The organism is Loktanella sp. IMCC34160 (assembly GCF_004145845.1).
GTDB lineage: Bacteria > Pseudomonadota > Alphaproteobacteria > Rhodobacterales > Rhodobacteraceae > SELP01.
Map to the genome: position 1 here is coordinate 395,476 of NZ_SELP01000001.1, position 112,940 is coordinate 508,415.

Here is a 112,940-nt window from a genome sequence, read left to right on the forward strand (position 1 = left end):
CCGCAAGCCGAAGTGATGCAAGTGAACGGCGCGCCGCGCGGCAAGGCCTGTTCGTCCTGTGGGTCCTACGAAATGCGGATGGTCGAAGGGTGCATGACCTGCGCCTCTTGCGGCTTTTCGAAATGCGGTTGATCCGCCGGGATCAGCTATCGCCATAAAATTGACATTCCGGGCGGTCATACGGGGCGTTCGGAACAGGGTTTGTCGGAAATTGAAAGGTTGAACACGCCATGCGGTTTCATTGGCTGATCGCGGCTGTCGGAATTGCCCTTGGTGGCGCCCATCCCGCCGCCGCGCTTGACCTGACGTTCGGGCCCGAGCGTGAGACGCTTGGCGTCGGGCGGTTGTTCAACAATGACCAGTTTGGCGACACCTATGACCGCTGGCGGACCGGGTCTTATGTGTTCTCGCTTGTGCGTGGGCCGGATTGGTCCGGGCCGCGGCCCACCACGCCCGGAGAGATCGTCGAATATCGCTTTCGGACCGAGATCATCGCGCCCTCCGCCTTGAACGGACCGGGATCGGATGACCGGCCCTATGTCGGCGCGCTGTCCGCCGGGGCGCATACCCATTTTTCGCTTGGTCGGGTCGAGGCGAGCGTTGGTGCGGATCTGACCGCCGTCGGGCCGCAGACCGGTGTGTCGGATCTTCAGGCTGCGTTCCACGAGATGTTCGGCCTGCCGACCTTGTCGCCCACGGTTGCCGACAATCAGGTTCCCAATGCGGTCTACATCAGCGGCACGGCCGAGCTTGGGCTGCCGGTGCCCCTGTCCGAAACCGCGGTCCTGCGTCCCTTCGTCGAGGCGCAGGCGGGGGTCGAGGACATTTTGCGCATCGGTGGAGACCTTGTGATCGGGCGCGTGGGGCAGGGTGGGCTTTGGCTGCGCGACGTGCCGACCGGGCAGCTTTACCCCGGTATCGCGACCGGGGCGGGCGGGGTCACCTATGTGGTCGGCATGGACTATGCCGTCGTCGGTCAAAGCCGGTTCTTCCCCGATGATATGGGCGCATCCGCGCTGCCCGAACGGTTCCGGGCGCGGGCGATGGCCCATTGGCAACTTGGCTCCGAGGTCAGCTGGGGATACGGGATGACCTATCTGTCGGAAGAATTCGAAGGCCAGCCCGAAGGCCAGTTCGTCGGATCGGTGAAGCTGAATTTCAACTTCTGACCAAAAAGTTAACGCCTGTCCTTAAAGTGTCTTGATTCGCTCGAATCAGCCTTGTTAGGGTTGCCCTGTAGCACCGCGCGACAAATGACGCGGGCACAACATGAGGCAGAATACAGGCATGAAGACGGGCTTTCATGGCACGTTCGTCATTTCCTGGTCGCAAACCGAACTGGACGGTCAATGGTCCGCCCCGTTCGAAAACCTTCGGGTCGGGGCCATCTGGGTCTGGACCGGGGATCCCGTGCGGGTCGATGGGCCGGCGACGGTCCTGACATTGGGAACAGCGACCGGAGAGACGGATCTTCGCAGGCGCGCCGCGATGAGCGTGCGCCGGCTTTTGCGGGCTGTCGACGCGCCGGTCGCGGACCCGGCCAGGTCAGGCGAAATCACCGCCCCCGCGTTTGAACGCAGTTTCAACGTCACCGACGGTCGGTCCACCTGGACCGTGACGCTGATCGACACCGGGGCAGGGCGGCCGCCCCTGTTGATGTTCACCGGCGAAATGCCGCCGCGCCACGCGGAACTGTGGATCGTGTCGCATAACATCGACCTTGATCAGCGCGACCAATCGGCGGACCTGCCCGGTGGGGTCATCTGTTTCACCCCCGGCACCGAGATCCTGACCGAACGCGGTCCCCGCCTTGTAGAGCATCTGGCCGAAGGCGACATGATACAGACCAAGGATAATGGCTGTCAGGAATTGCTGTGGATCGGCCAGCGGCGGATCACCGGCGCGCGTCTTTACGCGATGCCGCATCTGTCGCCGATCCGCCTGCGGGAAGGGGCGCTGGACAAGGGCGTTCCCGATGCCGGGCTTCTGGTGTCGCCGGATCACCGGGTCATGGTGCGCGGCGCCAAAGCACGGGCACTGTTCAATTGCGACGAGGTGCTGGCCACGGCCCGCGATCTTGTGAACGACGAGACGATCCTTGTGGATCATTCCGTGCAAGAGGTGACCTACATTCACCTTCTGCTGGAAAGTCATGAAGTTGTCTTCGCCAACTCGGTCGAAACCGAAAGTTTCCATCCGGCCAGTGCCGCGCTGGACAATCTGGGTCTGGAAGAGCAGACCCGGCTTTACGATCTGCTGCCCGTCCTGCGCGGCGACCCGCAGGCATACGGCAATTATGCGCGCCGTGTTCTGTCGAAATCCGAGGCCGCGCTTCTGCGGCACGACGGGCGGTATCGGGCGATCTAGGTCGCGATCGACAAGTTTTCTCCAGTGGGGCGGGGAAGGGCGTTGACTCTCCCCGCCCCCGCTATATAAGCCGCGCGTTCATTGGTGTTGGTGGCCCCCGCAAGGGGATGCCTGTCACGGGTCCGCCCGTTAGGACAACGCCCTTCATAGTGGCCCCTCGGGGCCTCGCATAACTCGAAGGAGATCAGACGGTGACCAAACGCACCTCTGCCAAGTATAAAATTGACCGCCGGATGGGCGAAAACATCTGGGGTCGTCCGAAATCCCCGGTCAACCGCCGCGAATATGGCCCCGGCCAGCACGGCCAGCGCCGCAAGGCTAAGCTGTCCGACTTCGGTCTGCAGCTGCGCGCCAAGCAGAAGCTGAAGGGTCACTACGGCGACCTGACCGAAAAGCAGTTCCGCCGCATCTACGCCGAAGCCGAACGGGTGAAGGGCGACACTGGCGAGAACCTGATCGGCCTGCTGGAGCGCCGCCTGGACGCCGTCGTCTACCGCGCCAAGTTCGTGCCGACCGTCTTTGCTGCCCGCCAGTTCGTGAACCACGGCCACGTGACCGTGAACGGCAAGAAAGTGAACATTCCTTCGTACCGCGTGAAAGAAGGCGACGTGATCGAGGTCCGTCAGAAGTCCAAGCAGATGGCGCTGGTGCTCGAAGCCTCGCAACTGCCGGAGCGTGACGTTCCCGATTATCTCGAAGTTGACCATTCCAAGATGGTCGCAACCTTCGTGCGGACCCCGGGTCTGTCGGATGTGCCCTACGCGGTGCAGATGGAACCGAACCTCGTTATCGAATACTACGCGCAGAACTAAGGTTCGCGCCGATCCATTCGAGGGGCCGCGACGGGAAACCGCCGCGGCCTTTTCCTTTTTGCCACAGGGGTCAGACAACCTGCGCCTGCGCTGTCTTGCCTCTGGAAAGCCGGTCGCCCCGCCGCTAAGGAAGGGCCGGGGATGTCAGGGAATACGGCCATGGCCAGCAAGATCAAACCGCAACCGGGGATCATGGAGATCGCGCTTTACAAAAGCGGCGAAGCCACGATTGCGGGCCGGACCGAGGTGTTGAAGCTTTCTGCCAACGAAAGCCCCTATGGGCCGTCGGACAAGGCGAAAGCCGCCTTTGCCAAGACCGCCGCAACCCTGCATCGCTATCCCGGCACCGATCACGCCGACCTGCGGGCCGCCATTGCCGAGGTGCACCGGCTGGACCCCGCGCGGATCATCTGCGGCGTCGGCTCGGACGAGGTGCTGCAATTCGTGGCGCAGGCCTATGCCGGCAAAGGGGATGAGGTTATCCACACCGAGCATGGCTTTGCAATGTATCCGATCCTGGCCCATGCAGTCGGGGCCAAACCCGTTTGTGTGCCCGAAAAGAACCGCCGCGTGGATGTGGATGCGGTCCTGTCGGCCTGCACCCCGAAAACCCGGATCGTCTTTATCACCAACCCCGGCAATCCGACCGGCACCATCCTGTCGAAGAAGGATTTGGCCCGGTTGGCCAACGGCATTCCAGAAAAGGCGCTTCTGGTGCTTGACGGGGCCTATACCGAATTTGCCGATGGCTCTGACGGGGGTGCGTCCCTGGTCGAGGCCCGCGACAACGTCATCATGACCCGCACCTTTTCCAAGGCCTATGGGCTGGGCGGGTTGCGGATTGGCTGGGGCTATGCCCCGGTCGAGATCATCGAGGTGCTGAACCGCATCCGCCAGCCGTTCAACCTGTCCCCGACCCAACTGGCCACCGCCGAAGCGGCGGTGCGCGATCAGGACTGGCTGACCAAGGTCGTGACCGACAACGCCCGCAACCGCGCCTGGCTGGTCGAGGCGCTGAACGATATCGGTGTCGCGGCGGACGAAAGCCAGGCGAACTTCGTTCTTGCGCGGTTCAACTCTGAAGAAGAGGCCGCGGCCTGTGATGCCGCGCTGCGGGCCGATGGGATCATCGTGCGCCGGGTGGGGGGCTACGGCTTTCCGCAGGGGCTGCGGATCACGGTGGGCGAGGAATCCGCCTGTCGCCGCGTCGTGCATGTGATTGGCCAGTTCAAAGGGGTTCGCTGATGGCGCAGGTCTATGATCGGGTGGCCCTGATCGGGCTGGGTCTCATTGCCTCGTCGATGTTCTGGGCGATCAAGCGCGCCGGGCTGGCGGGCGAGGTCACGGGCTTTGCCCGGTCCGCCGAGACCCGCGCCACCGCCCGCGACATCGGCCTGTGCGACCGGGTGTGCGACAGCGCGGCAGAGGCGGCCGAAGGCGCGGACCTTGTGGTGCTTTGCGTGCCCGTGGGCGCGATGGGGGCGGTCGCCGCTGAAATCGCGCCGGTGCTGAAGCCCGGGGCCACCGTGTCGGACGTGGGATCGGTGAAGAAGGCGGTGATCGAGGCCGTTGGCCCGCATATCCCCGACGGCGTGCATTTCATTCCAGCCCACCCGCTTGCAGGGACCGAGCATTCCGGCCCCCGGTCGGGCTTTGCCGAGCTGTTCGATAACCGCTGGTGCATTCTTGTGCCTGAAGGCGCCGATGCGGCTGCAACCTCCCGCCTGCGGGCGCTGTGGGAAGGCATGGGGTCCAACGTTGAAGAGATGGACGCCGAACACCATGACCTTGTGCTTGCGGTCACCAGCCATACGCCGCACCTGATTGCCTATACGATGGTGGGCGTCGCCGACGACCTGCGCCGGGTAACCGACAGCGAGGTCATCAAGTATTCCGCCGCCGGTTTCCGGGATTTCACCCGGATTGCGGCCAGTGACCCGACCATGTGGCGCGACGTCTTCCTGACCAACAAGGAAGCCACGCTGGAGATCCTTGGCCGCTTCACCGAAGAGCTGTTCGCCCTTCAACGGGCGATCCGAACCGGTGATGGCGACCACCTGCATGCCTATTTCACCCGGACCCGCGCGATCCGTCGCGGGATCATCGAGGCCGGGCAGGATACCGATGCGCCGAACTTTGGCCGGACCCCTGCCAAGAAAGGCTGACGCCTTGCTTGCATGGCCCCTTCGGGGGCCGTAGAAGCGCCCGGAACATTCTTCGCGCAAAGGACCGGGACATGGGTTTCAAGATGGGCATCGTGGGTCTGCCGAACGTCGGCAAGTCGACCCTTTTCAACGCGCTGACCAAGACCGCCGCGGCGCAGGCCGCGAACTTCCCCTTCTGCACCATCGAACCGAACGTGGGCGAGGTCGCGGTGCCCGATCCGCGTCTGGACAAGCTGGCGGAAATCGCCGGGTCCAAGCAGATCATCCCGACCCGGATGACCTTTGTCGATATCGCGGGCCTGGTGAAAGGCGCGTCCAAGGGCGAGGGCCTCGGCAACCAGTTCCTTGCCAATATCCGCGAATGCGATGCCATCGCCCATGTGGTCCGCTGTTTCGAAGACGGCGACGTGACGCATGTCGAGGGCCGGGTTGATCCGGTCGACGACGCGCAGGTGATCGAGCTGGAACTGATGTTCGCCGATCTTGAAAGCATCGAAAAGCGCCGCGCCAACCTCGTCCGCAAGCTGAAGGGCAACGACAAGGAGGCGCAGCAGCAGGACCGGCTGCTTGCCGCCGCGCAAGAGGCGTTGGAAAACGACCGGCCCGCCCGGTCGGTTCAGGTTGACGCCGAAGACGCCAAGGCGTGGAAGATGCTGCAACTGCTGACGCAGAAACCCATCCTCTATGTCTGCAACGTCGAGGAAGAGAACGCCGCTACCGGCAATGCCCACTCCAAGGCGGTCGCCGAAATGGCCGCGGCGCAGGGGGCAGGGGCTGTCGTCATCTCGGCCAAGATCGAGGAAGAGATCAGCCAGCTGGATGCGGAAGAGGCCGAGATGTTCCTTGGTGAGATGGGGCTGGATGAGGCCGGTCTGGATCGGTTGATCCGTGCGGGATACGAGCTGTTGCACCTTGAAACCTATTTCACCGTCGGCCCGAAAGAGGCCCGCGCCTGGACGATCCGCGCCGGCACGCTTGCGCCGCAGGCCGCCGGGGTGATCCACGGGGATTTCGAACGCGGGTTCATCCGGGCCGAAACCATTGCCTATGATGATTTCGTGGCTTTGGGCGGGGAACAGGGCGCCAAGGAAGCCGGCAAGATGCGGGCCGAAGGCAAGGGCTATACCGTCAAGGACGGCGACGTTCTGCACTTCCTGTTCAACACCTGACCGGAAAGGCATTTTCCCGCATTCGCCCTCTTGCCCCCCTGCACGTGTTTCATTAGACGGGTCAGCGGAGCTGTGGCCGAGTGGTCGAAGGCGCTCCCCTGCTAAGGGAGTAGGCCCGGAAGGGTCTCGTGGGTTCGAATCCCATCGGCTCCGCCACCATTTCATCGGTATGTCTGTTTGACCCATCTCATTCGGGATGGGGCGTGAAGTGGTGCGGTCCGGCAGTCTGTGTCGGATGATTCAGGTTTGGTGACCTGCCTGTTTCCGCCCTGCCGGTGTCCCCTGGGCATTGTTTTGGGTCGATTAGGGTGAATCTAGTTGCCAAAACGTTTCGGTTTGACATGATAGCGTCAACGGGAGGCGCGCTGGCGCGTTGGGAATATGACAACACTCAAGGATCTGAGCCGCCATCTGGGCCTGTCGGTGACGCAGGTTAGCCGGGCATTGAACGATCACGCCGACGTCAGTGAAAAGACCAAGGTTCGAGTGCGGGATGCCGCCAAGTCCTTGAATTACGAAGCAAATGTTCTTGCAAGGCGGCTTGTGACCGGGCGATCGGGTATCGTGGGGCTGGTTTATCCAACCATGCCCGACCCGTCGGACTCGTGGTATTTCATGCAGTTCGTCGCCGGGCTGTCCAAGGAGTTTTCCCGCCTTGGCCGTCAGTTCATGTTGCACATGCCGGACGATGCGGGCGACCATCTGGACGTCTATGACAGGTTGGTTCGGAGCCGGTCGATCGACGGGTTCATCATCATGACCCCGATGGTTGCGGACCCTCGGGTGAATTTCTTGCGGTCTCGAAGCGTGCCCTTCGTTCTGCATGGGCAGACCATGGACGAGCCCGACTATCCGTTCTTCGACATCGACAACATGGCTGTCGGATACGATCTGACGGCTTATCTCGCGGACCGCGGGCACCGGGAAATCGCGATTATCAATGGCAATCCGGGTGCATCTTTCGTCGAGCGGCGGTTTGACGGCTACCGGCAGGCCCTGCGTGAAAGGGGGTTGCCCAATCGCGCCCAGTTCGAGGCGGCAGGCATGATGACCGCAGACCTTGGTTTGCTGGAAACAGTGCGCATGTTCCAATCGGACGGACCAAAGCCTACGGGGATCATCGCCAGTAACCTGCGGATTGCAAAGGGAATTATCTCGGCTCTCAACGCGATGGGGCTTCGTGTGCCGCAAGACGTTTCCGTTGTGGCGCATGATGACAAGCTACCAGACGTGAGTGCCGAAAGTCTTGGCTCGGGGCTGACAACAACCGAGGCACCCTTGGGGGATAGTTGGGAACCTCTGGCCCGGTTTCTGAACGCTACACTGGACGGTGCGCCCCTGTCCGAGGTGCAGGAAGTGGGGCCTCATTCGCTGGTCGAACGGGGGTCGGTCGCGGTGCGTTAGCCCGTACCGGGCGGTGAAAAAGGCCGCCGGGGACGGTGATGGTGGATGCTGAAGGAATCATATTGACGGATCGCAACTGTTGGCGCTAACGTTGCCGAAACGTTTCGGTAAATAGCCGGGCCGTTTTGGATCAGTCCCAGTTAGGGGGCTGGGCCAGTACAACTGGGAGGAACCAAATGACGATCTCTTTGAAATCCGCTCTGCTGCGGACGTCGGCGGTAGTTTCGGCTGCTGCTTTTGCTGCGACCACCGTCGCCGCTGACGAAATCACCTATGTTTCCGGCGCCACCGGTGCCGCAATCGAAAACTTCGCCGCGCTCGTCGCGCCGTGGGAAGAGGCGACCGGCCACACCGTGACCATCGTTCCGATGCCGTCCTCGACCACCGACCAATTCGGTCAGTACCGCCTGTGGCTTGCCGCCGGTAACGGTGACATCGACATGTACCAGACCGACGTGATCTGGGCGCCGCAGCTGGCTGACCACTTCGTGGACATGTCCGAAGTTGCCGGCGAACTGATGACCACGCACTTCCCGTCGATCGTTGAATCGCAGACCGTGGACGGCCGTCTGGTCGCCCTGCCGATCTTCACCGACGCCCCGGCGCTCTACTACCGCACCGACCTCCTGGAAAAGCACGGCTATGACGCCCCGCCGTCGACCTGGGAAGAGCTGACCGAGATGGCTCAGGCCATTCAGGACGCAGAGCGTGCCGAAGGCAACAATGACCTCTGGGGTTTCGTCTGGCAGGGTAACTCCTACGAAGGCCTGACCTGTGACGCGCTGGAATGGGTGAAGTCCTCCGGCGGTGGCCAGATCATCGAGCCCGATGGGACCATCTCGATCAACAACCCCAACGCCATCGCGGCGCTGGAACTGGCCGCCACCTGGCCGGGCACCATCTCTCCCGAAGGCGTTCTGGCCTATCAGGAAGAAGAAGCTCGCGGCGTCTGGCAGACCGGCAACGCCGTGTTCATGCGCAACTGGCCCTATGCCTACGGCCTCGGCAATGGCGACGACTCGGCTGTCAAAGGCCTGTTCGCCGTGACCACCCTGCCCACCGGTCAGGGCCACGACACCTCGGCCGCCACCCTTGGCGGCTGGAACGTCGCCGTGTCCAAGTACTCGGATAGCCAGGAAGCCGCGATTTCGCTGGCCATGTACCTCGCTGGCCCCGAGGCCCAGAAGCAGCGCGCGATCAATGAATCGAACCTGCCGACGATCATGTCGCTCTATGACGATGCCGATATCGCCGCCGCGCAGCCGATCATCCCGCAGTGGAAAGACGTCTTCCTGCAGGCCGTGCCGCGTCCGTCGGCTCCGACCCGCCAGGACTATAACGAAGTCTCGACCCTGTTCTTCACCGCTGTTCACTCTGTGATCTCGGGCGAAGAGTCGGCTGCCGACGCGCTGGCCGATCTGGAAGTCGATCTCGAAGATCTTCTGGATAAGTAAGCCTAACCAGAAACGGCATCGGGCGGGCAACGCCCGGTGCCTACCGATCCCCTGATGGGGAGGGCACTTTCCGGGAGGGGACAATGTCGACATCAGATGTCAACACGGCACAACGTGGCCGTGGCCGGGAACTTAATCTGCAACAGCAACGGGTCCGCGCGGCCTATATGTTCCTGGTTCCAATGCTGATCATGCTTGCGCTTGTGGCCGCTTGGCCGCTGTTCCGCTCGATCAGCTTCTCATTCACAGATGCATCCGCGAACACGATTTTCAACGGCCAGTCCGATTGGATCGGGTTCGACAACTACATCGAACGGCGGGTCCGGTCGAACGGCGAGGTCCGCTGGCGCGGCGTGCTGGTCGATGGCGACTGGTGGAACGCGGTCTGGAACACGGTCCGGTTCTCGATCGTGTCGGTGGCGCTTGAGACCTTCTTCGGCCTTATGGTCGCGCTGGTTCTCAACATGGAATTCAAGGGTCGCGGCCTTGTGCGCGCTGCAATCCTGATCCCCTGGGCGATCCCGACCGTCGTGTCGGCGCGGATGTGGGGCTGGATGCTTAATGACCAGTTCGGGATCATCAACCACATGATGCTGAGCATCGGATTGATCAGCGAACCCATCGCGTGGACGGCTTCTGCCGATACGGCGATGATTGCAGTGCTGATCGTGGACGTGTGGAAGACAACACCCTTCATGGCGCTTCTCATTCTTGCCGGGCTTCAGATGATCCCGCGCGACATGTACGAAGCGGCGCGACTGGACGGGATCAACGCCGTCAAGGTCTTCTTCAAGGTGACGCTGCCGCTGCTGCGGCCTGCGATCATGGTCGCGGTCATCTTCCGGGCGCTCGATGCCCTGCGGATCTTCGACCTGATCTACCTGCTGACACCGCAGTCCGACGCGACCGTGACCATGTCGGTTCTCAGCTACCGCGAAATCCAGCAGTTCGGCGACTACGGTGAAGGCTCTGCCATGTCGACCCTTCTGTTCGTCATCATCACGGTCTTCGTCCTCTTGTACATCAAGCTGGGCAAGGTTGACCTCGCCGGGGAGAAAAGCTGATGGAACGTACCCTTCTGCAAAACATCCTGTTCTACTTCGGCGTTGTCGTCATCGTCGTGATCGCGGTCTTCCCGTTCTACTACGCGGTGATGACCAGCTTTGAGACGGGGACGGCGATCTTCAAGCCGAACTTCCTGCCGGAGTCCTTCGATCTTGCCAACTATGAATCCGTCCTGAACCAGCGCAGCTTTGTTCGGTCCGTGTTCAACTCGGTCCTGATCGCTTCGACCACGGTGTTCTTCGCTCTCCTGCTGGCGGTGACCGCATCCTATGCCTTGGCGCGGGTGCGGTTCCGGGGGCGGGGCCTGTTGCTCATGACGATCCTTGGGGTGTCGATGTTCCCGCAAATTGCGGTTCTGTCGGGGCTCTACGAACTGGTCAACCTGCTGGGCCTGTATAACAGCCCCTATGCGCTGGTCCTGTCCTACACGATCTTCACTTTGCCGTTCACCGTCTGGGTTCTGACCACCTTCATGCGGGAACTGCCGGTCGAGATCGAAGAGGCGGCCATCGTCGATGGCGCGACCCCCTGGATCATCATCACCAAGGTGTTCCTGCCGCTTCTGTGGCCGGCCCTTGTCACCACCGGGCTTCTGGCCTTCATCGGAGCGTGGAACGAATTCCTCTTCGCGCTCACCTTCACCATCTCGGAAACCCAGCGCACTGTGCCCGTGGCCATCGCGCTTCTGTCCGGGGCGTCGGTGCAGGAAATCCCATGGGGCCCGATCATGGCGGCCAGTGTCATCGTGACCGTGCCGCTGATCATTCTGGTGCTCATCTTCCAACGCAAGATCGTCGCGGGCCTGACCGCAGGCGGCGTCAAAGGCTGATCGGAGAGAAATTATGGCAAACATCCAACTCAAGAACGTCCGAAAGTCCTATGGCGCGGTCGAAGTCATCAAGGGGATCGACCTTGATATCCGCAAGGGCGAATTCATGGTCTTCGTCGGCCCGTCGGGCTGTGGCAAGTCCACGCTGCTGCGGCTGATTTCCGGTCTGGAACAGATCACCAGCGGCGACCTGCTATTCGACGATGAAGTGGTCAACAACGTGATCCCGTCCAAGCGCGGCATCGCGATGGTGTTCCAAAGCTACGCGCTCTATCCGCATATGACCGTCTACGACAACATGGCCTTCGGGATGCAGCTGGCCAAGGCGTCGAAGGCGGAACAGGACGAACGCGTGCGCAAGGCCGCCGACCTTCTGCAGATCGACCACCTGCTGGATCGCCTGCCCAAGCAATTGTCCGGTGGCCAGCGTCAGCGTGTGGCCATTGGCCGGGCCATCGTCCGCGATCCGCGCGTGTTCCTGTTCGACGAACCGCTGTCGAACCTTGATGCGGCGCTGCGGGTCCAGACCCGTCTGGAGATCGCCAAGCTGCACCATGACATGGAAGACGTGACGATGATCTACGTCACCCATGACCAGGTCGAGGCGATGACACTTGCCGACCGCATCTGCGTGCTGCGCGACGGACTGGTCGAACAGGTCGGCACCCCGGCAGAGCTGTATGACAGCCCGAACTCCACCTTCGTGGCGGGCTTCATCGGGTCGCCCAAGATGAACTTCCTGACTGGCGATTTCGCCAAGGCCTTCGATTGCAGCACGCTTGGCATCCGCTCCGAGCATCTGGAACTGGCTGAAGACGGGCAGGGCATCTGGACCGGCAAGATCGTTCACACCGAAGACCTTGGGTCCGATCACTTCCTCTTTGTCGATGTCGGTTCGGACGAACCGGTGATCGTGCGGCAGGCCGGCAAGAACACCGGCGTTCTGGGCCGCGAAGTGTCGCTGCGTCCGAAGGATGGCCACGTCCACCGCTTTGGCGAAGACGGGCGCCCGATTAAGTAACGGGGCGACAAAGCAAATGAAAAGGGGCGCGGATCACTTCCGCGCCCCTTTTCAATTCTTGGTCCGGTGTCCTAGCGGCGGCGATCCCGGCGCGACGACATCGGCTGGAACGCCACGCCCACATGCGCCTCGCAATAGGGTTTGCCCTGCTGTGCGGGCAGGCCGCAGAACCAGAATTCTTCTGTCGCGGGGTCGCCGATGGGCCATTTGCAGGTCCGCTCGGTCAGTTCCATCAGCGACAGTTTCTTGGCGGTCTTTTCCACCTCGTTCACCTTGGCAAGCGCCTCCGGGTCAATTTCATTGGTCGAAGGCTGCGGCGGCAGAGGCTGGCCCGCGGGAATGATGGCACGGCGTGCGGCGCTCATCGGGATCGGCGCCGGATCGGTCTCTTCCTTCTCGGCGGCAGGCTTCGGGTCGGCCTTGGGCTTGGACGGCGCCTTTGGTTCCGCCTTGGCCTTGGTGGGGGCCGGCTTTTCCTTGGTCGCCGGCTTGGCCGCCGCGGCGCCGCCGGTGCCACCACCGCCGGACCGGTTCGACAGGCCCAGCCGGTGCACCTTGCCGATCACGGCATTGCGGGTCACACCGCCCAGTTCCTTTGCGATCTGGCTTGCGGACTGGCCTTCGCCCCACATCTTTTTCAACAGCTCGACGCGTTCGTCGGTCCAGGACATGTCGGTTCCTTTGGCTATCTGGGGCGGGGGGGCAGTCTGGGCCGGCCCGGCCTTGCATCTTGGGTCAGCCCCCTATTCTAAGCACAGTAGCGCGGGATACAAGCGGTCGAATCGATCAAGGGGCAGGTGTGGCATGGAAGACAGGGCGGAAATGGGTGTGCGTCGGTTCGGCGCGGTCAACTGGCTGGGGCTTTATACCCTTGCCCGGCGTGAGGTGCTGCGGTTCATGAACGTCTGGTCCCAGACCATCATGGCACCGCTGATCACCGCCGGTCTGTTCCTGATGATCTTCACCATCGCCATCGGCCCGTCGCGGGGGGATGTCATGGGCATGCCCTTCATGCAGTTCCTTGCCCCCGGCATCCTGACCATGACGGTGATCCAGAACGCATTCGCCAATTCCGCCTCGTCGCTGACATCGGCCAAGGTGCAGGGCAATATCGTCGATACGCTGATGCCGCCCCTGTCGCCCGCCGAACTGGTCGCGGGCTATATCGCGGGGGCGGTGGCGCGCGGGCTGATCGTGGCCGTGGTGATCGCGGCCGGGTCGGCGCTGTTCCTTGGGGTCGGGCTGGCGCATCCGCTGTGGGCGCTGACCTTTGTCGTGCTTGGGTCCGTCTTCATGGGCGGTCTGGGGCTGATCGCGGCGATCTTTGCCAACAAATATGACCAGCTGGCCGCAATCACCAATTTCGTTGTCACGCCCCTGTCGTTCCTATCCGGCACGTTCTATTCGATCGACGCGCTACCGCCGGTCCTGCAAACCCTCAGCCATGTGAACCCGTTCTTCTACATCATCGACGGGGTGCGGTTCGGCATGATCGGGGTGTCCGACAGCCCGCCGGAACGGGGGCTGTGGATCGCCGCGCTGGCTTGCGGCGTGGTGCTGACCATCTGCTGGCGCTGGTTCCGAAGTGGGTACCGGCTCAAGCCATAACGGGCAATATTACCCCAATTTTGCGCTTTTCAATCAGTGCGGGATGCCCTAAGGGTCGTCGCATGACGATGCACGCGACCATTTCCACGACCCGACGCCGACGCTGACACGCGCCGGGCGTCTTTTTGCGTCCTCATGCCTTCCAAACGCGTTGACTTGCCCCGGTGCCTGCGGCACCACTCTGGCTTCATCTTTTCAGGGCTATTCCCATGATCACATCCGTCCTTCCGACTTACAATCGCGCGCCCCTCACCTTTGTGAAGGGGGCAGGCTCCTGGCTGGAGGAGGCGGACGGCCGACGTTTTCTGGACCTCGGCGCGGGGATCGCGGTGAATTCGCTGGGCCATGCCCATCCCGCGCTGGTGGAAACCCTGACCCAGCAGGCGCAAAACCTGTGGCACGTGTCGAACCTTTATCAGATCCCGGCGCAGCAGGCGCTGGCCGATGCGCTGGTCGAAAAGACCTTTGCCGATACGGTGTTCTTCACCAACTCGGGCACCGAGGCCTGCGAACTGGCGGTCAAGATGGCGCGCAAGCATTTCTACGACGCCGGTCAGCCCGAGCGGGTGAAGATCATCACGTTCGAGGGGTCTTTCCACGGCCGGTCCGCCGCCGGGATCGCCGCTGCCGGGTCGGAAAAGATGACCAAGGGCTTCGGCCCGCTTCTGCCCGGCTTTGTCCACCTGAAATGGGGGGATCACGAAGCCCTGCGTGCCGCCGCCGCCGAACCGGATATCGCCGGTATCCTTGTCGAACCGGTGCAGGGCGAGGGCGGCATTCGCCCGCTGCCGGACGCCTGTCTGAAGGGGCTGCGCGATCTGTGCGACGAACACGGCATTCTGATGATGCTGGACGAGGTGCAATGCGGCGTCGGCCGGACCGGCAAGCTGTTTGCCCATGAATGGGCCGGGGTCAGCCCCGACATCATGATGGTGGCCAAGGGGATCGGTGGGGGTTTCCCGCTGGGCGCCGTGCTGGCCACCGAAGCGGCCGCCGACGGGATGACGGCGGGCACCCACGGGTCCACCTATGGCGGCAACCCGCTGGCCTGTGCGGTGGGCAATGCGGTGATGGGGATTGTTGCCGAGGACAGTTTTCTTGCCGATGTGAACCGCAAGGCGGGTCTGTTCCGGCAAAAGCTGGAAGGGCTGGTCGCCGCGCACCCCGAGGTGTTCGAAGAGGTGCGGGGAACCGGCCTCATGCTTGGGCTGAAATGCAAGGCGGTGAACGCCGATGTGGTCAAGGCAGGCTATGACGCCGAAGTGCTGACCGTGCCCGCCGCCGACAATGTGATCCGCATTCTGCCGGCGCTGACCATCACCGAAGACGAGATTTCCGAGGCCGTGGCCCGGTTGGACAAGGCCGCAAGCGCCCTTGGGGCCTGAGCGGCAGAAAGAGACGACAGATGAAGCATTTCCTTGATATCAACAAGACGAGCCAGTCCGACCTGCGGGCCATGATCGACAATGCCCGGGCGATGAAGGACAGCCGCAACGGACGGCCCAAGGGCACGCCGGACGACGATCAGCCGCTGGCGGGGCATATGGTTGCCCTGATCTTTGAAAAGCCCTCGACCCGGACCCGCGTCAGCTTTGACGTGGGTGTACGGCAGATGGGGGGGCAGACGATGGTCCTGTCCGGAGCCGACATGCAGCTTGGGCATGGCGAAACCATCGCCGACACGGCCCGCGTCCTGTCGCGCTATGTCGACCTGATCATGATCCGGACATTCGAAGAACAAACCCTGCTGGAAATGGCGGAATATGCCAGCGTGCCGGTGATCAACGGGCTGACGGACCGGACCCACCCCTGTCAGATCATGGCCGATATCCTGACCTTCGAAGAACACCGCGGCCCGATCGCCGGGAAAAAGGTGGTCTGGTCGGGCGACGGCAACAACGTCTGTGCCAGTTTCATCCACGCTGCCGGTCAGTTCGGGTTCGACCTGACCTTTACCGGGCCAGAAACGCTGGACCCCGAAAAGGTCTTCGTGGAAGAGGCGCGCGCCAAGGGCGTGAACATCAGCATCGAACGCGACCCGGTGAAGGCCGTGGACGGGGCGGACCTTGTGGTCACCGACACATGGGTCAGCATGCACGATCCGCAATCGGCCCGTGAACGGCGGCACAACCAGCTGCGCGGCTATCAGGTGAACGCGGCACTGATGGAACGGGCCAAGCCCGACGCGCTGTTCATGCACTGCCTGCCCGCGCACCGCGACGACGAGGCCACGTCCGAAGTCATGGACGGCCCGCATTCGGTGATCTTCGACGAGGCGGAGAACCGGCTGCACGCGCAAAAGGCCATCATGCGCTGGTGCCTCGGGGCCTGACCGGGAGGGTGGGTTAAAACCCACCTTACCCGGGGGCGCTTCGCCCCCCGGACCCCCAGAGGATATTTCTAACCCAAAGAAGAAGGGACCGCGGTCCAGCCCCCTTCTTTGGGTCAATAAATATCCCGGGGTGAATGGCCCGATAGGGCCAGAGGGGCAGCGCCCCTCAAGAGTAAGGTGGGTTTCAACCCACCCTCCCTACTCCAGAATTTCGGTTCGGAAATTCCCGGGCAGGCTCGCTTCCAACAGTTCCAGATCGGCGGAGCACTCGGCATAGCGGGTTGCCAGGCCGGGCGGGATCACGAAGGCATCCCCGGCCTCGACCGGGTGGTCAGGCTGGCCCTCGGCCTGCAGGACCATCGCCCCCTCCATCACAAAGGTGAAATGGATGTCACTGTCGTGGGAAGTGCGGGGCGGCGTTGCGCTGCCGTCGAAGCGGGCGACCTGAATATTGGCGACCCCTTTGGTGCCCGCGGATATGCCCGTATCCCGGCAGGTGAAGCCGGGAACGCGGAACGGTTGCCAGCGGGCCCTGTCCTTCACATGATGGACGAATTTCTGGCCCTGCCATTCCCGCTCGGGGTCGCCCTTGCCATTGGGCAGGGTGAAATCATGGTCGATGGTGGTGATATGTTCGGCCGGAACGCCCAGTTCGATTACCTCGATCGCGTCAGAGGCTTCGCAGACCCGGTGCCGGATTTCCGGCGGCTGGATCACGCAATCGCCCGCATGCAGCCGGATCATATCCCCCTGATCCTCATAGAGGACATCGACCCAGCCCTTGTAGCAGAAGATCAACTGGAACCCGACGGTGTGGTAGTGAACCATGTCAGGCACCGGGCCGCCGTCGGGGATTCGGATATGGCTGGCGATCATCGCGCCGCCCAGCCGCGACGGGATCAGGTCGCGGTAATGCATCCCCGCCCGGCCAATCACCCAAGGCGCCCCGTCGCGCAGTTGACGCACGCCGAATTCATGTTCCGTGGGCGGTTGAACCAGTTTCGGGCTGAGCGGCACAAGTTCGATCCTTGTGCCATTGGGGGCGGTCAGGTTCCGTTTCCCATCTGCGAAACTGTCGGGGTCGTCGGTCAGGATCCGGATCTTGCCCGGCGGCACGTCGGCCCCTTTTTCGATCCGCACCCGCAGCCCATGACCCGAGAAAGAGGCAACCGCCGGGTCATCGGCGGGAAAGATGTTTTCCAGCCGCATCCCCAAAACCTTGGTGAAAAAGGGTAGGTCGTCGCGAAGCTCCTGCGTGGGCAAGAGAACTTCGGCGAGGATGTCTTTCGTCTTGGTCTTCTCGGGTCCCCGGGGTTGGTCAGCGCCATTCCTGCAGGAAACCGGCTCTTCGCAACCCTTGGTCGGGGATCAGACGAACATCGCCTGAAGGCCGAGGAAGATCAGCCCCGACAGAAGCGCCGCGGCAGGCACGGTGATGACCCAGGCCGCGACGATTGTCATGAAATGGCTGCGCCGGACCAGCTTGCGGCGGCGCCGTTCCTCTGCCGCGATCCGCTTGGCGGCGGGGCGGCCGGCAGAGGTCTGGCGAATACGCCGTTCGGCGTGCCATTCCCGGAAGAACCCGACACCGAACACGCCGCCGACGGCGATATGGGTGGACGACACCGGCAGCCCTAGCCAACTGGCCACGATCACGGTGATCGCCGCAGACAGCGCCACGCAATAGGCGCGCATCGGGTTCAATTTGGTGATCTGGCTGCCGACCATCCGGATCAGTTTCGGCCCGAACAGCATCAGGCCAAAGGAAATCCCGAAGGCGCCGATGATCATGACCCAGAGGGGGATATGCACCTTGCCCGCGAATTCACCGAACTCTTCGGCGTGGACGATGGCGGCAAGCGGGCCGACCGCGTTGGCCACATCGTTGGCCCCGTGAGCGAACGACAGAAGCGCGGCGGACAGAACCAGCGGCAGACCGAACAGCACTTTGAGCGACTTGTTCCGGTTTTCCAGCCCTTCCGACTGCCGCCGAACCAGCGGGGCAGAGATGACATAGATCAGCGCCCCGATCCCGACGCCGATCAGCAGGGCGGGCCCGAGGTCGATCGATATGATTTTCTTCAGACCCTTGAGGGCAAGATAGGTGGCGAAGGTGCCGCCCATGATCCCGATCAGCACCGGCACCCAGCGGCGCGCGGCGGCAATCTTGTCGTCCTGATAGATGATGAAGGTCTTGATGAAGGCAAGGAAGCCCGCCGCGATGGCCCCGCCCAGAACCGGAGAGATGACCCAGCTTGCGGCAATCGTGCCCATCGTGGGCCAGTTCACCGCGGCGAACCCGGCAGCGGCAATGCCCGCCCCCATAACGCCGCCCACAACCGAATGGGTGGTCGATACCGGTGCGCCGATCCAGGTGGCCAGGTTGACCCACAGCGCCGAGGAAATCAGCGCCGCCATCATCGCCCAGATGAAGACCTGTGAATTCGACACGCTTTCAGGGTCGATGATCCCCTTGGAGATGGTCGACACCACGTCGCCCCCGGCCAGAAGCGCCCCCGCGCTTTCGCACAGGGCGGCAATCACAATGGCCCCGCCCATGGTCAGCGCATTTGCGCCCACCGCCGGGCCCATGTTGTTGGCCACGTCGTTGGCCCCGATGTTCAGCGCCATATAGGCCCCGAAAATCGCCGCAGCGATCACGACCCAATTGGTTGGGGAGGCGCCGAAAAGAAGCCCTGCCGCAAGCCCGGCAATCACCATGAAGGCCAGCCCGACACCCAGCCCGATCATCGGGCGGGCAACATATTGGGTGGCCGATTCCAGCGTCGCGATCCGCCCAAGGTCGCGGTCGAGCGTCTTCCACTGGTTGGTGGGGGTCTTGTTGGTCATCGCGTCCTCGTTGTCGTTGCCCGGGCCGTGCCACCCGTGTGTTGTGGCGCCGACGGACCCGGTCCGATTCAGCCACACTTTGGGGCGCGGGGTATCCGCCCCGATCCTTCATTTCAACGAAAACCCGATCAGCGGAAGAGATTAATCCGCGAATGCGGCCAGAATGACCTTCAGTCCCGGTTCGGCCACCATCTCTGCCGCGTCCGCCGGGGTGACCCAACGGCGCTTGCGCATCTCGCTTTCGGGGTAGTCCTCTGCGACCTCGATCGCCTCGACCTCGAACACTTCGGTCCGGCAGGGGATTTCCGATCCGCTGTCAAACCGCTTGCGGCAGTCATAGGCCCCCATCGAGGACTTGCTGGCCTTGCCGGTCTTGACCCCGGCCTCTTCCCAGGCTTCCTGAAGCGCCGCCTCGGGCGCGGTCAGCCCGTCGATGGGCCAGCCCTTGGGGAGGATCCAGCGGCCATTGGACGATGTGATCAGCAGCACCTCGCGCCCGTTTGCGCCGTTGCGCCAGCACAATGCCGCCAGTTGCAACGCCGGGGGGCGTTTCAAAAGCGGTTCAATTACCCCGGCCCAAGCCGAGCGAAAAATCGATGTCATCCCGATACCTGCCAATTGTTTTTAATTGTATTCCCTATCGTATAACAAATGCTGAACATGGTTTCAAATAACGGAATGGAGACTGGCGCATGGCCCAGATCGCGACGCTTGGACTGTATGGGCTGGGAACGATGGGCAGCGCGCTGGCGCTGAACATCCTTGATAACGGGTTCGGCCTGCATGTCGCCAATCGGACCGAGACCGTGACCAGCGCCTTCCGAGCCGAGGCGGGGGCCCTTGCCGCCCGCCTGACCACGCACGCCAGTCTTGCCGACATGGCCCGTGCCATGGCCGCCCCCCGCGCGATCATCCTCATGGTCCCCGCAGGCGCACCTGTCGATGACGCGATCGAGGAGCTGTCCGCGATCCTTGAGCCGGGCGATGCGATCATCGACGCGGGCAATACAGATTTCCACGACACCCGCCGCCGCACCGCGTTGGTTGAAGGGCGGGGGCTGACGTTCATCGGCATGGGTGTCTCGGGGGGCGAAGAAGGCGCGCGCCACGGCCCGTCGATCATGGTCGGCGGCACGCGGGCGGCATTCGAGGGGATCAAGCCGGTGATCGACGCCATCGCGGCCAAGTTCGACGGGTCGCCCTGCGCCGATCACCTTGGCCCGGACGGGGCGGGGCATTTCGTCAAGACCGTGCACAACGGGATCGAATACGCCGACATGCAGATGCTGGCCGAAGCCTATGGGCTGATGCGCTATGGGCAGGGCATGGCCCCGGCCGAGATTGGCGCGCGGTTCGAAGAGTGGGACAAGGGCGTGTTGAAATCCTATCTGGTCGAAATCACCGGCAAGGTGTTGCAGGCGGTGGACCGCGAAACCGGCAAGCCGGCGGTGGACGTGATCCTTGACCGGGCGGGGCAAAAGGGCACCGGGCGCTGGACCGTGATCGAGGCGCTTAAGATGGGCCAGTCCGCCAGCGCGATCGAGGCCGCCGTGGGCGCGCGCAGCTGGTCGTCTGAAAAGGCGACCCGCGTTGCCGGAGAGCCGATCCTGTCGTTGCCGCGCGGGGCGGTGGACCTGCCCGCGTCGGACTACGCATCCGCGCTGCTTGCCGGTCGGATCATTGCCTATGCGCAGGGGTTCCGCATCCTCGCCACGGCCTCTGCGGATTACGACTGGGGCCTCGATTTCGCCCGCATCGCCGAGATCTGGCGGGCGGGCTGTATCATTCGCTCGGCGCTGTTGGACGATATCTCGGCCGCGTTCCGGGGGGACCTGCCCGAGGGGCAGTTGATCTTCGCGTCCAGCTTTGCTGGGATGCTGCGCGATGCGGTTCCGGCGCTGCGCCGGGTCGTGGCCGCGGCGGTCGGGGCGGGGCATCCGGTGCCCGCGCTGTCGGCCGGACTGGCCTGGGTGGAAACCATGGGGCAGGGGCGCGGCACCACCGACCTGATCCAGGCGCAGCGGGATTTCTTCGGGATGCACGGCTTCGAACGGATCGGCGGAGAGGCGGGCAGCCACGGACCTTGGTGGGACTGACCGGGCAGGGTGGGTCAAGACCCACCTTGCGGGGCTGGGTCGCAAGACCGTAAGGTGGGTTTAAACCCACACGGACCCTAGATCGCCCGGATGACCGGGATCAGCAGGTAGAGGATCAGCGCCATCGCCAGCGGGAACCCCATCGGGAACCGTTTCCCGGATTCCCAGCTTTGCCAATTGGGGGCGATCCGCCGAAGCGGGCTGTGTTTCGCGATCCGGTGGGCCAGCCACCCGGCGATGAAACTGCCGGCAAGCAGGTAGAAGATCAGCGACAGGTCGGACAGGGCCACAAAGGGCGCGGCGGCGGCCAGAAACTTGGCGTCTCCGGCCCCGAAGGCGCCGATCGCGTTCAGAACCATCCCAACGATCAGCACCACCGCCAGATGGGTCCAGCGCCACAGCCAGACCTCAAGCGGCAGGGCCGCCAGCCCAAGCACCGCAAAGGCGATGACAAGGGCATAGACCGCGATGTTGGGGATCTTCATCCGCGACAGGTCGCTATAGGCGACAAACAGGCCAATCGGGATTACGGCGGGCAGAAACCACGCCGCCTGTGTCAGGGTCGGTCCGCCCATTCCTAGTTCGTCACGTTGTCTTCAAGCGCCCGCAGGCTGCGCACCGCGGCCTCGAAATGCTGCGGGTGAGTGTCGATGGCTTCGCGCAGCAAACCCTTTGCGATGGTGATGTCGTTCTGCTTCACCGCCGTCAGGGCGAGGGTATAGAGCAGCTGGGCGCGTTCGACCTGGCCCATCGGGATGACTGGCAGGTCATACTGGCGCTGGGCGCCGCGGGCCAGAACGAGGTTGTTCTTGGCGGTGAACATCTGCGGATCATGGCGCAGCGCGTCGGTGAACAGCCGTTCGGCCCCATCGAAATCGCCACGGGTCAGTTTCGAATAGCCCCAGTTGTTCAGAACCCCGCCCGGTTTCGTGGTCAGCCCCACCGCGGTTTCATAGAAACTGTCGGCGCGGCTCCAGTCCTCGTTGCTGTCGGCAACCATGGCCTCCAGCCGGTAACGGTCGTAGGTTTCGTAGGTCGGGGGAATGGCGTTCAGCACCTCTTCGGCGCGGTCCCATTGGTTGTCTCGGATCAGGGCACCGGCCAGCTCGACGCGGTCGCCGTCATTGGACTCGGCGTGGTCGACAACGGCCTTCCACGCGACAACGCCTTCGGGCGCGCGACCGGCCCGCACCAGCGACAGGCCAAGCCCGCGCATCAGGTCGATCCGGCCCGGATCGTTGGCGCTGGCGCGCTGGAAATAGGCGACCGCCTCGTTCGGGTCAGCCACGGTCAGCATCACGTCGTTCAGGTTGGTTTCGTCGACAACGTTCACGTCCTGCATGGCGCGGGCCACGGCCGCATCGCCCGATTGTTCACAGGCGGACAGGGTGACGACGCCCAGCATCGACAGGGTGAGAATTACGGAATGGCGCATTGATCTGCGTCCTTTGCTGCTCTTGCCTCAAGGCGCAGTCAGGATCACGTAATCGCCCGCTCCCCGCCGCACCAGTTGGAACTCTTCGTTCTCTTGCTCGGCAGAATAACCGGGATTTTCCAACAAAGCGAGCGCCAAGCGCAGGTTGTCCCGGATTTGGTCGGAATTGCCATTGTCCGTTGCATAGGCGCGACGGAACACTTCTGCCGCCTCGCCGATCAGGCCCTTTTCCATCAGGACCACGCCCAGGTTGTTCCAAGCGGCGGCGAAATCGGCGTCTTCTTCGACGGCGCGGCGCAGCAGCCGTTCCGCCTGACCCAACCGCCCCAGCCGCAGGTTGGCCGACCCGAGCGCCGAGAGGGTATCGACGTTCAACCCCTGCTGCGCGGCGGCGCGGGTATAGGCCTTGAGCGCCAGTTCGTATTCGCCGGCCGCCATCAGCCGATGACCGACGAGAAGCCCATCCACATCCGTCTCGCCCGCGACGCCGGGGGCATAGACCCCGTCCCCACGGTTCAGGCCGCCCGGCGTGCAGGCGGCCAGCGCGGCGCAGGCGGCCGCGGCAAGAACCAGTGATGTGAAACGCATGAGGCTGCTCTTAGAAGTTCGCGTTGCTCAGCGTATCATAGATGTCATAGATCGAGGGGCCAATCAGAATGATGAGAAGTGGCGGAACCGTGAGCATCATGGTGGCCAGCGTCATCTTGGTGGGCAGGGTGTTGGCCTTTTCCTCGGCCCGCATCACCCGCTTGTCCCGCATTTCAGACGAATAGACCCGCAGCGCTTCGGCGATGGATGTCCCGAACTGCTGCGACTGAATCAGCACGGTCACAAAGGAGGTCACATCCGGCACGCCACAGCGTTCCTGCATGTCGCGCAGAACCTGTGTCTTGTCCTTACCGGCCTTCATTTCATAGCTGACCATCTCAAACTCATCGGCCAGCGCCGGAAAGCCGGAGCGCATTTCGCGGGCCACCCGGATGATGGACTGGTCCAGCGACTGACCAGCCTCGACGCAGACAAGCATCATGTCAAGGCTGTCGGGAAAGCCGTTTTCGATCGCCTTCTGGCGTTCACCCTGCCGCCGGGTCACCCAATATTTGGGCAGCATGTAGCCCGCCGCGCCGGGGATCAGGATCGACAGGATCGTTGCCTGCGTCGACGGTTCCCCGGTCGAGGATTTCAGGATGGCATAGCCGACACCGACCAGAAGCAGGGCAATCCCCAGCGCGAACTGGGAAAAGTGGTAAAGCCGCACGGCATTCTTGGACCGGTAGCCCGCCTGCAAGAGCTTCAGCTTGACGGCCGAATATTCCTCTTCGTCCTGCGGTTCGAGGAAGTTGGAGTATTTCTCCAGCTTGTCCTTGCCCGAACTGGTGCGCAGTTTTGCCGCCGTCGGGGCGGCCTGCGTCTGGGTCGAGGACTTCAGCTTGGACAGCGGATCCTCTTGCTTCTTCATCAGGATCGGTAGCGTCACAAGGATCATCACGACCCCAAGGAAACCAAGCGCCAGCAGCGGCCCGAAGGGGCCCAGCATGTCGGTCAGCATGGTGTTGATTTGGTTCAGGAATTCCATGACTGCCTCAGACCTTAATGTTGACAAGGTGGCGCATGACGAAGACGTTCGCGACAAGGAAGCCCGCAACGACCAGACAGGCCGGGATAAAGACCGAGGTTTCCTTCACCTCGTCATAGTAATCCGGTTGCAGCACGTTGATGCCGACCAGCGCGAGAAGCGGGAAGACAGACAGGAACATGCCTGACCACTTGGCTTCGGCGGTGATGGCCTTGACCCGGCGGAACAGCTTGAAGCGGGACCGGATCACCTTGGACAGACCGTCAAGGATCTCGGCCAGGTTACCACCCGACTGCTGTTGGATCGTCACCGCAACGGCAAGGAAACGCAAATCCTGCATGTCCATCCGTTCGGCCATGGCCTTCAGGCTTTCGCCCATGTCGCGGCCATAAGCGGCCTCGTCCGAAATCACGCCCATCTCTGTGCCCAGCGGGTCGGCGACCTCTTTCGACACGATGGCAACGGCCGAGGAAAACGGGTGACCAACGCGCAGCGACCGGACCATCAGTTCTACCGCGTCGGGAAGCTGTTCCTCGATCATGGAGGTCCGCTTCTTGGCCTTGTTGTTGACCCAGATGTAGACGCCGCCGACGCCCATCGCGATGGCCACGGCAATCCGCACCGGCGCGCCGGCCCCGGTGCCCATGGTCAGGCCGACATAGGCCACGACCGACAGAACGCCCATGATCATGATCAGCTGCGACGGGGTGAAGGCGATGTTGGCCTTCTGCGCCTTCGACGCAAGGATCGAATACAGCGGGATCGACTGCGATCTGAGGTGCTGGGTCATCTCCTTGCGGAGCTGTTCAAGCACCTGTTCGCGGCCCGCGCCTTTTTCCAGCAGTTCAAGCCGCCGGTTGACGCGGCTGTTGAGGCTGATCGACTTGCCGAAAACCGTCAGATACAGGCCTTCGACCAGCACCAGGACGGCGACAAAGATCAATCCGTAGATGATCGGTTCTGCCGAGATCGTCATCTGTTCTACTCCGCCGCGAAGGGTTCAAAGATCGACGCCGGCAGGTCGTAACCCCACAGCCGGAACCGTTCGGAAAAGTGCGACCGGACCCCGGTCGCGGTGTAATGGCCGATGATCTTGTTGTCCGGCGTCAGGCCGACGCGCTGAAAGCGGAACACTTCCTGCATCGAAATCACGTCGCCTTCCATACCGGTGATCTCGGTGATCGAGGTCATGCGGCGCGACCCGTCCTGCAGGCGGCTGGCCTGCACGATCAGGTTCACAGCGCTGGCGATCTGGGACCGGACTGCCTTGATCGGCATTTCGATCCCGGCCATCGCGATCATGTTTTCCAGGCGGCTGACCCCGTCGCGGGCGCTGTTGGCGTGGATCGTGGTCATGGACCCGTCGTGGCCCGTGTTCATGGCCTGCAACATGTCGATGACTTCCTCGCCCCGGGTTTCCCCCACGATGATCCGGTCAGGACGCATCCGCAGCGCGTTGCGCAGACAGTCGCGCTGGCTGACCGCGCCCTTGCCTTCGACGTTCGCGGGGCGGCTTTCCATCCGGCCCACATGGGTCTGTTGCAGCTGAAGTTCCGCCGTATCCTCGATCGTCAGGATGCGTTCGCTGTCGTCGATGAAGGACGACAGGGCGTTCAGCGTGGTCGTCTTACCAGAGCCGGTCCCCCCCGACACGATCACGTTCAGCCGGGTGGCGACGGCGGCCTGAAGGTAGGCGGCCATTTCTTCGGAAAAGGCACCAAAGCGGACAAGGTCATCAATGCCCAGCTTTTCCTTTTTGAATTTCCGGATCGACACCAGCGATCCATCCACCGCGATCGGTCCGACCATGGCGTTGAAACGCGACCCGTCCGCAAGACGCGCGTCGACATAGGGGTTCGATTCATCGACGCGGCGGCCCACGGCGGACACGATCTTGTCGATGATCCGCAGAAGGTGGCGTTCATCCTTGAAGGTGACGTCGGTCAACTGCAGCTTGCCGTCCCGTTCGACGAAAATCTGCTGCGGCCCGTTGACCAGAATATCGTTGACGGTGTCGTCTTTCAGAAGCGTTTCAAGCGGGCCAAGGCCCGTCACTTCGTCATAAAGATCCTGGTTGAGCGCCTGCCGCTCTTCCCGGTTCAGGACAACGCCCATCTCCTCCAGCGTTTCGGTGGCGATGGAGTTGATTTCCTGCCGCAGGTCCTGCTCTGTCGCCTTTTCAAGGGCGGCAAGGTTCAGGTTGTCCAGAAGCGCCTTGTGCAGCTCAAGCTTGATTTCGCCCAGCCGTTCCTTGCGCTTCTTGTCCTTGTCTCCCGGGCGCGCTTCGGCTGCCCGGCTCGGCATGGTCTTCATCAGCGACTTGCGGGCTTCCGCCTCGGGGGCGGCATTGGCGGCGGGGGCCGCCTTGAGCGCGTCAAGCCGCGACACCGGCTTGGAAGCCGGGGCCGCCGCGGGGCCGGTTGTCGATACCTTCTTGTACTTGGAAAACATCGCGTCTCTGCCTTATCCGCGGGCTTCCATCGCGTCCGAGGTGTTCACCTCGTGCACGGAAGTCGCCAGTTTCAGGATTTCTTTGCGCAAGGGGTTCTTGGGCGCGGTTTCCGACAGGGGCATCCCGTGGTCATCCGCCTGGGCCACCTGCTTGCTGCCATCGGGCAGTTGCACTTCGATCGAAATGCCAAGGCTTTCAGCCAGCCGTTTGACCCTTGCCTTGCCGTTCAGGTCGGTGAACTTGGGCGCGCGGTTCAGAAGGAACCGCAGCTTGTCAAAGGGCAATTCCTCGGCCTGCAGCGCCCGCTTCAGTCGCAGGGTGTTCTGGGCCGACCGCATGTCCAGTTCCAGAAGGGCGAAATAGACATGCGCCGCTTCAAGAACCGTCTGGCTCCATTCGACCATGGTCGTGGGCATGTCGATGACCACGTAGTCGAAATTGACACGGGCGGTTTCAATGATCCGTTCGATATCGGCCGGCCCGACCAGGTCCATCGGGATCAGATCGGTCGGCGCGGTCAGCACCTGAAGCCGCTGATTGTAGGACAAAAGGGCCTGCATGAAGACATCGCTGTCCATCGCCTCGGTGTCGCTGAGCATTTCCAGAACTGCCTCGCGGCGGGGCAGGTCCAGATAGGTCGAGGCGCTGCCGAACTGGAAATCGAGATCCAGAAGGACCACGCGCGGCGGGTCGTTCTTTTCGATATTTGCCAGTTCCCACGCAAGGTTCACGGCAAAGGTCGTGGCACCGACGCCGCCGGCCATGCCTTGCACCGGGATCACGACGCCGGACCGGTCGCCTGTCGCCTTCAGCTTGTTCTGAATTTCCGGGGCGACGGGTTCTTCCTCTTCCGGGGTCAGAACCCGCTCGATGGCTTGGGCCAGTTCACCTTCGGGAAGCGGGTAGGGGACAAATTCATCGCCGCCTTCGCGCAACAGGGCGTGCAGCGAGGCCGGGCTGACATCTTCGGTGATCAGGATCACCTTGATGCCCATGGATTTTGCGGTTGCGATCACCCGGGTCACCGGGGTCAGGTCCGCCTCGTCCTCGGCGTCCAGCGCAATTGCCAGGAATTCAAGCGCCCGCGCTTCGGGCTGGGCAAGGAATGCCAGCGCATCCTCGAATCCCAGGTCGCCCCAGCGTTCGCCAAGCGCGGTTTCCATATCCTCGATCAGCAGATCGAAAATCTGAACATCACGGCTGACCGTGCACGCCACCAACGGCATCGGTTCAGGTTGAAGAAGGGCAGTCCCACTCATTGCCAGTCGTCCTTTTAACTTGCGATCCCGGGCGAAAAAACAGCCTGTTGCCCGGAACCGATGCCGGAATCATCCGGACATGGTTGTCCCATTGCCGATGACCATCGGGGACAAACGTGACCAGATTGCGGCCAAAAGACTGTAATTGTGCGAAATCAGGGGACGATAACGGGAAAAGGGCGCCAGTGTTGACGCCCTTTCCGAAACAGTTTCGATTGTCTGAAAGCCGGTTAGTTTCCGGTCGAAAGATCGGCCCCGCTGATGCCTGACAGGCCGGTCGGGGGGACCGCGCTGTTGACGTATTCGCGGAAAATGACCTCGCCGTAGCGGCCATTCATGATCGTCGGGTGGTTTTCGACAAAGCCCGACACCTCGGTCACGGTGCGGCGGTTCGCCCGCTCGCGCCCTTCGGTCACGATCAGCGGCTGGGTCTCGCCATAGGAAACGGTCGCCTCCAGCCGGCTGCGGCTGATGCCCTGGCTTTCGAAATACAGCACCACGGCCTGCGCCCGGCGCAGACCAAGCTGCCGGTTATAGGCGGTCGAGCCGACAAGATCGGTATGGCCATAGACCTTAAACCGTACTTCCGGGAACTGCTTAATCCAATCCGCCTGCTGACGAAGCACGGCACGGGCCTCTTCATCCAGCGCGGTCGAGTTGAACTCGAAGTTGATGGTCGTCGGAACCTCGGCCGAGAAACGGCGGTTGAGGTTGATGGCATAATCAAGCTGGCCCGTCTGGATCAGCGTGTTGTTCATCGTCGCATTGCCAAAGTCGCCGCCATCGACAACCGCCCCCGCCTCGCGGAAGAAGGATGTCGCGCCGGGCATTCCCGGGGAACAGGCAGACAGCGCGCCAAGGGCTGTCAGCGATATGATCAGTCGTTTCATCATGTCAGCCCCTCACTTAATCCTAGTCGTCCAGAACGTAGCCATAAGACCCGCTGAAATCCTGCCGTGCAACCTCTCCGGCGCCGCCCTGGGTCGGCATGTCGTTGGCGACACGGCCGAACAGGAACAGGTCGCGTTCGCTGGGCGGCTGCACCCGGTCGGTCGGAAGGGCCAGCGCCTCGCCCCGCGTCGGGGTCACAAGATGCGGGGTGACGATGATCACCAGTTCCGTCTGTTGGCGTTCGTATTCCGCGCTGCGGAACAGGGCACCCAGCACCGGGATATCGCCCAGCCACGGCACCTGACCGTTCAGATCGCGGAAGTCATCGGACAAAAGTCCTGCAATTGCAAAGCTTTCGCCGTCGCGCATCTCGACCGTGGTCGAAATCTCGCGCTTGCGGAAGGCGTCGATGGTAAAGCCGGACTGGATCACGCCGTTGGTCGGGTCGATCGACGAAACCGCGGCTTCCAGTTCAAGATTGATGATATCGCCATCGACCACGCGCGGGATGAAATTCAGCTCCACGCCGAAGGGCTTGTATTCCACCGTGGTGGACCCCGTGGTCTGGACGATCGGCACCGGGTATTCGCCACCCGCCAGGAACCGGGCTTCCTGCCCGGAGAGGGCGGTCAGGTTCGGTTCGGCAAGGGTGCGGACGACGCCGCGCGATTCAAGCGCTTCGAGAAGGATGCCAACCTCAAGCCCGCCGGCGTTAAAGCCGAACATGACCGCACCGTTGGTGTCGCCCGGCCCGATGTTGTTGCCGGCCAGCGATTGTTGAACCAAGCCCGCGGTGGTCAGCGTGTTCGATCCGCCGTTGATCCCAAGATCGCCGCCCAGGGTCGTGCCCTGAATCGCCAGCGAGCTGGACAAGGATTTCGAAACGGACCGCTGCATCTCAGCGAACCGGACTTTCAGCATCACCTGCTGGGTGCCGCCAACGCTCATCAGGTTGGACACCCGCTCGGGCGCATAGCGTTCGGCCAGTTCCAGCGCGCGATCCAGACGGGCGATCGACGATACGGTGCCCGACAGGACGATCCCGTCGTTGGCGCTGCGCACTTCGATGTTCTCGCCGGGCAGGATCTGCTGCAGGCGTTCCTTGAATTCGGCCAGGTCCGGGGTCACGTGGACCTCGACGTTGGTGATCAGGCGGCCATCCGCACCCAGAAGGGTCAGGGTCGTGCGGCCCGGTTCCTTGCCCAGAACATAGATCGTGCGGTCGGACAGCGACGAGATGTCGGCAATGCCCGGATTGGCGATCGACAGTTCCGTGAAGGGTGTATCGCTTTCAACAACGACGGCCCGGTTCATTGGCACGTTCAGCGCGCTGGATGGCGCGCCGCGCATCACCTGCAGCGTTTCGGCCAAGGGGGCCGATGGAACAGTCGCAACTGCCAATGCAAGGCCAGCCACGGCCGCCCTGATGAATTTGTCATATTTCATTGTGACCTGCCTCTCCGATCACGCCCGATTTCGGGTCTTTACGCCCGTAGTTTGGAGCAGACTGCGCTGAATTGGCATTTTTTGCAAGAATCAATGCACTACTGGTCAAAGGTAATGTGGACATGACGCAACAGTATCGTGCCAATAAGCGACCGGGGCCCGCGCAAACCTCGTGTCACGCGGGCCCCGAAATGTCTGAATTCTGCAAGTTTAGTTGGTGCAGGGGATCGGGATTTCCACCACTTCCGCGCCGCGGCGGGTCCGGATGGTGCAGACCTGTTCCTGTTCAGGGGCGACCTGCTGTTCTTGCGGGGTAATCCCCAGAAGCGTGGCCTGGTCCACTTCGATGGCCAGCGACACAGCGGTGTCCCCTTGGCCGACAAGGGCCAGCGACAGTTCCCCGGACCGCTGCGCGGTGGCAAGGGCGGCAACCTGTGCCGTGTTCGCCTCGACCGTCACAGTCCGGACCCGGTCCGACACGGCAGACCGGCCGCTGTCGGTGTTCTGGTCGACCGCGACGATGGTCAGGCCGGATTGGATCAGCTTGGTGGTGATCCCGCCGGTTCCGTTCAGCCCGAACTGCGACACGTCACCGGTCCAGTAGACGTCGATCCGGTCGCCGGGACGCAGGAAGCCGGACACGGCGGACCGCACGTTCACGTCGATCGCATAGGCCTGCATGCCGGGGGTCAGTCGCGAATTCAGGCCAGCACTTTCGCCCGGCTCGGTCACCTTGATTGCCAGAACGGGCTCGTTCGGCTCCATCTGGCGGACGACAAGGCGGGGTTTTTCATTCTGGTTCGGGAACAGCTCTTCGCCGGTGCGGAACACGCCTTCGGGCAGGAAGGGTTCGGCGTAGCGGATGATCACCACGTCTTCCGGCTTCAGGGTTTCGCCGTAACCGATCGTCCGGTTGACGGCCAGAACCTCGACGGTCGGAACCGCCTGCGCTGCGACGGCGGCCTGCTGGTCCATCAGGATCTTCTGTTCGTCGAAGTACCCCTTGACCATAAAGACGGCAAAGCCGGCAAGGCCCAGGCCAACGATAAGTACAAGTCCGAAAACCGCACGCATTTGCTCTTCCTCTTAACTCAAGTGGGGCAATGCCCCGGTACGACTGGTCTTTGTGCCAGCTTCTTTGAACTTTGTGTCAGGATCGTGCCCAGTCGATGACCGAAAGATGGAGTTTGGTCCAATTGGAAACGATCGTTTCAGATCGCGATCAATAGGTCGCGATAGATTGCACGCTCAACCGCGCGCCAACGCCCGTCGATTGGTCCAGGGCTCCTTTGCCGATGGTCGTGACCACGGCGATCCCGAGGCCGACGACAGCAGCGGTTAGCACGACCCAGTCGACCGTGACCGCACCTTCGTCGTCCTTCTGGAACTCGATGAACTTGCGAAACATTACACTTCTCCTATTCGCGGAAAGCCCGCATCCCATTCCATCTGAAATGTGCCAACTGAATGTGTTCGATTCGTGATCGGTTGATGGAAATCCGGGGGCGCAAAGCCCAATAAAACAAGGCCCATGGGCCAGACACAGAAAAGGCCGCGGTAAACCGCGGCCCTTCATGCAATCGACTGGCGATTAGTAGGTAACGAGCGACTGAGCCGACAGCTGCGAGCTGATGCGGTCGCCGAGAGCGGTGGTGCCCTGGCCGACCGAGGTCAGAACGGCGATGCCGAGGCCCACGATGGCGGCGGTCAGCACAACCCAGTCAACGGTCACGGCGCCGTCTTCGTCACGACGGAAGTTTTTGATGAAGTTCAGCATTGGTACTCTCCTTGAGTGTCAGGAATTAGTAGGTAACGAGCGACTGAGCCGACAGCTGCGAGCTGATGCGGTCGCCAAGGGCGGTGGTGCCCTGACCAACGGAGGTCAGAACGGCAATGCCGAGGCCCACGATGGCGGCGGTCAGCACAACCCAGTCAACGGTCACGGCACCGTCTTCGTCACGACGGAAGTTCTTGATGAAGTTCAGCATTTCTATCCCTCCTCAGGGTGTTTGCTCGGTTTCGGTCCTCTGCCGGTGGGTGCCGTGCCGCCTCATGTTGGCTCGGTGTCCGACTTGGATGAGGAGATATAGCCAGCGGATTGGGGCGGGAATTGGGCTGCATTCGTGCAATTTTGCATCAAGTCGATTTTTGGGTGAAAAATTAGTTAACGCCATGAAAATGCATAATAAAAAAATCGAAAGGATTGTATCTTTCGCGATTGCCCGCCGTTGACCCAGAACAGAATCGGCCGATTTCGCGGGCGTTTTCGCGCTGGGCTGGCATGGATTCCCATTTGGTGCGATACTTGCCCCAACAACAACGAGGCAGGGCAGAACCGCAATGAAGCGGCGCTTCGCAACGGCAATCACTTTGGCCGCCGTTTTGGCGTGTCAGACGGCTTTGGCCGAAGGCGACCGGCTGCAACCGGACTTTACCTTCAAGCGTGTGACCGTCCCGCAGCCCGGACAACAGCAGTTGATCAATGTTCAGGTCACACCGCGCCCTGACGTTCCGGCTGCCGCCGTCAGCGCCCCCGCACCGGGAACCGATGCCGTGGCGGGTGCCGTGCCGGGCCTGTCGGGGCCTGACTGGTTCTGGGCGGCGATCTCTCCGGCGCTTGAAGACAGCGCGCCGGGGCGGCTGACCCTTGCAACCATCACCCTGTCCAACCCGCCCGAGGGCGAAGGCGTCACCCCGCCGCGCCTGCAATCCCTGCACGAGATCGCAAAGGCCCATGGAACCGACATTCTGCGCACAACGGTCGGCACCCGCGTGTCGCCTGCGCTGGTCCTCTCCGTCATCGCGGTCGAAAGCGCGGGCGATTCCGATGCCCGCAGCCGGGCCGGGGCGCAGGGGCTGATGCAGCTTATGCCGGACACGGCCACACGCTTTGGCGTGACCGATCCCTATGATCCGGCCCAGAATATCGCGGGCGGGGTGGCCTATCTTGATTGGCTGATGGGTGAATTCGACGACGACCCCATTCTTGTCCTTGCCGCCTATAACGCGGGCGAGGGCAATATCCGCGATCATTCGGGCGTCCCGCCCTTTCCCGAAACCCGCAATTATGTGCCCAAGGTCCTGTCGGCCTGGGGCGTGGCGCGGGGCCTGTGCATGACCCCGCCTGAACTGGTGTCAGACGGCTGCGTCTTTACCCTACCTGCTGCTTCCGGAGGCTGACCTTGGCTGACCGACGTCCCCTAGTCCTTGATGTGGACGGAACATTCCTGCGCACGGACATGTTGTTCGAATCCTTTTGGGCGGGCCTTGGCACCGCGCCGATTGCGACGATCAAGGCGGCCTTTGCCAACCTGCGCCGTCCCGCCGCGCTAAAGGCGGCGCTGTACGACATCGCCCCGATCCGCGCGGATTTGCTGCCCGTCAACCCGGCCCTGGCCGAGATCGCGAAGGGCGCACAGGAAGAAGGGCGCGAGGTCATCCTGGCTTCGGCCTCTGATGGGCGGCTGGTGGACAGGTTGGCCCGGGCGCACGGCTTTGACGGGGCGCTGGGATCGACCGCAGAGATCAACCTCAAAGGCGCCAACAAGGCCGAGGCGCTGGTGGCGGAATACGGCGACAAGGGGTTCATCTACGCAGGCGACCACACATCCGACATGGAAATCTGGACCCATGCCAGCCATGCGGTCGTGGTGGGCAGGGCCGGGGGGGCGGCCCGTAAACTGGCCCAAACCGGCCATGGCGTGACCGAGATTCCGGGCGGCTGGCGCATTGCGGACCTGTTCAAGGCCATTCGCCCGCATCAATGGGTCAAGAACGTGCTGCTGATCCTGCCGATGATCGCCGCCCATAATTTCGACCTCTCGACCCTTCTTCTGGTCTGTATCGGGATCGCGGCGTTCTCGGCGGCGGCGTCCTGCATCTATCTGGTGAACGACCTTCTGGATCTCGAGGCCGACCGGCTGCACCCGAAGAAATGCAAACGGCCCTTTGCCAGTGGCGCGGTGCCGATCCGGGTTGGCATGGTGGCGACGCTGGTGCTGGCGCTGATCGCGCTGGGGCTGGGGTGGTATCTTGGGACCGGGTTCCTGATTGTCGTCATCATATATATGACCCTGTCGCTGGCCTATTCGCTGCGGCTGAAACGGATGCGCTGGGTCGATATCTTCACGCTGGCAACGCTCTATACCCTTCGGGTCGTGGCGGGCGCTGCGGCGAGCGGGGTCGACGCATCGGTCTTCATGCTGATCTTCATCTTCCCGATCTTCGTCACGCTGGGCTGCGTCAAGCGGCTGACCGAACTGACGCTGGCCACGAATGACGACCGGTTGCCGGGGCGGGGATACGGACGCCCTGACCGCGAAGACCTGCTGAACGTCTCGGGCCTTGGAATGGCGGGGGCGTTGGTCATCTTTTTCCTCTACAGCCTGTCGGCGCAGGCACAGGCGCTCTACCCCACGCAATGGCTGCTGTGGGTGGCCCTGATCCCGATCGCCTGGTGGCTGCTGCGGATGATCCGGCTGGGCTGGTATGGCAAACAGGACTACGACCCCATCGTCTTTGCGCTAAAAGACAAACGCGGGGTGGGGCTTTTGCTGATGACACTGGCGCTGATGTTTTACGCGGCAGGGCTTTGGCAGGAATGGTTCGGGTTCTAGGGTCTAAAACGACATCTTCTTGAAAATCGGTTCCGGGATCATCCGGATTACCAGCATGATCAGCGCCCAGATTTTCGCGGTGTAGATCACGTTGCGCCGCCGTTTCAACCCGCGGCGGATATCGGCGGAGACGGCCTCTGGCGTGGTCATGAAGGGCTGCTTGCCCAGGTCCCAGGTCATCGGCGTATCCACCGGCCCCGGTTTCACTGTCATCACATGCACGCCCGCGCGGCCCAGTTTGTTGCGCAGCCCGGACAGGTAGGTGGCAAAGCCCCCTTTGGCCGCGCCATAGACATAGTTGCCCAGTCGCCCCCGGTCCCCCGCGACCGACGTGATCCCGACGATGGACCCGCCGCCGCGTTGTTCCAGTTGCGGGGCGATCAGGGTCAGGAACCGGGCCGGGCCGGTGAAACTGTCGGCGATGGTGCCGTCGATCAGGGCCGGATTGGCGTCGATCTGGTCCTGCGGCGGCATGGTGCCGGTGAACACCGCGACATTGGTCATGCCGGACAGGCCGGATGCCTTTTCGACAATCGGGGCAAAGCTGTCCGGGTCGCGCATGTCGATGGGCATCAGATCGACGAAACCGGCCCCACGGGCGCGGCAATCGTTGGCGATTTCCTCCATCACCTCCTGTTTGCGGCCACACAGGATCAGCCCGTGACCCTCTTCGGCCATGTCGCGGATAAAGGCGCGGGCCATGCCGGAGGTGGCCCCAAGAATAATCCATGTGTCGGTCATGCGGGGCTCCTTAGGGTCAATCGGCGGGTCATGTCGGTTTCAAGCAGGTGGTCGGGGTCGGCGGCATTGACCGCATCGCGCCATTTTGGCCAGTCGGGATACATCGCCTTGATCCGCTCGCCGGTGGCCAGCGCGTCCTTGGCCAGATAGAGCCGCCCACCCGCCGCCACCGTCATCTGTTCCAGCGTGGCGATCAGATCAGGGGCCTCGGCCCGGGCCGGGAAATCCACGGCCAGCGTATAGCCCTCCATCGGGAAGGACAGGTATCCGGCGCGCCCCGCGCCCATCCGCTTCAATACAGCGAGCGGAGAGGCGAGGCCGGACCCGGCGATCAGGTCGAGCATGTCGCGCAGTCGGTCCTTTTCACCCAAGGGGACCACGCATTGAAACTGGTGAAACCCGCGTTTTCCATACAGCCGGTTCCAGTCGTGGATCTTGTCCAGCGGAAAGAAGAAATCCGGCATCGACCGCACCACGGTGCGGCCATGGTCCGGCACGCGGCGGTAATAAAGCGCGTTGAACGCTTTCACGATCGGAGCTGAGAGCGCGAAATGCGGTGCGTCCAGCGGAACTGCCTTTGGCGCGCCCCGGCGGGGGATCAACCCGCGGGCCGGTTCCGCCTCTTCCACGATGCCACGGCCAAGTGCCTGTCCCGTCGCCGTCGCGTCGATCCAGCCGACGCAATAGCTGGCGGTGGAGGCATCAAGCATGGCGATATGTTCGTCCCAGCCTTCGGCCCGCCGTTCCGTGACGGTCATCACCGGCCCGGCGCAGCGCTTCATCTGGATCGTGGCCGACAGGATGATCCCGGTCTGGCCCAGCCCGCCCAGCGTCGCCTGCCACAGGGCGCGGTTTCGCGGTGTGATGGTCCGCCGCTGATCCCCCTGAAGCAGGCGGATGCGGGTCACATGCTGGCCGAAACTGCCCGCGTTATGGTGGTTTTTGCCATGCACATCCATGCCGATGGCCCCGCCCACCGTGGCGAACCCCGTGCCCGGCAGAACCGGGGGCAGCCAGCCGCGCGGCGAAAAGACCCGGACGATATCGCCCAGTTGCATGCCTGCCTCGATCTCCAGAAGACCCGTGTCTTCGTCAAAGGACAGGATGCTGTCCAGCCGGGTCATGTCGATGGCCCGGCCGCCGTCGTTCAGCGCGGCATCGCCATAGGATCGCCGCTTGCCAATCGCGGGGGCGATTGCGCTGTCCAGATCGGCCCGGCGGTCGGGTCGGGCCAGATCACCCGTCGCCCGCAGGGCACGGCCCCACCCGGCATAGCTGTCCGTTTTCCAGCGCATCAGCCCGCCCCCAGCGCCCGGATCGAGGCGCGTTCGGCCAGCGGAAAGACCAGAAGCCCGATGCCGATGGCAAACCAGAGCGTGGTCAGCCGGATGATGGCCGTGGCGGGGATCGATACCTCCAGCGGCACACCTTGCAGGCTCAGAAGGGCGACCATTGCCGCCTCTGCCCCGCCGACACCGCCCGGCGCACCGGTCAGCCCGCCCGCAAGGGTCGAAAATGTGAAAATGGCAACTGCCATCCAGAATCCGATGTCCGACCCCATCCAGACGAGCAGGAAATGAAAGGCCAGCCCTTCGGCCAGCCAGCCGGTCAGGCCAAGGATCAGGGCAAAAATGGCGGTTCTCGGGTCCGAAAACACGCCCAGCGACCGGGCCGCCCGACGCACGCGCGCCATAAGTCGTGGGAAGCGGCCGGTCAGCCGGTAGACCCCTTCAGCCATGCCAGACAACAACCGGGGGCGGGTCGCGACAAAGGCCGCGGTCAGGGCAAGCACGACGACCGGTGTAGCATAGGCAATCCCGCCAGTGCCAAGAGTCAGCCCCAGCGCAAGGATCACCGCCATGGCCGCAAGGTCGCTGGCGCGGTCCATCAGGACCAGAGGCGCGGTGCGTTCCACCGCCCAACCGGTTTCACGCCGAAGCCAGCGCATCCGGATCAACTCTCCCACCCGGCCGGGGGTGACAGACATGGCAAACCCGCCAAGGAAATGGCGGATGTCCTGCCAGAACCCTGTGGGCAGGCCCATGCGGCGGGCAAACAGGTGCCAGCGGGCGCCACGAAACAGGTAGTTCACAAGGCTGAGGCCCAGAAGCGCCGCGCCCTGCCACAGATGCAGGCGGGACACCTGGTGCAGCGTTTCTTCCCAGCCCGTCGCGGCGGCCAGTCCGGCCAACCCGGCGATCACAAGCGCGAACAGCCCGCCCAAAAGGGCGATGTCGCGCCAGCGCCTGCGGGGCGACTGGGGGGCGGGGGCTGTGGGGGTCATCGGACCTGCTGCGATATTGCCTGTGTTCATTGCCGCCCGGATAGCGACAGAATTGGGCAAGAATATGGTGCTGTTGCGGAATGGGAAACAATTTTCGGGGCGGCGAGCGGCAGTCTCGACGCCCCGATTTCCCTAGCTGGCCTTCTTCTTGGCCGCAGCTTTCTTTGGCGCGGCCTTTTTCGGGGCGGCCTTCTTCTTGGTGCCCTTCTTGCTGGCCTTTTCATTGACCAGCTCGATCGCCATTTCCACGGTCACTTCGGCCGGGTCCACGTCCTTGGGCAGGGTCGCGTTGACCTTTTCCCACTTCACGTAAGGGCCATAGCGGCCCGCCATCACTGCCATCGCGCCGCCGTCCGGGTGGTCGCCCAGTTCCTTCAGCGGGGCGGCGGCGGTGCGGCCACCACGCGACGCGGCCTTTTGCGCCAGCACTTCCACGGCACGGTTCATCCCGATGGTGAACACCTCGTCCACGTCCTTGATATTGGCATAGACCTTGCCGTGCTTGACGAAGGGGCCGTAGCGGCCGATCCCGGCCTCGACCATCTCGCCATCTTCCGGATGCGGGCCAACCTCGCGCGGGAGGCTGAGCAGCATAAGCGCCTTTTCCAGATCAATTTCAGAGGGTTGCCAGCCCTTGGGCAGGCTCGCGCGGGGCGGTTTGGGCTGATCCTCGGTCGGTTCGCCACGCTGGACATAGGGGCCGAATCGGCCATCGCGCAGGCTGATCGGGTCGCCATTGTCATGGCCCAGAAGCTTTCCATCCGGCCCAACCCCGTCACCCTCGGCGCCCGGGGGGCCGAAGGGGCGGGTATAACGGCATTCGGGGTAGTTAGAGCAGCCGATGAACGCCCCGCCGGACCGGGCCGTGCGCATTGACAGGCGGCCAAGGCCACAGTTGGGGCACAGGCGCGGGTCCGATCCATCCTCGGTCGGGGGGAACAGGTGCGGCTCCAGCACCTCGTTGATCTTTTCCAGAACGTCGGTGATCCGCAGTTCCGCGGTTTCCGCCAACGCGGCGGAAAAATCGCGCCAGAAGCGGCCCAACACGTCCTTGTAGTTCACGTCGCCCGCGCTGACCTCGTCCAGCTCGTTTTCCAGACCGGCGGTAAAGTCGTAGCCCACGTAACGGCGGAAGTAGTTTTCAAGGAAGGCGATGACCAACCGGCCCTTATCCTGCGGAACCAACCGGCCCTTGTCCTTGGTCACATAATCGCGGTCCTGAATCGTGGTCACGATCGAGGCATAGGTGGACGGGCGGCCGATCCCCAGTTCTTCCATCTTCTTGACCAGCGTCGCCTCGGTATAGCGGGGCGGCGGCTGGGTGAAATGCTGTTCGGGGTCGATCTTCTGCTTCTTGGCCGGCTCGCCTGCGGCAAGCTGCGGCAGGCGTTTGTCGTCATCGTCGACCACGCTGTCGTCGCGGCCTTCCTCGTAGACCGCGATGAAGCCTTCGAACTGGACGACCTGACCGGTGGCGCGCAGCACGACCTGCCCATCGGCGCTGCCGATATCGACGGTGGTGCGTTCCATCCGGGCGGCGGCCATCTGGCTGGCGATGGTGCGCTTGTAGATCAGGTCATAGAGCTTGCGCTGATCCGCGTCGGAAATCTTCAGATCTTCGGCCGACCGCATCATATCCGTGGGGCGGATACATTCGTGGGCTTCCTGCGCGTTCTTGGCCTTGTTCTTATACATCCGCGGGCTGTCCGGCAGATAGTTGTCGCCGAATTTCGCCTTGATCGCATCGCGGGCGGCCATCACCGCCTCGGGCGCCATGTCGATCCCGTCGGTCCGCATGTAGGTGATCAGCCCCGCCTCATACAGGCGCTGGGCGGCGGACATGGTCTGGCGCGCGCCCATGCCGAACTTGCGGCTGGCTTCCTGTTGCAGGGTCGAGGTCATGAAGGGCGGAGAGGGGTTCCGGCTGACCGGTTTCGCCTCGACCGATTGCACGGTCAGGTCACGGCTGGTGATCGCCTGAACCGCCAGTTCGGCCTGTGTCGCGTCCTTGATGTCATGCTTGTCGAGCTTCTTGCCCGCCAGAACCGTCAGACGCGCCTCAAACTCGGCCCCGCGCGGGTTTTGCAGGATCGCCTTGACGGTCCAGTATTCCTGCGCGCGGAATGCCTCGATCTCCATCTCGCGTTCGACGATCAGGCGCAGACAGACCGACTGCACCCGGCCGGCCGATTTCGCGCCGGGCAGCTTGCGCCACAGGACCGGCGACAGGTTGAACCCCACCAGATAGTCCAGCGCGCGGCGGGCCAGGTAGGCCTCGACCAGCGGCGCATCGACCTGCCGGGGGTGCTTCATCGCCTCTTCGATGGCGGATTTGGTAATCGCGTTGAAGGTCACCCGGCTGACGGCGGTGTCCTTCTTGATCGCCTTGCGCTTGGTCAGGGTCTCTTGCAGGTGCCAACTGATCGCCTCGCCCTCGCGGTCGGGGTCGGTGGCGAGGATCAGGGCGTTGTCATCTTTCAGCGCGTCGGCGATGGCCTTCACATGCTTTTTTGAATCATTCGCCACCTCCCAGATCATCTCGAATCCGTTGTCGGGATCGACCGATCCGTCCTTCGGGGGCAGGTCGCGGACGTGTCCGTAAGAGGCCAGAACCGTATAGTCGGATCCCAGATACTTGTTGATTGTCTTGGCCTTAGCCGGGGATTCGACGACGACAACGGGCATGGGATTCCTTGGAAACTGGCTGGGACACTATGGCGGCGGAACATGTGGGACGCCGGGGGGCATTGTCAATGTGCCCATCCAACCAATGCGTCGGGGGACGGTATTTTCCCCCTCCGTCGCGGCCAGTTTCGGGGTGAGGCCCTAGTCCACCCGGGCCAGAAGCCCGCCCGCCTGCCGGGTGATCCGACCGTCAAGTTCAAGGTCGACCAGAACCGGGGCGACAGCGGTCGCCGGGGCGGAAAGATCGCGGATCAACTGGTCTTCGGCCACGGGCGATGGGCCGAGCCGGTCAAGGATTAGCTGATGCAGGGCGGCGGTCTGGCGCAGGGTCCGCTTGGGCGCGGGCGGCGGCGTTTCGGGCCGGGGGGGCGGTGCCGCCTGAAGCGGCAGTGCAGGCTGGGCCGGGTCGCCAAGGACTGCGATCACGTCCTCGGCCCCGCGGATCAGGGTGGCCCCGTCACGGATCAGCCGGTTGCACCCGGCGGCGCGCGCATCGAAGGGGTGGCCGGGAATGGCCAGAACCTCGCGTCCCAGTGCCAGCGCGGCGTCGGCGGTGATCAGGCTGCCGGACCGCGCGGCGGCTTCGACCACCACAAGCCCCTGCGCCAGCCCGGCGATGATCCGGTTGCGGGCCGGGAAATGGCGCGCCTGAGGCTGCAGGCCCATCGGCTGCTCCGACAGGATCAGACCCTGTTTGGCGATGTCATGGTGCAGATCGGTGTTTTCGCTGGGGTAGATCACATCGACCCCGCCCGCGACCACGCCGATGGTGCCAAGGGGCAGGGCAGCGGCATGGGCGGCGGCATCGACCCCGCGGGCAAGGCCCGACACGACGACGAACCCGGCCTCTGACAAGTCGGCGGCCAATTTTCGGGCGGTGCGGGTGCCAAGGGACGAGGCGTTCCGCGCCCCCACCATCGCCAGCATCGGCCGGGACAGAAGCGCCGGATCGCCCCGCGACCACAGCATCGGCGGCGCGTCATCCAGCGCGGCAAGGGCTGCGGGATAACCCGGTTCGCCCCGGCAGATGAGCCGCGCCCCAGCGGCCCGCGCGGCGCGCAATTCGGCGGCGATCACACCTTCGGGGCAGGGGGCATAGTCGGCCACGCCAGCGGCACGGGCCACCCCGGGCAATGCGGCAAGCGCATCCTGGGCCGTCCCGTGTTCGCTGAGGAGGCGATAGAATGTCATCACGCCAACCCGGCGCGAGCGCAGCAGGCGAAGCCACGAGAACCGATCGTCTTCCGTGGTGGGTGGGAGTGGGGGGTGAGTGGAAGAAGGGTGTTCTTCGGTCATCCGTGTCTCCGCCTGTTGCTAAGAACAGGTGTAGATTCGGAATGGTTAACCGGCGGTAAAGCTGACCCGGAAATGCCGAAAAACTTTTAGGGGCCGTTTCAGGCCGCCGCCCCACCCACTGTCAGCCCGCCGATCAACAGGCTGGGTTGGCCCACGCCCACCGGCACCCATTGCCCCGCCTTGCCGCAATTGCCGATACCCGGATCCAGCGCCATGTCGTTGCCGATCCCACGGATCTGCTTCATCGCCGTGGCCCCGTCGCCGATCAGGGTCGCGCCCTTGACCGGGGCACCGATGACCCCGTTCTTCACGCGGTAGGCCTCGGTGCAGGAAAAGACGAACTTGCCGTTGGTGATGTCCACTTGTCCACCGCCAAAGCCCACCGCATAGATCCCGTCCTTCAGGTCCGCGACTAGGCTGGCCGGGTCGGCAGAGCCGCCCAGCATGTAGGTGTTGGTCATCCGGGGCATCGGGATATGGGCATAGCTTTCGCGCCGTCCGTTGCCGGTTGGGTCGACCCCCATGAGCCGGGCGTTCTGCCGGTCCTGCATGTAGCCCACCAGAATGCCATCTTCGATCAGGACGTTCTTGCCCGAAGGCGTGCCTTCGTCGTCCACGGTGATCGACCCGCGCCGGTCGGGAATGGTGCCATCGTCCAGAACGGTCACGCCCTTTGCCGCGACCTGCTGGCCCATCAGCCCGGCAAAGGCGGAACTGCCCTTGCGGTTGAAATCCCCCTCAAGCCCGTGGCCAACGGCCTCGTGCAGCAGGATACCGGGCCAGCCGGGCCCAAGGACCACGTCCATGACGCCCGCCGGGGCGGCTTCGGCGTCAAGGTTCACCAGCGCGATGCGCAGCGCCTCGCGCACCTGCGCCTCCCACGTTTCGCGGCGGATCAGGCCGGACAGGTCGGTGCGCCCGCCGCCGCCCGCGCTGCCGGATTCGCGGCGTCCGCCCTGCTCGACGATCACCGAGACATTCAGCCGGGCCATCGGGCGGGTGTCGGTGACCAGCTGCCCGTCGGGCCGCAGGATCACCACCTCCTGATGCGAGGCAGCCAGATTGGCCGACACCTGCACCACGCGCGGGTCCAGCCCGCGGGCAAAGGCGTCGATCTCGCGCAAGACGTCGATCTTGGCGGGGAAGGTCGCGGCCAGCATCGGGTCGGCGTCGCTGTAAAGCCTGCGGTTGGTGGATTTCGGGCCGGGGGCCATGATCCCGCCACCATCCCCCACGGCAAGCCGCGCCGTGGCAACCGCGCGGGCAAGGCTGTGTTCGTCAATGGTGGTGGAATGGGCATAGCCGGCGGTTTCGCCACGCACCGCCCGCAGGCCGAACCCTTCGGAGGCGTCGAAACTTGCCGTGCGCAGCCGGCCATCGTCAAAGGCCAGCATTTCCGACTTGCGGCGTTCAAGGAACAATTCACCGTCATCCGCGCCCGCGGTCGCCTCCTGAACGAGTCTCAGGGCGGTTTCGCGGTCCAAATTCGTCTCGAACGGGCGGAACGGGTCTGTTGTCATGGCGTTTTTTCCTATGCGCGGCGTTGATCTGGGTCAAAAAGCGCCCTTTTGCCGCAATTGGAGTTCTTGAGTTGTCTGTCAGGATATGGGACATGCTTTCCCGGATACAACGGGATTCCATGCCCTTCTGTCGGCATGGCTGTCTCAGGGACGCGGCGATGATGCCGAAAAGAACAGGGTATGACATGCGACTGACCAACCTCGTCTCCAGGCTTTCGGCGACCGCCGGGCTGATTCTCGCAGGCGCCGCCGCTTTTGCGCAGGACGTGACGCAAGACCTTCCGATCGTGGGGGCCCCGAAAGAACAAGGCATCGGCTTCCAGCCCGCCGCGACCGAACTGGCGCGCGACCTTCAGTGGCTGGACGGGATGATCCTGACCATCATCACCTGCATCACGCTTTTCGTCGTGGCGCTGCTGGCCTATGTGATCCTGCGCTACAACAGCCGGGTCAACAAAACGCCCGCGACCTTCACCCATAACTCGCCGCTGGAAGTGGCTTGGACCATCGTTCCGATCGTCATTCTGGTCTTTATCGGTGCCTTCTCGCTTCCGGTTCTGTTCAAGCAGCAGGAAATTCCCGAAGGCGACATCCACATCAAGGTGATCGGCTACCAGTGGTACTGGGGCTATGAATACACCGACGAAGGCATCGCCTTTGAAAGCTTCATGCTGCAGGAAGACGAGATGGAAGAGTTCGGCTACAGCCAGGCGGAATACCGTCTTGCCACCGATACCGCCGTCGTCGTTCCCGTGGGCAAGACCATCGTGATGACCGTAACCGCCGACCCGGCAGGCGTGATCCACTCCTGGACCATTCCGGCCTTCGGCGTGAAGCAGGACGCCGTCCCGGGCCGCAACGCCCACCTGTGGTTCAACGCCGAACGCGAAGGCATCTATTTCGGCCAGTGTTCCGAACTCTGCGGCAAGGACCACGCCTATATGCCGATCACCGTGAAAGTGGTCAGCGAAGAGGCCTATGCCGAATGGCTGGCCGCGAACGGCGCCGGCGCCTGATCGTGACACGGGCGGCCTGATACCCGGGCCGCCTGCGACGCCTTGGCGCGCTGACCTTCGGGCTGGCGCGCTATCTTCACCGGGGACAGCCCCCGGACTGATGGACAAGACATGACCGACGCAAGCCTGCAAGATACGACCTACGAGGCCAGCATGGGTGATTATTTCGCCCTGCTGAAGCCGCGCGTGATGTCGCTTGTGGTCTTCACGGCGCTGGCGGGCCTGTTCGTGGCCCCGGTGCCGGTGCATCCCTTCATCGCTTTTGTCGGCATCCTGTGCATCGCTGTCGGGGCAGGGGCCTCTGCCGCGCTGAACATGTGGTGGGATGCGGACATCGACCGGATCATGAAACGGACCGTCGGCCGCCCGATCCCCTCGGGCCGGGTCCAGCCGGAAGAGGCGCTGGCCATCGGGCTGGCCCTGTCCGGCTTCTCGGTCGTGCTGCTGGGGCTGGCTGCCAATTGGCTCGCCGCCGGGCTTCTGGCCTTCACCATCTTCTTTTACGCCGTGGTCTATACGATCTGGCTGAAACGCTCGACGCCGCAGAACATTGTGATCGGCGGGCTGTCGGGGGCGCTGCCGCCGATGATCGGCTGGGCCGTGGCCACCGGAACCGTCACCGTTGAATCGGCGCTGATGGTCGCGCTGATCTTCATGTGGACCCCGCCGCATTTCTGGTCGCTGGCGATCTTCGTGAAGTCCGACTATGGCCGCGCCGGTGTGCCGATGCTGACCGAAACCCACGGGCGGCGGGTGACCCGCAATCATATCCTTGGTTACATGGTCGCGCTTGTGCCGGTGTCGCTGGCCATCGCGTTTACCTCGATCGGCGGCCCTATTTACCTTGTGACCGCCGTGGCGCTGAACCTGTGGTTTGGCAAGGCCTGCTACGATGTCTGGGCCCGTGCCTCGGAGGACGAGGCAGAGGCGGATCGCTTTGCGCTGGAGCGCCGCGCGTTCAAAGTATCGCTGGCCTATCTGTTCCTGCATTTCACCGCGCTGATGGCCGAGGCCGCGCTGCGTGGCGTAGGCTTTGGGGGCTGGTAAGATGGCAATCAAGGTCGAACATGAACTGCACGAACGGCGCAAGGGCCGCAACATCGGCCTGCTTTTGCTGCTGATCGGCTTTGTCGGGATCGTCTTTGGGCTGACCGTGGTCAAGGTGCTGCAACTGGGCGAGGCGGGGAAATTCGAACGCTTCGACCATGTCGCCCGACCGCAGCTTGAACCTGCAACTCAATCGACGGAGGGCTCTGAATGAAGATTTTCGGAAAAACCGTTGAAGGGCCGCAGAAGACCGTACTGCAACTTGTCAGCGTTGTGCTTCTGATGGGCGGGCTGGCCTGGGCCTCGGTGCCGTTTTACAACTGGTTCTGCCGGGTCACGGGCTTTGGCGGCGTCCCGAACGTGGCCGAGCGGGGCAGCGACGTGGTTCTGGATCAGGAAATCACGATCCGCTTCGATGCGTCGATCGAACGCGACATGCCCTGGACCTTTGAACCGGTCGAACGGGAAATGACCGTGAAGATCGGGCAGACCGCGCTGGCCTTCTATCGGGCGACGAACACGACCGATGTGCCGGTGGCCGGACAGGCTGCCTATAACGTCACGCCCTATCAGGCGGGGCAGTTTTTCGACAAGATCGAATGCTTCTGCTTCACCGAACAGGTGCTGCAGCCGGGCGAAACGGCGATGATGCCGGTCAGCTTTTTCGTTGACCCGGCCATCGTGGACGACCGCGAAGGCAAATACATCCACACGATCACGCTGGGATACACTTTCTACCAGATCGACCTGCCGGAAGAAGAACAGCAGGCCGCTTTGACAAACGTGGCGCCAGCCGCCATAGAAACGAACTAGGGACCAAGCCGCAGGGAACGACCGACATGGCTCACGAAAAGAACCACGACTACCACATTCTACCGCCTTCGATCTGGCCGTTCACCGGCGCCATCGGGGCCTTCATCATGCTGTTCGGCGCCGTGCTGTGGATGTCTCCGCAGGCCTCGTCCAACCAGCCCTACGTCTTCCTGATCGGCCTTGCCCTGGTGCTCTACACCATGTTCGCCTGGTGGTCGGATGTCGTGTCCGAAGGCGAAGGCGGCGTTGACCATACCCCGGTCGTTCAGATCGGTCTGAAGTATGGCTTCATCCTCTTCATCATGTCCGAGGTGATGTTCTTCTTCGCCTGGTTCTGGAGCTTCTTCAAACACGCCATGTACCCGATGGGGCCGGAAAGCCCGGCGGTCGATGGCGTCTGGCCGCCGGCCGGCATCGAAACCTTCGATCCGTGGCACCTGCCGCTGATGAACACCCTGATCCTGCTTCTGTCCGGCTGTGCCGCGACCTGGGCGCACCACGCGCTGGTGCATGAAAACAACCGCCGCGACATCAAGCAGGGGCTGATCCTAGCGGTGCTGCTGGGCGTGCTGTTCACGTTCTTCCAGGCCTACGAATACAGCCACGCGGCCTTTGGCCTGTCGGGCAACATCTATGGCGCCAACTTCTTCATGGCGACCGGTTTCCACGGCTTCCACGTGATCATCGGCACCATCTTCCTGCTGGTCTGCCTGATCCGCGTGCAGCGCGGCCACTTCACCCAGCAGCAGCACGTCGGCTTCGAGGCCGCCGCCTGGTACTGGCACTTCGTGGACGTTGTCTGGCTGTTCCTCTTCGCTGCCGTCTACATCTGGGGCGGCTAAGCAGGCGCGGGGTTGACCCCGCCCCCGCTTTGACAAACAACATCGGACGCGCGGGGAACCTGCCCCGCGCGTTCCCTTTTGAGAAGACAGGAGAAGCGACCATGCGGCGCTTGTTCTTCCCGGTCCTGATGGGCGTTACCGGCTGCGCGGTCCTTCTGTGGCTGGGCACCTGGCAGCTGCAGCGGCTGGACTGGAAACTGGACCTTCTGGCCATGATGGACGCGCGGATCGCACAGGATCCGGTGCCCCTGCCGGACAGTCCCGACTATGACACCCAGAACTACCTGTCGGTCCGGATGACCGGCGTGGCGGTCGGGCCGGAACACCGGGTGTTCACATCGGGCACCGCGATGGGGATCGGCTACCGGATCATCACCGCCTTTGAAACCACCGACGGGCGGCGCGTCCTGCTGGACCACGGCCTCTTGCCCGAGGCGCGCAAGGCCGAACCGCCGCTGCCGCAGGTCGACGTGGTCAACGAGGTGACAGGCAACCTGATCTGGCCGGACGACAAGACCTCCTCGACCCCCGATCCCGACCTTGCAAGCAACCTTTGGTATGCGCGGGATGTCACCGCCATGGCCGAGGTGCTGCAAACCGAACCGACCATGGTTGTCCTGCGGACCGCGTCGCACCCGGACCCGCGTTTGACGCCGCTGCCCGTAGACACATTCGGGATCAAGAACGATCACCGTGAATATGCCATCACATGGTTCCTCTTGGCTCTGGTCTGGGCCGTGATGACCTTGTATCTGATCTATCGCATCCGCAGGGACGAAAACTAATGCGCTATATCTCGACCCGGGGTCAGGCCCCGGCGCTGACCTTCGAAGACGCAATGATGACCGGGCTGGCCCGCGACGGGGGCTTGTATGTGCCCGAAACCGTGCCGACCCTGACCAAGGACGAGATCGCGGCGCTGGCAGGCAAATCCTATGAAGAGATCGCCTTTGCGGTCATGCGCCCGTTCATCGGCGACACATTCACGGATGCGGAATTCAAGGGGCTGATCGACGCCGCCTATGCAGGCTTTGGCCATGCCGCCCGCGCGCCGCTGGTGCAGCTTGCGCCGAACCATTTCCTGTTGGAACTGTTCCACGGCCCGACGCTCGCGTTCAAGGACTTCGCGATGCAGCTGATCGGCCAGATGTTCCAGGCCTCGCTGACCCGGTCCGGCAAGCGGATCACCATCGTTGGTGCAACCTCGGGCGATACCGGCTCTGCCGCGATCGAGGCGTTCAGGGGGCTCGACAACGTCGATGTGTTCATCCTGTTCCCGCATGGCCGCGTGTCCGAGGTGCAGCGCCGCCAGATGACCACGCCCGCAGAAGCGAACGTGCACGCGCTGGCGCTGGATGGCGACTTCGACGATTGTCAGGCCGCGTTGAAGGATATGTTCAACGACTTCGCGTTCCGGGACGAGGTCGGTCTTGCCGGGGTCAATTCGATCAACTGGGGCCGGGTTCTGGCGCAGGTGGTCTATTACTTCTCCTCTGCCGTCAGCCTTGGGGCGCCGCACCGCGAAGTCAGCTTTACCGTGCCGACCGGCAATTTCGGTGACATCTTCGCGGGCTATATCGCCAAGCGGATGGGGCTGCCGATTGACCGGCTGGTGGTCGCCACCAACCAGAACGACATCCTGCACCGGACGCTGGAAACCGGCGTCCAGAAGAAACAGGGCGTCTCCCCCTCGATCAGCCCGTCGATGGATATTCAGGTCTCCTCCAACTTCGAACGCGCCCTGTTCGACGCCTATGGGCGCGATGGCGGGGTGGTGGCCGAACAGATGGCCGACCTGAAGGACAAGGGCGAGTTTCACGTCAGCCAAGGGGCCTATGACTGGCTGAAGGAACAGTTCGACAGCGGTCGGGCATCCGAGGAGGAAACGCTGGCCACGATCCGGTCGGAAAAGACCGCCTCGGGCGAGCTTTTGTGCCCGCATTCCGCCGTAGGCGTGAAAGTGGCCGAAGGGTTCCTGTCCGAGGTGCCGATGATCACGCTGGCCACGGCGCACCCGGCCAAGTTCCCCGACGCGGTGGAACGGGCCTCCGGTATCCGGCCCGCCCTGCCGCCGCGCATGGCCGACCTGTTCGACCGGGACGAACGGGTGACCCGCGTCCCCAATGACCTTGGCGCGCTGACCGCGCTGATCCGCGAAAGGCGCCGCGCTTGACCGTCCAACTGCACACGCTTCCCAACGGCCTTCGGATCGTGACTGAAAACATGCCGGGGCTGAAATCGGCCTCGATCGGGGTTTGGGTCATGGCCGGGGGGCGGCACGAACGGGCCGAACAGAACGGGATTGCCCATTTCCTTGAACATATGGCGTTCAAGGGCACCAAGACCCGCAGCGCGCTTCAGATCGCCGAACAGATCGAGGATGTGGGCGGCTATATCAACGCCTATACCAGCCGGGAAACCACCGCCTATTACGCGCGGGTGCTGGAAGAGGACGTGCCGCTGGGACTTGACCTGATCGCGGATATCCTTGTGAACCCCGTCTTCGACCCCGCCGAGATCGAGGTGGAGCGCGGCGTGATCCTGCAAGAGATCGGGCAGGCGCTGGATACGCCCGATGACATCGTGTTCGATTGGTTGCAGGAAGCGGCCTATCCCGATCAGCCGCTGGGCCGGACGATCCTTGGCCCGGTCGAACGGGTCCGGGCCTTTACCCGCGATGACCTCGCAGGCTTCGTCGGGGAACGCTATGGGCCGGACCAGATGATCCTGGCGGCGGCGGGGGCGGTCGACCATCAGGCGATCGTGCGGCAGGCCGAGGCGCTGTTCGGGCATCTGCCCCGCGTCCGCGCGGCCGAAAAGGCGGTGCCGGCCCTGTTCAAGGGCGGCGAACACCGGGCGCTGAAGCCGCTTGAACAGGTGCATTTCGCGCTGGCCTTCGAAGGGCCGGATTACCGCGACCCGATGATCTTTGCTGCGCAGATCCATTCCATCGCCCTGGGCGGCGGAATGTCGTCGCGTCTGTTCCAGGAAATCCGCGAACGGCGGGGCCTGTGCTATACCATCTTCGCGCAGGCCGGGGCCTATGACGACACCGGCATGACGACCGTCTATGCGGGCACATCCGCCGAACAGATCGCCGAACTGGCCACCATCACCGTGGATGAAATGAAGCGCGCCGCCGAGGACATGACCGAGGCCGAGGTCGCCCGCGCCCGGGCCCAGATGAAGGCCGGGATGCTGATGGGGCTGGAAAGCCCGTCGAACCGGGCCGAACGTCTGGCGCGGATGCTGCAGATCTGGGACCGCATTCCCAGCCTTGAGGAAACCGTGGACAAGATCGACGCGGTGACCGTCGACGAGGTGCGCCGGTTCGGCGAAGACCTTGTCGGGCGGGTGGGAACGGCGCTGGCCGTCTATGGCCCGGCAGAGGCTGCCCCGCGGCTGGAGGAGATCCGCGAAAGGCTTGTCGCCTGATGCTTGGGACCCGGCGCAAGGTTCGGATCGAAACCGAACGGATGACCCTGCGCCCGCCGATGCATGGCGATTTTCGGGATTGGGCCAACCTGCGCCGGATCAGCCGCGATTTCCTGACCCCGTGGGAACCCACCTGGGCCGAGGATCACCTGAGCCGCAAGGCCTTTACCAACCGGGTCTATTGGGCGCAGCGGTCGATCAACAACGGATCGGCGGTGCCGCTGTTCCTGATCCGGCGCGAGGATCAGGCGCTCTTGGGGGCGATCACACTGGACAATATCCGGCGCGGCCCGGCGCAGGCGGGCACCACCGGATATTGGATCGGCGAACCCTACGCCCGGCACGGATACATGCGCGAGGCGATCACGGCGCTGGTCCACTATGCCTTTACCAACCTTGACCTGAGCCGGATCGAAGCGGGCTGCCTGCCGGAAAACACGCCGTCGCGCAGCCTGCTGGAAACCTGCGGCTATAAATATGAGGGCGTGGCGCAAAGCTATCTTCAGATCAACGGACGCTGGCGCAATCATGTGCTTTACGCCAACCTGCGCCATGACCGGCGCGGCAAGACCGGGGTCGGTCTGGCCTGAGGGGGCGGTGGGTTGAAACCCACCTTACGATTGAGGGGCGCTGCCCCACTGGCCCGGTGCCCGGGCCATTCACCCCGGAGTATTTGGGGCAAAATGAGAGTGGGGGAGTAAGGTGGGTCTTGACCCACCCTGCGCGAGAGGGCGGACAGGATGCTGAACCCAGCGACGGCAGAGTTTGTTGGAGGCCTGGCAGCCCGCCTTGCGCCCGGTGCGCTGCGCGCGGGCGCCGGGTATTTCGAAGAACCGCGCGGCCGCTGGCAGGGGCAGGGTTTCGTCCTGGCACCCGCCAATACCGATGAGGTGGCCGAGATCGTCCGCGCCTGTGCGGCGGCGGGCGTGGGGGTCGTGCCCTATGGCGGCGGCACCGGGCTGGTGGGCGGGCAGATTATGGCCGATGGCCCCGCGCCCGTGGTCCTGTCGCTGGAGCGAATGACCCGGGTTCGCGACCTGCTGCCCAGCGAGAACGTCCTGGTGGTCGAGGCGGGCGCGATCCTCGCCGATGTGCAGGCCGCTGCCGCCGGTGCCGACCGGTTGTTCCCCCTGTCCCTCGCCTCGGAAGGGTCGGCGCGGATTGGGGGCCTTCTGGCGACCAACGCGGGCGGGGTCAACGTGCTGCGCTATGGCAACGCCCGGGCGCAGGTTCTGGGGCTTGAGGTGGTGACGGCGCAGGGCGAGGTCTGGAACGGGTTGACCCGGCTGCGCAAGGACAACACCGGCTATGACCTGCGCGACCTGTTCATCGGATCAGAGGGCAGCCTTGGGATCATCACCGCCGCCGCGCTGCGCCTGTCGCCCCGGCCCGCCGCCCATGGGGTGGCGATGCTGGCGGTGCCCGATCCCGCGGCGGCGCTGGACCTGCTGGCGCTGGCGGGCGCGCGGGTCGGCGAAACCATTTCCGCCTTCGAACTGATCCACCGGCAGGGCCCCGATTTCCTGTCCGAGGTCGGGCCTGAGGTGTCCCGCCCCTTTGCCGAACAGCCCGATTGGATGGTTCTGATCGACCTTGGCCTGCCCACGGGCATTGTGCCGGTCGATGTTCTGGAAAGCCTCTTCGCCGAGGCGTTTGCGGCTGGGATCGTCACCGACGGGGTGGTGGCCAGTTCCGATGCGCAGGCCGCCGCGCTTTGGTCGATCCGGGAATCTATCCCGTTGGCCAATCGGCGGATCGGGTCGATCTCGTCCCATGACGTGTCTGTGCCCCTGTCGCTGATCCCTGAATTCATTGACCGGGGCGGGCGGGCGTTGGCCGCGATGGGCGACTTCCGGATCAATTGTTTCGGGCACCTTGGCGACGGGAACCTGCATTACAACGTCTTCCCGCTTCAGGGGCGGGACAAGGCGGAGCATCTGGACCAGCGCGAGGCGATCAAGACCTGCGTCCATGACCTTGTGCATGAGCTGGGCGGATCGGTCAGCGCCGAACACGGGGTCGGGCGGCTCAAGGTGGGGGACCTTGAACGCTATGCTGATCCGGTGAAATTGCAGCTGATGCGCCGGATCAAGGACGCGCTGGACCCCGCCGGGATCATGAACCCCGGCGCGGTGCTGCGGGCGAAAGGCTAGACGTTGAGCAGCAGGTGTTCCCGTTCCCACGGGCTGATCACCTGCAGGAACTCTTCGTATTCTGTGCGCTTCACGATGGAATAAACCCGCGCGAATTCCTCGCCCAGAACCTCGTGCATTTCGGTTGCCGCTTCGAACACGTCCAGCGCGTCGCCCATGACGCGGGGGATGTCTTCCTCTCCGTCATAGGCATCGCCCTTGAACTGCTTGGCGGGCCAGCATTCGTTCATCATCCCAAGATAGCCGCAGGCCAGCGAGGTCGCGATCCCGAGGTAGGGGTTGCAATCCATTCCTGCCAGCCGGTTTTCGATCCGGCGGCTGGCCGGGCTGGACAGCGGCACCCGGATACCGGTGGTGCGGTTGTCGCGACCCCAGGCCAGGTTGATCGGCGCGGCGTGGTCGCGGACATAGCGGCGATAGCTGTTCACATAGGGCGCCAGAACAGCGATGGCCGAGGGCAGGTATTTCTGCATCCCGCCAAGGAAGTGGAAAAAGGCATCGGTCTCGCCACCCTGCGGACCCGAGAAGATATTCTGCCCGGTTTCGATATCCACCACCGAATGGTGGATATGCATGGCGCTGCCCGGTTCTTCGGCAATCGGCTTGGCCATGAAGGTGGCGAAGCAATCGTGGCGCATCGCCGCCTCGCGGATCAAGCGTTTGAAATAGAACACTTCGTCGGCAAGCTTGACGGGGTCGCCGTGCAGCAGGTTGATCTCCAACTGGCCGGCGCCGCCTTCCTGGGTGATCCCGTCAATCTCGAACCCCTGCGCCTCGGCAAAGTCGTAGATATCGTCGATCACCGGGCCGAATTCGTCGACGGCGGTCATGGAATAGGCCTGACGCGCGGCGGCGGGGCGGCCCGACCGGCCCATCATCGGCTCGATCTTCTTGGCCGGATCAAGGTTCCGGGCAACAAGGTAGAACTCCATCTCCGGGGCGACCACGGGTTCCCAGCCTTGCTTGCGATACAGATCGACCACCCGCTTCAGCACATTGCGCGGGCTGTAGGGGATCGGCCGGTCCTTGCGGTCATAGGCGTCGTGGATCACCTGAAGCGTCCAGTCCCCGGTCCAGGGCGCGGCGCTGGCGGTGGACATGTCCGGTTTCAGGATCATGTCGCGTTCGATAAACCCTTCCTCGCCCGCGGCTTCACCCCAGTCACCGGTGATGGTCTGGTAGAAGATGGAATCGGGCAGGTGGAAATAGGGTTGCTTGCCGAACTTCGAGGCCGGAACGGCCTTGCCCCGCGCGATGCCAGGCAGGTCCGAGATGATGCATTCCACCTCGTCCAGCCTACGGCCGGTCAGGTATTCCTTGGCCGCGTCGGGCAGTTTTGATGTCCAGTCGGTGCTCATGGGTCAGAGCTTTCTCTCATTGAAGAACCGGGCGATGCGCTGCGCAAAGGCGGCGTTGTCGACGGGCCGGTCCGTATTGTCGATCGCCGCGTCCAGCAGCGGGTCAGGCACGACACCCCGACCTCGGGTTTCGGCAAGCCCCTTTACAAAGCCCGGTTCAAACTCCGGGTGGGGTTGCACGGTGAAGGCGCGGGTGTCGTAGACCAACGCCGCGTATTTGCAGAAATCGTTGCTGGCGCAGACCTCGGCCCCGTCGGGAATGGCGGTGACCTGATCCTGATGCCATGCGTTCAGCACGACCGTTTCGCCGCCCATGTCGTATTCGGTCCGGCCCACGGCCCAGCCGCCGGCGAATTTCTCGACCTTGCCGCCAAGGGCCTGCGCGATGATCTGATGGCCAAAGCAGACCCCGACCATGGGGACGGCGGCGGCAAAGGCGCTGCGGATGAAATCCTCCAGCAGGGGGATGAACGGCAGGTCGTCATAGGCCCCGTGCCGCGACCCGGTGATCAGCCAGCCGTCACAGTCCTGAACGCCCTGCGGGAAGTCCATATCCACGACGGAATAGACCGCCGTGTCGAATCCCCGGTCGCCCAGCATCTTTTCAAAAAACGATCCGTAGTCGCCCCAATCATCCTTCAGGGCGTCGGGCGAATGCCCTGCTTGCAAAATACCGATCTTCATGGGTCACCAATGGTGTTGTCAGGGGTCAGGTTACGCGCGCTTGTGATTTGCCACAAGCGGGCTGTCAGACCGTGTCGAGGTAGAGGTCCAGCTTTTCGTTTGGGCTAAGCTCGCGGAAGTAATGCAGTTCCTGCCGCTTGGTCAGAACGAAGTTCTGGATCAGCTGTTCCGGCAGGATCCGCTTGGCCAGCGCGCTTTCTTCCAGCGCGTCGATCGCTTCGGCCCATGTGGCGGGGATCTGCGGAAGATCCTGTTCATAGGCGTTTCCGGAAATCGGTGGCGGCGGGGTCAGCCCGTCCTCGATCCCCACGAGGGCAGAGCCAAGCACGGCGGCAAGGAACAGGTAGGGGTTCACGTCGCCCCCGGCGACCCGGTGTTCCACCCGGCGCCCGGCGGGGCTGCCGCCCGGCACGCGGACACTGGCGGTGCGGTTTTCATAGGCCCAGCAGACCCCGGTCGGCGCATGGCTTTCAGGCACCAGCCGGTCGTAAGAGTTGCCATGCGGGGCGAAGATCAGCGCAAGGTCGGGGATGCCCATCAGACAGCCCGCGATCGCCTGCCGCAGCAGCGGCGTGCCTTCATGCGTGCCGTCGGCAAACAGGTTGTTTCCGTCCTTGTCGATGACCGAGAAGTGCACATGCATCCCGTTCCCGGCGTAGTCTTCATAGGGCTTGGCCATGAAGCTGGCGGCCATGTCATGTTTCCGCGCCAACCCGCGCACCAGCATCTTGAACAGCCATGCATCGTCGGCGGCGCGCAGGGCGTCGTCCACATGGACAAGGTTGATCTCGAACTGGCCAAGGCCGACTTCGGATGTGGCGGCCTCGGTCTCGATCCCCATAAGGTCGCAGCCGTCGTAAAGATCGTTGAAGAAGTTGTCGAAGGCGTCCAGCGCCCGAAGCGACAGGATTTCCGCGCCCGGACGGCGCTTGCCGGACCGGGGCGAGGCGGGCTGCCGCAACTCGCGACCCGAATCGTCGACAAGGTAAAACTCCATCTCGGTCGCCACGACCGGGGTCATGCCGAGCGCCTTGTACCGGTCCACCACGCGGGCCAGCGCATGGCGCGGATCGCCGCCAAAGGGCTGTCCGTCTTCGGTATACATCCACAGCGGCAACAGCGCCGAAGGAGAGTGGAGCCAGGGCATCGGAACATAGCCCCGCTCGGTCGGTTGCAGCACGCCGTCGGGGTCGCCGATTTCAAAGACGAGCGGGCTGTCTTCGACATCCTCGCCCCAGATATCAAGATTCAGCACCGACAGGGGGAACCGCATCCCCTCTTCTTCGATCTTGCGGGCAAAGCGGATCGGGATCCGTTTGCCGCGCGCCTGTCCGTTCAGGTCCGCCGCCCCGGCGCGGATGCTTTTGTATTCCGGGTGGGCGTCAAGCCAGCTTGTCATGGTCTCACCTATGGGGGACCAGGGCACGGTGGCGAATGGATGCGGCGACAGCGCGTCGCGCAGACAGTGCGGCCATGCCCTTGGCCCAATGATTATGATCAAATTCTTGAAAGCCGGTTGTAGCGCCTGACTGCCCGCGTTTCGTCAAGAATCGCGGCGGTTCGGGATCACCGGAAAAATTTGATCATATGTTGGATACTCTGGCGACAGCGGGGCAGGCAAGCGAAATCTTTCGCCCCGCTGCGCAGGTCAGCGGATCAGGTTCATCCGCAGGCGCATCTTCTGCCGCCGTTCCTTGGGCAGGTGGCGGTTCAGCTGCCTGTTCACCCGGCCGAAAATGGCGATCACGGTCAGGGTCAGCAGGATGAAATAGAAGGCCAGGATCGGGTAGGGGACGAAGGGATTAAACGTCTTGTCGGCGAAATAGCTGGCGTAATACAGCGCGTCGCCCCGCTGCCCCCAGGTCGGAAAGCCGGAAAAGGACACCAGCGCGGTGGCGTGGAACAGAAAGATCGCTTCGTTCGTATAGGCGGGCCAGGCAAGGCGCAGCATGGTGGGCCAGATGATCCGCTTGAACCGGGGCCAGCCGGACAGGCCATAGGCATCCGCGGCCTCGACATCGCCCTTGGGCACGGCCCGCAGCGCGCCATAGAAGATTTCCGCCGAATAGGCCGAGGTGTTGAGGATCAGCACGATCAGCGCCCCGGCCTGCGCCGAGGTCAGCCAGGGCATGATCCCGTATTGCTTGAGGCTCAGGAACAGGAAGTAGGCAAAGAAGAACTGGATGAACAGCGGCGAGCCCCGGAACACGAAGATGAACCATTCGGCGGGCTTGCGCAGCCAGCGGTTGGCCGATCCCTTGGCCACCGCAAGGGCCGAGGCGATGAAGAAGCCGACCGCGATGGCCACAAGTCCGTAGTACAGGTTCCAGATCATCCCCGATCCGATCAGGGTGAATTGCTGGCACAGGGTGAAATCGTCGCGCGGCAGCAGCCGTTCGCCGATGCCGATGGACCGCAGCCCATAGGCCTGAATGGTTTCCCAGCAGGTCATCATGTCGCCGCCTTCCGCATGGCTTCGCCGCCGATGGTGGCCTGCCCGTGGGTCAGCCGCCGGGTCAGCCGGTCAAAGGCGATTTCAGAGACGCGGGTGAAGGCAAGGTAGAAGATCAGCAGCCCAAGGAAATACCAGATGCGCCAGTCGCCATGCGGGTAATCGGTGAACCGTTCGTTGATCGACCCGCCCAGTTCGCGGGCCCAATAGACGATATCCTCGACCCCCAGAAGGAACAGAAGTGGCGTCGCCTTGATCAGGATCATCCACAGGTTCGATAGACCGGGCAGAGCATAAAGCCACATCTGCGGCACAAGGATGCGGCGGAACACCTGACGGCGGGACATGCCATAGGCCTCGGCGGTTTCAAGCTGGGCGCGGGGCACGGCCTGCATCGCGCCATAAAGAACGTTGGCGGCAAAGGCGCCAAAGACGATGGCAAAGGTCAACACCGCAAGGAAAAACCCATAGGTTTCATGCACCCATTGGGGCGCATTGCCCAAGGGCAGCTTGGCCGCAGTGCAGACGATAAAATCGTTACCCTGCCAGATCGGATCGACCCAGTCGGGGCATTTGATCCGGTGGCGGATATATTCGAACAGCTGGTCCAGCGCGATCACGAAGAACAGGAAAAACGCGATATCGGGCACGCCCCGAACAATCGCGATATAGGCCTTGCCGAACCAGCGCAGCGGGGCAAAGGCGCTGCGGGCCGCCGTGGCCCCGCCAAAGCCGAACAGAAGGGCGGTGGGGGCGGTGATGGCCAGAAGTACTAGGACCGTCAGGAACGACCAATAGAAATTCATGTGCTTGCCCGTGGTCAGGTAGCACGAAAGCCACTGGATGCGGCCGAGGGTATCGGGTTCAGCGCAGAATTCGAACATGGGCGTCCATCAGGAAAGACCCCCGCGCTGGATGCGCGGGGGTCGCTTGGGGTCTTACCAGGTGCTGGCGACTTCCCACTTTTCGATCAGCGCGTTCAGCGACCCGTCGTCCTTCATGGACTGGATCGCCGCGTCGAGGGCGGCCTTCAGTTCGCCATCGGATTCGCGCACGCCGACGCCGACACCGCCGCCGATCATTTCCGACCGCTCAAGCAGGACCAGGCCATCCTGACCCGAGAAGGGTTCAAGATAGGCTTTGTCGGCCAGAACCGCATCGGCCTCGCCATTGCGGACCGCGTTCACGGTTTCCTCGGGCGTCGGGAATTCGACAAGGGTCCAGCCCTGTTCGGCGACATAGGCGGCCTGAATGGTCGCAGCCTGCGCGGCGATCACGGCGCCGGTCACGTCAAGACCTGCGTCCATCGCAAGGTAGGACGACGGATCCGGCGGGGTGTAAGCCTGGGTAAAGTCGATGACCTCGTCGCGTTCGTCGGTGATCGACATGCCCGCGATGATGGTGTCGTAGTTGCCGGACACGAGGTTCGGGATGATCGAATCCCACTCGTTGGTGACCCATTCACAGGTCAGTTCGGCGCGGGCGCACAGCTCGTCACCCAGTTCACGCTCGAACCCGTCAACCTCGCCGGCGTCATTGATGAAGTTCCACGGAGGGTAGGCGCCTTCGGTGCCCATGCGGACAACGCTGTGGCTTTCCGCATAGGCGGCCCCGGCGGCAAAGGCCGCGATCGCCGTGGAGAGCATAAGTTTCTTCATGGTATTCTCCCAGTTGTTGTTGATCTTCAAGGTCAGGCCGGAACGGTGGCGGACAGGAACTGCCGCAGCCGGTCGGTCTGTGGGTTGCCGAACAGGTGGGCGGGGGCGCCTTCCTCTTCGATCTTGCCCATGTGCAGGAACACGACGTGATCCGAAACATCATGGGCCATTCGCATATCGTGGGTCACGATGATCATCGTCCGGCCCTCGCTGGCCAGATCCTTGATCACCCGCACAACTTCCTGCTCCAGCTCCGGGTCCAGCGCCGATGTCGGTTCATCGAACAACAGGGCCTTGGGTTCCATGCACAGGGCGCGGGCAATCGCCGCGCGCTGCTGCTGACCCCCCGAAAGCTGGGCCGGGTAGGCATCGCATTTGTCGCCGATCCCCACCTTGGCAAGGTATTTCCGGGCGGCGTCCTCGACCTCGGCCTTGTCCCGCTTCAGAACGGTGACCGGGGCCTCCATCACGTTTTGCAGGATGGTCATATGGGACCACAGGTTGAACTGCTGAAACACCATCGACAGGTTGGTGCGGATGCGGATCATCTGAGCATGGTCGGCGGGATGGCGGTTCAGCCCGCTGCCCCCCCATTTGACCGGCTCGCCGCAGAACAGGACATCGCCCTGCTGGCTGTCTTCCAGAAGATTGGCGCAGCGCAGAAGCGTGGATTTGCCGGACCCAGACGATCCGATCAGCGACACCACATCGCCTGCATTGGCCTTGATATCGACGCCCTTGAGCACCTCAAGCGACCCATAGGATTTGTGCAGGTCGCGGATTTCGATCACGGGTGTTTCAGTTGTCACGGTCGGCAGCTCTTCCCTGTTCAGGGGCTGAGTAGGGCGGAAATTCCGCCACTTTGCAACGCCCTTTGTGGCTTGACGCTAGGTCGCTTTGCCCGAAACGGCAAGCGCGACTTGCCGATCCGGCACTTCCTCGGGCGGGGTCGGCAGGGGGATGTCATAGGCGCTGTCAGGCAGGGAATGGATGCCGCGCAACCGCAGGGTTTCGCTGTGCCGGGCGGGCAGGGCGGCGATTGCCTCGGCAATGGCCGCGAAATAGGGGGCCGGGTCCTGCCCGGGGCGGGTGACGAAGGTCATGCCGGGGGTTGCGTCCGTGGTGCCGATAACCCGAAGCCGGGGGACCAGCGGATCGTCGATCTGCCCCTGCACCCAGTAGGTATGCGCGTCGATGGCGGCAATATCCGCGCGACCCTCGGCCACCGCCTCCATGCTGTCGCGATGCGATCCGGTGCGGATGTGCGGGGTAAACTGGAACCCCCGCGCCGCGGCCCAAAGCTGGGGCGCGCCATAGCCCGAATTCGACAGCGGTTCGTTATAGGCCAGCCGGTAGTCGGCGCAGGTGGCCGGGTCGGTGGCCGGATCGTCCGCCCGGACCACAAAGACCGAAGTGTAATAGCCGGGATCGACGCCCGGAATGCCATAGTCCGCGGCGCCAATCAGTGTGACCTTGCCCCGAAACCGGGCGCGCCACGGCAGGTTGCAGATCTGCGACAGGACAAGATCGGGCCGGGCCCAGCCGTCCATATGGCCGGTGTCGCGGTCCAAAACGTCGGTGGCAGCGATGCCCCGGCCGCGCAGACCATCCCGGATCAGCACCCACAGGGCATCATGCGCCGCGGCGTGCTGCGGCCGGTCGTACATCGGCAAGGCGGCATACATCAGGCAGGCCGCTCCAGCGACAGGCGGATGCGGTTGCTGTCCTGATCGCTGACGCCCAGCATCGGCGCGACCATGCGCATCAGCTGGTCCTCGTGTTCTTCGCGGATGCCATCGGCCAGCACGATGCGCCACAGCGCCTCGATCACCGCCTCGCGGTCCTCGTAGGGGACCGCATCCTTGATCGCGCGGGTGAACCGGACCGTATCGGGGGCGTCATGTTCCAGCGCCTCGGCCTGTGCGCGCAGTTTGGCCGCCTCGACCGGGTTCAGATCATAGCGGGCGGCGATCATCCGGTCGATCAACGCGATCTCGACCACCTGATAATCCCCGTCGGCCTTGGCCAGCCGCACCAGAAGGGCACAAAGGGCAAGCCGTGCATCCGTATCGGGCAACGGGGCGGGGGCGGGGGCCGTCAGGCGCTTGAGAAGATCAGCGAACATGAAACAAGACATAGGCCAGCAATCCCGCGCGGGGAAGAGGCAAGCGTAGCCGGGATCACAAAGCCGCGAAATGCGCCGACAGCTGGGCCAGTTCCGCCTCCAGCCCGTAGGGCGGGTTCACGATGAACAGACCCGACCCGACCATCCCGTGGTCTTCGCGGGCCGGGGGAAAGGCGACCTCGTGCCGGGTGCCGCCGGGGATCGCATGTTCCAGCGCCGACAGCATCGGGGCGTGGCGACGGTCCCGCAGGATCGGATACCACAGGATCAGCACGCCCACCGGCCATTTGCGATGCACCCGGCGCAGGAACTGGGCCATGGTGTCGTAATCTGCCTTCACCTCGTAGGGCGGGTCCACCAGCAGCACGCCCCGGCCCGGATCGGGCGGCACGGCGGACAGGATCAGCTCCAGCCCGTCGCGCTGGTCGATCTGGGCGCCAAGGCCCATGACCTCGCGCAGGGCGGCAACCTCTTGCGGATGCAACTCGGCAAGGCGCAGGCTGTCCTCGCCGCGCAGAACCTCTGCCGCGATCAGGGGCGATCCGGGATAGGCGCGGGGCCCATGGGTGGCGCGGATGGTCGCAAGGGCGCGGGCAAAGGGGTGATCCGGGGCGAACCAACCCAGACGGTCCACCACGTCGATCCCGGCCGCCGCCTCGCCGGTCTTTTGCGCCTCGACCGCGTCAAGGTGATAGAGGCCCCGGCCCGCATGGGTTTCGAAATAGGACAGGGGTTTCGGCTTTTGCCCCATGTAATCCAGCACCCAGGCCAGAACTGCGTGCTTGTGCACATCGGCCATGTTCCCGGCGTGATAGGCGTGTTGATAGGACAGCATGGCCGGGGCCTTTCGGGTCAGGTGGGTCAAGACCCACCTTACGGGGTCTGTGCGGGGTAAGGTGGGTTTCAACCCACCACCCCGGTCCTAGCTGGCGGGGGCGACAAGCGCAAAGATGAAATCGTCCAGCGCATAGCCGGGGGGGTCATCCGGGGCCAGCGTGAACCCGGCGGCCCCCGGTCCCCCGTCTATGCGCCAGGCAAGGTCCATCGGGCCATGGCGCAAGCGGATGACATCGAACCCGATCGGCGCCCCGTCCCGCCCAAAGATCATGAGAAAGGCGCGCCCCGGCGCGGGCCGACTGCCCAAGGGGTCGTCGTAATCGGCGTGCAGACGAAAGCCAAATTCGGTCTGGTCGGAATCAAAGCGGACGGCAATGGTGCCCTCTCCAAGCGCCCCGACATCCGGAAACCCAACCGGTCCAAGTGGGTAGAGGGCATTCGACCCCAGCCCGTCGTGTAGGGAAACGGCCATGTTCCGCCCCGGTACTCCGGGCGCGATGGGCAGGTCTGGCGGCAGACCCATCAAATTGAAGAACGCATCGAACTGGCCGGGACCGGGACCGGGAACCGTCTGGGGCGGTCGCCCGACGACATGCTCGCCCAAGGTGATCCCCTCAGCCTCGATCAGGCTGTCGACCGACATTCCCGGCTCTGGCTTGCGGACGAAGTCCTCGAAATCCAGCCGCCCGGCAAGGCGACCGGCCAACTCGGCATAGTCTGCGCGGAGAACGTCGGCCTGTGCTGGCAGGGCGGCAAATGCCGCCCAGAACACAAGGCCCCAGCGGATCATACCAACCGCGAGGTTTCCACGGCGGCCCGCACGAAATCGGCGAATAGCGGGTGCGGGTCGAAGGGTTTCGACTTCAGCTCCGGGTGATACTGGACGCCGATGAACCACGGGTGGTCCTTCCATTCGACGATCTCGGGCAGGCGGCCATCGGGGCTGACCCCGGAAAACTGCAGCCCGCAGGCCTCCAGCTTGTCGCGGTATTTCATGTCCACCTCGTAACGGTGGCGGTGGCGTTCCTCGATCTTGGTATCCCCATAGATCTCGGCCACCCGCGACCCTTCGACCAGCGTCGCGCTATAGGCGCCAAGGCGCATGGTGCCGCCCTTGTCGTCATCCGCCTTGCGTTCGACCTTGTGGTTGCCCTGCACCCATTCCTTCAGGTGATAGACGACCGGCTCGAACCGCTTTTCCCCGGCTTCGTGGTCGAACTCTTCGGACCCGGCCTTTTCCAGACCGGCGACGTTCCGGGCGGCCTCGATCACCGCCATCTGCATCCCCAGACAGATGCCCAGATAGGGGATCTTGCGTGTGCGGGCAAACTCGGCGGCCTTGATCTTGCCCTCGGTGCCGCGTTCGCCAAAGCCACCAGGAACAAGGATCGCGTGGAAACCTTCCAGATGTGGGGCGGCGTCTTCGCGGTCAAAGACCTCGGCATCGACCCATTCGACGTTGACCTTGACCCGGTTGGCCATGCCGCCATGGGTCAGCGCCTCTTTGATCGACTTATAGGCGTCTTCCAACTGCACGTATTTGCCGACGATGGCCACCTTGACCTCGCCATCGGTGTTGTGGATGCGGTCCTGCACATCCAGCCATTTCTCAAGGTTCGGTTTCGGTGCGGGCGAAATGCCAAAGGCGTCCAGAACCGCCTGATCCAGCCCTTCGTTGTGATAGGCGAGCGGGGCTTCGTAAATCGACTTCAGGTCATAGGCGGCGACCACGGCCTCTTTGCGGACGTTACAGAACAGGGCGATCTTTTCGCGTTCCTTTTCCGGGATCGGATGTTCGGACCGGCAGACCAACACATCGGGGGCAAGGCCGATGGATTGCAATTCCTTGACCGAGTGCTGGGTCGGCTTGGTCTTCAACTCGCCACTGGCGGCCAGATAGGGCAGCAGTGTCAGATGCATGAAGATGCATTCGCCGCGCGGCTTTTCATGCGCAAACTGGCGGATCGCCTCGAAAAACGGCAGGCCTTCGATGTCGCCCACGGTGCCGCCGATCTCGCACAGCATGAAATCGACCTCGTCTTCGCCGATGCGGATGAAATCCTTGATCTCGTTGGTGACATGGGGAACGACCTGAATGGTCTTGCCCAGATAATCGCCCCGCCGTTCCCGTTCCAGCACGTTGGAATAGATCCGGCCCGAAGACACGGAATCGGTCTTGCGGGCGGGGACGCCGGTGAACCGTTCGTAGTGGCCAAGGTCCAGGTCGGTTTCCGCCCCATCGTCGGTCACGAAAACCTCGCCATGTTCAAAGGGCGACATGGTGCCGGGATCGACGTTCAGATAGGGGTCAAGTTTGCGCAACCGCACGGAAAAGCCACGGGCCTGCAACAGCGCGCCCAATGCGGCCGAGGCCAGCCCCTTGCCAAGGGAAGAGACAACACCACCCGTAATGAAAATATAGCGCGCCATCGGTGGCCGTCCCCCGTTCGTTCATTCCAAATTTTCAGGAAATGCGGCCCGTTGTTCGGTCCATCGGGCCACATACTCACGGGATTTAAGTATAACCGGATTCGCCCCGCGAACGCAACCGGATACGCAATATCCTGTAATTGCCACCCATCGGGCGGCAACAGGTTGTGGTTTCGGCCTTAGTTTGCGCCGGGCAGGAGCGATTCCGTATCGCTACCGGTCGGCGGCAGAAGATCGGTGCCAAGCCCGGTGTCGGCCGGGGCGGCTTCTTCGGTCGCGGCAGGTGCGCCGTCGACGACAGAGGCCCCGGCGGATTTTTCGGCTGCGATGATCGTCAGCGCGATCGAGGTGCAGATGAACCCGATGGCAAGGATCCAGGTCAGCTTGCCCAGTGCGGTTGCCGCGCTGCGGGCCGACATGACGCCGCCACCGCCGCCGCCCATGCCAAGGCCGCCGCCCTCGGACCGCTGGATCAGCACGATACCGATCAGCGAAAGCGCAAGGATCAGGTGGATGACAAGGACAACGTTTTCCATGGGGCTCTCATTCTGCCTGTCGTGAACGGGAGGTATCTAGAAGCAAGGGGCCGTCGCCGCAACCCCAAACCGTGGAAATACGCAGTCTAGGGCGCGTCACCGTCGCGGCGGACGACCGTGCCATCCGGCAGGGTCAGGTAATGCTCGGGATCGGGCCTATCCGCCCGCTCATGCAACCCCAATCCGCGCATCGCCACGAAGAAGGCCATCGCCGGGATCCCCATGAAAACTCCGAAGATGATGGCCCAGCCGATCCCTTCGGGGTGGGCCATCGCGAGGCTCCCGACGATGAGGGCAACCAGGACCAGACAGGCCAGTGACAGGAAATACAGGCCGCGGCCGATGTAGTAGGACGGTCTCATGCGGGCGACGATGCCCGCTCAACCCGGCAGAAATGGGGCCGCGTCTGGACTATTCGTCGACATCATCTATGTCGGACTGGCCGGACAGGCGGCGGCGCACATGGCTCCAGTTCAACCCGATTCCAAGGACCAGCGACATCAGGGCAAGACCGATCCATGTGTTCACGGTTGGGTCTTCAAGGCTGATCCAGCCGTAGTCGTACAGAACCCAAAGGAAGGTCGCCGCGATCAGCAGGATCAGCACCATCCCGAACAGCCCGATCGACCGCAGGGTCGCCCGCAGATAGATGATGTAGCCCACCAGCAGAAGCAGCCCCAGAAACAGGGTCAGCGGCATCTGGGTTTCCCAGTTTTCCATCCCCCAACGGGTCAGGTTCCAGCCGGTCGGGTTATAGGTCGCGGCCAGAAGGACAAAGGCAAACGCCCACCGGATCCCAAAACCAACCATCTGCACGCCCTCTCAGAAAATTCTGTTCAAGCCAAGAATGGCGGTGTGGGCGGCGTTAGTCTAGCCACAGAACGGGACCGGTGCAGGTCCATTCGATCTCGGACTTGTATCAGATCTATGTACATGGATCGCGGGCGGAAATGAGGAATGAAATGATACTCGTCGTTTTGTCGATCATGGCATTCCTTTTCCTGATGCAGGGGTTGGCCCTGTTCTGGCTGTTTCGCCGGTTTGGACAGCGAATGATCGCAGTTTCCCTCGTCTTGATCAGTCTTGTTCTCTGGTTCAAGATCCGGGCGGACCCGTTGGATTTGGTCCTCTCTGTCGTCGCTTTTCCTTGGGTCATTGCAGGAAATGTCCTGCGCGGCGGGGGCCTTGGCTTGTGGCCTTTCGTGGCTGTTTTTGCAGCCGTGCTCTTACTTGGGATGCGTACCATCCCGCGCTCAGGGTGGCCGCTGCTGATTTGGGCCGGAATCATGGTCGCGGTTCTCATCTCTGTTCCCGCAACGGTTCAGAATGAATGGACCCGAATGGTCGCATTTAGAAAGGCATCGGCGCTCGGGTTGGAGGTGATCGACCTGCCAACTTTCACCGAGGCCGTTCAGCGTCGGCTCGGAGCAGGGTCCAATTGGTTCATGGCGAGCAATGGCGAAGCCCGCTCAGCCGAGCACATCTATATTTGGAGCTATGGCGAAATGGATTGGGTTCGGTACGCACCACACAGCTACCCGTATTGAAAATCCGGTTTCGCTGGGCGGCGCGGGCGGCTATACGGGCGCGGGTTTGATCCAAAGGGGATTCCGATCATGGCGAATGTGGTGGTTGTCGGCGCGCAGTGGGGCGACGAAGGCAAGGGCAAGATCGTGGACTGGCTGTCCGAACGGGCCGATGTCATCGCCCGGTTCCAGGGCGGCCACAACGCGGGCCACACGCTGGTGATCGACGGGGCGGTGTTCAAGCTGCATGCGCTGCCCTCGGGCGTGGTGCGCGGCGGCAAGCTGTCGGTGATCGGCAACGGCGTCGTGCTGGACCCCTGGCACCTGCTGAAAGAGATTGAAACGATCCGGGGACAGGGCGTCGAGATCAGCCCCGAAACCCTGATGATCGCGGAAAACACGCCGCTGATCCTGCCGATCCACGGAGAATTGGACCGGGCCCGGGAAGAGGCCGCTTCGAAAGGCACCAAGATCGGCACCACCGGGCGCGGCATCGGGCCCGCCTACGAGGACAAGGTCGGCCGCCGCGCCATCCGCGTGGCCGATCTGGCGGACGAGGAAACCCTGATCGCCCGCGTCGACCGCGCGCTTCAGCATCACAACCCGCTGCGCCGGGGGCTGGGCTTTGAAGAGGTGGACCGCGAGGCGCTGATCGCGCAACTCAAGGAAATCGCCCCGCAGATCCTGCAATATGCCGGCCCAGTCTGGAAGGTGATGAACGAAAAGCGCAAGGCCGGTAAACGGATCCTGTTCGAAGGGGCGCAGGGCGCGCTTCTGGACATTGATTTCGGCACCTATCCTTTCGTGACGTCCTCGAACGTGATTGCCGGGCAGGCGGCGACCGGCGTCGGCATCGGGCCGGGGTCGATCGACTATGTGCTGGGCATCGTGAAGGCCTATACCACCCGCGTGGGCGAAGGCCCGTTCCCGTCGGAACTGTTCGACGCGGATGGCCAGCGGCTGGGCGAACGGGGGCATGAATTCGGCACCACCACCGGGCGCAAGCGCCGTTGTGGCTGGTTCGATGCGGCACTGGTGCGTCAAACCTGCGCCACCTCGGGCGTCAACGGCATCTGCCTGACGAAACTGGACGTGCTGGACGGGTTCGAGACCCTGAAAATCTGCGTCGGCTATGATCTGGACGGTGAACGGCTGGATTATCTGCCCACCGCAGCCGATCAGCAGGCCCGCTGCACCCCGATCTACGAAGAGATCGAAGGCTGGTCGGAGTCGACCGAAGGCGCCCGCAGCTGGGCCGATCTGCCCGCCGCCGCCATCAAATACGTGCGCCGCATCGAAGAACTGATCGACTGCCCGGTGGCGCTTCTGTCCACCTCGCCCGAACGCGAGGATACCATCCTCGTCACCGACCCCTTCGCCGACTGATGGCGGGGCTGTCCTACAAGGCGCGGAAACGCTGGGCGATAGCCATCCTTCTGGTCGGGTTGCCGGTCTATATCGTGGCCGCCGTCACGGTGATCGGGCTGCTCTATCCCGACCCGATGGACAAGCCGTCGATCCTTGTGGAACTGGCGATTTATGTCGGGTTGGGGGTGCTTTGGGCGGTGCCGCTGAAGTTCATCTTCAAGGGGATCGGCAAGGCCGACCCGAACGGGCCGGCCGAGGAATAGGACAGGCGCGGGCGAGTGCCTGTCCGTTGCGCGAGCCGCGCGGAACATCATCCTTCCTTCAGTCGGAAGTAGGTCTTGGCGCGGGCGACCAGCCCGGGCCGCGCCCGACCCGCCCCAAGGGCGGGCGCATTGCGCCGTGTCAATCAGCACAGGCCGCCGACGTGGCGGAACCATAAATCAAGCAGACCTGCCCGGACAAAGCGCCCGCCCCGGGTCGGGCGCGGCCCTTCAATCCACCGGCAAGCCAGACGGCACCCTGTCGGGACGCCCAAGCGGGCGCGTGCCTGCTGCGGTCCCTGTCAGCGCCTCAAGGAAGGCCACCAGATCCGCGATGTCTTCCTCGGTCAGGGCCACCGGCACGATATCCAGCCGCGCTGCCTGCCGCGCCATTTCCAGCCGGTCCTGACGGATCGCGAAATCCCCCTCGGCCAGCCAGGGCACCTCGGGCAGGTCCGCATCGGCGGGCGTCCAGTTGGCCGCAGAGGCCACCGGGTCGGCGTGGTGGCGGATGATCCCCTCCAGCGTCGCATAGGCCCCGTTGTGGCCATAAGGCGCGGTCAGGGCGACGTTGCGCAGGGGCGAGGTGCGGAACCTGTAGGCATCCTCCAGCAGGTCGCTTTCCCCCATCCGGCCCACATCGCGCGGCATCGGGTCGAACGGACGGGTGCGGCCGGGGCCAAAGGCCGGCAGGCCAAGGGCATAGAACGCCTGATCGGTGAAAAGGGGCCCCGAATGGCAGGCCGCGCAATTGGCCTGGCCAAAGAACAAGGCGCGGCCCCGGTCCGCGTCTTCCGGCAGCGGCGCGTCCCCAGCCAGCCAGCGGTCATAGGGGCTGTCGATGCTGATCCACTCGCTGGCCATGAAGGCCCCCAGCGCATTGCCGATCTCGACGATGGTCACCTCGCTTGGGTCGTCGATGTGCTCAAATGCCGAAACGAACATCTCGCCGTATTCGGGGATAGTGCGAACCCGCTTTGCGATGACCGGCCAGCCAAGGTCGATCCGGTCGTGGACCGCGCCTGTCACCTCGTTCTCGCCGACGTTGCCCGCCATCTCGAACTGGGCGGTCAGCGGGAACAGGGCCTGCGCGGCAAGGATGTTGTCCAACCCCTGCGGCAGCCATTCCTCGGCCGGGCTGTCAAAACCGTTGCCGAACTGGTCAGACACCTCCAGCCGCCCGTCGTGGAACATGACCCGGACGGAGCGGTGACCAAGGTTCCACAAGCCCGGCGCGTTGCGCGGCACGCGTTTGCGGATACGGTCGGGGCCCGCGCCGGGGGTGCGGTCAGGGCCGACACCCGCGCCACCCTCGCCGATCCCAAGGCTTAACCCGTCGCCGCTGCCCTGATCGTGGTGGTGGCAGGTGCCGCAGGAAATATTGCGGTTGCCGCTGAGGATCGGATCATAGAACAGCAACTGCCCGATCCGGGCTTGCGCCGCGTCCACTCGCAGGAAATCATCAAGGCTGATCGGTTCGGGGTCCGCCCGTAGCGACCCGGCCAGAAGGACAAGCACCAGATGAAGACCGCAGGCAAAACGATGTTTCATAGGATCATTCTGGCAGGTTGTCTGGCAGTCTCAACCCCGGTCTTCGCCGCCGATTTGGAAGAGGCACGCGACCTGATGGAGGCGGGCGCGTTCACCGAGGCGATGGCGCAGTTCCGGGTGCTGGCGCGGTCCGGCAATGCCGACGCGGAAGAGCTGATCGGGGTCATGTATGCGCTGGGCCTTGGGGTGGAACGGGACGACGAGCGGGCCTTCGACTGGTATCTGCGGGCCTCGCTGAAAGGGCACCCGGGGGCGCAATCCGGGCTGGGCTGGTATTACGAGGTCGGGCGCGGCATCCCCGAACCGGACCTTGTGCGGGCCTACCTGTGGTATGCGCTATCGGCCATCGGCGGGGACGTGGACGCACCGGATTCACTGGAAGAGCTGACCCCACGTATGACGGCCGAGGAACGGGCGCGGGCACAGGTGCTGATCGACGACTACCGGCCATGGATATATCCGTTCCGGTAAGGGGGGCGGGTCCGCATTGCGGGACTTTGATGCGCTTCAAAAAGCAAGCATTAATGACCGGTTCTTCGTTGCCAATTCAGATCGGTAGGCGACGGCCCGAGCCGTTCAGCGATTTGTGTCATCACTTTTACCCCTCGCCAATCGCGTCAGGAACACTGAGAGCAGGATCGTATTCACGGGCCCAAGTATTATGACTAGGAAAAGTAAGAAAGTACCAAGTATGCCTGCAAGAGTGATAATGAATCTCTGCAATGATAGTGTTACCAAAACCTTCTCAGAGGTGATTTCGACATCATCTAAAGCAAGTGCCGCAAGTCTGAAGCGGCCGTCGTTCACGCGACTTAGGTCATAGATTGGAAATGAGCCTAAAACATTGTCCAGTAAGTCCAACGCATCTTCGCGCAGCGCCGTCTCATGGTATTCGTTGGCTTCAGCCAAACGCCTAATTCGATCGTCCTCACCACTTGTTTCGGCTTCCTCCGTTTCGCGTCGCAAAATCCCCTCTAGGGTTGATCTAACGTCAGAAATAGTGCTTTCGCTATTTTCCGAGAACGCGAACACAACGTTGTCATGCTTAAGGTCCGACAGGTAAAATCTGCCGTTTTCGTACCTAAGCGAAGAGGCAACGTCGGCTGTCCCCATTCCCTCTAGTGTCAGGCCACGTGCATCAAACTGTGCTTCCAGAACTATCTTGTTCTCATCACTCAGTTGCACAACAGCCGACTGAACGGTCACCGAGAAGCCACTATTAACTGTGTAGGGTAGGTTCTCGTCCACGCCTTCGGCAATTTGAGCTTCAGTAATTTCTATGATGTAGGGCGGAACAAGAACGAATGCGAGCCCAAGAGCCGCCAGCGAGAAGGCAAGAAATAATATCAGAATTCGACGTAGCATTCGGCTTTTCCCGGATTGTCTCCACGAATACGCTCAACCTATTCCATTTGTAAACGACTAGAACCGGTCATTGGTGCACAGCGAAGAAATAGTGGTATTGGGCACAAGCCTGGCTTCCCCCGCACAAAGAAAAAGGCCGCTCCGGCGTCCCGGAGCGGCCACTGTCTCGGACCTCTGAACCTTTAGTTCAGGTCGGCCTCGTAGGCGGCGGCAAGGTCTGCCTCGGCCTCGCCCACGGCGGCGATCAGCGCGTCAAGGATCTGGTCCCCGCCCTGAACGTTTTCGCGGAACCAGCCCTGCACCGGGGCGGCGGCCTCGGCGAATGCGGCCTTTTCGTCCGGGGTCGGGACATAGATGTCACCGCCGCCTTCAACGAAATCGGCATAGGCCTGGATCGCGCCCCGCTTCGGCGCGGCAAAGGTGGCCTGCTGAAGCGCATAGAAGCCGTCAACGACGACGCGGCGCATCGCCGGGTCCATGTCCATGAATTTGTCGTTGTTCATCCACCACAGGGCGCCCATGTAGGCGTGCCCATCAAGGGTGATGTACTGCAGGCCCGCATCGGGGAATTTCATGCCCATGATGTCGGTGATGCCGTTCTTGGACCCGTCAACAACGCCGGTCTGGAACGAGGTGAACAGTTCCGGCCACGGGATCGGGGTCGGCGAGGCGCCAAGGGCGCGAACCAGTTCCTGCGGCAGGTCGGCGACCACGGTGCGGATCTTCAGCCCTTCCATATCGGCCGGGGTCTGAATGCGCCGCTGGGTGTTGGCGAAGTTGCGCCAGCCGCCGGTGTTGCCGATGGTCATCAGGCGGATGGTGTCGCCGCTGTCTGCAAGGGCCATATCGCGCATGGTGCGCACGAAGTCACCCTGCAGCACATGTTCGGCCACCCGGTCGTCGGCCATCAGGTAGGGCAGGTCCAGAACCTGCACATAGGGGAAGATGCCCGCGGCCCCGCCCGAGGTGGAGATGTAGATGTCGATCGACCCTTCCGACACGCCCTCAAGGCATTCGGCGCCGTTCGAGCACAGCTGGGTGCCGATGAACAATTCCACTTCGATCGCGCCGTTCGACGCGGCTTCGACGTAGTCCTTGAACACGATCAGACCGGCATAGTCTTCGTCCGCTTCGTTCGAGTTCGCAGTGGCGCGCAGGGTGATCGTTTCGCCATGCCCTTCGGCATATGCGGCGACCCCCGCGAAGGAAGCGGCGGTTATGGTCGCCGCGGTCAAGAGATGTTTCAGCATTCGGAGTCCTCCCAGTTGGCTGTCATCTTAGTTGGTGAATTGTGGCTCAGGGCTTATGCACGCCATGTAGCCGACGTCCGGCGAACATCCCAAGAAGTCCGCAAGATAGGGAACCGTCATCGAGATCTGCGGGACATAGGTGATCAGGAAGATCACCGCGACCTCGACCGCAAGGAAGGGCAGGATCGCGCGGGCGATGGTTTCCACCCGCTCCCGGCTGACCGTGGAGGCGACGAACAACACCAGCCCCATGGGCGGGGTGGCAAGGCCGACGGTTAGGTTGACGCTCATGATGATGGCAAAGTGAACCGGGTGAACTCCCAGTTCGACGAAGATCGGGCCAAGGATCGGCCCGAGGATGATGATCGCGGGCCCGGCGTCCAGAAACATGCCCACGATGAACAACAGGATGTTGATCAGGAACAACAGGACCAACGGGTTCTGGCTCAGGCTCAGGATCTGTTCGGTAAGGATCTGCGGCGCATAGGACAGCGACACGACCGTCTTGAACGCCACCGCCGCCCCCACCAGCATCAGCACCGCCGAGGTGGCCAGGGCCGAACGTGACAGCACCGCGATCAGGTCTTTCACGGTCATCGAGCGCAGCACGAAGAAGCTGACTATCAGGGCATAGAGGACCGCGATGGCCGAGGCCTCAGTCGGGGTCATCACCCCGATCAGGATGCCGCCAAGGATGATGATCGGGGTTTGCAGCGGCGCGATGGCCTTTTTGCAGACCATGCGGAAATCGTGGCTGACGCGGCGGCGGTAACCCATCATCAGCCCATGCGCGATGACCAGCATGACGGCAAAGACGATCCACAGGTTGATCTGGTGCAGCTTATCGCCGTTGTCGTCCAGCGTCGCCAGACCGACCCGCACCGACAGGCCCGAATAGACGGCCATCAGCAGGCCCGCCACGTTCAGCCGCAGCAGCAGGAAGCTGACCCAATATTCCACCGGGCTGACCGTCTGGTTCTTGGTGACGATCCGTTCCGCCTTGGGCAGGTCATAGCGGTCGGCCATCAGCCGGACCACGACCATCAGGCCAACGCCGACAAGAATGCCCGGAACGATCCCCGCAAGGAACAGGGCCGCCACGCTTTCGCCCATGACATAGGCATAGATGATCATGATCCCCGACGGCGGGATGATCGGCCCGATCACCGAACTGGCGGCGGTGACGGCGGCGGCGAATTTGCGGGTATAGCCGTTCTTTTCCATCGCCGGGATCAGGGTGGACCCAAGGGCCGAGGTATCGGCCACCGCCGACCCGGACAGGCCCGCAAAGAGGATCGACGACAGGATGTTCACATGGGCCAGCCCGCCGCGCAGATGCCCCATGATCGCCTGCGAAAACTCGACCAGGCGGATCGTGATGCCGCCGCGGTTCATGATCTCGCCCGCCAACATGAAGAAAGGCAGGGCCATCAGCGGGAAACTGTCCATCCCGTTGTAAAAATTGCGATAAAGGACTGACAATTGGCGGGACTGATCGTCCAGAACCAACAGGCCGAAGGGGGCTGCCAGCAGGGCAAAGACCACCGGCAGGCCGATCATGATCAGGATCAGGAATAGGGGCAGGAACCACAACAGCATCAGTCAGCCCCCGCCATATCTTCGCCCCGCAGGTCGGTCAGCCGGTCGGCCCCGCCCATCAGGGTGATCAGGTTGCGCAAGATCAGTTCGACGTTCACGAGGATCAGCAGGTTGATCCCCACCCAAAGCGCCGCGTATTGGAATTGATTGGCGAATTTCGGCCCGCATTTGCCGACCTCGATCCCGAAGGGCCAGCGCAGCGACGACGAACAGCCGCGCCCGGTCAGGCTGTCGACATGGTTGTGCAGCCCCTTGTCCCAGGCGATGACCAGAACCCACATCGAAATGCACAACAGCCCCAGTGACAGCAGCGTCGCGCCGATCTTGGGCAGGGCACGTTCCAGCATGTCGATGGCCACGAACCCGCCCTGCCGAAAGGCCAGCGGCGCCATCAGCCCGGTCATCCACAGCATCCCGAACCGGGCACCTTCCTCGGTCCAGTTGGGGGCGTCGTTCAGCACGTAGCGGAAAAAGACCTGCCCAAGGATCAGGCAGACCATAACGGCAAGAGCCGCGACCGCGATGATGCGGCCGACGGCCAGAACAGCGTTGTTCAGTCGCTCGAGGGGCCAAAGCAGCCCCATCAATACCGCCATTGCGGTCCTCCCTATATCGGGGCGCGATGCCCCGTCCCGTTGGATCGGCCAGGCTCTTTTCGGCCCGGTCCGGATGGGTCAGCCCGGCAGGCTGACCAGTTTGCCGCTTTGGAACAACAGCGGCGCACCCTCGCGAAAGGCGGCGCGGCGCACCCGGCCCACCTGGATCACGTGATCCCCCGCATCATGCGAGGCCTCCAGATCACATTCGAAACAGGCAAGGCAGCCGCCGATGATCGGCACGCCATGATCTCCGATCTCCCAGTCCAGCCCGTCAAAAGCCGCTTTGTTGCGGGCAAACCCCTCGCAGATATAGCGCTGGTGGCTGTGAAGCACGTGAATGGCGAAATGCTTGGCCTCGGCGAAATGGTGGAACCGGTTTGACCCCTTCGCAGGGGACCACAGCACCAGCGGCGGATCGAGGCTGACCGAGGAAAAGCTGTTCACGGTGATCCCCACCGGGCCTTCGTCGCTGTCGGTGGTGACAATGGTCACCCCTGTCGCGAAGGCCCCCAGCGCACTGCGGTAGCCACGTGAATCCGTTGTCGGGTCAAGAACCTGCATCTGATGATCCCAGCCTCCATCCATGTCAGGCGACCTCCCGTCCCAGTGCCGCAGTGTAAAGCTCGAACCAGCGTTCACGGCCCATCTCGACCTTCAGCGCGTCCGAGATCTTGCCGATCCGGCCAAGGTTGTTGGTGCCCATGACCGGCAGGATGCGGGCCGGATGCGCCAGCAGCCACGCGGTGGCCACGGCGGCGCGGTCGGTGCCGCTTTCAGCGGCGATCTGGTCCATCAGCCGGGTCAGGTCGGTATCGGCGGTCATCAGGCTGCCACCACCCAGCGGGGACCATGCCATCGGCGGCAGGCCCCGTTCCTGAAGAAACGCCACATCGCCATTGGTGAACCCGTCATGGGCGGTGAGGCTCAGTTCGATCTGGTTGGTCACCAGCTTGGTCTTCATCGCCGATTGCAGCAGGGTCCAGTCCCAGGGTTTGAAGTTCGACACGCCCACGGCGCGGACCTTACCGCTGGCCACAACCTCATCCAGCACGGCGCCGGTTTCATGGTGGTCCATGAACGGGTCGGGGCGATGCACCAGCAAAAGGTCGATCTTGTCGATCCCCATCAGGCGCAGGGAATGATCGACCGAGGCAAGGATATGGGCGCGGCTGGTGTCGTAATACTTGACCTTCGCATCCGAATACCGGCCGCAGGGGGCGACGATATCGCATTTGGTGACGATCTCGATCTGGTCCTTCAGGGCCGGGGTCAGGGCCGCGCCCATGATCTCTTCGGCCATGTATTCGCCGTAGATGTCGGCCTGATCCATCGTGGTGATGCCCTGTTCAAGGCAGGCCTCGATCTTGGCCTGCACATGCGCGGGCGATGTGTCGGCGTCATCGCCCAGCCGCCACAGGCCATAGACGATGCGGGAAAAGGACAGCCCGTCCTGAATCTCGATCCGGTCCATCATTTGCGCTCTCCTACGCCCAGCGGCGTTGCAGGGGCTTCGGTGGGAACCCGGCCATAGGCATGGGGCATCGAACAGGTCTTCAACTCGGGCAGGACCAGACGGCCAAAATGCTGCGCCTCGTCGATGTGCGGATAGCCCGAGAAGATGAAGGCCCGGATGCCCATCTTGCGATAGTCCTCGATCGCCGACAGCACCTGATCGGCAGAGCCGACCAGCGCCGCGCCACAGCCCGACCGGGCCCGGCCAACGCCGGTCCAGAGATTCGGTTCAATGTATCCGAACTGGTCGGCCAATTCACGGGCGCGGGCCTGATGCGACACGCCCAGCGACGCACTGTCATGGGCCCGTTCGCGGATCAGTCGGCCGTATTCATCGTCCAGTTTCGACACAAGGCTTTCGGCGTATTCGCGGGCCTCGGCCTCTGTGTCGCGGACGATCATGTGAACCCGCAGACCATAATCCAAAGTCCGGCCATGGCGTTCGGCGGCGGCGTTCACCGCCATCATCCGCTCGGCTAGCTGGTCCTTGATTTCCGGCCACATCAGGTAAACATCGCAATGCTGGCCGCACAGTTCCAGCGCGTCCGGCGAATAGCCCCCGAAATACAGCAGCGGGCCGCCGGACTGGTAGGGGCGGACCGGATCGGTGGTCAGCCCTTCGAAATTGTAGATCTCGCCATTGTAGTTGATCTCGTCCTGGGTCCAGGCCTGTTTCAGGATCTCCACCACCTCGCGCGACCGCTGGTAACGATAGGAACTGTCGGCCTTTTCACCGGGGAAGTCCGACGAAATGACGTTCAGTGTCAGCCGGCCCTTCATCATGTGGTCCAATGTGGCCACCGTGCGGGCCAGCATGATCGGCTGAACCTCGCCACAGCGGATCGCGGCCAGCATGTTGATTCGCTCGGTCAGCGGTGCCATCCCCGCGACAAAGCTCAGTGTGTCCTGCCCAACCTGATAGGACGACGGGGCAAGGATATTGCGGAACCCCTGCTTCTCCGCCTCAAGAACGATATCGCGGCAATGTTCCCAGGACGACCGCAGCGCCCCGTCCGGAACGCCAAGATAGCGGTAGTCGTCCGAACAAAGTGCTGAAAACCAACTGACTTCGGCGGCATCAAGGTCCGGCGATGTAATGGGGACGACGGTCATTGGGGTCTTCCATTCGGTGGGTGTGTTCGCGGTCGATTGCCCCTTGCATAGCATCTGAATTTTGATGCATCAATGGTGTATCAATTTGCCGCATTGCCATGGGCGCGGCCAAGGGGGGAACAGGGCTTTGCCACGCAGTCGGCCGGTTACGGCACTTCCGATCTATGTCCAGATCAGCGAGATGCTGATCCGCGATATCGCCGCCGGTCGTCTGGCCGACGGCGCCAAATTGCCGCCCGAACGGGACATGGCCGCCTCGCTGAATACCGCCGTCGGAACCCTGCGCAAATCGCTGCGGATCCTTGAGGAAAAAGGCCTGCTGGAACGGGTGCAGGGCTCTGGAAACTATATCCGGCACCGGCCCTCGGTCGCCTCCGTCTACTCCATGCTGCGGCTGGAACTGAAACAGGGCGGCGGGATGCCCACGGCAGAGGTTCTGTCGATCGACCTGCTGCCGAAGCCCGAAGGCGCGCCCGCCTTCGGCCCGTCGTCGGACGGCTGGCGGTTCCGGCGTTTGCGCTTCCTGTCCGGTGTTCCCGCCGCGATGGAGGAAATCTGGCTCGACGGGTCACTGGCAGAAACAATCGACGCCGGTGCGGTCTCGGAATCGCTCTACCTCTTCTATCGCGAATCGCTGGGGGTCACGATCCTGTCGGCGGAAGACCGGGCCTCGGTCGCGCCGATGCCGGACTGGACCGACCCGCGCTTTCCCATGCGGGCCGGAGAGATCGCGGGATATGTCGAACGGGTCGGGCGCGACAGCCAAGGCCGGGCGGTGGAATTTTCACGAAACTGGTTCGACCCGAGGACGGTCAACTATGTCAGCCGGATCGGCGGAGGAAAAACATGATCAACTACGGGCTTATCGGCTGCGGCATGATGGGGCACGAACACATCCACAACATCGCGCTTCTGCCCGAGGCGCGGGTGACAGCCGTCTATGACCCGGTCGCCTCGCTCGCCGACCATGCCGCGAAAGAGGCGGGGGGCGCGACAGTCTGCGCCTCCATCGCTGAAATGCTGGCGATCAAGGATCTTGACGCGCTGGTGATCGTCAGCCCCAACCACCTGCACATCAGCCAGCTGCGCGAAATTCGTGACACGCGCCCCTTGCCGATCCTCTGCGAAAAGCCGCTGTATACCGATCCGGCTGATGTCGCATTTCTGCAAGACCTGATCGCGGATTACCCCGCCCCGATCTGGGTGGCGATGGAATACCGCTATATGCCGCCCATCGCCGCCCTGCTGGATCAGGCGGAGGGCGCGACCGGCGGGATCAAGATGCTGACGATCCGCGAACACCGCTTTCCCTTCCTGCCCAAGATCGGCGACTGGAACCGGTTCAACGCCAATACAGGTGGGACATTGGTCGAGAAATGCTGCCATTTCTTCGACCTGATGCGGCTGATCCTGAAGGACGATCCGGTGCGGGTCATGGCCAGCGGCGGTCAGTCGGTGAACCATCTGGACGAGAGTTATGATGGGCAGGTGCCGGACATCTGGGACAATGCCTATGTCATCGTCGATTTCGCGGGCGGGGCGCGGGCGATGTTGGAATTGTGCATGTTCGCCGAAGGATCGCGCTACCAGGAAGAGGTCACGGCGGTCGGTCCCACCGGCAAAATCGAGGCGCTGGTCCCCGGCCCGGGCCGGTTCTGGCCCAAGGATCTGGGCGATCCGCCGGTGCCGCAACTGATTGTCTCGCCACGCAGCCCCAAGGGCCCCCGGATGTCCGAGATTCCGGTCGATCCGACGCTATTGGCGGCCGGGGATCACAACGGATCGACCTTCTACCAGCACCAGCGGTTCAATGCCGTGGTCCGGGGCGAAGGTGCGCCCGAGGTGACGCTGGAAGACGGGATGTGGGCCGTCCGGATCGGGCTGGCCGCACAGGAAAGCGCCCAGACGGGGCAGGCCGTCAGCCTCTGATCCTTCGGCCACCCCGAAACAGCAAAGGGCGCCCGCAGGCGCCCTTTTCCTTGACGATCTCTGACCGGATCACTCCATCCATTCCCACGGACGGGTAAAGGCTCCAAGCGCGCTGACAATGTCCTGTTCGGACACGGTCCCGGTCTTTTGCAGCCGGGCGACAAGGCCGCGCTTCTTGTCCTCGACCACCTCTGCCACTTCGGCAGCGGCGTCGGCATGGGCCAGCGCCTCGTTATAGACGCGGGTGATCGCGCGCTTGCGCAGGTCCGGCTTAAAGATCTTGCCCACGGCGGTTTTCGGAAGTTCGGGCAGGATTTCCAGATACTTCGGATGGGCCGCGCGTTCGTGGATCTTTTCCTTGGCATAGGCCAAAAGCGCGTCTTCCGACGCGGTGCCACCCGTCACCAGTTCCACATAGGCGCAGGGGATTTCGCCCGCATGGGCATCCGGCTGGCCGATCGCGCCGACAAAGGCCACGTCGGGATGACCCGCCAGCGCCTCTTCGATCTCGGCAGGGTCGATGTTGTGACCGCCGCGAATGATCAGGTCCTTGGCGCGGCCCGTGATCCAGAGGTAGCCGTCCTTGTCCACCCGGCCAAGGTCGCCGGTGCGCAGGTATTGGGCATTGGATTTCGGGCCGGGATAGAACAGATCGGTGTTCTTGGCCTCTTCCGTATAGGTGTTGCCCATGTAAACGCCGGGGTTCGACACGCAAATTTCGCCCACATGGTCGGTCGGGCATTCCTCGTGGGTGTCCACCGCCATGATCTTGATATCGGTATAGGGGAAGGGGATACCGATCGACCCGATCTTCTTTTCCCCGTCCGGCGGGTTGATCGACACAAGGCAGGTCGCCTCGGTCAGGCCATAGCCTTCGCAGATGGTCACCCCGGCGGCCTGTTCGAACCGTTTATACAATTCAACCGGCAGCGGGGCCGACCCGCAGAAGGCCAGTTTCAGGCTGGAAATATCGGCATCGACCTTGCGCTGCATCAGCGCCGACATGGCGGTCGGCACGGTGATCATGAAGGTGACCTTGTAGCGTTCGACCAATTTCCAGAAATTGTCGAACACCCCGTCGCCGCGATAACCCGCGGGCGTCGGGAACACGATATGCGCGCCCGAGGCCAGCGAAGCCCCCATGCAGACGATGGCCGCGAAGACGTGGAACATCGGCAGCGGGCAAATCTGCACGTCCTCGGGCGAGAACAACAGCCGGTCCCCCAGCCAGGCGTTGTAGATGATCCCGGAATAGCGGTGCTGCGCCACTTTCGGCATCCCCGTGGTGCCGCCGGTATGGAAATAGGCGGCGACCCGGTCCTGCTGAACATCCTCAAACGTCAGCCTGGTCGGCTGCTTGGCGATCTCGGCGTTGAAATCCAGCACCTTCGCCTTGTGGGTCACGGCGACCTTGGGCCGGATCAGCGGCACGATGACCTTTTTCAGCCCCGACAGGTAGCGAACAAGATCCACCTCGAGAACGGTTTCGACATTGGGGGCAAGGCGCACCGCCTCGGCCGCCTTCTGCGGCACGTCGGTCTTGGGGAACCCTTTCAGGGTGACCAGAACCTTGGCGTTGGTTTCCCGCAGGATGGCGGCAATCTGTTCGGCCTCCAGCAGCGGGTTGATCGGATTGACGATCCCGGCCACCTGTCCGCCCAGATAGGTCAGCACCGTTTCGGTGCAGTTGGGCAGAAGATAGGCCACGACATCGGTCGGCCCCACGCCAAGGCTGCGCAGCAGGTTGGCGGTCTGGCTGGTGCGGTCCTTCAGTTCGGACCACGACAGGGTTTCCTTCTTGGACTTGGGGTCCGACAGGATCTGATAGCTGACAGCCGCGCGGCCACCATGGGCGGCGGAGGTTTGGGACAGCATCCCGTATGTGGTGACCGGCAGATCGCGCTTGTCCCACGGCATTTCGTTCACGATTGCGTCGCGATCCGCGACCGTCGCATAGGTCACCGTTAACTCCTCCCTGAATAACGCGGGATCTTCGCCCCGCCTTTTTGTGCCTCAAGAGGTAATCGTTGTGTCGCGTCGCGCAAGTATGACGCAGCGAAACACCCCTTTTGCCGGTCCGTCAGACCACGCTTTCCCGCTTGGGCAGGGTCACCGGACAGGCCTCGGCGGCGCGCAGCTTGTCGGTCAGATGCTCCATGCCAAACTGGGCGGCAAAGTCGCGTTCGGCATTGGTGATCCCGACAAACCCCGCAAGCATCACATTGCCGGAGGGCAGCGAAAACGCCTCGGGCGGGCGTTCGGGCGGGATCATCACCATGTTCATGATCTGGCAGCGGTCGTTGCCGTCCACCGGATGGTTCAGCGGGATCACGTCGTGAAAGGCCAGCGGCTCGCCGTCTACCTGACCGTCGGCCAAGAGCAGGTCATAGGCCAGAAGACTTTGCAGGCGCATGATCGCCCAATCCGCCTTCTCCTCGGTCTCAAGGAAGAACTCGACCCCGACGCCGGATTCGCCGTTGGGGTTGTAATCGGCAGGGTCCACGCCCTGCGGGTCGGAATAGCCAGAGGTGACGTAGAGCCAGCTGGCACGCTCCGCCGTTGGCTTGAATTCGCAGATCTGGAACTCCAGCCAATGGGCATCAACCTCGACATCTCCGAAGGCGCCGAAAACTTCCTGCTGCAATTTGAACGGCGGGCGGTTCGCCTCTCCGAACAGCTCCGGATAGACGTCCTTTTCCCGAATTTTCCTGATCGCTGCCAAATCCATGAATTCTGTCCCTTCCTGTCTAATGACAGGAAGCATCCCGCATTCAGGGAAATCTGGCAAGGAATGGTTATTCGGCGGCCAGACCTTCGGTGAACTGCAGGCGTGCCAAACGGGCGTACAGGCCACCTTCGGCCACCAGCGCCTCGTGGGTGCCCTGCGCCACGATCCGGCCCTCGTCGAAGACGACGATGCGGTCGGCCTTTTTCACCGTGGCAAGACGGTGGGCGACGATCAGCGTGGTCCGGGTTTCGGCCAGCCGGTCCACCGCCTGCTGCACAAGGCGTTCGCTTTCGGCGTCCAGCGCGCTGGTCGCCTCGTCCAGAAGCAGGATCGGCGCGTCGCGCAGGATGGCGCGGGCAATGGCGATGCGCTGTTTCTGGCCGCCCGACAGCATCACGCCGCGTTCGCCCACATAGGTGTCATAGCCGTTGGGCAGCGCGGTCAGGAAATCGTGCGCGGCGGCGGCGCGGGCGGCCTCCTCGACCTCGGCATCGGTGGCATCGGGGCGGCCAAAGCGGATGTTCTCGCGCGCGGTTTCGGCAAAGATCACCGGGTCCTGCGGGACAAGGGCGATTTGCTGGCGGAAGGCGGCGCGGGACAGGTCGGTCAGGGCCGCGTCGCCCATCCGGATCGTGCCACTGTCAGGATCGTAGAACCGCAACAAAAGCTGGATTATGGTGGATTTCCCCGCGCCCGACGGGCCGACAAGGGCCACGGTTTCGCCCGGCGCAACGGTCAGGTCGATCCCGTCCAGCGCGGCCATGTTGGGCCGGGACGGGTAATGGAAGGTGACCCCGTCAAACCGGATCGGTTCGCCCCGCATGTCGGGGGTCGGGGCGGGCTGGTCCGGGTCTTTCACCCGGTCGTCGGCGTTCAGCAGTTCGACCAGCCGTTCGGTGGCCCCGGCGGCCCGCTGTAATTCGCCCCAGATCTCGGACAGGGCGCCAACCGCGCCGGCAACCATGACGGCATAGATGACAAACTGCACCAACTCGCCGACGGTCATCATGTTCAGCCGCACATCGCGCGCGCCAACCCACAAGACACCGACGACGCCCGCGAAGATCAGGAAGATCACGATCATCGTCATCAGCGACCGGGTCGCGATCCGGCGCTTGGCCGAGACAAAGCTTTTCTCGGTCACTTCGGCGAAGCGAGCGGTGGCGCGGACTTCCTGGGTAAAGGCCTGCACAGTCTGCACCGACAAGAGCGCCTCGGAGGCATTGCCCGAGGATGCGGCGATCCAGTCCTGGTTTTCCCGGCTAAGCGCGCGAAGGCGGCGGCCCAGAACGACGATCGGCACGATCACGGCAGGCACGATCAACAGAACCAGCCCGGTCAGCTTGGCCGAGGTGAACAGCATCAGGACCATGCCGCCGAAGAAGATCAGCACATTGCGCAGCGCGACCGAGACGGAGGAGCCGATCACCGACAGGATCAGGGTGGTGTCGGTGGTGATCCGGCTGAGAACCTCGCCGGTCATGATGGTTTCGAAGAACGAGGGGCTCATCCCGATGACGCGGTTGAACACCGCCTCGCGGATGTCGGCCACGACCCGTTCGCCCAACCGGGTGACAAGGTAATAGCGCAGCGCGGTCCCGGCGGCGAGAAGGGCGGCAATGGCCAGCGCCGCGCCGAAATACTGGTCCAGAAGGGTGGTGGCCCCGCCTTCGAAATTGTCGACCACGCGGCGCACGGCCAAGGGCAGGGTCAGCGAAATCATCGCCGTCAGGACAAGGGCCACCCCGGCGGCGGCGATCATCATCCGGTACGGGCGCAGGAAGGGCCAGAGGCCCGCCAGCGCGCCAACGCGTTTCGACTTGGCACGTTCGGCCTCGACGGGCAGCGGGGCGTCAGACATATCGTTTCCTGCATGGATTGGCGTCCACCCCACTTAAGCGGCGGGGGCGCGGGGCGCAAGCCATCGGGTAGGGTGGGTTAAAACCCACCTTACGGTCGGTGGCAAAGGCGCGTCTGAAAGGGGGATGGAGCGGGCGACGGGAATCGAACCCGTATCTCTTGCTTGGAAGGCAAGGGTCTTACCATTACACAACGCCCGCTTCGGCCCCCCGTATAAGATGCAGCGCGGGGGAGGTTCAAGCCCCCGCGTCACCGATCGGTTCGATCAACTGCGGCCCACTGGCCCGGTTGGAGTTCACCTCGGTCCGGACGCGGTGCAGGCGCAGGCTGCCATCCGGGGCGGGGCGCATCAGACGGGCCGCGCCCTTGCCCTCTTCGCCCAGCCACAGCGCCCAGTCGGAAGGGTCAAGCACCACGGGCAGCCGGTGATGGATCCGTGCCATATCCGCATTGGCCGCACAGGTGACGATGGCGCAGGCGGTCAGCGGATCGTGGCCCGGCTTCTCCCAGTCCTGCCAGATGCCGGCAAAGACCATCGGCGCGCCATCGGTCCGGGTGACGTACCACGGCAGGGGTTGTCCGCCTTCGGGCCGTTCCCATTCATAGAACCCGTCCACGGCGATCAGGCAGCGGCGCTGGCGGCAGGCATCGCGAAAGGCGGGCTTTTCGGCAATGGTTTCGGACCTTGCGTTGATCAGCAGCGGCCCGTCGGTCGGCGTCTTGTACCAGGCGGGCACGAAGCCCCAGCGCATCGGTCGCAGCCGCCGGGACCCTGCGTCCGAGGTGGCAACCGCGATCTGGTTCGTGGGGCAGACGTTGAAGTTCGGGTCCTGCGGCAGGTCGTTGTCGGGGGTCGCCGCGAACATCTGCGCCATCGCGTCCTGCGGCAGGGTGATTGCCATGCGCCCGCACATCAGCGGACCCGCCCCTTCAGCAGTGTAGAATACTGATACAGCCCCCAGGGCGACAGCGCCTCTTCCAGCGCCAGCCACAGCGGGCGGGCGGTGTCTGTCGCCAGTCCCGCCGCCTTGGTGATCGCGCCGATGCTGCTGTGCCCGTCGATCCGCGCGATCAGCGGCGCGGCTCCGGGCGGCAGGGAGAGGGTGACGGTTTCCTGTCCGCTGTTGACCGGCACCGCGCGGCCCTGCGCCACGGCCCCGGCAAGCGCCTGCGGCGGGCCGCCTTTCAGGTGCGGGATCAGGTCGGGCGCAGCGCCGCTGGCCGGCTGGCGGGGATCATCCGCACGCACGGCATAGCCGACATGGACCTTCAACGTGCCGGACAGGTCTTCGGCCAGTGCCATGCGGGCGGGCCGGTCCATCGCGTCGGGAACGGGGCCGAACCGGGTGGGGTCATACTGCCCGGGCGAGGCGAAATCGGACAGGGCCCAGCCCGCCCCCTCCAGCTCTGCCAGAAGGTCCGGCACCGAATAGGCGCGGTCCTGCCCGTGCAGCAGCAGATCATAGAACCCCGCGTCCGACGATTTGTGATCGCCAAGGTTCAGGTTGCGCTTGAACGGATGCGCCTCGGGCAGGGCGGCAAAGACCTTGCGGGCGGCGGCCAGCCGGTCCTCGGGCGGCAACCCGTCGAACATCGCGCCGAAGGCCCGTTGCAGGGGATAGACCCCGGACCGGCCAAGCGGCGCATAGACCATGAACCCCAGCCCCCCGCCGGGGGCGCAGGCGGCGCGCAGGGCCGCGAACCCCGCCGCCGGATCGGGCAGGTGGTGCAGCACCCCGCAACAGTCGATGTAGTCGAACTGACCAAGATCGGGCGCATCCAGAAGGCTGCCGGTCAGGAACCGGATGTTCTTCAACCCCCGGACCTTCGCCCGCGCCTCTGCCACCTCGCGCGAGGCGCGGGACAGGTCGATATAGGTGATGTCATAGGGGCGGCGCGCGTCCGTCATCAGCTGCGCCAACTGGATCAGCCCGTCACCGGTGCCGCCGCCCGCCACAAGGACGCGCAGGCGCTTGGACCAGTCCCGCTGTCCGCCCCATAGGAAGTGATCCATCTCGACCGGGTTTGACGGGGAGCCTGTAACCAGCCGGGTCTTTTCCTCGGCCGGGTTGCGGGCGGGGTAGGGGAAGGCTTCGTATTGTTCGGAAACGGTGACCATGGGCAGAGCCTAGGGCGGCGCGATCCCAAGGAAAAGGGGGGTGGGTTGAAACCCACCTTACTTTCAGGTCCGCATTTTCGGGCCAGACCTATAGTGGTGGGGAACGGGCGTAAGGTGGGTTTCAACCCACCCGACGGGCGCGTCGGGTTGACCCGGCATGGTGCCTATCCCTGTGGCGAGCGGCCCTAGCGCGGGCCGCGCTGCGCGATCACCACGCCCGAGGCCACGATCGCCGCGCCAACGGCCTGCGCCCAGCTCCACTCTTGCCCCAGCGCGACAAGGATCAGCATCACGTAGAACGGGGCGACGTTGATGTGGAATGACGCCACCGCGACCCCCAGCCGCCCGACCGAGGCGAGCCAGAGGAATTGTGACAGGGCCATGCTGCCGAAGGCGTAGATCAGTAGCGGCAAAAGCGTTCCGGGAACCAGCAGGCCCGGCGGTGCGGCAACGGCCCCAGTCAGCCGGGCGCCGATTGCGATGCAGCCCACGAACAACAATCCGCCCGCAAGGGTGATCGTCGTGCGGCCCACCGGCGACAGGTCAGGGAAATCCCGCACCGTCGCCCAGCTGCCCCAGCTGAACAGGAAACAGGCGGCCACCGCCATTCCCGCCCCCAGCCCAAGGTCCAGCACAGGGCCACCCCCGGCGGCAATCGCCCCGCCGACGACCGAGGCCAGCAGCCCGATGATGAACCCCATACTCAGGCGGCGGTCTTCGAAGATCATCTCGATCACCGTGGCCGCGATCGGGCAGGCGGCGGCGATCACCGCCACCGTGACCGGATCGGTATAGTCCTGTGCCAGAAGCAGAAGATAGGCCCCAAGGCCAAAGGCGATGCCGCCCACCACCGTGCCCCGGCCCCAACGGGCCCGGATCAGCGCCAGCGGCCCGTCCAGCATCACCCAGATCGGAATCAGGATCCCCACCGCCAGCGCCAGCCGCGCGGTGATCAGCATCAGCGGGTCCCAGGTTTGCAGCAGGTAGTCTGCCGCCGGGAACCCGGCCGCCCAGGCGACCATCGACAGAACGGCCAGCGTGTTGCCCTCCAGCAATTGCCGGGGCGGACGCGGCACGATGGGCGGGCCGAGCGGATCGGGGGTCTGGACCATGGTTGGGCCGTTCTGTGGTTGTCTGTTGGGGGCCGGTCGGTAATGTTCCAGCCATGGGGAACGGTGGCGGGGGCCGACTGGCCGGTCTTGCCAGTTCCCGACCAAATGTCGTTTTCCGGCCCCGCGCCGCTGCCAAAAGGCCCGCCATGCCAAGATTTTGCGCCAACCTGACGATGCTGTTCACCGAATACCCGTTCCTTGAACGGTTCGGCGCGGCCCGCTCCGCAGGGTTCGACACGGTCGAGGTGCTGTTTCCCTATGACGAACCCGCGCCAATGGTCCGCGATATGCTGGACCGCAACGGGCTGACCCTTGCCCTGATCAACTGCCCACCTCCGAACTACACCGGTGGGGCGCGGGGCTTTGCCGCCGTGCCGGGGGCTGAGGACCGGTTCCGCCATGATTTCCGGCGCACGCTGCGATATGGGCAGGCGCTGGGCGCGCATCACCTGCACCTGATGGCGGGGGTGGCCGAGGGCGCGGCGGCGCGGGCCACCTTCATCGACAACCTGCGCTGGGCGGCGGCAGAGGCCCCGGAGCAATCCCTGACGATCGAGCCGATCAACCCCGTGGACATGCCCGGCTATTTCCTGAACGATTTCGACCTCGCGCTTGAGGTGCTGGAGGCGGTCGCGGCCCCCAACCTGCACCTGCAATTCGATGCCTACCATGCACAGCGGATTACCGGGGACGTGATGGGCACATGGGACAGATGCCGCCACCGGGTCGCCCATGTGCAGGTGGGCGGGTTTCCCGGACGACATGAACCCGCGGGCGGCGACATCGACTATCCCGCCTTCTTCGCCCGGCTGGATGCCGGAGGCTATGACGGCTGGGTCAGCGGCGAATACAATCCCGCCGCGCGGACGGACGAAGGATTGGATTGGATCAGGTGATCATGCTGACAGGATGCTGTCAGCAGCCCTGTGTCAGAAGGGGGCATCGAAACCCCATCAGGAGACAACAGATGACCACCCAAGCAATCACCGTCTGGACCGAAGTGCCGGTCACCGACATGGACCGGGCCGTGGCCTTTTACAACGCGGTCTTCGGCTATGACATGCAGATCGACTCAACCGGCCCGAACCCCATGGCCCTGTTCGGCAATACGATGGAGGGCACCGGCGGCCATATCTATCCCGGCACCCCGGCCAAGGGCGGCAACGGGCCGACCATCCACCTTGCCCTGCCCGGATCGCTGGAAGACGGGGTCGCCGCCTGCACCAAGGCGGGCGGCACGGTGATTTCCCCCGCTATCGAAATTCCGCCGGGCCGCTTTGCCTATGCCATCGACCCGGACGGCAATTCCATCGGCCTGTTCGAACCCAAAGCCGCCTAGGAGGCCCCCATGCGCCGCGCCGACCGCCTGTTCCAGATCGTGCAATACCTTCGGGGCGGGCGGCTCGTCACGGCGGGGCAACTGGCCGAACGACTCGAGGTCACGCCCCGGACCATCTACCGGGACGTGGCCGACCTGATCGGTTCCGGCGTGCCGATCGAGGGCGAGGCCGGGGTCGGCTATGTCATGCGCGACGGGTATGACCTGCCGCCCCTGATGTTCACCGCCTCGGAAATCGTGGCGCTGGTCGCGGGGGCGCGGCTGATCCGGGCCTGGGGTGGGGTCGACATGGCCGCAAGTGCCGAAGAGGCGCTGGTCAAGATCGCGGCTGTCCTGCCTGACGAGGCCCGCAAGCGCGCCGACACGGTGCAGATCCATGCCTTCGGTGCCCCGGAAATGTCCGATGCGGTCCGCGCACGGATCGACGACATCGAAGCCGCCGCCAACAGCCGCACCCGGCTGGTCCTGCACTACGGCGACGAGGCGGGCCGCAAGTCCGACCGCGTGGTGCGCCCGCTGGGCCTGTGGTTCTGGGGCAAGGTCTGGACCGTCGTCGCATGGTGCGAATTGCGCGACGATTTCCGCATGTTCCGGCTGGACCGGATCCAAAGCATGGAACTGGGCACCCCGTTCCGCGAGGAGAAGGGCAAGCGCCTGCGCGATTTCTTCGCCGAGGAAGCCTATCGGCGCTAGGGCCTGCCCGCGACCTCAGAAAAGAAGTTCAAGCTCTCCGTCTTCCTCGGCAAGGTCCTCGTCCGAAACGGCCGGCATGTCCTCGGACAGTGGCGGCAGGGTGAACAGGTCGGCTATCTCGAATTCACCTTCGTTCGGGATGTCGCTCACGGCAGGATCGGCCCCGACATTGTGATCGTCGCCGATGTGTTCGTTGTGAAAGATGTGGTGCCCAACACCGTTCTGATAGCCGGTGCTGTCATGGTCGTGGCCCACGCCGTGAAGATGCGAAATGCTTTCTTCGTCGTGGCCCGGAGGGGTTGCAGTGATCTTGGAGGAGAGAAAATTTAACCGTGCCATCGAGGCGATCCTTCATAACAAAACTCAAACGCGTCGCCCCCGACCCGTCCTTCCTTCCGTGCCTCCCTCAGATGGGTGGTCCGGAATGAAGTGCGGCCTTGATATGGCAAGAATGGTCCAAAATTTCTATTAATTTCTCGAAATACGATGATCGGCGCCATTATTCGGGGTTCATTGTTTCCGTTTCTGAACAAGCGTTTGAATAGACATCTGACTGGTCGCAAATCTGGCCAGACAGTGAGAATCGGTTCACGCCTTGCTGGACTTGTTCGACGTTTCGACCTGGCCACTTTCCGTGGTCAGGCCATGGCCGCGAATGGCGGCAGGGGCGATTCAGTCCACACCATTGCGGGGTGCCCAAACCGGCCAACAGGGCGCACCTTCAGCCCGTCATTACAACGCGCCCTGCGCCCGCTGGTTCCTGGCCGAGGAAGGCGATCGGAGGTCGGCAAAGGGGCCGTCATTGGGGCTTGTCAGGCCGCGCCGCATTATATATGTCAAAAATCAAATGTAATTTGGAGCGCCCCATGATTCACCCCCGTTTTGCCCCCGTTCTGTCCGGCCTGATCCTGTCTGGCCTGATGACCTTTATCGTCTCCGGCATCTCGACCCTGATGGCCAAAGGCCTGATCGACGGGTTCGCGGCGCAGTGGATGGGGGCGTGGATGGTGACTTGGGCCGTGGCCTTCCCGACGATCCTTGTCGTGGCGCCGCTGACCCGGAAACTGGTGGGCAGGCTTGTTGCCAAGCCCGCCCAGCACGGCCAGCCCGCCTAGCGCGCCGACAGGCTTTCGGCCAGCCGCATCAGCTGCACCGCCTCCGTCCGGTAGCCGTAGGGGTCCGTGCCCCGGTTGGCATTGGCCAGCGCGATGGCCTCGGCCCAGCCCCAGTCGCCCAGCGCGGTGTCGCCGCGCAGCAATTGGCCAAAGCCCGCGATGGCGGCGGCGAACTGCGCCTCGGTCCCGGCGCTGCCCATGTCGGGCAGGATCGGGGTTTCAATCAGCTGGCTGACATCTTCGCCCGGCTCCTTCCAGCGCAGTTTCAGAAACCCGATCTCGGGGCTGTCCCCGGCGTCCGCCGCCGGTTGATAGCGCAGCGGGTCGGTCATCCGGGCCGGGCTGCCCACCGGGGTGATCTCGTAGATTGCGGTCACCGAATGACCCGCGCCCAACTCGCCGGCATCGACCCGATCGTTGTTGAAATCCTCTCGGTTCAGGGCGCGGGTTTCATAGCCGATCAGCCGGTATTCGGCGACGGTGGCGGGGTTGAACTCCACCTGCACCTTCACATCGCCCGCAATGGGGAACAGCGCGCCGGTCAACTGGTCCACCAGCACCTTCTGTGCCTCGTTCAGCGTGTCGATATAGGCCGCCGTTCCGTTGCCGTTCTGGGCCAGCGCCTGCATGGTCGCATCGTCCAGATTGCCGCGGCCAAAGCCAAGGACCGACAGGTAGGTGCCCGTTTCACGCTTGTCGGCGATGAAATCCTCAAGCGCCGAGGGGTCCGACAGTCCGACGTTGAAATCCCCGTCGGTGGCAAGGATCACCCGGCTGACCTCGCCCTCCTCGGCCATGGTGGCGGCGACGGCATAGGCCTGTTCCAGCCCGCCCTGCCCATTGGTTGACCCGCCCGCGCCCAGCCCGTCCAACGCGGCAAGGATCGCCGTGCGGTCGCCCGCCGGGGTCGGGGCCAGAACCAGCCCCGCCGACCCGGCATATTCGACGATGGCCACCTGATCCTCGGGGCTCAGGTTGCCCAACATCAGCCGGAACGACTGTTTCAACAGCGGCAGCTTCGCCGCATCGTTCATGCTGCCCGAGGTGTCGATCAGGAAGACAAGGTTCAGGGGCGGGCGGTCGTCGACCGCCGGCAGTTCGCCCTGAAGCGCGATGTGCAGCAGTTGTGTATCGGGGTTCCACGGGGTCGGCATCAGGCTGATCGTGGGGCGGAAGGGGGCGGCATCCGCGTCCGGCGCGGGGTAGTCATAGGGGAAATAATTCACCATCTCCTCGACCCGGACAGCCTCCGCCGGGGGCAGGGTGCCCCGGTTCAGCGAGTTGCGGATGACGGAATAGGCGGCGGTGTCCACGTCGATGGAAAAAGTGGACACGGGCTCTTCTACGACGACCTTCAGCGGGTTCGTGTCGGCGGAGGGGTAGGCCTCGGTGTCTGGTCCTAACTCAATGAAATCGGAGTGGGCGGTAGGTGCGGGTTCGGCCATCAGCGCATCCATACCCTCGCCAAGTGGTTGCACCGACCTAGCCTGCGGGGGCGGGGCCAGTGGTGCGGCGGCGGGTTCGGGCGCGGCGAGGGCAAGCCCGGATTCATCTTCGGCTCTTTCCTCGGCGGCCAATTCGGATCCGGCGACCTGATCAGTGAGCACCGTATCCCCCTCGGTTACGGTAAACTCCGGGTCCTGCCAGACCGACCGTCCCTGCGGGGTCAGGATCAGCACGCCACAGGCGACGATCGCGGTGGTGACGGTCAGCCCGCCCTTGGTGGTAAACGCCTTCAACATCTCTCCAACTCCTTGCCATAGCCCCTTGGGGGCGGTTGCAGGATTGGGACGCGCGGCATTCCGCGATCCTTGGAGAGCGTCGAAATTTTGCTGCGCCAGACGCAGGTTTTCCGCCCGTTTCCCGGCGTCCGGGCGGGGGGTGGCCGCCGTCATCGCGGCGCGCAGATCGTCAAATTCGTCACGGTCGGTGGTCATTCTGCCTCCTCCGTTTCGCGCAGGGCGCGCAGGCGTTTCTTGGCTTCGGATATGCGCCAGCTGATCGTGCCCTCGGACACGCCCAGCACCTCTGCCGCCTCGGCGTGGGTCAGGTCGTCGAAGACCAGCGCCAGCGTGTCACGCAGATCGTCGGTCAGGCGCGACATGGCGCGGGTCAGCCAGTCCAGCCGGTCCGCAGCCTCGGCATTCGCCGCCTGCCGGTTCAATTCCCAATCGCCCCAGCCATCGGCGGCGCGGGCGGCGCTGGCCTGTCTGCGGCGGCGGTCGTGGGCGGCGTTCACCGCGACACGGTACAGCCAAGTGGTCACCCGCGACTGTCCCTTGTAGCTGGCCAGCTTGGCGGGCAGGGCAGCGCAGATGTCCTGGGTCAGGTCCTCGGCCTCGGCCCGGTTGCCGGTCAGGCGAAAGCACAGGGCGAACAGCCGGTCATACTGCCGGTCAAGCAGGAGGGCAAAGGCCCGTCCGTCCCCGTTCGCGGCCGCCGTGGCCAGGGCTTCGTCGCTGGTTGTCATACGCATCACGATGGGTATGACGCGCGGCAAAGGTCAATCCTTGGGGGCGGTGGAAAATATTTTGCAGGGTGAGGGGGGGAGACATGACAGAAGGCATGCGGCCGCACGGGTGGGCGCGAATGCGCCCGCCATGGGGCGGGCGGGCGCATGCCGGGCCGCAAACGCCCCGGCGAAAGCTGGCTCTCAAGTCCCTTCAGGACGGGCCGCCCTTGGTCGCCTAGTTCGGGTTGTTGCCGGACAGGATCGCGGGCAGGGCGACGCCGCCCCCGCCCCCGGGCAGGGGGCTTTCGGTGATCTCATTCTCGCGCAGACCGCGGATCAGGGCGATCATCGCGGGCGACGACAGGCCGGTCGAATGGTTGCCGCCAAAGCGGTCCGCCTCGCTTGAGGTGTCGATCACGGTGACCGGCAGGGCGGCCACGGCGGCGCTGCTGGTGACGGTGCCCAGACGGGCGCGGCTGGAGCTGACCCATTCCGACAGTTGCAAGGCGCGGTCCTTGTCCGAGGTCATGACGATGAAGGGCTGCGGCAGGGTGCCGATCTCCAGCGCCTGACGGGTGAACAGGTCCACGTCGATATCGGGGGCGACAAGGATCACCCCGGTCAGCTTGGACCACAGGCCCTGCCGCCGGATCGCGCGCTGGCGCAGGGTCTCCATGATCAGCTGCGATCCCATGGAATGACCGATCAGGGTGATGCGGTTCACCTGGCTTTGGTCCAGCTGGGTCAGAAGTTCCTCAAGGCTGTCGCGGGCAAAGAGCACTGAATCCCGGTCATAAAGATAGTCGCCCGCCTCGCCACCAGAGGGCCAGCTGAACAGCACCGGCACCCCTTCGACGCCGAAGTCGTGGACCATCTGGCCAAGACGATACAGGGCTTCGGGGAAATTTGTGTTGAAGCCATGGACGTAAACCACGGCCTCGCGCTGACCGGCGGGCAGGTCAAGGGTGCGGCGGGCGACACGCGCGCCAAAGGCGCGGGCGTCGGACAGCCGTTCGGCCCCGGTGATGCCGAAATGTTTGCGCGCGTCGGCGCGGCGGCGGTGAATTTCGACCTCGCCGGTGCGGTGCCGTGGCGGGACCGAGACAGTGATCTCGGCGTAATGGGTCACGGTCGACCGGTTGCCGGAAAACAGGGCGCGGGTCTCGACCGGGGCGCGGTTGGTGGCGACAAGCACATCCACCTTGTCCGCCGTCTCAAGGGCAGGCAGGACGGTGATCTGGCCGCGCGGGGCGCAGGCCGCGACAAGGCTTACCCCGCCCAGAAGGACGGCACGACGAGTCAGATGGGGCACGGTGTTGGTCATGGGCGCTTCATACAGGGGCGGCAGATGCGCCGGAAGGGGAAACAAGGACGGGCAGCGGGAAATCGCAGGGGGGGCAGGGGCCGGGTAGGTCAGCCGTCCAGACGGGTCAGAATCCCGCGCGGGGTCGAGGCGAATTCGCGCGACCACAAGAGCCAGCAGACCCCCGCGCTGGCCACGATCAGTGGCACCGCGCCCAGAAGCCAGGCCAGCCCGCCAAGCGCGAAATACATCGCCCGCAGCCCGCGGGTGAAGTTCAGCGCGGCGCGGATATTCAGTGCGCCTGCCTGTTCGGCGCGGGTCTTGGTCAGCGGGTCGGAGGGATCGTTGGGGATCGCCCCCAGGAGGACCGTGCCATAGCCGTAAATCCGGTGCGACCAGACGAATTTCAGGAAGGCCTGCGCCAGAAGCAGAACCACCAGCAACAGCTTGATTTGCCAGACAAAGGCTGGGGCATCGGTGGCGGTCAGCTCCTCGGCGACGGTTTCCAGCGGCTGGGTGTTGCCCACAAGGGCCAGAAGGCCGCCAATGGCCAGGAGGCAAGTCGAGGCAAAGAACGATGTGCCCAGCCGCAGGGTGGACAAAAGCGTGGCATCGACAATCCGGTTTTCGCGGGTGATTGCCGCCACCATCCAATCCGTCTGATACCGCGCCATCAGCAGCGTGACCGAAGGCTTCGCCGCCGATGGGTGTTCGATCCGCCAGCCGATGCCGACCCAGCACAGCAGCAGGAACAGGGCGGCAAGGCCATCCAGCGGGGTGAGCAGCGTCAGGTGATCCAGCAGCGACATGGGGCGACCATAAGATGAACCACTTCGACTTGCCATATCCGGAAATTGGTAATATATTTTTACCAAAGCGGAGGGTTTGCCATGAAAATGCCGGTTCCGAATGCGCGCGTCCTGTCAGACAAGGCGCGGATCGTGGCCCGCCTGCGGGCGGTCCTGCCCGAGGGCGCGGTGATCGACGACCCGTCCGAGACGCGGGCCTATGAATGCGACGCGCTGTCGGCCTATCGCTGCCCGCCCCTCTGCGCGGTTCTGCCCGCCACGACCGAAGAGGTCGCCGCCGTCCTGAAGATCTGTAACGAGGCCGGGGTGCCGGTAGTGCCGCGCGGGTCCGGGACATCGCTGGCCGGGGGGGCGCTGCCCACCGCCGACAGCGTGATCCTTGGGGTGGCGCGGCTGAACGCGGTTCTGGAAACCGACTATGACAACCGGTTCATCCGGGTGCAGACCGGCCGGACCAACCTGTCGGTGACCGGCGCGGTCGAGGCGGATGGGTTCTTCTACGCCCCCGACCCGTCGTCGCAGCTGGCCTGCGCCATCGCGGGCAATATCGCGATGAATTCGGGCGGGGCGCATTGCCTGAAATACGGGGTCACCACCAATAACCTTCTGGGCGTGCGGATGGTGATGATGGACGGCACGGTGGTGGATCTTGGCGGCGCGCATATGGATGCCGGGGGGCTGGACCTTCTGGGGCTGATCTGCGGGTCCGAGGGGCAATTGGGCGTGGTGACCGAGGCGACCCTGCGGATCCTGCCGAAACCCGAAGGGGCGCGGCCGGTTCTGGTCGGCTTTGACAGCAACGAGGTGGCGGGCCAATGCGTGTCGGACATCATCAGGGCGGGCGTCCTGCCGGTGGCGATCGAATTCATGGACCGACCCTGCATCGAAGCGACCGAGGATTTCGCCAAGGCGGGCTATCCGCAGTGCGAGGCGCTTTTGATCATCGAGGTCGAAGGGTCGGACGCCGAGATTGCCGAGCAGTTGGAGTTGATCAAGGGGATCGCACAGGCACACAACCCGGTCGAACTGCGCGAGGCGACCAGCGCCGACGAGGCCGCCCGCATCTGGCTGGGCCGGAAATCCGCCTTTGGCGCGATGGGGCAGATCAACGATTACATGTGCCTTGATGGCACGATCCCGGTCAGCGAACTGCCCTATGTGCTGCGCCGGATCGGCGAGATGTCCAAGGAATACGGGCTTGGCGTCGGCAATGTGTTCCACGCGGGCGACGGCAATATGCATCCGCTGATCCTCTATAACGCCAACACGCCCGGCGATCTGGAGAAATGCGAGGCCTTCGGCGCCGATATCCTGAAGCTCTGTGTCGAGGTGGGCGGCTGCCTGACCGGCGAACACGGGGTCGGGATCGAAAAGCGCGACCTGATGCGCGTGCAATACGCACCCGAGGATCTGGAGGTGCAGATGGCCGTCAAGGATGTGTTCGACCCGGGCTGGCTCTTGAACCCGGCCAAGGTGTTTCCACTGGACGACAGCGCGTCGCGCCGGGTGGCGGCAGAATAGGGGGCGCTGCCCCCCGCCCGCGTGCCGCGGCCTCCCCCCGGGATATTTGAAACCCAAAGAAGGACAAGACCAGTGCCCAGCCCCACGACCGAGGAAGAGCTTTCCGGGATCATCGCCGGGGCCGAGGGCCCGTTCCGTATTCTGGGTGGCGGCACCCGGCCCATCGGTCGCCCGGTTCAGGGCACACCCCTGTCGGTGGCGGGCCTGTCGGGGATCACCCTTTATGAACCCGGCGCCCTGACCATGGTGGTCCGCGCGGGCACGCCGCTGGACCAGATCGAAGCCGCGCTTTGGGCCGAGAACCAGCGCCTGCCGTTCGAACCGATGGACCATCGTCCGCTGCTGGGCACCTCTGGCACGCCGACCATCGGCGGGGTGATCGCGGGCAATATCAGCGGGCCGCGCCGGGTGCAGGCAGGGGCGGCGCGGGACTACATGCTGGGCGTCCGCTTTGTGGATGGGGCGGGCCGCATCCTGAAGAACGGCGGCCGGGTGATGAAGAACGTCACTGGCTATGACCTTGTGAAATTGATGACCGGCAGTTGGGGCACCCTTGGCGTGATGACCGAGGTCAGCCTGAAGGTGCTGCCCCGCCCCGGTGCGGCCGCGACCCTGAGCCTGACGGGTCTTGACGATGCCACGGCAGTGCGGGCGATGGCGGCGGCGCTGGGATCGCCCTTTGACGTGTCCGGCGTGGCCCATGACCCGGCGGCGGGCGAAACCCTGATCCGGGTCGAGGGCTTTGCCACATCGGTGGCCTATCGGGCCGGGCGGCTGTCGGAGCTGCTGGCGCCCTTCGGTGCGGCCAATGTCAGTGACGATGTCGAAGGCGTCCGTGCCCGCTGGCGCGAGATCCGCGACGTGCAGACCATGGCCGGTCAGCCCGGCGATGTCTGGCGGCTGTCGGTCAAACCCTCGGACGCGCCGGGGATCGTCGCCCGGGCCGGGGCGGAACAGGTGCTTTATGACTGGGGCGGCGGGCTGGTCTGGCTGCGGCTGGCCGAGGGCACCGACCTGCGGGCGCGTCTTGGCGCATTCGGGGGGCACGCAACCCTGATCCGCGCCAGCGCCGAGACCCGCGCCGCCATCGCCCCCTTCCACCCCGACCCCGCGCCCGTCGCCGCCCTGTCCGAAGGGCTGCGCAAGAGGTTCGACCCCAAAGAAGTTCTAAATCCGAGACTGATGCTATGACACCTTACGACTATCTGGCTGATCGAATATCCCGGTCCGAGGCATCGGCAATTGACAGATTCTGGGAACAGTTTGAAGCTAGTGCGGCGACGCTCGATGCTGTGTTTCGGGGGCAGTCGGGCCAAGATCTGGAGGTGGTGAGCAATACCATGTCAGCGCTTGGCTATGTGCATTCTGATCTGATGTGGGAATTCGGTTCGGCCCCGGATGGGCACCGTCTGTCGATTACGGCGGAGTTTAATGACGCGATGCTTGTACCGGCGAGGGCCATTGTCCGCCGGGCTCCAGACATTTCTGGCTGGACCTTCATGGATGCCCGGCCCGAGCAAGTGTCATTGGAACACTTTAAGAGAAATTTCGAAGCCCGTTTCGGTTCCATGCCCTTGATCTCTGAGGCAGTGTTCAGCCCAGGGAAGGACGGGCGGATTGGCATCGAGGTTTCCGGTGATGGGCCAGATGATGTGCTGAAAACGCACGCTGCGGCATTGGTCAGCGACCTCATGGGGGAATGGGCCGAGCGGCAGTGGCTGGGTCCGGTCCATGTGAGGCCAAGAAAGAAGGGTCTGCTGGCGCGTTTCAAAGCCGCACCTGCGCTGTTGCCCGATGAGTTTCGGGACAGATTCCGTGGCGCGGTGAGATTGTCGCAAGAGCAAGCGCCTTCGAAACCATATTCAGCGGGAAGAACGGACGGCGACGAACAGCACCTTTGGAGGGCAGATGGTATGCCCCCCAGCCATCCGCGAAGCGACCTGCTGACGATGACGGCATGCGATGCCCGGCTGGTCGAAGCGATCCTATCCGATGGACCATTTGCATCGGCGACACATTCGCGGTTTTGTGAATGGTTCTGTCTGCTCCGGATCGCGCGCGACGACCAAGATCCTTCTTTGTTCCTACAACAGCGTCGTGAGTTGGAAGAACAGCTGCAGCACGTGTTGGAAACTGCAGGGGTCGGTGGTGTGGCCTGTACGGGCCAAGGTGAATTCTTCTCTTATCTGGACCTGGCATTGACAGATATCGAGTTGGGACTGGCTTTGATTGAGCAATCCGTTGAAAAGATGAGGCTTTTACCGCGTTCTGACCTGCGGTTTCTGGATCTTGGTTTGCGAGAACGGAGGGTCGGGTTCTCGAGCACTGGCTCGACAAGGACGCACTAGGGGGCCGCGCGATGCAGACCACATTCACCGAAGACCAGTTGAAAGACCCCGGGACGGCGCGGGCCAACCAGATTTTGCGGGCCTGCGTTCATTGCGGGTTCTGCACGGCGACCTGTCCGACCTATCAAGTTCTGGGCGACGAATTGGACAGCCCGCGCGGCCGGATCTACCTGATCAAGGACATGCTGGAAAACGAACGGGTTCCCGACGCGAAGACCGTCAGGCATATCGACCGCTGCCTGTCCTGCCTGGCCTGCATGACCACCTGCCCGTCGGGGGTGCACTACATGCATCTCGTGGACCATGCCCGCGCCTATATTGAACAGCGCTACAAGCGGCCTTTGGGCGACCGGGCGCTGCGCTGGCTTCTGGCGCGTATCCTGCCCTATCCCGGGCGGTTCCGGCTGGCCCTTCTCGGGGCGAAGTTGGGCCGGCCCTTTGCCCGGTTCCTGCCCGATCCCCGGCTGCGGGCGATGATTTCCATGGCGCCGAAACAGATCCCCCCGGTCAGCCGCAACGACGACCCGCAAAGTTTCGCGCCAAAGGGCCCGCGCCGGATGCGGGTCGCGCTGATGACGGGCTGTGCCCAGAAGGCGCTGAACACCGATATCAACGATGCCACCATCCGCCTGCTGACCCGGCTGGGCTGCGAGGTGGTGGTGGCCAAGGGCGCGGGCTGTTGTGGGGCGCTGACGCACCACATGGGCAAGGAGGGCGAAAGCCACGCCACGGCGGCCAAAAACATCCGCGCCTGGGCGGCCGAGATGGACGGTGCCGGGCTGGATGCGATTGTCATCAACACCAGCGGCTGCGGCACCACGGTCAAGGACTATGGCCATATGTTCCGCAATGACCCGCTGGCGGGTGATGCCGCGCGGGTGTCGGCCATCGCCATGGACTTGTCCGAGATCCTGCAAAAGATCGACATCCCCGAGGGGGCGGACAAGGGGCTGAAGGTCGCCTATCACGCCGCCTGTTCGCTGCAGCACGGGCAAAAGATCAAGGACGCGCCCAAGGCGCTGTTGCGCAAGGCGGGGTTCACGGTGCTGGAACCGGCGGACCCGCATCTATGCTGCGGATCGGCGGGCACCTACAACCTGATGCAGCCCGAGATTTCGGGGCAGTTGAAGGCGCGCAAGGTCAGGACGCTCGAGGCGCTGACCCCCGATATCATCTCGGCCGGGAATATCGGCTGCATGATGCAGATCGGGTCAGGGACAGAGGTGCCGATCGTGCATACGGTGGAGCTTCTGGACTGGGCGACGGGCGGGCCGCAGCCGCCCGCGCTGACCGCGCCGGGCAAACGCGCCCCCGAGGTGCCGATCCTGCGCTGAACCAGCTTGGCTGTGCCAGCGTCATGCCCTAATCTTGCCGCAGGCCCGCGCTAGACGGGCGGCGAGAGGTGCAGGATGCGGTTAATTTTCCTTGGTTTGGCCCTGTGGATCGGGGCGGCGCTGGGCGCGGTCGCGCAGGACGGCGCGTTGCAATCGCTGGACACCGGGCAGGATGGCCGCGGCTGGGAGGCCGTGGGCCGGATCGACATCGACGGTAAAGGGTTCTGCACCGGCGCGCTGATCCGCGAAAACATCGTGCTGACGGCGGCGCATTGCGTCTATGACCCGGCGGGCCGGGTGATCGCGGCAGAGCGGTTCCATTTCCTCGCCGGGTTCCGGCGCGGCCGGGCCGAGGCCTACCGCGAGGTGCGGCGGGTGCTGCCACATCCGGACTATATCCACGACGACCGGCGCGGCAGCGACCCGCGGCTGATCGCCCAGGATCTGGCGCTTCTGGAACTGGCGCAGCCGGTCCGCGTGTCGCGGATCATCCCCTTCCCGGTGGCCCCGCAGCCGCGCGGCGGGGAAACCGTTGGGGTTGTGTCCTATGCCGAAAACCGGTCCGAGGCGCCGTCGCTGCAAAACATCTGCACGGTGCTGGGGCAGCAGCAGGGGGTGATGGTTTTCAGCTGCGACGTGGACCCGGGCGCGTCCGGCTCGCCCGTGTTCCGGATCCAGGACGGGGTAGCGCAGGTGGTGTCGGTGGTGTCGGCCATGGCGATGCTGGACGACCGGAAGGTGGCGCTTGGGGTCCAATTGGACGCGCCCTTGCAAGACCTTCTGCTCTTGTTGCAGGAAAGCCCCGGCGGGGCGGGGCAACGGATCCTCGTGCCCGGACAGCGCAACGACACCGGCGCCCGCTTCATCAGCCCCTGAGGGCCGGTGGGTTGAAACCCACCTTACGGTTCAGGGGCTCTGCCCCTCTGGCCCGTTCCGGGCCATTCACCCCGGGATATTTTTGACCCAAAGAAGGGGGGCTGGACTCAGCGTCCATTTTTCTTTTGGTTCAAAATATCCTCGGGGGGCCATGAGTTTTCAGGTGGGGGGCGAAGTGCCCCCGGGGTAAGGTGGGTTTCAACCCACCATGCGCCCTTGCCCCGGGGTCGCCCTTGCGGGCGCCGGGGTACAGGGCCAGGGGCCGTTTTCCGCGAGAATGGGAAAAAGGATTGCCGTGGGGGTGTCCGCCCCCAGGTCCGTTTCCGCGCTCTTGTCCCGCCCCCCGAGGGGGCCGGCAACCAGTCTTCGGATATCCTTGGCGCACCCCTTGTCAGAGGCGCGGGTCAACCGGGGACAGGTCTAGCGGCAAAGGGTTAGGGCGTGGTTGGTCCATCGTGACGGTAGGGGTCTTGAAACGTCTCGGACTGCTTCCCAGATCAAGGGGGCAGGGCGCCACATCCGGGCCTTGCACCCTCATCGCCTGTCCCTGTGGGAAGGCACCAAACCTTGTTATCGCTCAATGGAGGATGACCCATGCGTACCTTTGATCTTGCCCCCCTTTACCGTGCCACCGTTGGTTTCGACCAGATCGCCGACCTGATGGACCGCGTTCTGACCAACGACGCCGGCACCCAAAGCTACCCGCCCTACAACATCGAAAAGACCGCCGATGACAGCTGGCGCATCTCTGTCGCCGTCGCCGGGTTTTCGGATGCGGACCTGTCGGTCGAGGTGCGGGAAAACGCCCTGCTAATTTCCGCCCGCAAGGCGGAGGATGAGGCCGACGAGGGCCGCACCTTCCTGCATCGCGGCATCGCCACCCGCGCCTTCGAACGCCGCTTCCACCTTGCCGACCATGTGCGCGTGACCGGCGCCAGCCACGACAACGGCATGTTGCATGTGGACCTTGTCCGCGAAGTGCCCGAGGCGCTGAAACCCCGCCGCATCGCCATTGCCCGGACCCCGGCGATCGAAAAGGACGTGGTCGACGCCAAGGCGGTGAACTGATCCCAATTTCTCCGGTCCCTCCCAGATGACCGGACGACGGGGGCCTTCGGGCCCCCGTTTTCTTTGCGGCATGTCGCAAACAGGGATTTCTTCCCGCTTCAGCCACCCCTAGGCTGGGTCCCGCAAGACCACGAGTAATGGGGACCGCCATGACCGCTATTCGCACCGATTTTCCGCACCGCGTTGTCGAAACCCCCGACATGGCCATTCCCATGCCCGACGGCACCACCCTGTCGGCGCGTGTCTGGATGCCAGAGGACGCGGGCCGAAACCCGGTTCCCGCGATCCTTGAATATATCCCTTACCGCAAGCGGGACGGCACCCTGCCGCGGGACGAGATGATGCATCCGTGGTGGGCCGGGCACGGCTATGCCACCGTCCGGGTGGACATGCGCGGCAATGGTGACAGCGACGGTCTGATGCATGACGAATACACCGAGACCGAGTTGCAGGATGCCTGCGATGTGATCGCATGGCTGGCCGCGCAGGACTGGTGCAGCGGCGCGGTGGGGATGATGGGCAAGAGCTGGGGCGGCTTCAACTGCCTGCAGACCGCCTTCCTGCAGCCGCCCGCGCTGAAGGCTGTCATCTCGGTCTGTTCGACCGTGGACCGCTATGCCGACGATGTGCATTTCAAGGGCGGCTGCCTGCTGGGCGAAAATATCGGCTGGGGCGCGGTGATGCTGTCCTATTCGTCGCGCCCGCCGGACCCGGCGCTGCGGCAGGGGTGGCGGCAGACGTGGCTGGACCGGCTGGAGGCGAACCCGTTTCTGGCCCCGGTCTGGGCCGCGCATCAATCCCGCGACGCCTATTGGCAGCACGGGTCGGTCTGCGAGGATTACAGCCGGATCACCGCCAAGGTCCTGTCCTTCGGCGGCTGGGCCGACAACTATATGAACACGGTCAGCCATCTGGTGACCAACCTGCCGGGACAGGCCAAGGGGATCGTCGGGCCGTGGGTCCACCAATACCCGCACACCGCCACCCCCGGCCCCCGGATCGGCTTCCTGCAGGAGGCGCTGCGGTTCTGGGACCGCTGGTTGAAGGGCATCGAAAACGGGGCCGAGGATGACCCGGCCTATCGCGCCTATATGCTGGACAGCGAACCGCCGGACTCGTCGACGCCTGCGCGCAAGGGCACTTGGTTGGCCGAGGCCGACTGGCCCACGCCGCGCACCGACGACCGGGTGCTGCACCTGACCGGCGCGGGCCTGACCGGGGATGCGGGGCCACTGTCAGCCGTGGTTCACACGCCGCAGCATCACGGGCTGTATTCGGGTGAGTTTTTCCCGATGGGCCTGAACGCGGAAATGCCCGCCGATCAGGCCCCCGAGGATGCGATGGCCACCTGTTTCGACACCGCCCCCTTGGATGCGCCGCTGGCCCTTCTGGGGGCGCCGCGCCTTCGGCTGCGCCTGTCATCGGACGCGCCGCGCGCCAATCTTGTCGCCCGGTTGTGCGACGTGGCGCCGGATGGATCTTCGGTCCGCATCTGCCACGGGATGCTGAACCTGACCCACCGGGACAGCCGCGCGCACCCGACCGACCTGACGCCGGGGGTAGAAGTCGATGTCGACCTTGTGCTTGACCAATGCGGCTATCGGCTGGCCGCGGGGCATCGGCTGCGGATCGCCCTGTCGACCACCTATTGGCCCTTCATCTGGCCCGCCGCCCATGATGCGGCGCTGACCCTGTCGGCGGGCAGCCTGACCCTGCCGGTCCATCCCGGCGCGGCGGCGGATGAATGCCATTTCGAACCGCCGGAAACCGCGAAGCCCTGGGCGCATCGGACAGTCTCGGACGGTCATGCCACCCGCCGCATCGAAGAGGATATGCTGACCGGCACCCGCACCCTGATTGTCGAGGATTTCAGCAGCGATGTGGAAAACCTCGACCATGGGCTGGTGACCGGCCACGACCTGACCGAACGTTGGACCATCCACCCCGACGATCCCCTGTCGGCCCGCTCCGATATCCGCTGGGAACAGCGGCTATCGCGCGGCGACTGGTCGGTGCGGACGGTGGCGGAAACCCAGATGTGGGCGGATGCGGCGGTGCTGCATATGACCGCCACGCTGACCGCCTGGGAGGGCGAGGAGATCGTGTTCCACCGCGACTATACCCATGCCGTGCCGCGCAATCATTTGTGAGGCGAAAGGAGTCTGCAAAGATGATTGGCTTCGTAGCTCCGGCCAATCGCAAGATTGGCCACGCGCCGACCGCCCCCATGGGCGGCGCGTTCCGCGCCACCCGCGGTCGGCTGGTGCAGGATTAGTGATTGAGTAGGTCTAGACATGCCCAAACTGCTTTTGATCATCCTTGACGGCGTCCCCTACCGCAACTGGCGGCGCCTGTTCGGCAATCTGGAAGGCTGGGTCCAGTCGGGCGAGGCGCGGGTCTGGAAAATGCGGTCGGTGCTGCCCTCGACCTCGGCCTCCTGCTATGCCTCGATCCACACCGGGGTGCCGCCGCAGGTGCATCACATCTGGGACAATGCCGATATCCGGCGGCTGGACCTGCCGGATGTGTTTTCCGAGGCCACCAGGGCCGGTTTGAAGACCGGGGCCGTCACCCATTCCTACTGGTCCGAGTTCTTCAACCGCGCCCCCTTCGACGTGGTGCGGGATATCGAATACGACGAACCCGAGGGGCCGATCACCCATGGCCGGTTTCACACCATGCATGGCTATGGGCATGACAACCAGATGACCCCGGCGGATTACGATCTGTTCGGCACGCTGACCCGTCTGGCCGAGGGGAAGGGGATCGACTACGGCATTCTTCACACCTGCACTCTGGACAGCATGGGGCACCGGTTTGGCCATGACTGCAAGGAAATGGACACGGCCTGTTTCAAGCTGGACGGGGTCCTGGCGCCCTTCATCCACCGCTGGCGACAGGCGGGATACGAGGTGATCGTGACCGCAGACCATGGCCAGTCGGACCGGGGCCACCACGGCGGGCGGGGCGAGGACCAGCAGGATGTGGCGCTTTACTACTTTGGGGCGGGCGAAGGGCCGGCGCCGGACGTGGTGATCGACGAATTGCAGCTGGCCCCCGCGATCCTGACCCGGCTGGGCGTCACGGTGCCCGAGACGATGATGGCGGGATCGTTCCTGACCTAGTTCGCATGTTGGCGCGGGAGCACGGCCGAAGGCCGCCCGCGCATCGGCTGCCCGTCACGGCGGGCTGGCGATCTGGCAAAGGTTCCGCCCAAGCCGGACGTCATTCGGATGTGGCGCGATAAAGTGCGTGGCCAAACGGGCCGTTCGCCACCCCACGGGCAGGCAATGCGCGGGCTACTGCCGGGCGGGCGGTTCCACCTCGGCCCATGTGCCGGGCCGCAGCCCTTCGACGGTGTAGGCCCCGACCGACCAGCGCACCAGCCGCAGAACGGGCAGGCCCACATGGGCGCACATGCGCCGGACCTGCCGGTTGCGGCCTTCGGTGATGGTGATCCGCAGCCACGCATCCGGCACCGATTTGCGGAACCGAACCGGCGGGTCGCGGTCCCAGAGCCAGCCGGGTTCCTCGACCTGATCCACCTTCGCGGGGCGGGTCATCCCGTCTTTCAACTCGACCCCGTTGCGCAGGGCGTCGAGGGCCGCCGCATCCGGCGTGCCTTCGACCATGACGAAATAGGTCTTGGGCATCTTGTCCTTCGGGTCGGTGATCCGCGCCTGAAGGATGCCGTCATTGGTCAGCAGCAGCAGCCCCTCGCTGTCGCGGTCCAGACGGCCCGCCGGATACATCCCCGGCAGGTCGAGCCAGCGGCCAAGCCCGGGCCAGTTGCCGTCGTCGGTGAATTGCGACAGCACGTTCATCGGCTTGTTGAAAGCGATCAGCCGGGTCGGACCCTTGGGACCACGGGGGCGGGGGCGCGGGCGGCTCATTTAGCCCCGGCCAATCGCCAGATTGGCCACGCGCCGACCGCCCCCGTCGTGCGAGTAGCACGCCAAAGGCGTGACGGCGGCGCGTTCCGCGCCACCCGCGGTCGGCTTGGCGTAGAGTAGGACGGTCGAGACCCGTTTCCACACGAACTGCGAAGGCGGTTTGGCAATTGTATCGTCCTTTGCCATCCCTAATGCGCCTCGGCCCAGTTTGCCCCCTGTCCGGCGTCCGCCTTCAGGGTCACGGCCAGTTTCACCGCCGGTTCGGCGGCCCCTTCCATGACCTCGCGGGCGCGATCGATCAGGGCGTCGGTCGCGTCTTCCTCGACCTCGAACAACAATTCGTCGTGCACCTGTAACAGCATCTTCGCAGGCAGCCCGGCAATTGCCCCATCCATCCGCACCATGGCCCGCCGGATCACATCCGCCGCAGTCCCCTGAATCGGCGCGTTGATCGCCGCGCGTTTGGCAAAGCCCGCGCCGGGGCCTTTGGCGTTGATCTCGGGCGTGTGGATCTTGCGGCCGAATAGGGTCTGGACGTAGCCGTGTTCCTTCGCAAAGGCCACGGTGTCATCCATATAGGCGCGGATGCCCGGGAAGCGTTCGAAATAGCGGTCGATGAAGCCCTGCGCCTCGTCGCGCGGGATGCGCAGGTTGCGGGCAAGGCCAAAGCCGGAGATTCCGTAGATGACGCCAAAGTTGATCGCCTTGGCCTGCCGCCGAATGTCCGGGGTCATCTCCTCCAGCGGGACGTTGAACATCTCAGACGCGGTCGCGGCGTGAATGTCCTGCCCCTCGGCAAAGGCTTGTTTCAGAGCGTCGATCCCGGCCACATGGGCAAGGATGCGCAATTCGATCTGGCTATAGTCAAGGCTGACCAGAACCTTGCCCGGCTCGGCAACAAAGGCCTCGCGGATGCGGCGGCCTTCCTCGGTCCGGACCGGGATGTTTTGCAGGTTCGGATCGGTCGAGGCCAGCCGCCCGGTGTTCGCCCCGGCGATGGAATAGGAGGTATGAACCCGCCCCGTATCGGGGTTGATGTGGTCCTGAAGCGCGTCGGTATAGGTCGATTTCAGCTTGGCCAATTGCCGCCAGTCCAGAATGCGGCGCGGCAGGTCGTGGATGGTGGCAAGGTCTTCCAGCACATCCGCGCCGGTGGAATAGGCCCCTGTCTTGCCGCGCGCGGGCTTCTTTCCGTCGGGCATTTCAAGGTTCAATTCGTCGAACAGAATCTCGCCCAGCTGTTTGGGAGAGCCCACGTTGAACGGGCGGCCGGCAAGGGCGTGGATATCGGCCTCCAGCCCGGCCATCTTCTGGGCAAAGGCGTTCGACATGCGCGACAGGGTATCCCGGTCCACCTTGATCCCCGCCATTTCCATCCGGGCCAGCACCGGGACCAGCGGGCGTTCCAGCGTCTCGTAGACCGTCGTCACCTGCTTTAGGTGCAATTGCGGTTTCAGATGTTCCCACAGGCGCAGGGTGATGTCGGCATCCTCGGCCGCATATTTCACCGCATCCGCGACCGGCACCCGGTCAAAGGTGATCGCCGATTTGCCGGTGCCCAAAAGCGATTTGATCTCGATCGGGGCATGGCCAAGGTATTGTTCGGACAAAAGGTCCATTCCGTGCCCGTGCAGCCCCGCGTTCATCGCGTAGGACATCAGCATCGTGTCGTCGATGGGGGCGACGGTGACGCCGTAGCGGGCGAAAATCTTGGCGTCGTATTTCATGTTCTGCCCGATCTTGAGGATCGATGCGTCCTCAAGCACCGGTCGCAGCAGATCCAGCGCCTCGGTCACGCCCATCTGGCCGGGGGCGAGGTCGTCCGAGCCGAACAGGTCGTCGGCGGCACTGGATTTATGGATCAGCGGGATATAGCAGGCCTGCCCTGGATCGACGCAAAGCGAGATGCCCACAAGGTCCACCCGCATTTCATCAAGCCCGGTGGTTTCGGTGTCGACCGCCACATATCCACGGGCGCGAATCCGGTCGATCCAGCGTTGCAGGGCGGCGGCATCGCTGACGCATTCATAGCTGTCGACGTCGAAGGGCACCTGTTCCGGGGCGTCCGGCTCCACCGGGTCGGCCCCTTCCGGGGTCTTGTCGGTGATGACGGGCGGTTCCACGCCCAGCTTGTCCGCGACCCGCTTGGTCACCGTGCGGAATTCCATTTCGGCCAGGAAACCCAGAAGGATATCCGGCACCGGGTCGCGCACCTCCAGATCGTCGAGCGTGAAATCAAGCGGCGTGTTGCAATCCAGTGAAACCAGCTGCTTGGACAGTTCGATCTGGGCGCGGTTGTCGATCAGGGTCTGGCGGCGTTTCGGCTGTTTGATTTCCTCGGCGCGGTCCAGCAGGCTTTCCAGATCGCCGAATTCGTTGATCAGAAGGGCGGCAGTCTTGATCCCGATGCCGGGCGCGCCGGGGACGTTGTCCACGCTGTCGCCGGCCAGCGCCTGCACATCGACCACACGCTCTGGTCCGACGCCGAACTTTTCGACCACGCCGTCGCTGTCGATCCGCTTGTTCTTCATCGGGTCGAGCATTTCGACGCCGCCGCCGACAAGCTGCATCAGGTCCTTGTCGGACGACACGATGGTGACGCGGCCCCCGGCATCGCGGGCCTGACAGGCCAGCGTGGCGATGATGTCGTCGGCCTCATAGCCTTCGATCTCTTCGCAGGCGATGTTGAAGGCGCGGGTCGCCTCGCGGGTCAGGGGGAATTGCGGGATCAGGTCTTCGGGCGCGGGCGGGCGGTTTGCCTTGTATTGGTCATACATGTCGTTGCGGAACGACTTGCCCGAATAGTCGAAGATCACGGCGACATGGGTGGCCGCGTCCGGCCCGGTGTTCCCGTCCACATAGCGTTGCAGCATGTTGACGAACCCCGATACCGCGCCCACCGGCAGGCCGTCGGATTTGCGGGTCAGGGGGGGCAGCGCATGGTAGGCCCGAAAGATAAAGGCGGACCCGTCGATCAGGTGAAGGTGATGCCCCTTGCCGAATGCCATTGCCTGTCTCCCCCGCGCGTTTTCTGGTCCTGACTATGTGGCACGAAGCGGGGCGGGGATAAAGTGGGGGCGGTCGCCCTTTCAGGCCGGGTCGCTTGCGGCCTGGCATGCGCCCGCCATGGGGTGGGCGGCCGCATGCCTGCGGTGTTTGCAGGCCCCAGCCTCAGCCCCGCACCCGGCTGTTGTCCGGGTCATAGGGGCAGGGCGGGATCACGCGGGCGGGGAAATGGGTGCCCAGCATGTCAATGGCTACTTCCGTCCCGACCTCTGCCCGGTCGGGGTCCAGATAGGCCAGCGCAAGGTTCAGGTTGGTACGGTATCCCCACTCGCCCGAGGTGACGGTGCCGACGACCCGCCCATCGGCCATGACCGATGATCCGGGCCGCGCCGACCGGTCGTCGCAGTCGACCGCAAGCGTCACCAGCCGCTTGCGCGGCCCCGTGGCGGTGCGGGCCAAGAGCGCCTCGCGCCCGACAAAGCCGGGCTTGTCCAGCGTCACGAACCGGCCCAGCCCGGCCTCGAACGGGTCAAATTCGGTCAGGATGTCGGATTTCCAGTGCAGGTATCCCTTTTCCAGCCGCATCGCATCTACCGCGCGGCTGCCGAACAGGCGCAGCCCGTGGGCATCCCCCGCGCGGAGCAGCGCAAGATAGGCCGCGTAAAGCTGGGCGTTGGGCACGTGGATTTCATAGGCCAGTTCGCCCGAATAGCTGACCGCCATGACCACGGCCGGGGCGATGCCGACGAAACATTCGCGCACCGACAGCCACGGGAACGCGGCCGCCGACCAATCGCTACGCGACGCGGCCGACAACACATCGCGCGCCTTTGGCCCGGCCAGCACAAGGATGGTCCAATCGTTGGTCAGTGACCGGATCGTGACATCCTCGCCCGCGTGCAGATGCGCCCGCAGCCAGTCCATATCGTGATACTCCGCCGCCGCCGCCGACCCGAACCAGATCCGGTCCGGCCCCCGGTCTGAGGCGGGCAGGTTGGCGATGGTCGCCTCGGATTTCAGCATCCCGTGGTGGTTCAGCAGATAGGCAAGGCCGACCCGCCCCGGCTTACGCGGCAGACGCCCGCAGATCATCCGGTCAAGGAAGCCTTGTGCGTCCGCACCGGTGATTTCGTAGCGGTTGAACCCGTTCACCTCGGTCAGGCCGACATTGGTCTGCACGGCCTCCACCTCGGCCCCGACGACCGCGTGCACCTCGTTGAAGCGGAACCCCAGCGTTTCCGCGAAATCCGGTGCGGGTTTGATGTAATCGACCCGTTCCCAGCCGTTGACCACGCCAAACTCCGCCCCCTCGGCGGCAAGGATCGGGGTCAGGGGGGTGGTCTTCATCGGCCGCCCGGCGGGCCGGTGTTCGTGCGGATAGTGAAAGCGGAATTCGTTCTGGTAATCCTCGATCGCCTTCAGGGCGGTCAGTTCGACATTGGCGTGTCCGGTGAACCGGCGCGGGTCCAGCACCCAGGTGTCATAGCAGGCCTCGCCATGGACGATCTGCTGCGCCAGAAGCCAGCCGTGACCGCCGCCTTCTCCCAGACCAGCCCGCAGGCCGATGATGCAAAAGGCGTTGCGTTTACCGGGAATTGGCCCGACCAGCGGCGCGCCGTCGATCGTATAGGTGATCGGCCCGTTGACGACGGTGTGGATGCCGACCTCGGTCAGGGCGGGCATCCGGGCAAAGGCCCCTTCCAGCACATCCGTCACCCGGTCCAGATCGTCGGGGCAGAGCGCATTGACGAAATTCGGGTCGATCCCGTCCATCCCCCATGTCTTGCAGCCCTGTTCGTAGAACCCGACAAGCAGGCCGTTCTTTTCCTGTCGGCAGTAATAGTCGCTGATCGGGCAGCGGATCAGCGGCATCCGGTGGCCCGCGTCGCGGATCGCGGGGATTTCCTCGGTCAGGAAATACTGGTGCTCCATCGACATGACGGGGTGGTGGACGCCCATCATCGCGCCGACCTCGTTCACCCGGTAGCCGCAGGCGTTGACGACGATATCGGCGTGGATCGTGCCCTTGGGTGTCTCCACCTCCCATGTGTCATCGGACAATTGGCGCAGGGCGGTGACGGGGGTCTGGCGGTGCACCTCGGCCCCGGCGGTGCGGGCGCGGCGGGCCAGCGCCTGACACAGCTGCGCCGGGTCGATATCCCCGTCCAGCGGGTCCCACAGCCCGCCAATCAGGTTGTCAGTGGAAATCAGCGGGTGACGGCGGGCGCATTCCGCCGCGTCGATCACCTCGAAATTCACGCCCATGCCGCGGGCCATCGACGCAAAATGCCGGTAGCCGTCCATCTGCGCCTCGGTATTGGCCAGCCGGATGCCGCCGTCGCCGTGGTGGTAATTGATCGGATAGTCGGGGTCTTCGGACAGTTCCTTATACAGCGCGATGGAATGGCTTTTCAGCCCGACCATCGTCTGGTTCATGCCGAAATTCGTCACCTGCGCCGCTGAATGCCAAGTGGTGCCAGAGGTCAGTTCGTCCCTTTCAAGCAGCATGACATCGGTCCAGCCCTCCTGCGTCAGGTGATAGAGCGTGGAACAGCCCGCGATCCCGCCGCCGATCACCACAACCTTTGTCCGTGTCTTCATCGCCTGTCCCCTTTGGCCCGTCGCGCCCATGTCCGCCGCTTTGCCCCCGTCGATCAAGGGGAGGGGCACAGTTTCGAAATATTCGAATGTGGAATGCGAAAGACATGCAGGCGCGACAGTTTCGTTGATCCCCTGCGGGAACTGGCTTTTGCTGTCCCGTGACGGGCAGGAGGAATGCGGGATGGACAGGCCGCGCAGGCGCAGTGGCGGACGACAGGACCGGTTGGCCCTGCGGGCGGCAGGCCCGGACAACCCCTGCCCACCGGGGCAGCGGGGCGGGCAGTATCGGCCCCTGTCCGATGCCGATTTGCGGGCGATCTATGACACCGCCCTGCGGCTTTTGGCGGAACTGGGCCTGGGCGAGGTGCCCGCCCGCCTGCGCGCCGACCTTCTGGCGGCGGGCGCGGTCGCGGACGGGCGGGGCCGGGTGCTGTTCCCCCGCGCGCTGGTCGAGGACGCCATCGCGGCGGCCGCGCGGGTCTTCACCCTGCACGGACGGGACGAGGCCCGGTCGATCACGGTGGGCGGCGAGGCGGTTCATTTCGGAACCGGCGGCGCGGCGGTGCAGACGCTGGACCTTGAGACCGGGCTTTACCGCCCCTCGACCCTTGCGGACCTGCATGATTTTACCCGGCTTCAGGACCGGCTGGAAAATGTCAGCTGGTTCACCCGTTGCTGCGTCGCCACCGACCTTCCGGATGTGTTCGACCTCGATGTGAACACGGCCTATGCGCTGGTCCGCAACACCACGAAACCGGTCGCGACCTCCTTCACCCTTGCGGACCACGTTGCGCCCATCGTTTCGCTGCTGGATATCGTGGCGGGGGGCGACCGCGCGTTTTCGAAACGCCCCTTCCTCAAGGCGCATATCAGTCCGGTCATCTCGCCCATGCGGTTTGGCGAGGACGCGGTGGATGTGGTCTATGAATGCATCCGGCACAACATCCCCATGTCCTGCATCACCGCCGCGCAATCCGGGGCGACCGCGCCCGCGACCCTTGCCGGGTTTCTGGCGCAATCGCTGGCGGAAACGCTGGCCAGCCTAGTGATGGTCCATGCGATCCGGCCGGGGTTTCCGATGGTGTTTTCCAACTGGCCGCTGGTGATCGACCTGCGCACCGGGGCCTTCGCGGGCGGCGGCGGAGAGATCGCGGTGATGAACGCTGCCTCGGCCCAGTTGTCTAACTGGCTGGGGCTGCCGTCGGGGGTGGCCTCGTCAATGACCGATGCCAAGGCGATCGACGCGCAATACGGGGCCGAAAAGGGGCTGACCGCGCTGGCCGCCGGTCTGGCCGGGGGCAACCTGATCTATGAAAGCTCGGGCATGACCGCCTCGCTTCTGGGGGCGAGTTTCGAGGCTTTCGTTCTGGACAACGAGATGATCGGACACATCTACCGGACGCTGCGCGGGATCGAGGTGAGCGAGGAGACGCTGGGTTTTGAGGCGATCTGCGACAGCGTGCTGGGCGAGGGGCATTTCCTTGGCCACGCCCAGACCCGCGCGGCGATGGAGCGGGACTATTACTATCCCCCGTTGGCCGACCGCGACCCGCCGGTGACATGGGCCGAAAAGGGCGCGCCGGACATCTGGGACAGGGCACGGGAAACTGCGCGGGACATTCTGGACACGCACCGCCCCGACTACCTGAGCACCGAACAGGATCGGGCGATCCGGGCGGCGTTTCCGATCAGGCCCGTTCCCTCCGGTCCCTAGGCCGGATCATTCACGCAGACGTCGTAGGCGCCGATGATTTCGCTGGCCAGCAGGTCGGCGTCCTCGTCCTGCATGGCATATCCGATGACAGAGACCCGGATGATCTTGCGCCCGGCCCATTCCCCATGTGTCGGATAGACCTTGCCGCGGTCCTGGACACGATGCAGCACGCGCATGGTCAGATCGTCGCCGTCCGGGCCGTCCCCACAGGCAATCGC

Annotated in this window: 109 protein-coding genes and 2 tRNA genes (2 of these 111 only partly in view); 48 read left to right on the top strand and 63 right to left on the bottom strand. The window is 63.9% G+C overall.

The annotated features are described in order from the left end of the window. The 13 genes from EU803_RS01940 to EU803_RS02000 form a co-directional block, all read left to right on the top strand. Positions 1-132 carry the 3' portion of an adenosylcobalamin-dependent ribonucleoside-diphosphate reductase gene (locus EU803_RS01940; protein ID WP_129679213.1) on the top strand. Its footprint begins 2,139 nt before the window's first position, so only the last 132 of its 2,271 coding nucleotides appear in the window; its start codon lies beyond the left edge, outside the window; the stop codon is at positions 130-132. 98 nt (positions 133-230) lie between these two features. Then, complete coding sequence (locus EU803_RS01945) at positions 231-1,169, top strand: lipid A-modifier LpxR family protein (protein ID WP_129679215.1); 939 nt, start codon at positions 231-233, stop codon at positions 1,167-1,169. Between the two features lie 118 nt (positions 1,170-1,287). Then, a complete protein-coding gene (locus EU803_RS01950; protein ID WP_129679217.1) occupies positions 1,288-2,367 on the top strand; it encodes a Hint domain-containing protein in 1,080 nt (359 codons plus the stop codon). Between the two features lie 191 nt (positions 2,368-2,558). Further along, the gene (gene rpsD / locus EU803_RS01955; protein ID WP_129679219.1) at positions 2,559-3,179 is read left to right on the top strand and encodes a 30S ribosomal protein S4; all 621 of its coding nucleotides are present in this window, start codon (positions 2,559-2,561) and stop codon (positions 3,177-3,179) included. Between the two features lie 159 nt (positions 3,180-3,338). Further along, positions 3,339-4,424: a histidinol-phosphate transaminase gene (hisC, locus tag EU803_RS01960; protein ID WP_129679221.1), complete on the top strand. Its 1,086-nt coding sequence runs from the start codon at positions 3,339-3,341 to the stop codon at positions 4,422-4,424. Further along, positions 4,424-5,344 (top strand): prephenate/arogenate dehydrogenase family protein, encoded by a 921-nt coding sequence (locus tag EU803_RS01965; RefSeq protein ID WP_129679223.1) that lies wholly within the window; start codon positions 4,424-4,426, stop codon positions 5,342-5,344. Before hisC ends, EU803_RS01965 begins: the two co-directional genes overlap by 1 nt. A gap of 71 nt (positions 5,345-5,415) precedes the next feature. Beyond that, the gene (gene ychF / locus EU803_RS01970; RefSeq protein WP_129679226.1) at positions 5,416-6,513 is read left to right on the top strand and encodes a redox-regulated ATPase YchF; all 1,098 of its coding nucleotides are present in this window, start codon (positions 5,416-5,418) and stop codon (positions 6,511-6,513) included. Between the two features lie 66 nt (positions 6,514-6,579). After that, positions 6,580-6,669: transfer RNA gene (locus tag EU803_RS01975), tRNA-Ser, on the top strand. A 225-nt stretch (positions 6,670-6,894) separates the two neighbouring features. Then, positions 6,895-7,917: a LacI family DNA-binding transcriptional regulator gene (locus EU803_RS01980; RefSeq protein ID WP_129679228.1), complete on the top strand. Its 1,023-nt coding sequence runs from the start codon at positions 6,895-6,897 to the stop codon at positions 7,915-7,917. A gap of 176 nt (positions 7,918-8,093) precedes the next feature. After that, complete coding sequence (locus EU803_RS01985) at positions 8,094-9,371, top strand: ABC transporter substrate-binding protein (protein WP_129679230.1); 1,278 nt, start codon at positions 8,094-8,096, stop codon at positions 9,369-9,371. 83 nt (positions 9,372-9,454) lie between these two features. Continuing rightward, positions 9,455-10,435, top strand: coding sequence for a sugar ABC transporter permease (locus EU803_RS01990; RefSeq protein WP_129679232.1), 981 nt, complete (start codon positions 9,455-9,457; stop codon positions 10,433-10,435). Then, positions 10,435-11,265 (top strand): carbohydrate ABC transporter permease, encoded by an 831-nt coding sequence (locus tag EU803_RS01995; RefSeq protein ID WP_129679234.1) that lies wholly within the window; start codon positions 10,435-10,437, stop codon positions 11,263-11,265. The genes EU803_RS01990 and EU803_RS01995 overlap by 1 nt, the downstream gene beginning before the upstream one ends. Positions 11,266-11,278: 13 nt before the next feature. Beyond that, positions 11,279-12,286 (top strand): ABC transporter ATP-binding protein, encoded by a 1,008-nt coding sequence (locus EU803_RS02000; protein WP_129679236.1) that lies wholly within the window; start codon positions 11,279-11,281, stop codon positions 12,284-12,286. 71 nt (positions 12,287-12,357) lie between these two features. Here EU803_RS02000 and EU803_RS02005 read toward each other — a convergent pair whose 3' ends face one another. Continuing rightward, on the bottom strand, positions 12,358-12,957 hold the full coding sequence (locus tag EU803_RS02005) for a GcrA family cell cycle regulator (RefSeq protein ID WP_129679238.1): 600 nt from the start codon (positions 12,955-12,957) through the stop codon (positions 12,358-12,360). A gap of 133 nt (positions 12,958-13,090) precedes the next feature. On the opposite strand from EU803_RS02005, the gene EU803_RS02010 reads away from it, so the two are divergent. From EU803_RS02010 to argF, 3 genes are all read left to right on the top strand, one after another. Continuing rightward, the gene (locus tag EU803_RS02010) at positions 13,091-13,894 is read left to right on the top strand and encodes an ABC transporter permease (protein ID WP_129679240.1); all 804 of its coding nucleotides are present in this window, start codon (positions 13,091-13,093) and stop codon (positions 13,892-13,894) included. Between the two features lie 209 nt (positions 13,895-14,103). Continuing rightward, positions 14,104-15,279, top strand: a complete 1,176-nt coding sequence (locus EU803_RS02015; RefSeq protein ID WP_129679242.1) for an aspartate aminotransferase family protein — start codon at positions 14,104-14,106, stop codon at positions 15,277-15,279. Positions 15,280-15,299: 20 nt separating this feature from the next. Continuing rightward, complete coding sequence (argF, locus tag EU803_RS02020; RefSeq protein ID WP_129679244.1) at positions 15,300-16,226, top strand: ornithine carbamoyltransferase; 927 nt, start codon at positions 15,300-15,302, stop codon at positions 16,224-16,226. Between the two features lie 198 nt (positions 16,227-16,424). Here the strand turns inward: argF and EU803_RS02025 are convergent, their stop codons facing one another. From EU803_RS02025 to EU803_RS02035, 3 genes are all read right to left on the bottom strand, one after another. Next, complete coding sequence (locus EU803_RS02025; protein ID WP_129679246.1) at positions 16,425-17,435, bottom strand: cupin domain-containing protein; 1,011 nt, start codon at positions 17,433-17,435, stop codon at positions 16,425-16,427. A gap of 159 nt (positions 17,436-17,594) precedes the next feature. Then, a complete protein-coding gene (locus tag EU803_RS02030) occupies positions 17,595-19,076 on the bottom strand; it encodes an inorganic phosphate transporter (RefSeq protein ID WP_129679248.1) in 1,482 nt (493 codons plus the stop codon). Between the two features lie 141 nt (positions 19,077-19,217). After that, complete coding sequence (locus tag EU803_RS02035; RefSeq protein WP_129679250.1) at positions 19,218-19,679, bottom strand: NUDIX hydrolase; 462 nt, start codon at positions 19,677-19,679, stop codon at positions 19,218-19,220. Between the two features lie 89 nt (positions 19,680-19,768). Between EU803_RS02035 and gndA the strand changes: the two genes are divergently transcribed. Beyond that, positions 19,769-21,172 carry an NADP-dependent phosphogluconate dehydrogenase gene (gene gndA / locus EU803_RS02040; protein ID WP_129679252.1) on the top strand — a complete coding sequence of 468 codons (1,404 nt, stop codon included), beginning with the start codon at positions 19,769-19,771 and terminating at the stop codon, positions 21,170-21,172. Between the two features lie 77 nt (positions 21,173-21,249). On the opposite strand, the gene EU803_RS02045 is transcribed toward gndA, so the two are convergent. From EU803_RS02045 to EU803_RS02105, 13 genes are all read right to left on the bottom strand, one after another. Continuing rightward, a complete protein-coding gene (locus EU803_RS02045; protein WP_129679254.1) occupies positions 21,250-21,747 on the bottom strand; it encodes a prepilin peptidase in 498 nt (165 codons plus the stop codon). 2 nt (positions 21,748-21,749) lie between these two features. Next, the gene (locus EU803_RS02050) at positions 21,750-22,607 is read right to left on the bottom strand and encodes a tetratricopeptide repeat protein (RefSeq protein ID WP_129679256.1); all 858 of its coding nucleotides are present in this window, start codon (positions 22,605-22,607) and stop codon (positions 21,750-21,752) included. 27 nt (positions 22,608-22,634) lie between these two features. Continuing rightward, positions 22,635-23,195 (bottom strand): tetratricopeptide repeat protein, encoded by a 561-nt coding sequence (locus tag EU803_RS02055; RefSeq protein ID WP_129679258.1) that lies wholly within the window; start codon positions 23,193-23,195, stop codon positions 22,635-22,637. A gap of 10 nt (positions 23,196-23,205) precedes the next feature. After that, entirely contained in the window at positions 23,206-24,183 is a 978-nt protein-coding gene (locus EU803_RS02060) for a type II secretion system F family protein (protein WP_129679259.1), read from the bottom strand. Positions 24,184-24,190: 7 nt separating this feature from the next. Then, a complete protein-coding gene (locus EU803_RS02065) occupies positions 24,191-25,159 on the bottom strand; it encodes a type II secretion system F family protein (protein WP_129679261.1) in 969 nt (322 codons plus the stop codon). Positions 25,160-25,164: 5 nt separating this feature from the next. Then, a complete protein-coding gene (locus EU803_RS02070; protein WP_129679263.1) occupies positions 25,165-26,634 on the bottom strand; it encodes a CpaF family protein in 1,470 nt (489 codons plus the stop codon). 12 nt (positions 26,635-26,646) lie between these two features. Then, positions 26,647-27,894 carry an AAA family ATPase gene (locus tag EU803_RS02075; protein ID WP_129679265.1) on the bottom strand — a complete coding sequence of 416 codons (1,248 nt, stop codon included), beginning with the start codon at positions 27,892-27,894 and terminating at the stop codon, positions 26,647-26,649. A gap of 230 nt (positions 27,895-28,124) precedes the next feature. Beyond that, on the bottom strand, positions 28,125-28,787 hold the full coding sequence (locus EU803_RS02080) for an OmpA family protein (RefSeq protein ID WP_129679267.1): 663 nt from the start codon (positions 28,785-28,787) through the stop codon (positions 28,125-28,127). Between the two features lie 19 nt (positions 28,788-28,806). Beyond that, the gene (locus EU803_RS02085; protein WP_129679269.1) at positions 28,807-30,231 is read right to left on the bottom strand and encodes a type II and III secretion system protein family protein; all 1,425 of its coding nucleotides are present in this window, start codon (positions 30,229-30,231) and stop codon (positions 28,807-28,809) included. 210 nt (positions 30,232-30,441) lie between these two features. After that, on the bottom strand, positions 30,442-31,305 hold the full coding sequence (gene cpaB / locus EU803_RS02090; RefSeq protein WP_129679271.1) for a Flp pilus assembly protein CpaB: 864 nt from the start codon (positions 31,303-31,305) through the stop codon (positions 30,442-30,444). Between the two features lie 148 nt (positions 31,306-31,453). Next, positions 31,454-31,639: a hypothetical protein gene (locus EU803_RS02095; protein ID WP_129679273.1), complete on the bottom strand. Its 186-nt coding sequence runs from the start codon at positions 31,637-31,639 to the stop codon at positions 31,454-31,456. A gap of 183 nt (positions 31,640-31,822) precedes the next feature. After that, positions 31,823-32,008: a hypothetical protein gene (locus tag EU803_RS02100; protein ID WP_129679275.1), complete on the bottom strand. Its 186-nt coding sequence runs from the start codon at positions 32,006-32,008 to the stop codon at positions 31,823-31,825. A 25-nt stretch (positions 32,009-32,033) separates the two neighbouring features. Further along, positions 32,034-32,219 carry a hypothetical protein gene (locus EU803_RS02105; RefSeq protein ID WP_129679275.1) on the bottom strand — a complete coding sequence of 62 codons (186 nt, stop codon included), beginning with the start codon at positions 32,217-32,219 and terminating at the stop codon, positions 32,034-32,036. Positions 32,220-32,571: 352 nt separating this feature from the next. Here EU803_RS02105 and EU803_RS02110 point away from each other — a divergent pair, with 352 nt between their 5' ends. Together EU803_RS02110 and EU803_RS02115 are read left to right on the top strand one after the other, a co-directional pair. Next, positions 32,572-33,411 (top strand): lytic transglycosylase domain-containing protein, encoded by an 840-nt coding sequence (locus EU803_RS02110; protein ID WP_129679277.1) that lies wholly within the window; start codon positions 32,572-32,574, stop codon positions 33,409-33,411. Between the two features lie 2 nt (positions 33,412-33,413). Then, positions 33,414-34,847: a UbiA family prenyltransferase gene (locus EU803_RS02115; protein ID WP_129679279.1), complete on the top strand. Its 1,434-nt coding sequence runs from the start codon at positions 33,414-33,416 to the stop codon at positions 34,845-34,847. Positions 34,848-34,850: 3 nt separating this feature from the next. On the opposite strand, the gene EU803_RS02120 is transcribed toward EU803_RS02115, so the two are convergent. The 6 genes from EU803_RS02120 to tldD all read right to left on the bottom strand — a co-directional run bounded on the left by EU803_RS02120 (position 34,851) and on the right by tldD (position 43,373). Next, the gene (locus tag EU803_RS02120) at positions 34,851-35,588 is read right to left on the bottom strand and encodes an SDR family NAD(P)-dependent oxidoreductase (RefSeq protein ID WP_129679281.1); all 738 of its coding nucleotides are present in this window, start codon (positions 35,586-35,588) and stop codon (positions 34,851-34,853) included. Further along, on the bottom strand, positions 35,585-36,883 hold the full coding sequence (locus EU803_RS02125) for an FAD-binding oxidoreductase (RefSeq protein ID WP_129679283.1): 1,299 nt from the start codon (positions 36,881-36,883) through the stop codon (positions 35,585-35,587). Before EU803_RS02125 ends, EU803_RS02120 begins: the two co-directional genes overlap by 4 nt. After that, the gene (locus EU803_RS02130; protein ID WP_129679285.1) at positions 36,883-37,872 is read right to left on the bottom strand and encodes a lysylphosphatidylglycerol synthase transmembrane domain-containing protein; all 990 of its coding nucleotides are present in this window, start codon (positions 37,870-37,872) and stop codon (positions 36,883-36,885) included. Before EU803_RS02130 ends, EU803_RS02125 begins: the two co-directional genes overlap by 1 nt. A 132-nt stretch (positions 37,873-38,004) precedes the next feature. Then, positions 38,005-40,557 carry a type I DNA topoisomerase gene (gene topA / locus EU803_RS02135; RefSeq protein WP_129679287.1) on the bottom strand — a complete coding sequence of 851 codons (2,553 nt, stop codon included), beginning with the start codon at positions 40,555-40,557 and terminating at the stop codon, positions 38,005-38,007. Between the two features lie 141 nt (positions 40,558-40,698). Next, complete coding sequence (gene dprA, locus EU803_RS02140) at positions 40,699-41,853, bottom strand: DNA-processing protein DprA (RefSeq protein ID WP_129679288.1); 1,155 nt, start codon at positions 41,851-41,853, stop codon at positions 40,699-40,701. Positions 41,854-41,951: 98 nt separating this feature from the next. Then, entirely contained in the window at positions 41,952-43,373 is a 1,422-nt protein-coding gene (gene tldD, locus EU803_RS02145; protein ID WP_129679290.1) for a metalloprotease TldD, read from the bottom strand. Positions 43,374-43,558: 185 nt separating this feature from the next. Between tldD and coxB the strand changes: the two genes are divergently transcribed. The 10 genes from coxB (at position 43,559) to EU803_RS02195 (ending at position 52,679) form a co-directional block, all read left to right on the top strand. Beyond that, complete coding sequence (gene coxB / locus EU803_RS02150) at positions 43,559-44,389, top strand: cytochrome c oxidase subunit II (protein WP_129680139.1); 831 nt, start codon at positions 43,559-43,561, stop codon at positions 44,387-44,389. 111 nt (positions 44,390-44,500) lie between these two features. After that, positions 44,501-45,436, top strand: a complete 936-nt coding sequence (cyoE, locus tag EU803_RS02155; protein ID WP_129679291.1) for a heme o synthase — start codon at positions 44,501-44,503, stop codon at positions 45,434-45,436. 1 nt (position 45,437) lies between these two features. After that, positions 45,438-45,650, top strand: a complete 213-nt coding sequence (locus EU803_RS02160) for a hypothetical protein (RefSeq protein WP_129679293.1) — start codon at positions 45,438-45,440, stop codon at positions 45,648-45,650. Beyond that, positions 45,647-46,249 (top strand): cytochrome c oxidase assembly protein, encoded by a 603-nt coding sequence (locus EU803_RS02165; protein ID WP_129679294.1) that lies wholly within the window; start codon positions 45,647-45,649, stop codon positions 46,247-46,249. Before EU803_RS02160 ends, EU803_RS02165 begins: the two co-directional genes overlap by 4 nt. A 26-nt stretch (positions 46,250-46,275) precedes the next feature. Beyond that, a complete protein-coding gene (locus tag EU803_RS02170; RefSeq protein ID WP_129679296.1) occupies positions 46,276-47,091 on the top strand; it encodes a cytochrome c oxidase subunit 3 in 816 nt (271 codons plus the stop codon). 101 nt (positions 47,092-47,192) lie between these two features. Next, a complete protein-coding gene (locus EU803_RS02175) occupies positions 47,193-47,876 on the top strand; it encodes an SURF1 family protein (RefSeq protein ID WP_129679298.1) in 684 nt (227 codons plus the stop codon). Further along, on the top strand, positions 47,876-49,264 hold the full coding sequence (gene thrC, locus EU803_RS02180; RefSeq protein ID WP_129679300.1) for a threonine synthase: 1,389 nt from the start codon (positions 47,876-47,878) through the stop codon (positions 49,262-49,264). Before EU803_RS02175 ends, thrC begins: the two co-directional genes overlap by 1 nt. Then, positions 49,261-50,526, top strand: a complete 1,266-nt coding sequence (locus tag EU803_RS02185) for a pitrilysin family protein (protein WP_129679302.1) — start codon at positions 49,261-49,263, stop codon at positions 50,524-50,526. The genes thrC and EU803_RS02185 overlap by 4 nt, the downstream gene beginning before the upstream one ends. Further along, positions 50,526-51,116, top strand: a complete 591-nt coding sequence (locus tag EU803_RS02190) for a GNAT family protein (RefSeq protein ID WP_129679304.1) — start codon at positions 50,526-50,528, stop codon at positions 51,114-51,116. The genes EU803_RS02185 and EU803_RS02190 overlap by 1 nt, the downstream gene beginning before the upstream one ends. A gap of 150 nt (positions 51,117-51,266) precedes the next feature. Then, positions 51,267-52,679, top strand: a complete 1,413-nt coding sequence (locus tag EU803_RS02195; RefSeq protein WP_129679306.1) for an FAD-binding oxidoreductase — start codon at positions 51,267-51,269, stop codon at positions 52,677-52,679. Here EU803_RS02195 and EU803_RS02200 read toward each other — a convergent pair. From EU803_RS02200 to EU803_RS02270, 15 genes are all read right to left on the bottom strand, one after another. After that, a complete protein-coding gene (locus EU803_RS02200) occupies positions 52,676-54,037 on the bottom strand; it encodes a glutamine synthetase family protein (protein ID WP_129679308.1) in 1,362 nt (453 codons plus the stop codon). The genes EU803_RS02195 and EU803_RS02200 overlap by 4 nt on opposite strands. A gap of 3 nt (positions 54,038-54,040) precedes the next feature. Further along, positions 54,041-54,721, bottom strand: coding sequence for a type 1 glutamine amidotransferase (locus EU803_RS02205; RefSeq protein WP_129679309.1), 681 nt, complete (start codon positions 54,719-54,721; stop codon positions 54,041-54,043). 64 nt (positions 54,722-54,785) lie between these two features. Next, the gene (locus EU803_RS02210; RefSeq protein WP_129679311.1) at positions 54,786-56,120 is read right to left on the bottom strand and encodes a glutamine synthetase family protein; all 1,335 of its coding nucleotides are present in this window, start codon (positions 56,118-56,120) and stop codon (positions 54,786-54,788) included. A 249-nt stretch (positions 56,121-56,369) separates the two neighbouring features. Next, the gene (locus EU803_RS02215; RefSeq protein ID WP_129679313.1) at positions 56,370-57,173 is read right to left on the bottom strand and encodes an ABC transporter permease subunit; all 804 of its coding nucleotides are present in this window, start codon (positions 57,171-57,173) and stop codon (positions 56,370-56,372) included. Beyond that, a complete protein-coding gene (locus EU803_RS02220; protein ID WP_129679315.1) occupies positions 57,173-58,057 on the bottom strand; it encodes an ABC transporter permease subunit in 885 nt (294 codons plus the stop codon). Before EU803_RS02220 ends, EU803_RS02215 begins: the two co-directional genes overlap by 1 nt. A 54-nt stretch (positions 58,058-58,111) precedes the next feature. Further along, positions 58,112-58,831, bottom strand: a complete 720-nt coding sequence (locus EU803_RS02225; protein ID WP_129679317.1) for a transporter substrate-binding domain-containing protein — start codon at positions 58,829-58,831, stop codon at positions 58,112-58,114. 32 nt (positions 58,832-58,863) lie between these two features. Further along, positions 58,864-59,640: an amino acid ABC transporter ATP-binding protein gene (locus EU803_RS02230; RefSeq protein WP_165352752.1), complete on the bottom strand. Its 777-nt coding sequence runs from the start codon at positions 59,638-59,640 to the stop codon at positions 58,864-58,866. Positions 59,641-59,718: 78 nt separating this feature from the next. Next, the gene (locus EU803_RS02235) at positions 59,719-60,516 is read right to left on the bottom strand and encodes a PhnD/SsuA/transferrin family substrate-binding protein (protein WP_129679320.1); all 798 of its coding nucleotides are present in this window, start codon (positions 60,514-60,516) and stop codon (positions 59,719-59,721) included. Then, positions 60,516-60,956: a TerB family tellurite resistance protein gene (locus EU803_RS02240; RefSeq protein WP_129679322.1), complete on the bottom strand. Its 441-nt coding sequence runs from the start codon at positions 60,954-60,956 to the stop codon at positions 60,516-60,518. The genes EU803_RS02235 and EU803_RS02240 overlap by 1 nt, the downstream gene beginning before the upstream one ends. A 55-nt stretch (positions 60,957-61,011) precedes the next feature. Next, positions 61,012-61,791 (bottom strand): 23S rRNA (adenine(2030)-N(6))-methyltransferase RlmJ, encoded by a 780-nt coding sequence (gene rlmJ / locus EU803_RS02245; RefSeq protein ID WP_129679324.1) that lies wholly within the window; start codon positions 61,789-61,791, stop codon positions 61,012-61,014. 87 nt (positions 61,792-61,878) lie between these two features. Beyond that, a complete protein-coding gene (locus EU803_RS02250) occupies positions 61,879-62,583 on the bottom strand; it encodes a hypothetical protein (protein WP_129679326.1) in 705 nt (234 codons plus the stop codon). Continuing rightward, on the bottom strand, positions 62,580-64,223 hold the full coding sequence (locus tag EU803_RS02255) for a CTP synthase (RefSeq protein ID WP_129679328.1): 1,644 nt from the start codon (positions 64,221-64,223) through the stop codon (positions 62,580-62,582). The genes EU803_RS02250 and EU803_RS02255 overlap by 4 nt, the downstream gene beginning before the upstream one ends. A 179-nt stretch (positions 64,224-64,402) precedes the next feature. Next, the gene (gene secG, locus EU803_RS02260) at positions 64,403-64,759 is read right to left on the bottom strand and encodes a preprotein translocase subunit SecG (RefSeq protein ID WP_129679330.1); all 357 of its coding nucleotides are present in this window, start codon (positions 64,757-64,759) and stop codon (positions 64,403-64,405) included. Between the two features lie 86 nt (positions 64,760-64,845). Then, positions 64,846-65,121: a hypothetical protein gene (locus tag EU803_RS02265; protein ID WP_129679332.1), complete on the bottom strand. Its 276-nt coding sequence runs from the start codon at positions 65,119-65,121 to the stop codon at positions 64,846-64,848. A gap of 49 nt (positions 65,122-65,170) precedes the next feature. Further along, the gene (locus EU803_RS02270; RefSeq protein WP_129679335.1) at positions 65,171-65,569 is read right to left on the bottom strand and encodes a DUF6524 family protein; all 399 of its coding nucleotides are present in this window, start codon (positions 65,567-65,569) and stop codon (positions 65,171-65,173) included. 152 nt (positions 65,570-65,721) lie between these two features. Here EU803_RS02270 and EU803_RS02275 point away from each other — a divergent pair, with 152 nt between their 5' ends. The 3 genes from EU803_RS02275 (at position 65,722) to EU803_RS02285 (ending at position 67,916) form a co-directional block, all read left to right on the top strand. After that, on the top strand, positions 65,722-66,306 hold the full coding sequence (locus tag EU803_RS02275) for a hypothetical protein (protein ID WP_129679337.1): 585 nt from the start codon (positions 65,722-65,724) through the stop codon (positions 66,304-66,306). Positions 66,307-66,375: 69 nt separating this feature from the next. Then, positions 66,376-67,671 carry an adenylosuccinate synthase gene (locus tag EU803_RS02280; protein WP_129679339.1) on the top strand — a complete coding sequence of 432 codons (1,296 nt, stop codon included), beginning with the start codon at positions 66,376-66,378 and terminating at the stop codon, positions 67,669-67,671. Continuing rightward, positions 67,671-67,916 (top strand): DUF2842 domain-containing protein, encoded by a 246-nt coding sequence (locus EU803_RS02285; RefSeq protein WP_129679341.1) that lies wholly within the window; start codon positions 67,671-67,673, stop codon positions 67,914-67,916. The genes EU803_RS02280 and EU803_RS02285 overlap by 1 nt, the downstream gene beginning before the upstream one ends. Positions 67,917-68,144: 228 nt before the next feature. Here the strand turns inward: EU803_RS02285 and EU803_RS02290 are convergent, their stop codons facing one another. Beyond that, positions 68,145-69,464: a cytochrome c peroxidase gene (locus EU803_RS02290; RefSeq protein ID WP_129679343.1), complete on the bottom strand. Its 1,320-nt coding sequence runs from the start codon at positions 69,462-69,464 to the stop codon at positions 68,145-68,147. Here EU803_RS02290 and EU803_RS02295 point away from each other — a divergent pair. Continuing rightward, positions 69,456-69,935 (top strand): tetratricopeptide repeat protein, encoded by a 480-nt coding sequence (locus tag EU803_RS02295; RefSeq protein ID WP_165352753.1) that lies wholly within the window; start codon positions 69,456-69,458, stop codon positions 69,933-69,935. The two genes, EU803_RS02290 and EU803_RS02295, sit on opposite strands and share 9 nt — an antisense overlap. Before the next feature lie 105 nt (positions 69,936-70,040). Here the strand turns inward: EU803_RS02295 and EU803_RS02300 are convergent, their stop codons facing one another. From EU803_RS02300 to EU803_RS02330, 7 genes are all read right to left on the bottom strand, one after another. After that, on the bottom strand, positions 70,041-70,829 hold the full coding sequence (locus tag EU803_RS02300) for a hypothetical protein (RefSeq protein WP_129679347.1): 789 nt from the start codon (positions 70,827-70,829) through the stop codon (positions 70,041-70,043). Positions 70,830-71,011: 182 nt separating this feature from the next. Further along, positions 71,012-72,079 carry a TRAP transporter substrate-binding protein DctP gene (dctP, locus tag EU803_RS02305; RefSeq protein WP_129679349.1) on the bottom strand — a complete coding sequence of 356 codons (1,068 nt, stop codon included), beginning with the start codon at positions 72,077-72,079 and terminating at the stop codon, positions 71,012-71,014. Positions 72,080-72,106: 27 nt separating this feature from the next. Beyond that, positions 72,107-73,678: a TRAP transporter large permease gene (locus EU803_RS02310; RefSeq protein ID WP_129679351.1), complete on the bottom strand. Its 1,572-nt coding sequence runs from the start codon at positions 73,676-73,678 to the stop codon at positions 72,107-72,109. Then, on the bottom strand, positions 73,678-74,274 hold the full coding sequence (locus EU803_RS02315; protein ID WP_129679354.1) for a TRAP transporter small permease subunit: 597 nt from the start codon (positions 74,272-74,274) through the stop codon (positions 73,678-73,680). The genes EU803_RS02310 and EU803_RS02315 overlap by 1 nt, the downstream gene beginning before the upstream one ends. Before the next feature lie 78 nt (positions 74,275-74,352). Continuing rightward, complete coding sequence (locus tag EU803_RS02320) at positions 74,353-74,838, bottom strand: flavin reductase family protein (RefSeq protein WP_129680141.1); 486 nt, start codon at positions 74,836-74,838, stop codon at positions 74,353-74,355. Positions 74,839-74,863: 25 nt separating this feature from the next. Continuing rightward, on the bottom strand, positions 74,864-75,748 hold the full coding sequence (locus tag EU803_RS02325; RefSeq protein ID WP_129680143.1) for an aldo/keto reductase: 885 nt from the start codon (positions 75,746-75,748) through the stop codon (positions 74,864-74,866). After that, on the bottom strand, positions 75,748-76,902 hold the full coding sequence (locus tag EU803_RS02330; RefSeq protein ID WP_129679356.1) for an LLM class flavin-dependent oxidoreductase: 1,155 nt from the start codon (positions 76,900-76,902) through the stop codon (positions 75,748-75,750). Before EU803_RS02330 ends, EU803_RS02325 begins: the two co-directional genes overlap by 1 nt. A gap of 127 nt (positions 76,903-77,029) precedes the next feature. Between EU803_RS02330 and EU803_RS02335 the strand changes: the two genes are divergently transcribed. Together EU803_RS02335 and EU803_RS02340 are read left to right on the top strand one after the other, a co-directional pair. Further along, positions 77,030-77,752 carry a GntR family transcriptional regulator gene (locus EU803_RS02335; protein WP_277985696.1) on the top strand — a complete coding sequence of 241 codons (723 nt, stop codon included), beginning with the start codon at positions 77,030-77,032 and terminating at the stop codon, positions 77,750-77,752. Further along, positions 77,749-78,831, top strand: coding sequence for a Gfo/Idh/MocA family oxidoreductase (locus tag EU803_RS02340; RefSeq protein ID WP_129679361.1), 1,083 nt, complete (start codon positions 77,749-77,751; stop codon positions 78,829-78,831). The genes EU803_RS02335 and EU803_RS02340 overlap by 4 nt, the downstream gene beginning before the upstream one ends. A 69-nt stretch (positions 78,832-78,900) precedes the next feature. On the opposite strand, the gene EU803_RS02345 is transcribed toward EU803_RS02340, so the two are convergent. The 7 genes from EU803_RS02345 to EU803_RS02375 all read right to left on the bottom strand — a co-directional run bounded on the left by EU803_RS02345 (position 78,901) and on the right by EU803_RS02375 (position 86,650). Then, positions 78,901-80,793 (bottom strand): acyl-CoA synthetase, encoded by a 1,893-nt coding sequence (locus EU803_RS02345; RefSeq protein ID WP_129679363.1) that lies wholly within the window; start codon positions 80,791-80,793, stop codon positions 78,901-78,903. A 118-nt stretch (positions 80,794-80,911) separates the two neighbouring features. Continuing rightward, on the bottom strand, positions 80,912-81,559 hold the full coding sequence (locus EU803_RS02350) for a suppressor of fused domain protein (protein WP_165352754.1): 648 nt from the start codon (positions 81,557-81,559) through the stop codon (positions 80,912-80,914). Between the two features lie 67 nt (positions 81,560-81,626). Then, a complete protein-coding gene (locus EU803_RS02355) occupies positions 81,627-83,420 on the bottom strand; it encodes an ABC transporter transmembrane domain-containing protein (RefSeq protein WP_129679366.1) in 1,794 nt (597 codons plus the stop codon). 125 nt (positions 83,421-83,545) lie between these two features. Then, positions 83,546-83,619 (bottom strand) — tRNA-Gly (locus tag EU803_RS02360). A gap of 36 nt (positions 83,620-83,655) precedes the next feature. After that, positions 83,656-84,333 (bottom strand): SOS response-associated peptidase, encoded by a 678-nt coding sequence (locus tag EU803_RS02365; RefSeq protein WP_129679368.1) that lies wholly within the window; start codon positions 84,331-84,333, stop codon positions 83,656-83,658. Then, a complete protein-coding gene (locus EU803_RS02370; RefSeq protein ID WP_129679370.1) occupies positions 84,333-85,538 on the bottom strand; it encodes a class I SAM-dependent methyltransferase in 1,206 nt (401 codons plus the stop codon). Before EU803_RS02370 ends, EU803_RS02365 begins: the two co-directional genes overlap by 1 nt. Positions 85,539-85,723: 185 nt before the next feature. Further along, entirely contained in the window at positions 85,724-86,650 is a 927-nt protein-coding gene (locus EU803_RS02375; RefSeq protein WP_129679372.1) for a DMT family transporter, read from the bottom strand. 146 nt (positions 86,651-86,796) lie between these two features. Here EU803_RS02375 and EU803_RS02380 point away from each other — a divergent pair, with 146 nt between their 5' ends. The 3 genes from EU803_RS02380 (at position 86,797) to EU803_RS02390 (ending at position 88,682) form a co-directional block, all read left to right on the top strand. Beyond that, the gene (locus tag EU803_RS02380; protein ID WP_129679374.1) at positions 86,797-87,546 is read left to right on the top strand and encodes a TIM barrel protein; all 750 of its coding nucleotides are present in this window, start codon (positions 86,797-86,799) and stop codon (positions 87,544-87,546) included. A 71-nt stretch (positions 87,547-87,617) separates the two neighbouring features. Continuing rightward, on the top strand, positions 87,618-87,989 hold the full coding sequence (locus EU803_RS02385) for a VOC family protein (RefSeq protein WP_129679376.1): 372 nt from the start codon (positions 87,618-87,620) through the stop codon (positions 87,987-87,989). Between the two features lie 9 nt (positions 87,990-87,998). Further along, positions 87,999-88,682 carry a YafY family protein gene (locus EU803_RS02390; protein WP_129679378.1) on the top strand — a complete coding sequence of 228 codons (684 nt, stop codon included), beginning with the start codon at positions 87,999-88,001 and terminating at the stop codon, positions 88,680-88,682. Positions 88,683-88,697: 15 nt separating this feature from the next. On the opposite strand, the gene EU803_RS02395 is transcribed toward EU803_RS02390, so the two are convergent. Then, on the bottom strand, positions 88,698-89,021 hold the full coding sequence (locus EU803_RS02395; RefSeq protein WP_129679380.1) for a hypothetical protein: 324 nt from the start codon (positions 89,019-89,021) through the stop codon (positions 88,698-88,700). 527 nt (positions 89,022-89,548) lie between these two features. Between EU803_RS02395 and EU803_RS02400 the strand changes: the two genes are divergently transcribed. Beyond that, positions 89,549-89,797, top strand: coding sequence for a DUF2798 domain-containing protein (locus EU803_RS02400; RefSeq protein ID WP_129679382.1), 249 nt, complete (start codon positions 89,549-89,551; stop codon positions 89,795-89,797). On the opposite strand, the gene EU803_RS02405 is transcribed toward EU803_RS02400, so the two are convergent. The 4 genes from EU803_RS02405 to EU803_RS02420 all read right to left on the bottom strand — a co-directional run bounded on the left by EU803_RS02405 (position 89,794) and on the right by EU803_RS02420 (position 94,361). Next, a complete protein-coding gene (locus tag EU803_RS02405; RefSeq protein ID WP_129679384.1) occupies positions 89,794-91,734 on the bottom strand; it encodes a VWA domain-containing protein in 1,941 nt (646 codons plus the stop codon). The genes EU803_RS02400 and EU803_RS02405 overlap by 4 nt on opposite strands. Further along, positions 91,731-92,267, bottom strand: a complete 537-nt coding sequence (locus tag EU803_RS02410; protein WP_129680145.1) for an RNA polymerase sigma factor — start codon at positions 92,265-92,267, stop codon at positions 91,731-91,733. The genes EU803_RS02405 and EU803_RS02410 overlap by 4 nt, the downstream gene beginning before the upstream one ends. A gap of 217 nt (positions 92,268-92,484) precedes the next feature. Next, positions 92,485-93,573, bottom strand: a complete 1,089-nt coding sequence (locus tag EU803_RS02415) for an alpha/beta fold hydrolase (protein WP_129679386.1) — start codon at positions 93,571-93,573, stop codon at positions 92,485-92,487. A gap of 89 nt (positions 93,574-93,662) precedes the next feature. Next, positions 93,663-94,361, bottom strand: coding sequence for a DUF599 domain-containing protein (locus tag EU803_RS02420; protein WP_129679388.1), 699 nt, complete (start codon positions 94,359-94,361; stop codon positions 93,663-93,665). 81 nt (positions 94,362-94,442) lie between these two features. Here EU803_RS02420 and EU803_RS02425 point away from each other — a divergent pair, with 81 nt between their 5' ends. From EU803_RS02425 to EU803_RS02460, 8 genes are all read left to right on the top strand, one after another. After that, on the top strand, positions 94,443-95,882 hold the full coding sequence (locus tag EU803_RS02425; protein WP_129679390.1) for an FAD-linked oxidase C-terminal domain-containing protein: 1,440 nt from the start codon (positions 94,443-94,445) through the stop codon (positions 95,880-95,882). 72 nt (positions 95,883-95,954) lie between these two features. Beyond that, positions 95,955-97,073, top strand: coding sequence for an FAD-binding protein (locus tag EU803_RS02430; protein ID WP_129679392.1), 1,119 nt, complete (start codon positions 95,955-95,957; stop codon positions 97,071-97,073). Continuing rightward, entirely contained in the window at positions 97,070-98,230 is a 1,161-nt protein-coding gene (locus EU803_RS02435) for a hypothetical protein (RefSeq protein WP_129679394.1), read from the top strand. Before EU803_RS02430 ends, EU803_RS02435 begins: the two co-directional genes overlap by 4 nt. 11 nt (positions 98,231-98,241) lie before the next feature. After that, positions 98,242-99,564, top strand: coding sequence for a glycolate oxidase subunit GlcF (glcF, locus tag EU803_RS02440; protein WP_129679396.1), 1,323 nt, complete (start codon positions 98,242-98,244; stop codon positions 99,562-99,564). A gap of 75 nt (positions 99,565-99,639) precedes the next feature. Then, the gene (locus EU803_RS02445) at positions 99,640-100,440 is read left to right on the top strand and encodes a trypsin-like serine protease (RefSeq protein WP_129679398.1); all 801 of its coding nucleotides are present in this window, start codon (positions 99,640-99,642) and stop codon (positions 100,438-100,440) included. A gap of 594 nt (positions 100,441-101,034) precedes the next feature. Beyond that, positions 101,035-101,508: an Hsp20 family protein gene (locus EU803_RS02450; RefSeq protein ID WP_129679400.1), complete on the top strand. Its 474-nt coding sequence runs from the start codon at positions 101,035-101,037 to the stop codon at positions 101,506-101,508. Between the two features lie 149 nt (positions 101,509-101,657). After that, complete coding sequence (locus tag EU803_RS02455) at positions 101,658-103,658, top strand: CocE/NonD family hydrolase (protein ID WP_129679402.1); 2,001 nt, start codon at positions 101,658-101,660, stop codon at positions 103,656-103,658. 144 nt (positions 103,659-103,802) lie between these two features. Then, positions 103,803-104,633, top strand: a complete 831-nt coding sequence (locus tag EU803_RS02460) for an alkaline phosphatase family protein (RefSeq protein ID WP_129679405.1) — start codon at positions 103,803-103,805, stop codon at positions 104,631-104,633. A gap of 174 nt (positions 104,634-104,807) precedes the next feature. Here the strand turns inward: EU803_RS02460 and EU803_RS02465 are convergent, their stop codons facing one another. From EU803_RS02465 to EU803_RS02480, 4 genes are all read right to left on the bottom strand, one after another. After that, positions 104,808-105,401 (bottom strand): pseudouridine synthase, encoded by a 594-nt coding sequence (locus tag EU803_RS02465; protein WP_129679407.1) that lies wholly within the window; start codon positions 105,399-105,401, stop codon positions 104,808-104,810. Then, complete coding sequence (locus EU803_RS02470) at positions 105,402-105,587, bottom strand: hypothetical protein (protein WP_129679409.1); 186 nt, start codon at positions 105,585-105,587, stop codon at positions 105,402-105,404. A 2-nt stretch (positions 105,588-105,589) separates the two neighbouring features. Continuing rightward, entirely contained in the window at positions 105,590-108,409 is a 2,820-nt protein-coding gene (gene polA / locus EU803_RS02475; RefSeq protein WP_129679411.1) for a DNA polymerase I, read from the bottom strand. Between the two features lie 163 nt (positions 108,410-108,572). After that, entirely contained in the window at positions 108,573-111,008 is a 2,436-nt protein-coding gene (locus EU803_RS02480) for an FAD-dependent oxidoreductase (RefSeq protein WP_129679413.1), read from the bottom strand. A gap of 181 nt (positions 111,009-111,189) precedes the next feature. Here EU803_RS02480 and EU803_RS02485 point away from each other — a divergent pair, with 181 nt between their 5' ends. Next, entirely contained in the window at positions 111,190-112,722 is a 1,533-nt protein-coding gene (locus tag EU803_RS02485) for a trimethylamine methyltransferase family protein (protein ID WP_129679415.1), read from the top strand. Here the strand turns inward: EU803_RS02485 and EU803_RS02490 are convergent. Continuing rightward, positions 112,719-112,940, bottom strand: partial view of an aminotransferase class V-fold PLP-dependent enzyme gene (locus EU803_RS02490; protein ID WP_129679417.1) — the 3' portion only. The gene runs 1,212 nt beyond the window's last position; only the last 222 of its 1,434 coding nucleotides appear in the window; its start codon lies beyond the right edge, outside the window; it ends in the stop codon at positions 112,719-112,721. The genes EU803_RS02485 and EU803_RS02490 overlap by 4 nt on opposite strands.

Coding starts and splice junctions, on each gene's coding strand:
- EU803_RS01945 (WP_129679215.1), top strand. CDS start 231: ATGCGGTTTCATTGGCTGATCGCGGCTGTCGGAATTGCCCTTGGTGGC.
- EU803_RS01950 (WP_129679217.1), top strand. CDS start 1,288: ATGAAGACGGGCTTTCATGGCACGTTCGTCATTTCCTGGTCGCAAACC.
- hisC (WP_129679221.1), top strand. CDS start 3,339: ATGGCCAGCAAGATCAAACCGCAACCGGGGATCATGGAGATCGCGCTT.
- EU803_RS01965 (WP_129679223.1), top strand. CDS start 4,424: ATGGCGCAGGTCTATGATCGGGTGGCCCTGATCGGGCTGGGTCTCATT.
- ychF (WP_129679226.1), top strand. CDS start 5,416: ATGGGTTTCAAGATGGGCATCGTGGGTCTGCCGAACGTCGGCAAGTCG.
- EU803_RS01980 (WP_129679228.1), top strand. CDS start 6,895: ATGACAACACTCAAGGATCTGAGCCGCCATCTGGGCCTGTCGGTGACG.
- EU803_RS01985 (WP_129679230.1), top strand. CDS start 8,094: ATGACGATCTCTTTGAAATCCGCTCTGCTGCGGACGTCGGCGGTAGTT.
- EU803_RS01990 (WP_129679232.1), top strand. CDS start 9,455: ATGTCGACATCAGATGTCAACACGGCACAACGTGGCCGTGGCCGGGAA.
- EU803_RS01995 (WP_129679234.1), top strand. CDS start 10,435: ATGGAACGTACCCTTCTGCAAAACATCCTGTTCTACTTCGGCGTTGTC.
- EU803_RS02000 (WP_129679236.1), top strand. CDS start 11,279: ATGGCAAACATCCAACTCAAGAACGTCCGAAAGTCCTATGGCGCGGTC.
- EU803_RS02005 (WP_129679238.1), bottom strand. CDS start 12,957: ATGTCCTGGACCGACGAACGCGTCGAGCTGTTGAAAAAGATGTGGGGC.
- EU803_RS02010 (WP_129679240.1), top strand. CDS start 13,091: ATGGAAGACAGGGCGGAAATGGGTGTGCGTCGGTTCGGCGCGGTCAAC.
- EU803_RS02015 (WP_129679242.1), top strand. CDS start 14,104: ATGATCACATCCGTCCTTCCGACTTACAATCGCGCGCCCCTCACCTTT.
- argF (WP_129679244.1), top strand. CDS start 15,300: ATGAAGCATTTCCTTGATATCAACAAGACGAGCCAGTCCGACCTGCGG.
- EU803_RS02025 (WP_129679246.1), bottom strand. CDS start 17,435: ATGCGGCTGGAAAACATCTTTCCCGCCGATGACCCGGCGGTTGCCTCT.
- EU803_RS02030 (WP_129679248.1), bottom strand. CDS start 19,076: ATGACCAACAAGACCCCCACCAACCAGTGGAAGACGCTCGACCGCGAC.
- EU803_RS02035 (WP_129679250.1), bottom strand. CDS start 19,679: ATGACATCGATTTTTCGCTCGGCTTGGGCCGGGGTAATTGAACCGCTT.
- gndA (WP_129679252.1), top strand. CDS start 19,769: ATGGCCCAGATCGCGACGCTTGGACTGTATGGGCTGGGAACGATGGGC.
- EU803_RS02045 (WP_129679254.1), bottom strand. CDS start 21,747: ATGGGCGGACCGACCCTGACACAGGCGGCGTGGTTTCTGCCCGCCGTA.
- EU803_RS02050 (WP_129679256.1), bottom strand. CDS start 22,607: ATGCGCCATTCCGTAATTCTCACCCTGTCGATGCTGGGCGTCGTCACC.
- EU803_RS02055 (WP_129679258.1), bottom strand. CDS start 23,195: ATGCGTTTCACATCACTGGTTCTTGCCGCGGCCGCCTGCGCCGCGCTG.
- EU803_RS02060 (WP_129679259.1), bottom strand. CDS start 24,183: ATGGAATTCCTGAACCAAATCAACACCATGCTGACCGACATGCTGGGC.
- EU803_RS02065 (WP_129679261.1), bottom strand. CDS start 25,159: ATGACGATCTCGGCAGAACCGATCATCTACGGATTGATCTTTGTCGCC.
- EU803_RS02070 (WP_129679263.1), bottom strand. CDS start 26,634: ATGTTTTCCAAGTACAAGAAGGTATCGACAACCGGCCCCGCGGCGGCC.
- EU803_RS02075 (WP_129679265.1), bottom strand. CDS start 27,894: ATGAGTGGGACTGCCCTTCTTCAACCTGAACCGATGCCGTTGGTGGCG.
- EU803_RS02080 (WP_129679267.1), bottom strand. CDS start 28,787: ATGATGAAACGACTGATCATATCGCTGACAGCCCTTGGCGCGCTGTCT.
- EU803_RS02085 (WP_129679269.1), bottom strand. CDS start 30,231: ATGAAATATGACAAATTCATCAGGGCGGCCGTGGCTGGCCTTGCATTG.
- cpaB (WP_129679271.1), bottom strand. CDS start 31,305: ATGCGTGCGGTTTTCGGACTTGTACTTATCGTTGGCCTGGGCCTTGCC.
- EU803_RS02095 (WP_129679273.1), bottom strand. CDS start 31,639: ATGTTTCGCAAGTTCATCGAGTTCCAGAAGGACGACGAAGGTGCGGTC.
- EU803_RS02100 (WP_129679275.1), bottom strand. CDS start 32,008: ATGCTGAACTTCATCAAAAACTTCCGTCGTGACGAAGACGGCGCCGTG.
- EU803_RS02105 (WP_129679275.1), bottom strand. CDS start 32,219: ATGCTGAACTTCATCAAGAACTTCCGTCGTGACGAAGACGGTGCCGTG.
- EU803_RS02110 (WP_129679277.1), top strand. CDS start 32,572: ATGAAGCGGCGCTTCGCAACGGCAATCACTTTGGCCGCCGTTTTGGCG.
- EU803_RS02120 (WP_129679281.1), bottom strand. CDS start 35,588: ATGACCGACACATGGATTATTCTTGGGGCCACCTCCGGCATGGCCCGC.
- EU803_RS02125 (WP_129679283.1), bottom strand. CDS start 36,883: ATGCGCTGGAAAACGGACAGCTATGCCGGGTGGGGCCGTGCCCTGCGG.
- EU803_RS02130 (WP_129679285.1), bottom strand. CDS start 37,872: ATGACCCCCACAGCCCCCGCCCCCCAGTCGCCCCGCAGGCGCTGGCGC.
- topA (WP_129679287.1), bottom strand. CDS start 40,557: ATGCCCGTTGTCGTCGTCGAATCCCCGGCTAAGGCCAAGACAATCAAC.
- dprA (WP_129679288.1), bottom strand. CDS start 41,853: ATGACCGAAGAACACCCTTCTTCCACTCACCCCCCACTCCCACCCACC.
- tldD (WP_129679290.1), bottom strand. CDS start 43,373: ATGACAACAGACCCGTTCCGCCCGTTCGAGACGAATTTGGACCGCGAA.
- coxB (WP_129680139.1), top strand. CDS start 43,559: ATGCGACTGACCAACCTCGTCTCCAGGCTTTCGGCGACCGCCGGGCTG.
- cyoE (WP_129679291.1), top strand. CDS start 44,501: ATGACCGACGCAAGCCTGCAAGATACGACCTACGAGGCCAGCATGGGT.
- EU803_RS02160 (WP_129679293.1), top strand. CDS start 45,438: ATGGCAATCAAGGTCGAACATGAACTGCACGAACGGCGCAAGGGCCGC.
- EU803_RS02165 (WP_129679294.1), top strand. CDS start 45,647: ATGAAGATTTTCGGAAAAACCGTTGAAGGGCCGCAGAAGACCGTACTG.
- EU803_RS02170 (WP_129679296.1), top strand. CDS start 46,276: ATGGCTCACGAAAAGAACCACGACTACCACATTCTACCGCCTTCGATC.
- EU803_RS02175 (WP_129679298.1), top strand. CDS start 47,193: ATGCGGCGCTTGTTCTTCCCGGTCCTGATGGGCGTTACCGGCTGCGCG.
- thrC (WP_129679300.1), top strand. CDS start 47,876: ATGCGCTATATCTCGACCCGGGGTCAGGCCCCGGCGCTGACCTTCGAA.
- EU803_RS02190 (WP_129679304.1), top strand. CDS start 50,526: ATGCTTGGGACCCGGCGCAAGGTTCGGATCGAAACCGAACGGATGACC.
- EU803_RS02195 (WP_129679306.1), top strand. CDS start 51,267: ATGCTGAACCCAGCGACGGCAGAGTTTGTTGGAGGCCTGGCAGCCCGC.
- EU803_RS02200 (WP_129679308.1), bottom strand. CDS start 54,037: ATGAGCACCGACTGGACATCAAAACTGCCCGACGCGGCCAAGGAATAC.
- EU803_RS02205 (WP_129679309.1), bottom strand. CDS start 54,721: ATGAAGATCGGTATTTTGCAAGCAGGGCATTCGCCCGACGCCCTGAAG.
- EU803_RS02210 (WP_129679311.1), bottom strand. CDS start 56,120: ATGACAAGCTGGCTTGACGCCCACCCGGAATACAAAAGCATCCGCGCC.
- EU803_RS02215 (WP_129679313.1), bottom strand. CDS start 57,173: ATGACCTGCTGGGAAACCATTCAGGCCTATGGGCTGCGGTCCATCGGC.
- EU803_RS02220 (WP_129679315.1), bottom strand. CDS start 58,057: ATGTTCGAATTCTGCGCTGAACCCGATACCCTCGGCCGCATCCAGTGG.
- EU803_RS02225 (WP_129679317.1), bottom strand. CDS start 58,831: ATGAAGAAACTTATGCTCTCCACGGCGATCGCGGCCTTTGCCGCCGGG.
- EU803_RS02235 (WP_129679320.1), bottom strand. CDS start 60,516: ATGTATGCCGCCTTGCCGATGTACGACCGGCCGCAGCACGCCGCGGCG.
- EU803_RS02240 (WP_129679322.1), bottom strand. CDS start 60,956: ATGTTCGCTGATCTTCTCAAGCGCCTGACGGCCCCCGCCCCCGCCCCG.
- rlmJ (WP_129679324.1), bottom strand. CDS start 61,791: ATGCTGTCCTATCAACACGCCTATCACGCCGGGAACATGGCCGATGTG.
- EU803_RS02250 (WP_129679326.1), bottom strand. CDS start 62,583: ATGATCCGCTGGGGCCTTGTGTTCTGGGCGGCATTTGCCGCCCTGCCA.
- EU803_RS02255 (WP_129679328.1), bottom strand. CDS start 64,223: ATGGCGCGCTATATTTTCATTACGGGTGGTGTTGTCTCTTCCCTTGGC.
- secG (WP_129679330.1), bottom strand. CDS start 64,759: ATGGAAAACGTTGTCCTTGTCATCCACCTGATCCTTGCGCTTTCGCTG.
- EU803_RS02265 (WP_129679332.1), bottom strand. CDS start 65,121: ATGAGACCGTCCTACTACATCGGCCGCGGCCTGTATTTCCTGTCACTG.
- EU803_RS02270 (WP_129679335.1), bottom strand. CDS start 65,569: ATGGTTGGTTTTGGGATCCGGTGGGCGTTTGCCTTTGTCCTTCTGGCC.
- EU803_RS02275 (WP_129679337.1), top strand. CDS start 65,722: ATGATACTCGTCGTTTTGTCGATCATGGCATTCCTTTTCCTGATGCAG.
- EU803_RS02280 (WP_129679339.1), top strand. CDS start 66,376: ATGGCGAATGTGGTGGTTGTCGGCGCGCAGTGGGGCGACGAAGGCAAG.
- EU803_RS02285 (WP_129679341.1), top strand. CDS start 67,671: ATGGCGGGGCTGTCCTACAAGGCGCGGAAACGCTGGGCGATAGCCATC.
- EU803_RS02295 (WP_165352753.1), top strand. CDS start 69,456: ATGTTTCATAGGATCATTCTGGCAGGTTGTCTGGCAGTCTCAACCCCG.
- EU803_RS02290 (WP_129679343.1), bottom strand. CDS start 69,464: ATGAAACATCGTTTTGCCTGCGGTCTTCATCTGGTGCTTGTCCTTCTG.
- EU803_RS02300 (WP_129679347.1), bottom strand. CDS start 70,829: ATGCTACGTCGAATTCTGATATTATTTCTTGCCTTCTCGCTGGCGGCT.
- dctP (WP_129679349.1), bottom strand. CDS start 72,079: ATGCTGAAACATCTCTTGACCGCGGCGACCATAACCGCCGCTTCCTTC.
- EU803_RS02310 (WP_129679351.1), bottom strand. CDS start 73,678: ATGCTGTTGTGGTTCCTGCCCCTATTCCTGATCCTGATCATGATCGGC.
- EU803_RS02315 (WP_129679354.1), bottom strand. CDS start 74,274: ATGGCGGTATTGATGGGGCTGCTTTGGCCCCTCGAGCGACTGAACAAC.
- EU803_RS02320 (WP_129680141.1), bottom strand. CDS start 74,838: ATGCAGGTTCTTGACCCGACAACGGATTCACGTGGCTACCGCAGTGCG.
- EU803_RS02325 (WP_129680143.1), bottom strand. CDS start 75,748: ATGGACCGGATCGAGATTCAGGACGGGCTGTCCTTTTCCCGCATCGTC.
- EU803_RS02330 (WP_129679356.1), bottom strand. CDS start 76,902: ATGACCGTCGTCCCCATTACATCGCCGGACCTTGATGCCGCCGAAGTC.
- EU803_RS02340 (WP_129679361.1), top strand. CDS start 77,749: ATGATCAACTACGGGCTTATCGGCTGCGGCATGATGGGGCACGAACAC.
- EU803_RS02350 (WP_165352754.1), bottom strand. CDS start 81,559: ATGGATTTGGCAGCGATCAGGAAAATTCGGGAAAAGGACGTCTATCCG.
- EU803_RS02355 (WP_129679366.1), bottom strand. CDS start 83,420: ATGTCTGACGCCCCGCTGCCCGTCGAGGCCGAACGTGCCAAGTCGAAA.
- EU803_RS02365 (WP_129679368.1), bottom strand. CDS start 84,333: ATGTGCGGGCGCATGGCAATCACCCTGCCGCAGGACGCGATGGCGCAG.
- EU803_RS02370 (WP_129679370.1), bottom strand. CDS start 85,538: ATGGTCACCGTTTCCGAACAATACGAAGCCTTCCCCTACCCCGCCCGC.
- EU803_RS02375 (WP_129679372.1), bottom strand. CDS start 86,650: ATGGTCCAGACCCCCGATCCGCTCGGCCCGCCCATCGTGCCGCGTCCG.
- EU803_RS02380 (WP_129679374.1), top strand. CDS start 86,797: ATGCCAAGATTTTGCGCCAACCTGACGATGCTGTTCACCGAATACCCG.
- EU803_RS02385 (WP_129679376.1), top strand. CDS start 87,618: ATGACCACCCAAGCAATCACCGTCTGGACCGAAGTGCCGGTCACCGAC.
- EU803_RS02390 (WP_129679378.1), top strand. CDS start 87,999: ATGCGCCGCGCCGACCGCCTGTTCCAGATCGTGCAATACCTTCGGGGC.
- EU803_RS02395 (WP_129679380.1), bottom strand. CDS start 89,021: ATGGCACGGTTAAATTTTCTCTCCTCCAAGATCACTGCAACCCCTCCG.
- EU803_RS02400 (WP_129679382.1), top strand. CDS start 89,549: ATGATTCACCCCCGTTTTGCCCCCGTTCTGTCCGGCCTGATCCTGTCT.
- EU803_RS02405 (WP_129679384.1), bottom strand. CDS start 91,734: ATGACCACCGACCGTGACGAATTTGACGATCTGCGCGCCGCGATGACG.
- EU803_RS02410 (WP_129680145.1), bottom strand. CDS start 92,267: ATGACAACCAGCGACGAAGCCCTGGCCACGGCGGCCGCGAACGGGGAC.
- EU803_RS02415 (WP_129679386.1), bottom strand. CDS start 93,573: ATGACCAACACCGTGCCCCATCTGACTCGTCGTGCCGTCCTTCTGGGC.
- EU803_RS02420 (WP_129679388.1), bottom strand. CDS start 94,361: ATGTCGCTGCTGGATCACCTGACGCTGCTCACCCCGCTGGATGGCCTT.
- EU803_RS02425 (WP_129679390.1), top strand. CDS start 94,443: ATGAAAATGCCGGTTCCGAATGCGCGCGTCCTGTCAGACAAGGCGCGG.
- EU803_RS02435 (WP_129679394.1), top strand. CDS start 97,070: ATGACACCTTACGACTATCTGGCTGATCGAATATCCCGGTCCGAGGCA.
- glcF (WP_129679396.1), top strand. CDS start 98,242: ATGCAGACCACATTCACCGAAGACCAGTTGAAAGACCCCGGGACGGCG.
- EU803_RS02445 (WP_129679398.1), top strand. CDS start 99,640: ATGCGGTTAATTTTCCTTGGTTTGGCCCTGTGGATCGGGGCGGCGCTG.
- EU803_RS02450 (WP_129679400.1), top strand. CDS start 101,035: ATGCGTACCTTTGATCTTGCCCCCCTTTACCGTGCCACCGTTGGTTTC.
- EU803_RS02455 (WP_129679402.1), top strand. CDS start 101,658: ATGACCGCTATTCGCACCGATTTTCCGCACCGCGTTGTCGAAACCCCC.
- EU803_RS02460 (WP_129679405.1), top strand. CDS start 103,803: ATGCCCAAACTGCTTTTGATCATCCTTGACGGCGTCCCCTACCGCAAC.
- EU803_RS02465 (WP_129679407.1), bottom strand. CDS start 105,401: ATGAGCCGCCCGCGCCCCCGCCCCCGTGGTCCCAAGGGTCCGACCCGG.
- EU803_RS02470 (WP_129679409.1), bottom strand. CDS start 105,587: ATGGCAAAGGACGATACAATTGCCAAACCGCCTTCGCAGTTCGTGTGG.
- polA (WP_129679411.1), bottom strand. CDS start 108,409: ATGGCATTCGGCAAGGGGCATCACCTTCACCTGATCGACGGGTCCGCC.
- EU803_RS02480 (WP_129679413.1), bottom strand. CDS start 111,008: ATGAAGACACGGACAAAGGTTGTGGTGATCGGCGGCGGGATCGCGGGC.
- EU803_RS02485 (WP_129679415.1), top strand. CDS start 111,190: ATGGACAGGCCGCGCAGGCGCAGTGGCGGACGACAGGACCGGTTGGCC.